Raw genomic sequence first — 114308 nt, forward strand, 5'->3', positions numbered from 1 at the left:
AAAATCCGTTTGGGTAATGCTTCCAGGTTTTTCCAAGTTTATATCGTTTGTGGAAAAGCCTAATGAGTCACTGAGTTGCAAGTTATGTATCTTGTGGCGGGTCAAAGCCAGTTATCAAGGCAATCGAAATGGGAGGGGGTACCAGCTTCCCACTGTTGAGTCGGCCAATTTGGAAACGGCACGTCCATCAGACGTGCCGTGGATCACTCAACCCTGCCAGACCTGTGGGTTGACCAAATCCTGCGGTCGCTCACCCAGCAAGGCGCTGCGCAGATTGCTCAAGGCCCGGTTGGCCATCGCTTCGCGGGTTTCATGGGTCGCGGAGCCGATGTGCGGCAACGTGACAGCGTTTTTCAGCTGGAACAGCGGTGATTCGGCCAGCGGTTCCTTTTCATAGACATCCAGACCGGCACCACGAATACGGTTGTTCTGCAGGGCTTCGATCAACGCCGGCTCGTCGACGACCGGTCCGCGGGCGATGTTGACCAGAATGGCGCTCGGTTTCATCAGCGCCAGTTCGCGGTGGCTGATCAGGTGTCGGGTCTTTTCGCTGAGCGGCACTACCAGGCAGACGAAGTCGGCTTCGGCCAGCAATTGGTCCAGGCTGCGCATCTGTGCGCCAAGCTCATGCTCCAGTGCGGTCTTGCGGCTGTTACCGCTGTAGATGATCGGCATGTTGAAGCCCAAGCGCCCGCGACGGGCAATGGCGGCGCCAATGTTGCCCATGCCGACGATGCCCAGGGTCTTGCCGTGTACATCGCATCCGAACAACGGCGCGCCGACGGTGGCTTGCCATTGGCCGGCCTTGGTCCAGGCGTCCAGTTCCGCGACGCGCCGGGCACTGCCCATGAGCAAGGCGAAGGCCAGGTCGGCGGTGCTTTCGGTGAGCACGTCGGGGGTGTTGGTGAGCATGATCCCGCGTTCGTTGAAGTAGGCGACGTCGTAGTTGTCGTAGCCGACCGAGACGCTGGAGACGACTTCCAGTCTGGCGGCGTTTTCCAGCTGTGCGCGACCGAGTTTGCGACCGACACCGATCAGGCCGTGGGCGTGGGGAAGGGCTTCGTTGAACTGGGCGTTGATGTCGCCGTTTTTTGGATTGGGCACGATGACGTCGAAGTCTTGCCTGAGGCGTTCGATCATTTCGGGGGTGACGCGGCTGAAGGCGAGGACAGTCTTTTTCATGGGGAGGGCTCGTCGGGCTTGGTGAATGCAAGCACGCTAACATTCTTCCCTGACGTTGTGTGAGCACCTGAATGCGTCGGATGTACGTATCCCCTGTAGGAGCTGGCTTGCCAGCGAAGGCGTCTACATGGTCGACAAAGTTGTCGCCCGACACACCGCTTTCGCTGGCAAGCCAGCTCCTACAGGGGGTTTGGCGTTCAGGAGCTAGTTGGCCAACCGAACCCCGCCCAGGCTGCCACTCAATTCGTACGCTGCCAGTTCGGCCTGATGCGCCGCCAATATCTCCGGAAGCGAGCCGCGCAAGTATTCGACCCAGGTCTTGATCTTCGCATCCAGGTACTGCCGCGACGGGTAGATCGCATACAGGTTCAATTCCTGGGAGCGGTAGTTCGGCATCACCCGCACCAGCGTGCCATTGCGCAGCCCTTCAATGGCCGCGTACACCGGCAACACCCCAATCCCCATGCCGCTGATGATCGCGGTGGTCATTGCATCGGCGGAATTCACCAGGAACGGTGAGCTGTTGATGGTCACCATTTCCTGGCCTTCCGGCCCGTCGAAGGTCCATTTTTCCAGAGGAATGACCGGGCTGACCAGGCGCAGGCAGGCGTGATTGAGCAGGTCGCTGGGTTTATGGGCGCAGCCGTTGGCTTTTACATAGGCCGGCGAGGCGCAAACGATACTGTAGGTGATGCCCAGGCGCTGGGAGACGAAGCCCGAATCCGGCAGTTCGCTGGCGAGGACGATGGACACGTCGTAGCCCTCGTCCAGCAGGTCCGGTACGCGGTTGGCCAGGGTCAGGTCGAAGGTGACGTCGGGGTGGGTCCTGCGGTAGCGCGCGATGGCGTCGATCACGAAGTGCTGACCGATGCCGGTCATGGTGTGCACCTTGAGCTGCCCGGCCGGACGTGCGTGGGCGTCGCTGGCTTCGGCTTCGGCTTCTTCGACATAGGCCAGGATCTGCTCGCAGCGCAACAGGTAGCGTTTGCCGGCTTCGGTCAGGGCGATGCGGCGAGTCGTGCGGTTGAGCAGGCGGGTTTGCAGGTGGGCTTCCAGGTTGGAGACCGCGCGCGAGACATTGGCCGTGGTGGTGTCGAGTTGCACGGCGGCGGCGGTGAAGCTGCCGGCCTCGGCCACATAACTGAAGGCGCGCATGTTTTGCAAAGTGTCCATGGGGTGCTCTCGGGTTCGATGGCAAATTGTGACACGAAGTTTCAGTGGCTGAGACCCCGACAAAGGGATTATCGCGTTAACGGTAACAAAGATTCACAAGAATCCCGACTTATCGCCCTTCCAGCCGCCCCCTAGAATTACGCCCCTGTAGGAGCCGGCTTGCTGGCGATGGCATCACTGCGGTTTTTCAGAGACACCGCGCAGATGCCATCGCCAGCAAGCCGGCGCCTACACCCCCCTCTTTCAGGAAATCGCAGCAGTGCCGCGTCGCATCAACAGAGCGCTAAAGACGCTCAGTGTTTTGGCTTTACACCTGGCAATCAGCGGCTGCATCGGAACCGCAGGTATTGCCCCACAGGGCAAGGCACTGGAGGCCAATTCGCTGGCCACCGACGAAGCCATCCAGAGCGCTGCGCACGACGCTCATTGGCCCACCGCGCAATGGTGGCAGGCGTATGGCGACCCGCAACTGAATCGCTGGATCGACCTCGCCGTGCGAGGCAGTCCGACCATGGCCATGGCCGCTGCCCGGGTGCGTCAGGCCAAATCCATGGCGGGCATCGCGCAGTCCGCCGAGTCGCTGCAGATCGATGGCGGGTCCACCCTCAAGCGCCACAACTGGCCCACCGATCAGTTCTACGGCCCCGGCGATCTGGCCAACACCACCACCTGGGACAACAATGCGGCGCTGGGCTTCAGCTACGCACTCGATCTCTGGGGGCGCGAAAGCAATGCCACCGAACGCGCCGTCGACCTGGCTCACATGAGTGCCGCCGAAGCGCGTCTGGCCCAGCTCGAACTGCAGAACAACATGGTGCGCGCCTATATCGAACTCTCCTTGCACTACGCGCAACGGGACATCGTTACGGCAATGCTCAAGCAGCAAGAGCAGATCCTCGACCTGGCGCAAAAACGCCTGAACGGCGGCATAGGCACGCATTTCGAGGTCAGTCAGGCTGAAACGCCGTTGCCGGAAACCCATCGCCAGATCGATGCGCTTGATGAGGAAATCGCCCTGAGCTGCAATCAACTGGCCGCCTTGGCCGGCAAAGGGCCGGGCGAGGGCGCGCAATTGGAACGGCCGACATTGTCGTTGGGCGCGACGCTGAGTTTGCCTTCGTCGCTGCCGGCACAATTGCTCGGTCAGCGTCCGGACGTGGTCGCCAGTCGCTGGCAAGTGGCGGCCCAGGCGCGGGGCATCGATGTTGCCCATGCCGGTTTCTATCCCAATGTCGATCTGGTCGGCAGCCTCGGCTACATGGCCACCGGCGGCGGTGCGCTGGAGTTTTTGACCGGCAAGAAACTCAACTACAGCGTCGGTCCGGCGATCACGTTGCCGATCTTCGACGGCGGTCGCTTGCGATCGGAACTGGGCAAAGCCTCTGCCGGTTATGACGTTGCCGTGGCCAGGTACAACCAGACGCTGGTCAATGCGCTGAAAAACATCTCCGACCAGTTGATCCGCCGCGAGTCCATGGACAAACAGCAAAGCTTCGCCGCCGAGTCGGTGGCCACCGCGCAGAAGACCTATGACATCGCGATGATCGCTTACCAACGCGGGCTCACCGATTACCTCAACGTGCTCAACGCCCAGACCCTGTTGTTCAAGCAGCAGCAAGTGCAGCAGCAGGTACAGGCCGCGCGCCTCAGTGCCCATGCCGAGTTGGTCACGGCGCTCGGCGGTGGGCTTGGCGCGGGTAACGACGTGCCGAAAGACAGCCAGACCGCCGCACCGAAAACCCCGGCCCTGCTGAAGAGCCTCTCGAATTGAACACCGACCCTGTAGGAGCTGGCTTGTCGGATCGCCGCACCGCAGCGAAAGCGGTGTGCCAGTCGACACATGTATTAGCTGACACACCGCATTCGCTGGCAAGCCAGCTCCTACAGGGGATCGGTTTTCGCCGCGCCACCTTCGACAATTGAGCAGGATTCCATGACTCCCTTGCCCGCACCCTTGCGCTGGCTGTATTCCCTGGAATGGCGCCGGGGCTTCTTCGACTGGGCACGCAGCGACGGCGTGACCTGGGTCTACATTTTCAAAGTGCTGTTCGCCGCGTTCCTGACGCTGTGGCTGGCCATGCGCCTGGAATTGCCGCAACCGCGTACCGCGATGATCACCGTGTTCATCGTCATGCAACCGCAAAGCGGCCAGGTGTTCGCCAAGAGTTTCTATCGCTTTCTTGGCACATTGACCGGCTCGGCGGTGATGGTTGCGCTGATTGCCTTGTTCGCGCAGAACACCGAATTGTTCCTCGGCTCGCTGGCGATCTGGGTGGGCATCTGTTCGGCGGGGGCGGCGCGTTATCGCAATTTTCGCGCCTATGGATTTGTGCTCGCCGGCTACACCGCCGCGATGGTGGGATTACCTGCGCTGGCACACCCGGACGGCGCATTCATGGCCGCGGTGTGGCGGGTACTGGAAATCTCCCTGGGAATTCTCTGTGCCACCGTGGTCAGCGCCGCGATCCTGCCGCAAACCGCCAGCGCCGCGATGCGCAACGCCTTGTATCAGCGCTTCGGCGTGTTCGCGTTGTTCGTCACCAACGGGTTGCGTGGCCGCAGTCAACGCGACGCGTTCGAAGCGAGCAACGTGGGCTTCATCGCCGAGGCGGTCGGCCTGGAAGGGCTGCGCAGCGTCACCGTGTTCGAAGACCCGCACATGCGTCGGCGCAACGGGCGGCTGAGTCGGCTCAATAGCGAGTTCATGGGCATCACCACGCGCTTCAACGCCTTGCACCAGCTGCTCGAGCGTTTGCGCAGCGGTGCGGCTGATCATGTTGTTGCCGCGATCAAACCGGGTTTACAGGACCTCGCTGAAATGCTCGACGGGTTCAGCGGTCGCGCGTTGACCAGCCCCGATGCCGCACGTCTTGTGCTTGCCCTGAGCGCCTATAAGGAAGCGCTGCCGGCGCGTGTGCGCAGCCTGCGGGCGAGGTTCCAGGAGAGCGACCCCAGCGATGCCGAGCAGCTGGATTTTCATACCGCCTACGAACTGCTCTATCGCTTCGTCGACGACCTGCACGGTTATGCGCAGACCCACGCCTCCCTGGCCGAGCACACCCATGAACGGGAACAATGGGACGAACCCTTCACTCCGCAAACCAACTGGATGGCCTCGGCGGCGTCGGGGATTCGCGCGGCGTTCATTCTGGTGATTCTGGGCAGTTACTGGGTGGCGACGGCATGGCCGAGCGGGGCGACCATGACCCTGATCGCGGCGGCTACGGTCGGCCTGTCCGCCGCGACACCGAACCCGAAACGCATGGCGTTCCAGATGGCCTGCGGCACCTTCCTGGGGGCGCTGATCGGCTTCGTCGAGATGTTTTTCATCTTCCCGTGGATCGACGGTTTTCCGTTGCTGTGCGTGATGCTGGCGCCCGTGATTGTGCTGGGTTCGTTCCTGTCGTCGAGGCCGCAATACGCCGGCGTCGGCCTGGGTTTGTTGATCTTCTTCAGCACAGGTTCGGTGCCGGATAACCTCACCATCTACAACCCTTACACCTTCATCAACGACTACATCGCCATGGTGCTAGGCATGCTGGTGTGCGCGGCGGCCGGGGCGATCATCCTGCCGCCCAACAGCCGCTGGTTATGGCGTCGGCTGGAGCAGGACTTGCGGGGTCAGGTGGTCTACGCCATCAGCGGCAAACTCAAGGGCCTGGCGTCGGGTTTTGAAAGCAGCACGCGGGACTTGTTGCACCAGGCCTATGGCCTCGCCGCGGGCCAGCCGCAGGTGCAACGGGACTTGCTGCGCTGGATGTTCGTGGTGCTGGAAGTCGGCCACGCGATCATCGAATTGCGCAAGGAACAGGCGATTCTGCCGGTGCATCCGGCCTACGCCGAATCGCAGCCGTGGCGCCAGGCGATCCGGGTGATGGGCCGCTCGCTGGTGCGGCTGTTCCTGCAACCGAGCCAGAGCAATCTGCAGCGCGCTCTGATCGCCGTGGATCACGCCATCAGCCGTGTGCAAGCCACCGACGAACCGTTCGCCCCGCACTTCGATACCTCGGCTTTGCGCCGGGTGAAGAGCTACCTGCACTTCATCCGCACCTCTCTGCTCGATCCGCAATCACCGCTCGCGGCCTACGCCGACACGCAGCCTCAAGGACTTGAACATGCCCCGTGAAATCGCCTTCCACGGCGTCTACATGCCAACGATGACGCTGATGTTCTTCATCGCCGCGGCGCTGGCCTGGGCACTGGACCGATTCCTGTCCGGATTCGACCTCTACCGTTTTTTCTGGCACCCGGCGTTGCTGCGCCTGAGTCTGTTTACCTGTCTGTTCGGCGCCCTGGCGCTGACTGTCTACCGTTGACTCTCTGTCACTGACTCTCTATCACTGAAGAAGGCCCTGATGAAAAAGCTTTTCAGCCTGCTCGCCACCCTGCTGGTGCTGGTCCTCGCGATCTGGATCGGCCGCACCCTGTGGGAGCACTACATGAACACGCCATGGACCCGCGATGGCCGGGTGCGCGCCGATATCATCAACGTCGCCGCCGACGTCACGGGGGAAGTGGTGGACGTGCCGGTACGGGATAACCAGCTGGTGAAGAAGGGCGATCTGCTGATGCGCATCGACCCCGAGCACTACCGCATAGCGGTCAAACAGGCGCAGTCCCTGGTCGCCTCGCGCAAGTCGACATGGGAGATGCGCAAGGTCAACGCCCGTCGCCGCGCCGACATGGACAACCTGGTGATCTCCAGGGAAAACCGCGACGACGCCAGCAACATCGCCGACTCGGCCCTGGCCGATTACCAGCATGCCCAGGCCCAGCTCGAAGCCGCGCAATTGAACCTCAAGCGTACTGAAGTGCGCTCAGCGGTGGACGGCTACGTGACCAACCTCAACGTGCATCGCGGCGACTATGCGCGCATCGGCGAAGCGAAAATGGCCGTGGTCGATATGAACTCGTTCTGGGTCTACGGCTTCTTTGAAGAAACCAAGCTGCCCCATGTGCGGGTTGGCGATAAGGCCGACATGCAGTTGATGAGTGGGGAAGTGTTGAAAGGGCACGTGGAGAGTATTTCCCGGGGCATCTATGACCGTGATAACCCTGAGAGCCGCGAGCTGATCGCGGATGTGAACCCGACCTTCAACTGGGTGCGCCTGGCGCAGCGAGTGCCGGTGCGGATTCACATCGATGAAGTGCCGGAGGGGGTGCTGCTGGCGGCGGGGATTACGTGTACGGTGGTGGTGAAACAAGGTGATGGTGCATAACCGGTAGACCGAGTTGCGCCCATCGCGAGCAAGCTCGCTCCCACAGGTTTTTTGGGTGTGAATGCTATCTATGGCATCCAGCAAACCTTGTGGGAGCGGGCTTGCTCGCGAAGGCAGGCGACTCGGTCCTAGAGCTTCCCCCTCAACCCGAACCGCCTCATCAATCCCGACTCCAGCACCCCCTTGGGCAACCACCCCGCCAGCAACGGCAACGCCCGGCTGCCATTACCCAGGCGAATCAACCGTGGCGGTTTGCCCTGTTGCACAGCCTTCAACAAATCGCGGGCAAACTCACTGGCCGGCGTCGGTTTGTCCTGGGACGCCTTGGCTCGCGCCCGGATGCCTTCACGCAACGGCCACCACGGCGACTGCTCGGTGATCAACTGCTCCGCCTCGTGACCGGCGTTTTTCGCGAAGCTGGACTCGATGGCACCCGGCTGGACTTCCATGACGCGCACGCCGAACGGCGCCAGTTCCATGCGCAGGGCATCGCTCAAGGCATGCACGGCGGCTTTTGACGCACAGTAAGCACCGGCGAATGGCGTCACCAGAACCCCGGACACGCTACCAATATTCACGACTAATCCCTTGGCGCGACGCAGCACCGGGAACATCGCCCGGGTCACGCCGACGATGGCGAACACATTGGTTTCGAACTGGCGCTGCATGGCCGGTACGCCGCCATCGAGCAGCGGGCCCATCGCGCCGTAACCGGCGTTATTGATCAGCACGTCGAGACCGCCACGTTGCTGGTTGATTCGCTCGCTCAACTGTTCGAGTGCCACGCCATCTTTGACGTCCAGTTGCACGGCGGTGAACCCGGCAGCCGTCAGGGTCGCAACGTCTTCAGCCCTGCGGGCGCTGGCCCAGACTTCGTAACCGGCACCTTTGAAGACATCGGCCAGGGCGCGGCCAATGCCGCTGGAACATCCGGTAATCAACGCAACGGGCATGGCGCGGTCCTTGTGCAATAGATAGGGTCGATTTTTTCAGGAGCGAGCGTGCGACGATCCGACCTCGCGATAAACGATAAACGCGGTCAGTCGGAGAAACTACCCTGCAATCGCTCGGCGCGAAACTCCAGGGTTTGCGGGCGATAGCCCGGACGCAATGGCGGCATCGGCAAACAGTCGTCCCAGCTCGCGCCGGCCTGCAGTTCCCCAGGCCCACGATAGCGGGGCGCGGCGTATTGATTGTCGGCCAGGTTCACCGTATCACCCGGCGCGTAAGCCGCAACACGCCAGCGCAACTCGGTCAGCGGCACGTCGTTGCCGTTGTTCATGGTCAACTTAAGCGGACGATCCGCCGGACACTGTTCTGGCGCATAGACGATGCGCAACTCCAGTCGCGCCAGTTGCTTGATCTCGCGGTTGTCCATCCAGATCACCCAGGTGGCTACCACGCCCAATCCGATGAAGGCCGCCACAGAGACGGGCAAGGCCTTGGCCGGGTAGCGCAGCAACAGGATCAGCCAGGTAATGACCAGCAGGACGCCGATGAACATGACGCGAAACCTCGGGGTGGGAGAGGGTCATCGTACCTAAGCGTAGGGGGGATTGGCGATGGGCTTGATTTCGGCGGTGGGGCATCTGGCCTCTTCGCGAGCAGGCTCGCTCCCACAGGGAACAGATTTGCACACAAGATCTGTGATCAACCCAGAACCCTGTGGGAGCGAGCCTGCTCGCGAAGAAGCCAGCCGGGGCAACAAAAAATCCAGGCAAAAAAAAGCCCCCATCCCACCCACTGCGGTCGCAGTGAGCAGGATGGAGGCTTTTGTATTACCGAACGTTTACTGCGCGATGGTTTTCACCGAAACGCCACGCTCGATCGGGTTGGAACGACCATAGATATCTTCAAACCGCTCGATATCGTCTTCGCCCAGGTAGCTGCCAGATTGCACTTCGATGATCTCGAGTGAAATCTTGCCCGGGTTGCGCAAGCGGTGGACCGAAGCGATCGGAATATAGGTCGACTGGTTTTCAGTCAGCAGGAACACGTTCTCGTCGCAGGTCACTTCGGCAGTGCCGCTGACCACGATCCAGTGTTCGGCGCGGTGGTGGTGCATCTGCAAGGACAGGCAGGCGCCCGGCTTGACCGAGATGCGCTTGACCTGGAAGCGGCCGCCCATGTCCACCGAGTCGTAGGAGCCCCACGGACGATAGACTTCGCAATGGGTCTGGGTTTCGCTGCGACCTTGCGCGTTGAGCGTGTTGACCATCTGTTTCACGCCCTGGACCTTGTCCTTGTGGACGATCATCATGGCGTCCTTGGTTTCGACGACCACGATGTTTTCCAGGCCGATCACCGACACCAGCTTGCCGTTGCCGTGGATCATGCAGTTCTTGCTGTCCTGGATGACCACATCGCCCTTGGTGACGTTGCCATTGGCGTCTTTCTTGTTCACATCCCACAGCGACGACCAGCAGCCGACATCGCTCCAGCCCGCGGTCAGCGGCACGACGCAGGCGCGCTGGGTTTTTTCCATGACCGAATAGTCGATGGAATTGTCCGGGCAGCAAGCGAAGGTCGCGGAGTCGATATCGACGGTATCGGCATCCTGTTCGCTGCGTTCCAGGGTCAGGACGCAGGTGTCGTAGATGTCCGGATCGTGCTTTTTCAGTTCTTCGAGGAAGCGGCTGGCGCGGAACAGGAACATGCCGCTGTTCCAGAAGTAACCGCCGGACTGGACGAACTCGGTGGCGCGTTTCACGTCTGGTTTTTCGACGAAGTGCGAGACACGGCTGACGCCTTCGGGCAGCAACGAGTCGTTGGTCGACTTGATGTAGCCATAGCCGGTTTCCGGTTTGGTGGCCGGTACGCCGAACAGCACCATTTCGCCGTTTTCGGCCGCGACCGTGGCCAGGGCCAGGGCGCGTTGCAGGGCTTTCTGGTCTTCGAGCACGTGATCGGCCGGCAGGACCAGCATCAGTTCATCGCGACCTTCATTGACCAGCATCATCGCCGTCAGGGCCACCGCCGGCGCAGTGTTGCGGCCGAAGGGTTCCATCAGGATGCGCTGGGTGTCCAGGTTACGGGCCGCCAGCTGCTCATTGACGATAAAACGATGGTCTTTGTTGCAGACCACGATCGGGGTGTCCATGCCTTCGAACACCAGGCGTTCCAGGGTTTGCTGGAACAGCGTGTGTTCGCCGGTCAGGGCGAGGAATTGCTTGGGGAACTGCTTGCGCGAAAGCGGCCAAAGACGTGAGCCGCTACCACCTGACAAGATCACCGGAATCATGTTGTTACTCCTTGAAAATCGTATGGGTCAGAGCTACTGCGTTCTGTCGTTTCACTCTTTTTCTTGTTTCGTGTCCCAACTGACACCTCGGTCCTTTGTAGGAGCAAGCTTGCTCGCGATGGACGTCAACGAAAACGCGTACTGTCTGGGTAAACGCGTTGACCTTGCGTTTTTCGCGAGCAAGCTCGCTCCTACAGGGGGACATGGGTCAGTCCGGGAAAATTGATTAGCGCGTCGAAACCGGGCGTTTTACCCAGACTGGCGACAGGCTGCTGCCGGTGCCGGTGACGTACAGCACGGCGGCTTCACCGCGTTCCAGGGCAACCGGTTTCACGTCGCCGACTTTCTTTGCGCCATCGTATAGCGCCAGGCTGACTTTGACCGGGTTGATTTCACGCTCGCCACGGCCCTTGGCGGCCACGTTCGGCACCACTTCGGTCTTGCCGTCGGCGGTTTTCAGGGTCAGGGCCTTGTCGCTCAGGTTCTGTACGCGAACCAGGGACTTCTGCTTGTTCTTGAACGGCGGCTCTTCGATCAGTTGCGGCGCGCCGCTGGCATTGTTGACCAGGGTGTAATAGTGGTCACCGGCCAGTTTCACCGGCAGGGTCTGGCTGCCGACCTTGGCGCTGTAGTCGCCGCCAGGCATGAAGCTGAAGTCGGTGCTGGACAGCGGCGCGACTTCGGCCAGGTTGGTGCTGCCGACCGTGGCGCTGACTTCAGCGTTACCGGCGTTGTAGACCCGTACGAAGCTCGAGCCTTTCGGAGCGGTCGGGCCATAGAGCGCGGCGTCGCCGGCGAAAGCCTGCATCGACAGGGCGCTCATGCCAGCAACCAGAGCCAAAGTCTTAGCGAGACGGCGAGGAGTAGTAGTGAAAGTCATGGTGTACCTCTCTTTCAGTTTTGCGCCCGGTCGGGCGTCTCGGATTTAGTGTTTGCGGCTACGTTTTGTTGGCGAACGCCGGCTTCTTTGAGCTCTGCGACCCACTGCGGGTCGGCGTCACCGATTTCGTTGTTCACAGGCAGATAACGTTCAGGAAACTCCCAGATCAGCACCTGTGGCGGGCTGTTCTTGAAAGCATCACTTTTCAGATAGGTGAGCATCGGCAGAATCGGGCCGTGGCCGTCTTCGGCGTAATTGACCACGTCGCTGTGCAGTGCTTCTTTGAGCGCACCGACGAAGTTCCAGTTAGGGTTGGCGCTGTAGCTGGTGCCGATCAGGGCCACCGGTACTTCAGTGTTGGCAAACAGCGCGTCATCACCGCCAGCCTGGCCTTCAGCAACCACGGTGTTGCGCTTCTGCAACGGCTCGGTGGCCGGCATCAGGTTTTCGAACAGCGGATCCAGCGGCAGGAACAGACGCAAGTCGCCTTTGTGGGTGACCTTTTCCGCAGCTTCGGTCACGAAGTTTTGCGGCTCACCGCTCAGCGGCGTCTGGTCGGCAATGGTTTTGGCCAGGGTCTGGGCAGCGATTTGCGCGCCTTCCGGCGTCCAGTGGGTGTCGGTGCGCAGGAACACTTGCTGACCGTCCAGCTTGCCCTTGAGCAGCGGGCCGAGCAGGTCGGGAGCAATTACCTTGTTGGCAGCGACCTGGGCGTGGAAGTCCTGGTAGAGATTGGCGTGGATGCTCGAAGGCTTCACGTCACCCAGGTGTTCCGGATACAGGCGAGTCTTGGCCGGCACGATCGCCATCACCAGTTTCACGCCTTTCGCTTTCAGGGTCTGGCGCACGCCTTCGACCAGCGCGTAGTTGCCTTGCAGGTTCAGCTCTTCGTTGACGATCGGGTTGAACTCCTCATCGCTGTACAACCACTGGTCGCGACCGAGCACGACGCCCGGACGACCTTCATTGAACAGTTTGAAATCCAGCGCGGCCCAGAGGTTGGTGCCCAGGCGCTTGATCGGGAACTCTTCGTCGTAGTGCGTTTCCACGGCTTTGGACCAGCGGCCGTTGAGCACTGTCGCATCGGCGTTGGTACTGAAGCCCAGGAAGCTGCGCGTGGACCACACGCCCAGGGCCAACAGCGTCAGCATGAACAGGGCGATGTAGAAGATGCGTAATGAGCGGGTCATGGTCAGATCCCTCAGAACTGGAAGTAAAGGAACGGCGAGAAGCTTTGCGCCGAGAGTTTGAGAATCGAAGCAATGAACAGCAGCAGGACCAGGGCGCGCATCACATAACGCGACCAGTTGGCGGTCCAGTAGGCCGGTTGCACGGTCGCTTCAACGCCGACGGTGTAACCCGGCTCGTGGATGCTGGCCGGGTTGTCACCCGGTACGGCCTTGATCATTCCTGGTTGTGCAGTGGCCGGGCCATTGGCCTCGACGTTCACGGCAGGCTTGGTCTTCTCCGGTGGCAGGTTGCTGTAGAAATCACGGATGCCGAAGAACGCCAGGGTTGCGTACGCCACCACCAGGGTCGCCACTTGCAGGCCGGTCAGGCTGGCCTGGTTGAGTTCCGACAGCGACCATTCGCCGAAGCTGAACATCGCGCCGTACATACGGCCGGCGACGTGCAGGTTTTCTGCGCGGAAGATCACCCAGCCCATCACCACCAGCAGGAACGTCAGTGCCCAGCGGATCGGGTTGATGCTGCGTGGCGAAGTGTTCAGGCCCAGGGCCTTTTCGATCGCCAGCCACATGCCGTGCCAGGCGCCCCACACGATGTAAGTGATGTTCGCACCGTGCCACAGGCCACCGAGCAGCATGGTCAGGAACAGATTGCGATAGGTCATCAGCGTGCCCTTGCGGTTACCGCCGAGGGTGATGTACAGGTAGTCACGCAGCCAGGTGGACAGGCTGATGTGCCAGCGCCGCCAGAACTCGGTGATCGACTGGCTGATGTACGGCTGCTTGAAGTTTTCCATGAAGCGGAAACCCATCATCAAGCCCAGGCCGATGGCCATGTCGCTGTAACCGGAGAAGTCGAAATACAGCTGCGCGGTGTAGGCCAGGGCGCCGAGCCAGGCATCGCCCGTGGTCGGGTTCTGCAGGGCGAAGCAATGGTCGGCCACCACCGCCAGGGTGTCGGCGATGAAGACTTTCTTGATGAAACCCTGCATGAACCGCGTGCAGCCCTCGGAGAACTTGTCGAGGGTGTGGGTGCGGTTGTTGAACTGATCGGCCAGGTCGCGAAAACGCAATACCGGGCCGGCGATCAGGTGCGGGAAGATCGCCACGAACGCAGCAAAATCGATCAGGTTGCGGGTCGCCGGGGTGTCACCACGGTAGACGTCGATGATGTAGCTGATGGACTCGAATATGTAGAACGAGATCCCGATCGGCAGCAGCACGTGGGTCAGGATGAACGGCGACAGACCGACCGACGTCATCATCGCGTTGATGCTGTCGACACCGAAGTTGGCGTACTTGAAGTAGCCGAGAATGCACAGGTCGACGCCCACGCCCAGGAGCAACCAGCGCTGCGCCGGTTTGGTCCTGACGCCTGCCGCACCGACTTTCAGCCCGATCCAGTAGTTCCACAGCGTGACGGCGGCGAACAGCGCCAGAAAGTCCACACGCCACCAGGCATAGAACACATAGCTGGCAATCAGCAGCAGCAGGTTGCGATAGCGTATTCCGCTCAGGTAATACATGCCGAGAAAGATCGGCAAGAACAAAAACAGGAATACATTGGACGAAAATACCATCCCGATCTCTCCGTGTTTAACCAACAGTCAAGGGCCGCAGCCCCCCCAAACCCCCCCACCAGAAAACGGGGGAATATCACTTAACTCAAATCTTGCACTGACCCTGTAGGAGCGAGGCTTGCCCGCGAAGGGCGTTACGCGGTTGAACGGATGAACCGTGTCATCGTTCTTCGCGGGCAAGCCTCGCTCCTACAGGGGGTTTGCGTTTGTCCTAGGAACCTTTGCCTTTCTCGTAAGCCGGGTCGTAGACCTTGGTCAGGTCACCCCCGAGGCGGAAGGTCTTGAATGGCTGCATCTCGTGTTTCTTCTCCAGCACATCCGCCGAGCAGGTGTAGAGCGAGCAGAACGGTTCGAGCCAGGCGAATTTCGAGTCGACCTTGAGGTCGGTCATGTCCTGTTCCTTGCCGCTCTTCTCTTCGAACTCGTCCTGGTCTTCAACGCCGGCGAGCACGCGGTCACCCAAGCGTTTCAACGCGCCGTTGTTTTCCTGACGCAAGTCCACACCGTTGACCTGGGCGAAGCTGGCGATCATCGCCAGCGGCGGCAGGGCATAGTTGTGATAGGCGAGGGCGCGTTGCTTACGCTTGAGCTCGTTCGGCAGGAAACCCTCGGCGTCGATTTGATTGGCGCCGACCTTGAATTCCTTCACCGACCAATCGAACAGGTCGCGGCGGTTAGTGGCGATGGAGGTTGCCATCACCGACCAGGCGGACCAGTACGAGTGGTTGTTGGTTTTTTCCAGCGGCAGGTTGTCCCAGTCGCTGACCACTTGATCAGCCATCTTGCTGAACCAGGCTTCGATCAGTTGCGATTCCTGCTGATGGTTCGCCAACGGATGAGAGTCGGAGAACTTCAGGCGGACATAGGACGATGCCATGCTGCCCAGTGCCCATTTGCGCATGGACTTGCCGGTGTGGTTGAAGTCCTTGGACATCAACGCATCGGCCTTGGCCCAGGCGGTCAGCCAGTTCAGGGTGCATTCCAGTTGCTCAGGGCGCCCGTCACGCATGTACTGCATCACGTGCTTGCTGGTGGCGCGCTCGATCTTGGTGATGTCGGCCGTGGTATCGCGGAAAGCTTTTTCCGAGGCCTCGTTCAGGGTCGAACGGGCCTTGTCGGAGCCTTCGTACTTGCTACGAAATTGCAATGAGCCGGTGTAGGGCGTCGGCATTGCGTCACAGCCTTCGCTCTTGTCACCGGTTTTGACTTTTTCGATCGGCGCGAAATAACCCTGGGGTGGACGCAGGGGCGCGGCGGCCTGAGTCGCCCCGGCAAACATGGCCAGGGTCAACAGGGACGGTGCGATCAATCTTTTCAAAGTTCGAGTTTGCATGCATGTCATAAGAGGTTGCCTCATTGCCCGGCTTGAGCGGTACGCTGCCCCAAGCCAGGGAACACATTGCGTTTGCATATCTTCGCTTCGACTTTCTGCGGCGCGGCACCTGCTTCAGGGCCCTGGACTTCGACGGCCAGCAGATTCTGCGAGCCCCAGTCTTCGTCCGTGCGCAACTCAAAGGCGAAACGCCCGTCGGTGTCGGAGGTTTCCGGTTTTTCGATCTTGATGTCCTCGTGGCGACCGTTCATGTACCAGAGGGTGGCTTGCAGGGTTTTCACCGACGGATCGGCGAAGCGGATATCAACCTGATGGCTGCTGTTCTGCAGGTTCAGGTTCTTGGTGTTGACCATCAATTCGTTCTTGCCCGGTTTCAACGTGGTGCTGCCGGTCATCTGTGCATCCTTTCCTTCGCAACCGTTGTCCAGCAGCGCCATCATCTGGCGGTAGGTGGTTTCCTGGTCGAGGCGATAAAGCGGCGAGAATTCCCAGATCAGGATCTTCGGCGGCTTGGTCTGGAACTCTTCGCTGCCCAGGTACTGCAGCATCGAACCTTCCAGGCCACCGCCGGGGAACGCCACGTTGAGGATGTCGGCGCCGATGGCCTCCTGGAGGAAACCGGCGAAGTTGTAGTTCTTGCCACTGTGGCTGGTGCCGACCAGGGTGATCTCCGGATTGCCGGAGTCACTGAACAGATCGCCATCGCCTGCTTCGCCCTTGGGCTCGGTGGTGAACTGATCCATGTACTGGATCGCGTAGCTGGTGCCACAGAGTTGACCGGCCATATTGTGTAATGTTCCGGTCTTGCCCATGCGACCCGACTTATGGGTCTCGAATTCACGCTTGGGAATGTCGGCGAAGGCCGGAATCTGCTTGACCTTCTCGGCCACGATCTTTGCCGTGCGCTGGGCGCCATACGGTGTCCAGTGCTGGTCGCCGCGGAAGTAGAAGTCGTGGGCCGGCAGGGTGTCGGGCAGCGATTCATTGGTCAGTGGCGACAGGTCCGGAACTACATAACCCATCTGCGCGAAACGGCCGAGCATGGTCTTGTAGTTCTTCAGCGCCTTGTCGAAATCGAATTGCGCTTTCTCTTGCGGATTGAGCTTGTTGCGGTTCACCAGGCCTCGCGTGGGCTGATAAACGACAACGAGTTCCACGCCTTTGCTCTTGAACGCGTCGTGCAGCTCTTTCATGCGTTTGTAGCCGGCGGGGGTGGTGTCGAATTCGGTGCGCAAGTCTTCCTGGGTCCGGAACAGCCAGTCACCCTGGGCCTGTACCAGCGTGGTGAAGTTCTGCTGGTAGCGCGTGGTGTAGTTCTTGGCGTCGTGGGCTTCGGGGCAGAGGTTGCAGCACGGTTCGGCGCTGAAGCTGGGTGCTTTGGCTTCATCGGCCCGCGCACCGGCGCTGGCCGCGAGAATGCCGGCGGTCAGGGCCGACAGGCTGAGTAATTTGATCAAGTGTGGGCGCATAAAATTATCCTCAGTCCTGCATTTCGGTCTGGCGTTCGACAGGGTCGATCAGCACGGCTTTCTGCTGGCGCACCAGCAGGTCGAGAATTTCATCCTGGCGCTCGCCAAGAATCCCGTTGAAGCTGATGCCGCTGGATTTGGTCGGCGCGAGCATGGACACGCGATACAACTCGACGCTCAGCGGCGAGTCGATGGACAGCGGCCCGCTGCCGTTGCCGGCCAGTTCGCCACCGACGATGATCAGGGACACCTGAGCGTCGAACGGATCGAGGTCGATGTCCCGGTCGGTGTCGCTCAGGTCCTTGATGTGGCCGTACACACCGGTCAGGCCATTGGCCATGGCCAGGTTTTCGTACAGGCGGATGTTCACGCTGTTACGAATCCGGATGCCGTGGCGGCGGTTGCTGATCACCTTGTTGCCCCACAGCAGGTTGTTGCCACTCTCGTAGAGGGTGATGCCGTCGGTGTGGTTCTTGTAGATCTCGTTGTAGGCGATCAGGTTGTTCACGCTGTTACGGTCGATCACCAGGCCCGAGAGCTTGTTGTCGTAGCTGCGGTTGTTGAAGATGAAGCTGTCGTTGACCTCACGGGAAATGATGATCCCGTGCTTCTTCTTGGTCCCGTACACCGTGTTGTCGGCGATAATCAGACCGTGCGACCGGTCATGGGGGTCAATGCCGTAGACGATGTTGTCTTTGTAGGTGTTGCCCTTGACCACGAAGTCTTCGGCTTCGTAGCAGTAGAAGCCGTACCACATGTCCGAGAACTCGGAGCCGACGATCCAGCCAGTCGGTTCCGGGCGCTTGAGCACCTTGGCCATGTTCGGCGTGTACTGGGAAATACTCACGCCGTAGGACTTACTGTTGGCGTAGCCGAAGCTGGCCATCTTGCTGTTGGCGATATAGGTCTCGGTACCGCCCCACGACAGCAGGAACGGACGGAATTCCTTCGGCGACTTGAAGGTCGCCGGGCCGTTTTCCTTCTCGCGCCAGCCGGTGATTTTGGTATCGCGCACAAACAACTGACCGTCATTGACCAGGAACGAACCGGCCTCCTGGGACAGGCGCAATTCCTGGGTCTGCTTGTCGATTTCCAGGATGCCCTTGTTCCCGACCACGATCGGCAACTTCGCCAGGAACACGCCCGGCGAGGTTTCGCTGAAGTACTGCTTGGGTACCTTCTTGGCCAGGTCCTTGAGGTTCATGTAGCCGTCGTCGACGAAGATCGCCTGCGGGATGCCGTGCTGACGCACCACCCATTCGGCCATCTTGTTGTCGCCGCCGATGAAGTCCTTCAGGGCGTCTTCCTGCATCATCCGACGCACGCTGATTTTGCCGGGCTTGGTGCGCACGATTTTCGCGGCGATGGCTTCGGCGGTGTAGCCGGAAGTGTCCGGCAGTTTCGGCTTTTCCATCTCCAGCGGCGCGGTCGGCGCACTGGCGACGGTATAGGTCCTGGCCTGTTGCAGTTCCTTGGCCACGGTGGCCGGCTTCCCTTTTTGAGGGGCTGCCGGCTCCACGCTGGCGAAGGCCGCCGAGCTTGCCAGCAGCATCGCGCCGGCCAGCAAGGTGATCGAGCCTCTCTTCGGACTGTTCATGTGAGGAACTCCCTTCGCTGTTCGCATCAGAAGCGCCAGATCACGTCGACAAACGCACGGTGCATGTACGAGTCGACGCCTTTGCCGTAGGCATCGCCCGGCTTGAATACACCGCCGCGCAAACGCACCAGGGCCGAAGGCTCATCGATCGATTGACTCAAGGCGGCGGGCAGCAGGCCCTGCTTGAAGTACTTGGTGACGACCACATCCATTTCCTGGCCGAGGTCTTTGTTGCCATCTTCCAGCGGCAGCGAGGTGCTGGAGAGCACGGCGCCGGTCACGTCATCGGTGTCGTTCTGCACGGCGTTGATGCCGTTGCTGCCGACCGGCTTGTTGCCGTCGACGCGCCAGAATTTGTGGTAGATCACGCTGGCGTCGTATTCGTCGTTGAGCATCCACGAACCGAACAGGGAGGCGCTCTGCATGTTGTTCATTTCGCCACGGAAAGCCTCGCCGTAACGATGAACCCGCGAGCGGGTACCGGTGTAGTTCGAGCGGTTGCTTTGCAGGCCGCTCTGTTCGTAATCGGCGCTGGCGCGGGCATAGGCTGCACCGACTTGCCATTGCGGATCGAGGCGCAGACGCACGCCCAGGTCGGTGGCCCAGCCATCGACATCGCCACTGTTCTTGGCTTGTGCCGGCGCTGTGCCGTCGGCGTTGAGCGGGTTGACCCGGTCGCGGTCGCCGCTCATGCCGGTGATGCTGCCCCAGTAATTGACGGTATTGGTGTTGCGCCAGTTGTAGGCATCGCTGTCGGCGGTGAGGCCGATCCAGCTGATGTCGCCGTTCTCTTTCTTGTCCAGGGAATCGGCGGCTACACCCGGCTGTGCGTAGTCCAGCTTGCCGTCATCGTGGGTGTGATGACCGCGAATGCCGACCCAGTTGCCTGGGTTCCACTGGTACGCCGCATCCGCGTAAGCGTGCAGGCGATCCTTGTCCTTGGGCGCAAGTTCGGTGAGGTCGGTGCGGTATTCGCTGAAGCGTTCGGCAACACCGGCGTTGGCGCGCAACAGGGTGGTGTCGAAGGTCCAGTTCAGCGCTTCGATGTTGGTGTCGCGCCATTGGCCGTCGTCATTGCGCAGGCGTTGACGACCGAGCTTGAGGATCTCGCCAGGGTAGGGCGTCAGGCCGCTGTAGCCGACCCAGAACTCACGCATCGCCAGGTAATTCTTCTTGCTCTTGCGATCACCGCTGTCGGTGGCCTGGGTGCCGTCGCTGTCGGATTGCTGCAGGGTGTCGGTCTCGATGATGTCGGTGGACGTCACGGCCTGGCCCATGGCGTAGCCGCTCCACGCGCCGCTCTCGCCATAGATCCACGGACGCAGGTCGAGGCCGACGCCATTGACGTCGCCGCCGCTCGCCGTACCCAGGTCGGTATCGTCTTCGGACTGGGCGGTGACTTTGACGTCAAGGCCGTAGTTCTTGCTTTCGGTCAAGGCTGCCAGGGTCGGGCACGACCACAGCAGGGCGAATGACAGGCCAATGCCGGCCTTAACGAATGGATTCAACTTCATAGGGATTCCTCGCCGTCTTCTTCTTCCAGGGCATGCAGTTCCAGGGTGTTCTGGCTCGAGGCACCACGAACGGCCTGTTCTTGTTTCAACAGGCGTTGGGCCTCGGCAAGCTGGGCAGGCGGCAGCTGGGCTTCGAGTGTTTGCGCAAGCTCGGTGGCTTGCGGGGTGTTCCGGGCCTTGGCCAATTGGCTGAAGACATAAGCGTTAAGCGGGTCGGGCTTGGTGCCCTTGCCTTGGGAGAACAATTGGGCGATGGCGAAGTCGGCACTGCTCTGGCCGTTGCGCGCAGCGGTCAACAAGTGATCCAGGGCCTTTTGCGAGTAGACCTCGCCCAGGTAGCCACGGCGGTAGATCTGGCCGAGGTAGTAATCGGCGGCCACTTCCCGGCCGACGGCTTTCTTGAAGTGCTCTTCGGCGACCTTGGCATCGGCCGGGACCATCTTGCCCTCGTAGTAGAGCTTGCCCAGCAACAGTTCGGCGCGGGGCTGGTCGGCGGCGCGGCCGTTGTCCAGGTACTTCATCATGGTGTCGACGTCGCCGAGTTCCGGGAAGTCGTAGAGCAATTGCGCAAGGCTGACCCAGGAAGCGGGGTAGCCCGGTGCGATGCCTTCGAGCAGCGACTGCGCGGTTTTCTCATCGGTCGTGCCCAGGGTTGCATCGCCCAGTACGCGAGCGACGCTGTCCACGCGCTGAGCGGATACCGCACCGCGAGCCTGGGCGGCTTGCATCTGCTTGATCAGCTCTGCCTGTTTCTCAGGCGCCGCTTTCTTCTGATAGACCGTTGCCAGCTCGACGTAGCAGATGTCGGTGGTGGCCAACGCGGCCTTGCAGATGGTTTCCACTTCGTCCAGATGCTGGTCGTAAGTGCCCTGGGTGCGATACAGCAGCACCTGGGCCAGGCCCGCTTCCGCCTTGCCTTCGGCGCGCCATTGGCTGATCTGCTGCTGTGCGTTGACATTAGGGAAACTGTGGGGGTATTGCAGGTACAGCATCGCCAACGGGATCAGGGTATTGCGTTCACCGGCGGCGGAGGCTTTCTTCAACAGACCTTCGGCTTCCTGCTGTTCGGCTTCGGTGGAACCGGGCTTGGCCACCAGCAGACGACCCAGGCGTGCCTGAGCCCGCGGCGAGACGCTGGCCGCGGCGCGGTAAGTCGCCTCGGCCTGTTTCATCTGCGCCGGGTCACGGCTGTCGACCTGGATATCGGCCATACCGACCTGGGCTTCGCTGTAACCCAGGTCTGCCAGTTGCTTGTAGTTCTGTGCCGCCAGCGCGGTATCGCCGCGCTTGAGGGCTTCGTTGGCCAGGCGCTGGTCGGGCAGACCGGCGCAACCGGCCAGGCTCACGGCCAATGCAACTGCGCACAGGGAGCCCATGTGTGAGCGAGCCTGCTCGCAAAGGCTCCGGCTCGGTGCATCAGACAAACCGAGGCGACCCCTTCGCGAGCAGGCTCGCTCCCACAGGGTTTGCGGTGTTGTGAGGATAGTTGGAGTCGTCACGGGCATGTCCTCTGTTTAAAGACCGGCGGCCATGGCTTTGTCGATCAGCCAGTTCAGGTTCGGACCACGGGTGCTGTTCACTTCAACCGGACGACCGGCGAAAGCGCTGTTCAGCGGCTCGTCAGGCTTGATTTGTACGCGGATGTCGGACGACAGGTCGGCGCTGTTCAGGCTGGTGCTGCTGACGATCTTGCCGCTGCGGACGGTGTCTTCGCCGGCGATCTGGAAGCTGACCGTGCTGCCTGGCAGTACTTCGCCGAACTGGCGGTAGGAGAAGCGCGCTTCGACGTTGGCTTCGCTGTTACGCGGCACCAGTTGGAAGATCACGTCACCCTTGCTGGCGTACTGACCGTCGGCAACCAGTTGCTGCGCCACGGTGCAATCGCATGGCGAGGTCAGGGTGCCGGTCATTTGCTTGCCGAACAGCTCTTCAACCTTGGCCGGCTGCAGTTGATTGTCGTCCAGATGGCCCTTGAGCACGTCGAGCATGCTGGTGCTGAAGGTCGCCAGCGGGGCGCCTTTTGCAGCAACGCCGTCGGCCTTGATCAAGCTCTGCACGGTGCCGTCACGGGGCATGGTGATGTTCATCGCCGGTACGCTGACCAGGCCAGCCTGGGCGTGGCTGACGAAGTACATGCCGTACACCGATTTGAAGATGAAACCGAAGGCCACCAGGCCGACGAGGAAAATCGCCAGGCTGAAGGTCACTGCGCGCAGACGACCGAACGCGGTCATGCCGTGGCCGCCATCGTTGACCTTGCGCGCCTTGGTGAAGTTGTCGCGCTGCAGGGTCGCCAGCATCTCGCCGACGCTGACGATGTCGCCGGCCAGGTGCGAAGTGATCAGGTGGCGCAGGGTGGAAATGTCCCGCGGCTCCAGGTTCTGGAACTGGCAACCGGCTCGGCCGGTCTCGCGATCGAAGGAGCGTACTTGCAGCTCCACGTCCATGGCCAGGCCGAGGTTGTCGATGACGAATTGCAGGCGAGCCTTGTAGACCTCGCCGACCTTGAGTGGCAACTGACCGGCGTTGAAAGCCAGGCCGCCAGCGGAGAGGTCGATGACCCGGGCTTCAACCGGAGTCCGGTCAGGACCGAAGAAACGCAGCTTGGCCGGGATTTTCACTCGGGCGTGTTGGCGCTGGGCTTCTGATTCATGCACTACGTTGGCGTTGACGGCGGTATTCATATAGACGATTTCCTAGTTAATTCAGGCGAGTTCGGTCAGACCATCATCAGCAGCACGGCAACAAAAATGCTGCCGGCGGAGAAGGTCATGGTCCGAGACGACCAAGTGTTGAACCAACCTTGAAAGCTGGCGAGATCACGGGTCAGGGAAGTGGGCTGGCGACTCCAGGACTGTCGGTCGAGGCGGAAGAACACATAGATCTTCACCAGCGCGCCGACGATCTGGTTGTAATAGAGAATCGCCGGGTAGGCCGGGCCGATATTGTGACCGGACAACGACAGCAGCACGGTCAGGATCAGGCGGGTAATGCCGATCCACAGCAGGTAAACCAGGATGAACGCGGCGCCGTACTTGAAGGTAGCGATGAGCGCGACCGTCAGGCCAAGCAGCGACGTCCACATCGACACACGCTGGTCGAACAGCACCACCGAAGTGAACAGGCCGAGACGTTTCATCCCCAGGCCGAGGGCGCGGGAGTTCTGGCGCAGGTTGTTGCCGTACCAGCGGAACATCAGTTTGCGGCTGGCCTTGATGAAGCTTTTTTCCGGCGGGTGTTCCACGGTGTGGATCGCGGCATCCGGCACGTAGAACGTGTCGTAGCCCAGGCGCATCAGGCTGAACCAGCTCGACTTGTCATCACCGGTGAGGAACTTGAAGCGACCCAGGCGCCAGTGTTGCAGCGAATCGCTTTCGACGTCGGCGATGAAGTCCGGGTTGGTGACCACGGAGGCGCGGAACACCGACATCCGGCCGGTCATGGTCAGTACGCGCTTGGACAAGGCCATCGAGCACATGTTGATGTGCCGCTGGGCGAAGCGCAGTTTGTGCCATTCGCTCATGATGTAGCCGCCGCGCACTTCGCAGAACTCGTTGGTGGTCAGGCCGCCGACATTGCCGAACATCTGGAACCACGGCACGGTCTTGAGCACGACGCCTTCGGCCAGCACGGTGTCGCCATCGATCACTGCAACCACGGCGCGGTCGTCCGGCAAGTGGCGGGAGATGGCGCGGAAACCGTAGGCCAGGCCGTCGCGCTTGCCGGTGCCGGGAATGCGCACGAAGTCGAGCTTGACGCGGTCCGGTGGATTCATCCGTGACCACAGGCTTTTCACCAGCTTCTCATCGGACATTTCCACGATGGAGCAGACCATGGTGGTCGGCAGGCCGCAGTCGATCGCTTCGCGAATCACCGAGGCGTAGACCTGGGCGGTGGTCAGCGCGTCAATACGGAAACTGGTGACCATCAGGAACACATGGGACGGGTCTGCCGCTTTCCCCAGCTTGCGCACTTTGCGCCGCAGGTGCGGATAGACCACGTACAGAAACAGCATGCCGCGCAGAAAGTGCGTGGCACCCATCGAATAGCGCCAGATACCGACGATACCGATCAGGAAGATAAAGTCCCTCGACTCGGAGTCGAACGTGGACGCAGGCAACGCCATGGCGATGCCCATCAATAAACTTAGGTAAAACAGCCAACCGGCGGCCTGAAGTAGGCCGTGCTTTAGCCTGTGCATAATCTGCATCCGTCTCGATCTCGGGCGAGCCTGTGGGGTGGCCCGATGGGGTTAAGGCAGGCATAAAAACCGTAGGAGCGAGGCTTGCCCGCGAAGGCTGCGTGCCTGACACACCGCGTTGCCTGGTTCGCCGGCAAGCCTGGCTCCTACAGGAGCGAAGGCGGCGAACCTGACACATCACGTCGTCTGGTTCGCCGGCAAGCCTGGCTCCTACGGGAAGGTGTTACCAGCAGATGCCTTCGGTGCGGCCACTGACGCTGGTGGCCTGGGACATGAAGCCGACCAGGTCGATCACTTGCTTGCCCTGTGGCGCCTGTTGCGCCAGTGCACGGAACTTCTCGTCACGGTTGCCGAGGATGATCACGTCGCTGTTGTCGATCACGCTGTCGAAATCGGCGTTGAGCAAGGACGAGACGTGAGGGATCTTCGACTCGATGTAATCCTTGTTCGCACCGTGAACGCGGGCGTATTCGACGTTGGCGTCGTAGATGCTCAGGTCGTAGCCCTTGCCGATCAGCATTTCCGCCAGGTCAACCAGCGGGCTTTCGCGCAGGTCGTCGGTGCCGGCCTTGAAGCTCAGGCCCAGCAGGGCGACTTTGCGTTTGCCATGGCTGGAGACGATGTCGAAGGCGTTCTGCACCTGGGACACGTTGCTGCGCATCAGCGAGTTGAGCAGCGGCGCTTCCACGTCCAGGGAACCGGCGCGGTAGGTCAGGGCACGCACGTCTTTCGGCAGGCAAGAGCCGCCGAACGCGAAACCAGGACGCATGTAGTACTGGGACAGGTTCAGCGTCTTGTCCTGGCAGACCACTTCCATCACTTCACGACCATCGACGCCGACAGCCTTGGCGATGTTGCCGATTTCGTTGGCGAAGGTCACCTTGGTGGCGTGCCACACGTTGCAGGTGTACTTGATCATTTCGGCGACAGCGATGTCCTTGCGGATGATCGGTGCGTCGAGTTCTTCGTACAACGATTGCAGAACGTCGCCCGATGCCTTGTCGAACTCGCCGATGACGGTCATCGGTGGCAGGTCGTAGTCGGCGATCGCGGTGCTTTCACGCAGGAACTCAGGGTTCACCGCAACACCGAAATCGACGCCGGCTTTCTTGCCGGAGCAGTCTTCGAGGATCGGGATCACGACGTTGGCCACGGTGCCCGGCAGCACGGTGCTGCGAACCACGATGGTGTGGCGGGTGGTCTTGTCACGCAGGACAAAACCGATCTCGCGGCACACGGCTTCGATGTAGTTCAGTTCCAGGTCGCCGTTCTTCTTGCTCGGCGTACCGACGCAGATCATCGACAGGTCGGTGTCGCGAATCGCTTCGGCGAAGTTGGTCGTACCGCGCAGGCGGCCCGTCTCGATGCCCTTCTGCAGAAGTTCGCCCAGACCCGGTTCAACGATCGGCGATTTGCCGGCATTGATCATATCGATCTTGTCTTTGGCGACATCGACGCCAACGACGTCATGGCCCCGTGCAGACAGGCAACCGGCACATACTGCACCGACGTAACCCAAACCAAATATGCTGATGCGCATCGCATTTACCTCTCAGTTAATCAAGTCTGTTTCATCAGGCCATTACATGGCCGGAATTAATGGTGTTATGCGGTCGTGATGCACTCGCAAGTGCGGCCTTACAGGCGCAACAATGCAGCGTGCAGGCATAATAAGTTCCGAGTGTCTAAACAGGTCACTCAGATTGTGCGCAACTAGGCCTTATTATTATGATTTACCCCGTCTTGCAGCCGAGCTTCTCTGTAGAAGTCGCGGGTGCAAGGGTCTTGCGCGCTCAATGCCAGGCAAAAAGCCCGTAAATCAAGCGGTTGGGTGCTCAGGCGAGCACGTTTATAGGGGCGCGGCCTTGGCCTGGTAGGGGATAGTATTGATGCGTTATCTCCTGTCCTTCAGGTGTTGCCCAAATCAGGGACCAGTAGCGCAAGTTCCATGTGACAACTTCGCTACGTCAATCACTTCTCTGCGTAAGTTATCTCGCACATGCTCCGGGAGAATCGTTACCGGTGGTATGAACTACGCATCTGGACATAGTTCCGGTCCGCTCATCGCGAATTCTGAAATTTCTTGAAATATTGACAAAGATGGCACTGCTTTCAAATTGATAGCAACGTCTGTTTCACCCTTGATACATGGGGTTATGAGCGCAATAGATAGGAATGTGCCACTACCGCTGAAAATTTTCGGTGCCACTACGGAAAAAAATCAGCCAAGTCGAGTGAAACTAAAGTTAGGGATTTGGGTGCTGGATTTCTGGCGTCAATAAGGTGTCGGATCGGGCGAAGGATTGTTCGACGATCAGACGTCGGCGCATGACGGAACTCGAAGCGTCATGCGCCGACCGGGTGACTACTCGGGTGCGTGATCGCGCAGAAACACCAGATTGTCCGGTGAGGATTGCTCGACGCTGTAGCGATAGCCCTGTGCATCGAACTGTTTCAGGGTTGCCGGATCGTTGACCCGTTCTTCAATGACGAACCGGCTCATCATGCCCCGGGCTTTTTTGGCGTAGAAGCTGATGATCTTGTACTGGCCGTTCTTCAGGTCCTTGAACTCGGTGTTGACGATGCGCGCGTTCAGGGCGTTGCGCTTGACGGCCGAGAAGTACTCGTTGGAAGCCAGGTTCAGCAGCACGTCGTCGCCTTGATCGGCGAGTGCTTCGTTAAGCCATTCACTGATCCGCGTACCCCAGAAGGCATACAGGTCCTTGCCGCGGGCGTTGGCCAGTTTGGTACCCATTTCCAGGCGATACGGCTGCATCAGGTCCAGTGGGCGCAGCAGGCCATAGAGGCCCGACAGCATGCGCAGGTGCTGCTGGGCGTAATCGAAGTCGGCCTCGCTGAAGGTTTGCGCGTTCAGCCCGGTGTACACATCGCCCTTGAACGCCAGCAGTGCCTGTTTGGCGTTGGCGGGGGTAAAGGCCGGGGTCCAGCTGCCGAAACGCGCGGCGTTGAGCCCACCGATCTTGTCGGAGACATGCATCAACTCGCTGATCTGCGCCGGGCTCAACTCGCGCAGTTGCAGGATCAGCTCCTGGGAATGGTCGAGGTATTGCGGCTGGGTGAAGCGCTGGGTTGCCGGCGGTGTTTCGTAGTCGAGGGTCTTGGCGGGGGAAATCACCATCAGCATGAAGTCGTCTCCTTTAATCGTGGGGGCGATTCTAGGGGGTTGTCCGTGTTGACTCCAGCTATCACGTCCATAGGTGATGATCGGTGGCTATCCACAAAACCCTGTGGGAGCGAGCCTGCTCGCGAATGCGGTGTGTCAGTTTCCGATGATGCCTACTGACACACCGCATTCGCGAGCAGGCTCGCTCCCACAAAGGTTCAGTGCTGCTGCGGGAATGTGTGTCTCATCAGCTATAGTGCCGCCCGGGTTTTGTTATGGAGACATCCCATTGCGCATCGCTCTTCTTTTCTCTGCCTGGCTCCTGAGCTTCGGTGCCCTGGCCGCGCCGGGCGAGGTGGCGACGCTCGAGCGCAGCACCTGGCCCGAACAGCTCGACAACCCGACCCTGTTCGATGTCGCCTCACGCGCCGAAATCCTGGCGTTCGCCCGAGTCCTGCTGGCCAGCGAATCCCTCGACGAACCGGGACTGGCCCAGCGCCTGGGCCTGCGCACCATCAATCTGCAGTCGGTCGACCACCTGCGCCAGCGCCTGTGGCAGCGTTTGCTGGTCAATTACAACTTCGCCCAGCGAAGCTGCGATCAGGATGCCTCCTTCTGTTTCCTGGTCGAGGACCTGGAGACCTTGCGCCGGCAAGCGGCCAGGTTTCAGGTCAGTGACGACAGCTACTACATCAAGTGGGCCGAGCCGAGTCGGCAGTTCCATGCCCGCTACCTGGACGAGCAACTGCGCAAGGCTGCGCTGTTCCCGCAAACCAGCAGCGAAGTCGATCGTTTTGGCGACTATGAGCGCAGCGGCGATCAGATGAATGACCGGCTGTTCCTGCTGACCTTCGACAGCGCCGCCAATGCCGCCCCGGACAACACTGCCTGGGTGACCGAGTACCTGCGCAAGTCGAACATGAGCGCCACCTTCTTCGTCCTCGGCAAGGACATCCAGGCGCGTCTGGCCGAACGCTCGGTCGCCAGCCTGCAAGCGACTTACTCAACGCATTGCATCGGCGTGCAAGGCTGGGAGTTCCGCTCCCACAGCCACTGGCTGGACTGGCAGGACTCGGTGCGACGCAGCGTCGAGCTGGTCAAGGGCAAACTGCCGGAGAATTACGTGCCGCTGTTCCGCCCGCCTGACGGTCAGCGTCGAGCGGACGCCGAAAGCTTCTTCAAGGCCCAGGGCCTGCAAGTGGCGCTGTGGGACATCGATGCCCAGGATGGTGCCGGCAAGCTCAAGCCCGACCAAAGCGCGCAACGCGTATTGACCCTGATGCTGTTATGGCGCCACGGCGTGATCAATTTCAACATCAAGCAGGATGGCGTGAAAACGGCGATGCCCTGGCTCATCACGCAAACGGCGCAAAGCGGGATCGGTTGGGAAGACTGTCAGGATGGTTTTCGCTGAAAACGGCAAAAGGCCGTAAACATTGGGCGAAGGGCGAATCTGGGGGAGAATTCTATGCAGGTTGACTTCCGACTTTAACGGCACATTGCCTGCACGCCAAGGGCTATTCGTCATTCTGAAAAATAAACTTAAAAAAAGCGTCAAAGTACTTTTTCCTGTCACAGGTTTTGGAGTATTACGAAGACAGACCGCCGAAACCTGCAGACAGGTGGCGTCTTCCAAGACTCCCATTTGTGTGCAAGTTCACTTGAACCCTCGCAAGTGAATTCGGTGGCCACTTCGAGGCGCAGCACTGTCACGGTATTGCGTCGACTGGCTCCCACAAAGGTGACCGAGTATGGATGATCACGGACGTAGTTTTTCCTCCAACCAGCCAATCCTTTATGTACTCGATACCAACGTATTGATCCACGATCCAAACGCCCTGCTTAACTTCGAAGAACACCACGTCGCCATCCCCATGACCGTGCTTGAAGAGCTGGACAAGCTCAAGAGCGGGCATCACAGCGTGGCCGCGGAATGCCGCCAGGCCATTCGCCTGATCGACAAGACCCTGGGCGATGCCAGCCCTGAAGACGTTGAACTGGGTGTACCGATCCAGCGTGGCAAAAGCGGGCCCAAGGGTTTGCTGTCGATCCTGATGAGCAAGCGTGCCGAACCGAATATCATTCTGCCCGAGCACCTGAACGACAACATCATCATCAATCAGTTGATCGACCTGCACGCGCGCGAGCCCAAGCTGCCCGTGGTGCTGGTCACCAAAGACATCAACATGCGCCTCAAGGCCCGGGCCTGCGGGATTGCGGCCGAGGACTACAGCACCGACCAGCTGGTTGACGACGTCTCGCTGCTGCCCAACGGTTACCACAACATGGACGGCTCCTTCTGGGACCGCGTGAAGAATGTCGAAACCCGTCAGGACCACGGTCGCACCTGGCACCAGGTGCAACTGATCGACAACCTGCCAGCGGTGCACATCAATGAGTTCATCATCGATGAACAGGGTTTTGTCGGCTGGATCAAGGAAATCGAGGAAGACCGGCTGCTGATTCTCGACCTGCACCAGGAACCCTTGCTGCACCAGGAAGCCTGGGGCCTGAAACCCCGTGACATCTACCAGAGCCTGGCGCTGTACGCCTTGCTCGATCCGGATATCCACCTGGTCAACCTGTCCGGCGCCGCCGGCTCGGGTAAAACCATCCTGGCCCTGGCGGCGGCGATCGAGCAGACCATGGTCAGCAAGCGCTACCGGCGGATCATCGCGACCCGCAGCGTGCAGGGGCTGGACCAGGAGATTGGTTTCCTGCCCGGCACCGAAGCGGAAAAAATGGAGCCCTGGCTGGGCGCCATCACCGACAACCTCGAAGCCTTGCACATGGATGACGAAAGCACCCATGGCAGCGTCGACTACATCCTCAGCAAAGTGCCGTTGCAGTTCAAATCCCTCAACTACATCCGGGGTCGCAGCTTCCAGCAGAGCCTGATCCTGATCGACGAATGCCAGAATCTCACGCCGCACCAGATGAAAACCATCATCACCCGTGCCGGCGCCGGTTCCAAAGTGGTGTGCCTGGGCAACCTGGCGCAGATCGACACCCCTTACCTGTCCGCGACCAGCTCCGGGCTGACCTACCTGACCGAACGCTTCAAGGATTTCCCCAACGGTGTGCACATCACGCTACAAGGGGTACCGCGTTCGATTCTGGCTGAATACGCCGAATCGCATTTGTAACCCCCTCACCAAAACCGGGCGGCCTAAAGGTCGCCCGGTTTTTATGCTCAACGAATAACCCTGCGGGAGCGAGCTTGCTCGCGATAGCGGTGTATCAGTCCACATCAATGCTAAATGTCAGATCGCTATCGCGAGCAAGCTCGCTCCCACAGGGTTCTGCGGTGAACACATAATCAAGCGTGCGGAAATCTGACCCACAGGTTTACAATCGACGCTCCTGATCAGGAGTATCCCTGTGCTGACTCATCTCGATTCCCAAGGTCGCGCCAACATGGTCGACGTCACCGAAAAAGCCGTGACGTTCCGCGAAGCGACGGCCCAGGCGCTGGTGCGCATGCTGCCCGACACCCTGCAAATGATCGTCAGCGGCGGTCATCCCAAGGGTGACGTGTTTGCCGTGGCGCGCATCGCCGGCATTCAGGCGGCAAAGAAAACCAGCGATCTGATTCCCCTGTGTCATCCATTGCTGCTCACCGGCGTCAAGGTCGAACTCAGTGCCGATGGCGACGATACCGTGCGCATCGTCGCGCGTTGCAAGTTGTCCGGGCAGACCGGCGTCGAAATGGAAGCCCTGACCGCCGCCAGCGTCGCGGCTCTGACGATCTATGACATGTGCAAGGCCGTGGACCGCGGCATGACGATCGAAAGCGTGCGGCTGCTGGAGAAGCTCGGCGGCAAGAGCGGCCATTTCCAGGCGGATCAGCCATGAACCTGACTGTGAAGTTTTTCGCCCGTTACCGCGAAGCGCTGGGCGTCGACTCGGTGGAGGTTGAAGGCGATTTCGCCACCGTCGATGACGTGCGTGCGCTGCTGGCCCGGCGTGACGGCGCCGAGGTGCTGAGCGAGCAGAACCTCATGTGCGCCCGCAACGAAGACTTGTGCCAGCTCGACGAACCGGTGAGCGATGGCGATGAAGTGGCATTTTTTCCGACCGTGACCGGGGGCTGAACCATGGCGATCCGCGTGCAGTCCACGGCGTTCGATCCGGGTGCTGAAGTCAATGCCATGCACGCTGCCAATGTCGGCGTCGGTGCAGTGGTGAGTTTTGTCGGCTACGTTCGCGACTTCAATGACGGCCTCGATGTGGCCGGGATGTTTCTGGAGCACTACCCGGGCATGACCGAGAAAGCCCTCGGCAAGATCGCCGTTGAGGCCGAGCAGCGCTGGCCGCTGCTCAAGCTGGAAGTGCTGCATCGCATCGGTGCCCTGGAGCCGGGCGAGCCGATCGTCTTCGTCGGCGCTGCCAGCGCCCACCGCCAGGCGGCGTTCGACGCCTGCGCCTTTGTCATGGACTACCTGAAAACCCGCGCACCGTTCTGGAAGAAAGAGACCACCAGCGATGGTGCGCGCTGGGTGGAAGGGCGCGACAGTGATCATGCGGCGGCGGATCGCTGGAAGCAGTGATTTTCGCTTCGCATTCCAGTACGCCTTCGCGAGCAGGCTCGCTCCCACATTAGATCTGCATGGACACAAACTTTGTGTACGACGCAAATTCCCTGTGGGAGCGAGCCTGCTCGCGAAGAGGCTTTCCGCTCCACTGAAAAACTCCCTGACCACCTCCCGACCACCGGCCGGCACCTCTTGATTTTCCCCAATTGACGGCTTATACATAAAAGTCCAGTATGGATTTATAAGTACAAAAAAGGTCTCCCTGTTTCAGCTCTTTCTTCGTCTTGCCAAACCAACAACAACCCGCGAGAGAACGAACATGAAGAAATTCCCCCTCATCACCGGTCTGGCCCTGAGCCTGTTGGCGTGCAGTACCCTGTTCGCCGCCGAGAAAACCCTGCGCATTGGCATCGAAGCCGCCTACCCGCCGTTCGCCTCGAAAAGCCCGGACGGCAAGATTGTCGGATTCGACTACGACATCGGCAATGCCCTGTGCGCGCAGATGCAGGTCAAGTGCGAGTGGGTCGAAGGTGAGTTCGATGGCCTGATTCCTTCGCTGAAGGTGAAGAAAATCGACATGGCGCTGTCCTCCATGACCATCAACGAAGACCGCAAGAAGTCGGTGGATTTCACCCACAAGTACTACTTCACCTCATCGCGCCTGGTGATGAAGGAAGGGGCGGTGGTGGATGACCAGTACGCCAGCCTCAAAGGCAAGACGATCGGCGTGCAGCGTGCCACCACTACTGATCGTTATGCCACCGAGGTGTTCGAGCCCAAGGGCATCAACGTCAAGCGCTACAGCAACAACGAAGAGATCTACATGGACCTGGCGGCCGGTCGCCTCGATGCGATTTTTGCCGACACCATCCCGCTGAATGATTTTCTGATGATGCCCCGTGGCAAGGGCTACGCGTTTGTCGGGCCGGAGCTCAAGGACCCGAAATACGTGGGCGAGGGCGCCGGGATCGCGGTGCGCAAGGGCAACACCGAACTGGTGACCCAACTGAACAGCGCCATAGACGGCATCCGCGCCAGCGGCGAATACCAGAAGATTTCCGAGAAGTACTTCAAGTCCGATATCTACGGCGACTGATAGACCGCCTTCGCTGCGGTGCGGCGATCCGACAAGCCAGCTCCTACATGGGATCTGCAGTGAACGCCAAGTCGGTGAACGACGCTGATTTCGTGTAGGAGCCGGCTTGCCGGCGAAGGCGATATTCCATCCGGCATTTATGGTGGCTGACACACACCGCCTTCGCCGGCAAGCCGGCTCCTACAGGGGATCTGCGGTGCACACAAAGTCCATGCACATCAGTGATCGGAATGTGGGAGTCGGCTCCAGGCAGTGTTATGACGCAGAAGCCATCGGCCTGGTCAACATTCAACACAATCGCCGCAATTTAATCCCTTCTTAACCGGCCTGTCGTCTATTCCCCGATACCTACCCGTGCGCGCCAGGCTCTCAAAGGTCGGGGCCAGCGTGTAGACTTTGGGCAATCGATCTTCAGAAGGGAAACGCAATGAGCGAGGAAACAATACGGTTGGGTCGTGAACGGCGCTATCTGGTGTTACTGGGCGCCATCTGCCTGGCGCTGATCGGCGGCGCGCTGTACATGCAAATCGTCCTGGGCGAGGCGCCGTGCCCCCTGTGCATCCTGCAACGCTACGCCTTGCTGCTGATTGCGATCTTCGCCTTCATCGGCGCGGCCATGCGCACCCGCCGCAGCATCACGGTGTTCGAAACCCTGGTGGTGATCTGCGCCCTGGCAGGCGTCGGGGTGGCCGGGCATCATGTCTACACCCAGTTCTATCCGACCGTCAGCTGCGGCATCGATGTACTGCAGCCCATTGTCGACGGATTGCCGCTGGCGAAAATCTTTCCGCTGGGTTTCCAGGTCGACGGTTTCTGCTCGACGCCTTACCCGCCGATTCTCGGGCTGTCCCTGGCTCAATGGGCGCTGGTAGCCTTTGTACTGGTGGTCATCCTCGTGCCGCTGCTCACCTCGCGTAACCGCAGCGCGTTGCGCTAAGCCCTTCCGGCGCATCGCCATCGCAACCCGAAACGCCCCGGTCCTCGTTGAGAGCACCGGGGCGTTTTGCATGGCAGGGGGCGGGTAAAAAGACCTTGATGCGCGACAAGTCGGGGGGCGACACATGTGCGACACGTTGTCACAGCGCGAGTGTCGCAGGGCATTTCCAAGCCGTGAATTCGCGCCAGTCTACGCAACAAAAAGCGGCTTTATCAATGGTGGGTGGCCTCGCCCCTGAAACGCCCCAACAGGCAGTTTTAACAGGGCTTGGCGAATGGCCGGAGCCCTTGTCACGTAGGGGCTTGGGCCGGGTCGAACGAGGGCTTGGAGCCTTCGATACTGTCTGAAATGAGCGTGGTAGACCTACTATTTTTGGTGTTTTTGTTGAGAATTAATTTCGTTAACATGCCGGACTTTTGCGAAATTCGTGAATGATTGTTGCTGAAATGGATAAAAATTATTTCGGGATGAGACATGGTTTATGAATCGCGACGTCACTACAATCGCCCGCACTGAATTCCCGGCACTGCTCGCCCTTACACAGGTGCACGAGCAGGAATAGGGCGTCGAGAGGCCGGACCGCTTCGTGCGACGCCCAGGTGTCGGTGCCTTCCACTATCCGCACCAAATGGAATTGGTCTGTAACAAGGCCTTTGACCACGAATTCGAATAAGAACTCGCCGCTGTCCCAGGATTTGTCGAACAGCGTCTGACGCGCGACGGGCAGCCCTTATTCAATCAAAGAAAAATGCCAACCCTTGGCAGGGTGAAGTGTTGGCGATCAAAACCCAACTGCATTGCGCATGCTGCTTTAGAGGTCGTGAGATGAGTAAAAACAGGTACCCAAGACTACTAGGCATAGTGCCGCTGCTCGGCACGCTGTTGCTGGGAGGCTGCAACATGACCTTGCTCAATCCCACGGGCCAGGTTGGCCTGGAGCAGCGAAACCTGATCATCACCGCGACGCTGCTGATGCTGTTGGTCGTGATCCCGGTCATCGTCATGACCTTCCTGTTCGCCTGGAAATACCGCGCGTCCAACACCAATGCCACCTACACCCCGAAATGGAACCACTCCACCAAGATTGAAATCGCGGTGTGGACCGTTCCGATCCTGATCATCATTGCCCTGGGTTACGTCACCTACGTGTCGACCCACGAACTTGACCCGTACCGTCCGCTGGAATCCGACGTCAAGCCGATCACCATCGAAGTGGTCTCGCTGGACTGGAAGTGGGTGTTCATCTATCCGGAACAGGGCATCGCCACCGTCAACAAGATCGTGTTCCCGACCAATACACCGGTCAACTTCAAGGTGACGTCGGACTCGGTGATGAACTCGTTCTTCATCCCGGGCCTGGGCGGCCAGATCTACGCGATGGCCGGCATGCAGACCAAGTTGCACCTGATTGCCAACCGTGACGCTGAAATGGAAGGCATTTCCGCCAACTACAGCGGCGCAGGTTTTACCGGCATGAAATTCAAAGCGATCTCAACCTCCCAGGAAAATTTCGACGCCTGGGTAAGCGAAGTCAAAAAGGCACCTAAACAGCTGGAAACAGCTGAATACGAAGCCCTTACCAAACCAAGCCAGAACAACCCAGTCGAGCTCTACTCCTCGGTCACGCCGAACCTGTTCCAGATCATCGTCGACAAGTACGAAGGCATGAAACCGGGCAAGCCGATGCACCACGAGAAGAAAGAGAAGGAAGTGGCGCACAACATGGAAGGGATGGACATGAGTTCGCATTCAGCTGCCGGGGCAGAGGAGTAAACGATGTTTGGTAAATTAAGTTGGGAAGCGGTCCCGTTCCACGAACCGATCGTGATGATAACCATCGCCATGATCGCACTCGGTGGTCTGGCGCTGTTCGCTGCAATCACCTACTTCAAGAAGTGGACCTACCTGTGGACCGAGTGGCTGACGTCGGTCGACCACAAGAAAATCGGCGTGATGTACATCATCGTCGCCATGGTCATGCTGCTGCGCGGTTTTGCCGACGCCATCATGATGCGTACCCAGTTGGCCATGGCCACCGAGGGTTCGCCTGGCTACCTGCCACCTGAACACTATGACCAGATCTTCACCGCCCACGGTGTGATCATGATCATCTTCATGGCGATGCCATTCTTCACCGGCCTGATGAACCTGGCAGTGCCGCTGCAGATCGGCGCGCGTGACGTTGCCTATCCGTTCCTGAACTCCCTGAGCTTCTGGCTGCTGGTGTCGGGCGTGGTGCTGATCAACCTGTCCCTGGGCGTCGGCGAATTCGCCAAGACCGGCTGGGTTGCCTATCCACCGCTGTCGGGCCTGCAATACAGTCCGGGCGTGGGGATGGATTACTACATCTGGGCGCTACAGCTATCCGGACTGGGGACGACGCTGACGGGGGTCAACTTCCTGGCCACCGTGCTGAAAATGCGTACCCCGGGCATGAAGCTGATGGACATGCCGATCTTCACCTGGACCTGCACCTGGGCCAACGTCCTGATCGTGGCTTCGTTCCCGATCCTGACCGCTACCCTGGCGCTGCTGACGCTTGACCGTTACATGGATTTCCACATTTTCACCAATGAACTTGGTGGCAATCCGATGATGTACGTCAACCTGTTCTGGGCTTGGGGTCACCCTGAGGTGTACATCCTGATCCTGCCAGCGTTCGGTATTTTCTCGGAAGTCATCTCGACCTTCACCGGCAAGAAACTGTTCGGCCACCACTCGATGGTCTACGCATCGGGCGCAATCTCGATCCTGGGCTTCATGGTCTGGCTGCACCACTTCTTCACCATGGGTTCGGGTGCCAGCGTCAACGCCTTCTTCGGCCTGGCGACGATGCTGATTTCGATCCCGACGGGGGTGAAGCTATTCAACTGGCTGTTCACCATCTACCAGGGCCGCCTGCGTTTCACCAGCCAGGTGCTGTGGACCCTGGGCTTCATGGTGACGTTCGCCATCGGTGGCATGACCGGCGTACTGCTGGCCATCCCGGGTGCTGACTTCGTCCTGCACAACAGCCTGTTCGTGATCGCGCACTTCCATAACGTGATCATCGGCGGCGCGGTATTCGGCTACATCGCGGGCTTTGCGTTCTACTTCCCGAAAGCGTTCGGCTTCAAGCTGCACGAAGGTTGGGGCAAGGCCGCGTTCTGGTTCTGGATCACCGGCTTCTTCGTCGCGTTCATGCCGCTCTATGTCTTGGGCTTCATGGGCATGACCCGTCGTCTGAACGCCACCACCAACCCTGAGTGGGTGCCGTACCTGTACGTCGCCATGTTCGGTGCGGTGATGATCGCCGTCGGTATCGCCTGCCAGCTGATCCAGCTGTATGTCAGCGTGCGTGACCGCAACAAGCCGGAAAACATGTGCGAACACGGCGACCCGTGGAATGCCCATACCCTGGAATGGTCGACCTCGTCGCCACCTCCGTTCTACAACTTTGCCGTGCTGCCGAAAGCCGACGTCATCGACCCGTTCACCGAAGCCAAGGAAGACGGCACCGCGTACAAGGCTCCGGCCAGGTACGAGCCGATCCACATGCCCAACAACACCGCGACCGGTGTGGTCATGGGCGCGCTGTTGACCGTGTTCGGTTTCGCGATGATCTGGCACATCTGGTGGCTGGCGATCGTGGGTCTGGTCGGCACCGTGGTGTATTTCACTATCCATGCCGCCCGTGACGATCAGGGCTACATGGTGCCGGTGGATGTCATCGAGCGCATCGAAGCCGAGCAGCACAAACGTCTGGTAGCGGCCGGGAAAGTCCCAGCCACCGCCACCCGTGTTGAAACCTCGTTGGAACAGGCTTAAACCATGTCGAACTTAGTGACCAATGCTGGACACACCCATGTCGATGGACATGGGCACGATGACCATCACCACGACTCGGGCGAGATGACCGTATTCGGTTTCTGGCTCTACCTGATGACCGACTGCATCCTGTTTGCGTCGATCTTCGCGGTGTACGCGGTACTGGTTAACAACGTAGCGGGCGGCCCGTCTGGCGCCGACATCTTCGAACTGCCCTACGTGCTGGGCGAAACCGCTCTGCTGTTGTTCAGTTCGATCACCTACGGCTTCGCCATGCTGGCGTTGTTCAAGGGTAACAAGAAGGGCGTGCTGACCTGGTTGGGCATGACTTTCCTGCTGGGCGCCGGCTTCATCGCCATGGAGATCAACGAGTTCCACCTGCTGATCTCCGAAGGTTTCGGCCCTAGCCGCTCCGGTTTCCTGTCCGGGTTCTTCACCCTGGTCGGTACCCACGGTCTGCACGTGACCAGCGGTCTGATCTGGATGGCGATCATGATGTACCAGGTGCAGAAAAACGGCCTGACGGCGACCAACAAGACCCGTCTGAGCTGCCTGAGCCTGTTCTGGCACTTCCTGGACGTGGTGTGGATCTGCGTATTCACCGTTGTTTATCTGATGGGGACTATGTAAATGGCTAACGCTCATTCCCACGATGGCCACGACGCCAGCCACGGCAGCGTCAAGTCCTATGCCATCGGTTTCATCCTGTCGGTGATCCTGACCGTCATTCCTTTCGGCCTGGTGATGTACCCGTCGCTGCCGAAAGCCATGACCCTGTGGATCGTACTGGCCTTCGCAGTCATCCAGGTGCTGGTGCACCTGGTGTACTTCCTCCACCTGGACCGCTCCGCCGCCCAGCGTAACAACGTGATCGCGTTTGTTTTCGCCGCACTGGTAATCGTCCTGTTGGTAGGCCTGTCGCTGTGGATCATGTTCAGCATCCACACCAACATGATGGCGCACTGAGGTAAGTCCGGATGTCCTTGAAGCACTTTATCCAAATCACCAAACCGGGGATCATTTTCGGTAACGTGCTTTCAGTGGCAGGCGGATTTTTCCTGGCCTCCCAAGGGCATGTCGATCTGGCCATTTTCCTGGCCGCCATGATCGGCACGTCCCTGGTGGTGGCTTCCGGTTGCGTGTTCAACAACTGCATCGACCGCGACATCGACCTGAAGATGGAACGCACCAAGAACCGGGTGCTGGTCCAGGGCTTGATCTCCCTGAAACTGGCCCTGGCCTTTGCGACCGTCCTGGGTGTTTTCGGCGTTGCACTGTTGTACAAGGTGGCCAACCCGTTGGCCGCTTTGTTCGCGGTGATCGGCTTCGTCATCTACGTCGGCTTCTACAGCCTGTACCTCAAGCGCAAGTCGGTTCACGGCACGCTGGTGGGCAGTCTGTCGGGGGCGATGCCGCCGGTGATTGGCTACGTCGCTGTGACGAACAGCTTCGACATGGCCGCGCTGACGCTGCTGGTGATGTTCAGCCTGTGGCAGATGCCGCATTCCTACGCCATCGCGATCTTCCGCTTCAACGATTACCTGGCCGCATCGATTCCGGTGCTGCCGGTGAAGCGCGGGATCGAAGTGGCGAAGAAACACATCCTGCTCTACATCCTGGCGTTCCTCGTGGCGACCTTGATGCTGACCTTCAGCGGCTATGCCGGCATGAGCTACCTCGCCGTCGCCGCGGCCATGGGCATGTACTGGCTGTACATGGCCTGGACCGGCTACAAGGCAGTGGATGACACGGTCTGGGCACGCAAGTTGTTCGTGTTCTCGATCTTCACCATTACCGCGTTGAGCGTGATGATGTCGCTGGATTTCAAGGTGCCGAGTGAGTTGTTGCTGACTTACGCGCCTTAAGCGTCGGATGCTGTAAAGAAAAACCCCGCCCTTCGAGAGAAGGGCGGGGTTTTTTATTGGTGGTGCCGAGGCACGTTCAATTCTGTCCTGCCATCCCGCCGCTTTGAACTCATACGAAGTTATAAGCAGTTATAGGGGTAAATCACTATAACTACGAGTAATGAGATAGCACTGGTCAGTTAAGAAAAAATCGCGATCACCGGGACGCCTGCGTTGATGCGGAACAGCGGTTCGTTGGCGTGGAAGGAGAAGTGGGTGAGGCCGATGGTTTTCAGGTCTTTGGGGTTGGTCATTGGGCACCTCCAGTGGTTGGGAGGTGACGGGGGAAGATTGGTGGTGCAGACGCATAAATTTTGAACGGATTGCTGGCATGCATAAGGAGAGCGGGCTTGCTCGCGAAAACGATGTGTCAGGCAAGATTGATGCTGGATGTGACGGCCTCTTCGCGAGCAAGCCCGCTCCCACAGGGAAGGTGTGGGGCAGTTATTTACTTTTTGTGTCCAGCAACCGAAAGAACCGCTCCCGCACCTGGACGTTATCGCTGTGGGCCACGTTGAAACGCAAAAAGTGGCTCGCGTCCGGCGCTTTGCTGAGCAACGTGCCGGGCGCCAGCACCAGGTCGATGTCCAGGCCTTTCCTCGCCAGGGTTTCGGCATGATGCCCTTCGGGCAGTCGCGTCCAGATGAACAAGCCTTCATGGGGCAGCGATGACACCGAGCAACCGGCCTCCAGCAGCCAGCGCGTCACCCGGCTGCTCGACTCGTAGAGCCGGTCCACCGTGCGCCGGGTATGTTTGGCGTAGCTGCCATCACTGAGCATCGTGCAGATGATCTGTTCCGCCAGTTCCGAGGTCATGCCACCGCAGGTCATTTTCAGGGTGATCATCCGTGCAGCCAGTTGTGGCGAAAGCACCGCATAGCTGACCCGACTGTTGGCCGTCAGGGTTTTGGAGAAACCGGACACGTAACTGACATTGTCCAGGCCGCCCGCCGCGAGGCGTGGCGTCATGCGTTGCTGCATGTCGCAATACAAGTCGTCTTCGAGGATGTGGAAACCGTAACGATGGCTCAACTCCAGCAAGCGATAAACCTGCGCGGGGGAAAACGAGTGCCCGGTCGGGTTGTGAAGGGCGTTGTTGGTCATGTAGAGCACGGGACGATGGGCGATCAGCAATTGCTCGAAGGCCGCCAGGTCCATGCCGTCGCAATCCCGGGGGATGGTGATGACCTTGGCACCGTGCAAGGCCAGGTTGGCGTGCATGGTGAAATAACAGGGGTCGTCGAGCAGTACCGAATCACCGGGTTTGATCAGCAGGCGCATCAGCATGTCGATGGCCTGCACGGTGTTGGCCGTGGTGATGATCTGGTCCACCGGCACTTCTATGCCGTGGGTCGACAGCTTCACCTGCAACGCCTCGCGCAGTGGCAGGTAACCGCCGGCAACACCGTATTCGCCCATGCGCAGGGAGGCTGCGCGCAGGGTGCCGCGCACGGCTTTAAGCAACTCGTCGGCCGGCAGCCACGAGGACGGCAGGAAACCGGCGCCAGGGCGCAGCGCGCCATTGTCCAGCAACACCGCGCGGCGGACCACGCTGAGGGTGTCTTGAGGTTGCAGGTCGGGGCCGGCATCGGTCTGGGTCGGGATGCTGGAGCGGTGCACGTAATGCCCCGAACCCTGGCGTGACACCACCAACCCCTTGGCCCGAAGGCGGTCAAGGGCATCGACCACCGTGGACTTGCCGACGTTCATGATGTCGGAGAGTTCGCGAATCGGCGGCAGCCTCGAGCCGTGGGGCAGGCCACCCTGGCTGATCGCAATGGTCAACTGATCGACGATCTGCTGCACCAGCGGCGCGCCGGGCTGGAATTCGATGGCGGCGATGACTGCGCGTTGAACCTGCATTTTACTGGTCTCCCCGACAGTAAACTTCGTTTGATTCTATACGAACTTGCTCTGATCAGAACAAGCCTTCGTCTCTACCATCACCTTACAGACTTTACTTGTTGTCGGCGCCTGCGGTCCCGCAATCGCTTGGCTCAGAGGTGTTGCATGAGTGTTCAAACAACGGTCGCCGTTGCCAAACCGGTGATCAACATCCGCCTGTTCACGATCAGGATCATCACCGCCGTGTCGCTGTTTGCCGTGCTGGGCAAGGCGAACGTGTGGCTCGACACCGCCACCAACAGCATCCTCGCCCTCGGTTACCGGGCCCTGTTGTTGCTCTTGCCCCTGACGTTGCTGGTGCTCGGGCGGCGCTCCCTGAGCGTCACACTGTTGTGCGCCGCCCTCGGGTTGGTGCTGCTGGCGGTGACCAGCAACCAGGGCATGGTGATGTTCGCCGCCGCGTTGTTTGCCTATGGCATTGCGATTGCCGGCTACCTGATCAAGAGCGAAGCGGCCCAGACCAAGGAAGGTGCAGCCTACAACCGGGTCGCCATGAACATGGGCAGCCTGCTGGCAGGGCTGATCCTGCTTTCGCCGTTGCTGACCCCGACGATGTTTTTCCTTGGCGCTGCGAGTTTCGTCCTGCTGTGCCTGCCGATCGCCATGGGCGCCACCTTCACCACGGAATCGGCCGTGGCCCGTCCGGCAACCCAGGACGGCAGTGGCTGGCGCAACAAACTGCCATGGGTGATCGCCGGGATCATCATGGGGATCAAGCTGTTCGGCGTGTTCTCGATCCTGCCCCAGGCGATCCTGCTCGAGACCGGTGAGTTGCCGGCCTGGTATGGCCTGATGCTGATCCTCAACAGCGCCGTGGTGGTGTTCGCCCAGGTGCCGGTGATGAAGCTGATCGAGCGCACCGGGCGCTTCAAGGTGGTGGCTGTCATCGGGATCATCATCGCCGGCTTCGCCGTGCTGTCGTCCCCGGCTGCCTTTCACGTCGAGACCCTGGTCGGTGCGCTGATCTGGGTGGCACTGCTCTCCATCGCCGAATGCGCGTTCAGCTACCTCGATTACTTCTCGGTCAAGCAGAACAACATGTTCGTCAAGGAAGTATCCCTGGGCGTCGGCGCCGGGCTGACGGTGCTGATCATGCGGGTCGTGCCAGCGCCGTACAACGCCCTGGTGCTGGCCGCCATCGGTGCGGGCGGGATTCTGGCCTGGTACTGGCTCAACCGTAAATCCAACGCGTCGCTGCAGGACTGAGTTATCGCGTTTCCGTTATTTTCTTCACCGGTCGGGTGTTTCATGAATACGACGTCTTGCGTAGTAGTGGTCGGGTACAACGGCAATCGGGTTCACGATATCCAGAAGCTGCGCGACCTCTGCAGAAAGCTTTATAACGCCCGGTTGATTTTGCTGGTCGAGCAGATTCAGCCCGATGACGATCAGGTGGCGGATCACGTATGTTGCACGTCCCTGGCGCCGGAAGATGTGGCGGACTCTCTTGAGCTGGTGGCGGGTTGCCTGGGGGCCGACCGCTGGAAGCTCATCGGGGTGCTGCCCTTTTCCGATCGTGGCGTTCTGCTCGGCGCGGCGCTGGCTACTTATTACGGCTTGCCCGGTATATCCCCGGGCGCGGCGCGAGCAGGGCTGGACAAACAGATTTTTCGCCGACTGGAAGCGTCGGCGCACACGTCGCCAGATCACTATCGGCCGGTGTTTTCCGCCCGGATCGAAAGCCTGGGCGAGTTGCGCCAGCGGGTCGTCGAGCTTGGCGGCAGAGCCTTCATCAAACCTGCTTGCGAAGGCGCGAGCAGAGGCTGCCGGGTCATCCGTCACCCCTCTGAATGCGATGAGGCGTGGCAGGCGCTCAAGCCCTATCGCGAAGGCGGTATCGTCCTTGAAGAACTGATCCAGAACGCCCGGGAATACAGCTGGGACTACGTGGCCGGCAGCACCTGGGTCACTGAGAAAACCACCACTGAAGGGGCCTATCGCGCGGAAATCCAGCAAGTGGTGCCCGCGCCCTTGACGACTGAGGTGCAGGCACGCCTGGCGGCAGCCGGCCAGCACATGTCTGGCCTGGTTTCGCTGGATAACGGCGCTTACCACAACGAGATTTTCCTGCGCAGCAACGGCCTGACCTCGGCGGTGGAAACCAACATGCGTCCTGGTGGCATGCACATCTGGGACCTGGCCCGCCTGGCCTTTGTCGACTTCGATCCCTGGGAACGCTGGGTTCGATGGGCGGTGGAGGGCACGACCGACCATCACGACCCCGTCGCCCGGGGCTTTTGCGGTATTCGTCTGCTCCGCGCCCCGGCCGGCGGTCTTCTGCGCTACGTGCCGGACATCGAATCCCTGGCCCGGGAGCTCGATATCAAGCTGGTGGAAGCGGTGTACGCCAAGCGCCTCACTGATTCGGTGACGGCATTGGTGAAAGACAACACCTCGTTCATCGGCCACATCGTGTTGTTCAGCGAGGACTACGGGCAGCTCAGCGCCAACCTGCTGCGTCTGGCGGAAGCGATCGAGTCGCGCGTCGAGATCACCTGTCTGGCTGCACCGTCGAGAGCGGTGGGCTAAACCGTCGGCATCAATGTTGTCTGCATTATTGGTTATGAGGGATGGGTAAATGATTGAGCACATGAGCTGTGATGAACGTTTCATCGCCCTGGCAAAAGAACTCGGCTACGACATCTATGGCGAGAACACCGCCGGTGGAAACTATGCCCCGCTGGTTCGGCATCATGACGAACTGTACGTCAGCGGCCTGGTACCGCGCATGAACGGAAAGATGCAGTATCCCGGCAGAGTCGGACTGGAGCTCAGCCTGACGGATGCGCAATCGGCCGCCAGTATCAGCGCGATGCGCGGGCTGGCGCTGATTGTCGACGCCATCGGTTCGCTGGATAAGATCAAGTCGCTGATACGGATAACGGTCTATGTGAAATCCACCGCCGATTTCGTAGACCTGAGTGAAGTGGCCAATGGCGCGTCGGATGTATTCAGCCATGTCCTGGGAGATGCAGGTAAACATACTCGAACGACCGTGGGCGTTTATCAATTGCCAAAAAATGCTGCAGTAGAAGTTGACATGATCGCAGCGCTGAGACCCTCGGTGTTATAAGTGTTAGTTGATGGCTTTACAGCGCTGGGTTGTTGGCCTAAGGTTCGGTATTCAAGTCGGGCAAACAAGTTGGGGCTAACGGATGAGCGACGTTCAGGGTGCGTTTTTTTCATATAAGGAGTTCCGCCAGAGTTTGCACCAGCCGCCAGTCGGTGCGCGGGTCTGGAAGGCAGGCGAACTCTCGGATTTTCGCCAGCGTCTGGAAACCAGCGAAGTCGATATTGTCGCGCTGGCCCATGAAAAAAGTATCGAAGGTTGCAAGCTGACGCCGGGCATGGCGGTGTCCATGCAATGGTTGAAGCCGGGTACAGTATTGAACGGCCACGTTCATGCCTGGTGGCACCTGTTCATCATTCAGTCCGGCAGTGGGATTTTGAACCTGGGCGACGCCAATGACGTCAGCGTCAGCGTCGGCGACGTATTACTGGTGCCGGCCTGGACCCGGCACGGCTTCGTCAATACCAGCGCCACCGAACCGCTGGCCATGCTGAACATGAGCAACATGCCGCAAATGGAGCTGCTCCGCGGTTCAGCCATGGCCTGATCGCCGGCCCGCCATCATTTCCCCTCTGCCTCATAAAAGGGAGTCCGCATTCGCTGACTCCCTTTTTCTTTTTTGCTGCCCCATCCGACGCCTCCAGATAATCCGTATTGCCGGGTTTCTGTATCGATAGAAACAGAGAATTTCTGTATCTGTTCAGCGCCTGAGCAACTAACTAGGATCACTTCCAAGGCAACGGATTAATGTGCTTTATGCAAGGGAGCGTTCTATGGAAAGTAATAACTTCAAGCTGTATGTTGGTGCGGATTTTGTAAGTGCTTTCGCAATGTCGGCATTTGTCGCGCTAAAAGAAAAGAAACTTTCATTTGAACTTGTCACGCTGGATTTAAAGGCGAGAGAAAACTATCAGGCGACGTATCGTGATGTGTCGCTGACCTGCAAGATCCCCACTCTGGTTCATAACGGTTTTGCCTTGTCGGAATCTTCGGCCATTGCCGAATACCTGGAGGAAGTTGCACCGGGGCATGACAAATTATTCCCGCTGGACATCAAGCAGCGCGCCCGCGCACGTCAACTCCAGGCCTGGCTGCGTAGCGATCTGCTGGTGATTCGCAAGGAGCGCCCGGCGGACCTCATCTACTTCGGCAACAAAGATAACCCGCTGTCCGTCGAGGCCTTGGCGGCTGTCGGAAGATTGTTCTTCGTGGCTGACCGGTTGCTGGAAGAGGGCGCCGATCACCTGTTCGGCGACTGGAGCATTGCCGACACCGACCTGGCAATCATGCTCAACCGCCTGCTCGCCAATGGCGATCAGGTGCCTGCGCGACTCGCGGCGTATGTGCGCCGCCAATGGGATCGCGACAGCGTTCGGGCGTGGATGGACATGGAGCGCGTAGCGCCGGCCATCACTCTCTGAACGTCTAAAGCCACCGCCAGGCAATCACCAGGAGCGCTGCCATGCAAGGACTGTCGGAGCAGGAAAAATACAAACCCTATAACTCACGCACCATCCGCGACACGCCGTACTGGCAGAAACTGACGCCAGCGCTGCAGGAGGCCATGACCGTGGTCGCCCGGGTCATGCCGTTTCGTACCAATGAATACGTGCTGGGCACGTTGATCGACTGGAACAACATCCCTGACGATCCGATTTTTCGCATGACCTTTCCCCACAAGGACATGTTGTTGCCGGACGAGTACGCCTCGCTCAAGCAATTGATCGAACGGGATGACGCCGTCGCCATCAAGCGCAGGATCGAAGCGATCTGGCTGCGCATGAACCCCCATCCGGCCGGACAGCTGACACACAACGGCGTGACCCTCAACGGAAAAATCCTGTCGGGCATTCAGCACAAGTACCGCGAGACCGTGCTGTTCTTCCCCGGTGCCGGTCAGACCTGTCATGCGTACTGCACCTTCTGTTTCCGTTGGGCGCAGTTCATCGGTGAGGAAGAGCTCAAGTTCAATGCCCATGAATCCCAGGAGCTGGTGAGTTACCTGCGGGTGCATCCCGAGGTCACCGATGTGCTGATCACCGGCGGCGATCCGATGATCATGAATACGCGCTCGCTGGCCGGTTACATCGAACCGTTGCTGCATTTGCCTGCCCTGAAAAGCATCCGCATCGGCACCAAGGCCGTGGCGTATTGGCCGCAACGCTTTGTCAGCGACAAGGATGCGCCCGAGCTGCTCGAGCTGTTCAGACGGATCGTCGCCTCGGGAAAAAACCTGTCGATCATGGGGCATTACAGCCACCCGGTGGAAATCCGCCAGGACATCGCCCGCCAGGCCGTCGAACGCATTCGCTCCACCGGGGCCACCTTGCGCATGCAGGCGCCGGTGATCCGGCACATCAACGAAAACCCTGCGGATTGGGCGGCGCTCTGGACCGAAGGCGTGCGGCTGGGGGCCGTGCCTTATTACATGTTCGTCGAGCGCGACACCGGGCCCAGCCATTACTTCGCAATGCCGCTGGCCCGGGCGTTCGAGATTTTCCAGGCGGCGTATCGCACGGTGTCCGGGCTGGCACGCACGGTGCGCGGGCCGTCCATGAGCACCTTTTACGGAAAGGTGTTGATCAACGGCATCGAGACCGTGGCCGGGGAAAAGGTCTTCGTGCTGCAGTTCCTCCAGGCCCGCAATCCGCAATGGGTGTTGCGCACCTTCTATGCGCGCTTCGACCCGCAGGCGACCTGGTTCGACGACTTGAGGCCGGCGTTTGGCGAGCGCTCGTTCTTCTTTCAGCCCGAGCCTGTGGCAGTGCCCGAATTGATACCGGTTCTGCTCGAGACAGCGTAGGACGATTCTTCAGGAGATATGGATATGAGCGGTATCCCGTTTGATCAGCGAGAAGGGGTTATCTGGCTCGACGGCGAGTTCGTCGAGTGGTCCCAGGCGCGGCTGCATGTGTTGAGCCACGGTCTGCATTACGCCAGCACGGTGTATGAGGGGGAGCGCGTCTACAACGGCAAGATTTTCAAACTGCGTGAACACAGCGAGCGCTTGTATCGCTCGGCACAGTTGATGGATTTTGCCATTCCCTATGAGCTGGCCGAGCTGGAAGCGGCCAGTGTCGAACTGCTGCATCGCAACCGCGTGGTCGAGGGTTATCTGCGCCCGGTGGCGTGGCGTGGCAGCGAAATGATTTCCACCTCGGCGCGCTTCAATCGCGTGCATGTGGCGATAGCCTGCTGGCAGTGGCCGAGCTACTTCGACCCGGCCGGGCACATGGCCGGCGTTCGTTTGAAGACCGCCGAGTGGCGTCGTCCACCCCCCGGCTGCAGCCCCTTCGAAGCCAAGGCGTCCGGGCATTACCAGATCGCTACGCTGAGCAAGCACGACGCGGAAAACAACGGCTTTCACGATGCCCTGATGCTTGACTGGCGGGGCCACGTCGCCGAAGCCACCAGCGCCAATGTGTTCTTCGTCAAAGACCGGACACTGCACACGCCGCTGCCGGACTGCTTTCTCAATGGCATCACCCGCCAGACCGTCATCGAGCTGGCCCGGACACTGGATTACCAGGTCATCGAACGCACCATTCTTCCTACGGAGCTTGGCGACTTCGACGAGTGTTTTCTGACCGGTACTGCCGCCGAAATCACCCCGGTGCAAAGCATCGATCAGCAGCGCTATCGACCGGACCGCGCCTGCCGCGACTTCATTGCCGCTTACACCTCAACCGTCAACGCCTGATAAACAACCAGGAACCTCAACATGTCAGATCAAGGGATTGTTGCGTCTACACCTTTCGTTTCACTGGGACACCGCCATGAGGAGTTGTCGGCGCGCGGCTGGACGGTGCTGACGCCGGACGAATTCGCCTACGATGTGCTCGGCACGCTGCATGAATTCGGCCCGGTCATTCCGCAGTTCAATGGCCAGACCGCCTTCGCCATCACCCGCAAGCCGGGGTATGAAGACTTGCCGTATTCTCAGAGCATGAACGGCATCGGCCCGCACACCGAAGCGCCTGTCTACGGGCCTCCACCACGCTACCTGGCGTTGCATTGTCATCAACAGGCCACCTGCGGTGGCGGGCATACAGGGTTGGTGGACGGATACCAGTTACTGACGTACCTGGAACGCACCGATCCCGAGCTGCGCGAGTGGATCGACGACACCCCGGTCGAGTTCGTCGCCACCGCCAAACCCGGCGAGGCGGCACAACGGCGGGTCAAGGAATACATCCTGACGCCTACCGAAGACGGGGACATTTTCCGCTTCAGCTACAACCAGTTTCACTACGGCGACGTGAACCCTTCCAAGGAGGATCTGCAGCAATCGAAGGTCACGAACAGTACTTCGCCGCTGGCCAGGTTCGCGATGCTGGGCGAAGCCTACTTCGTGCAGCACAACACCCCGGTGCTGATACCCGATGGGTGCATGCTGATCTGGGACAACTGGCGAATGATCCACGCCCGCAGTCGATACACTGACCCGGCGCGCAACCTGACCCGCTATTGGCTGGCCTGATTCATCCGTCGTCCATTATTCCTTTGGCGTACCCCTTGGTGGGTACGCGTCCTACAGGTATCGCGTCATGCAAACAGCAATCGAGATCGCCAAGGTCGATCACCAACTGGTCGTGCGGCTCAATCAGGCCTGGACCAAGAGGGCCACGGTGTGTGCACCGGACAAGGCCGAGCCCCGCGAAGCGTTCGATCCGACACGCCCGGATTATCCCGAGGCCATGGTGCCGTTTTTTCATCATCCGAAGTTCCAGGCCCTGAACGACGAACTCAAGCGCACCGTGGTGACCTGGGGCTGGATCGGCTACAACCTGCGCACGGTGACCGCCGAAGAGCATGTGGTCAACCCGGCGCTGAGCGTCATCGCCAATCAGTACCTGGGCAAGAACGACTGGCACTTTCGCGAGGCCATGCAGCAGACCCTGATCGACGAGCACTACCACACGCTCATGCACCTGCGGGCCATTGAGCGCACCAGGGAGGAGCGCGCGCTGGATCAGGATCTGGACTTGCCGCCGTCGGTGACTTACCTGCGCCTGCTTGCCCTGCGTGAAGAACTGCCCGAGCAATGGCAGAAGGATCTGGCGTCGATCACTTTTGCGGTAGTGGCCGAGATCAGTGTCAACGCCTATCTGGATCTGCTGGCCGATGATCAGAGCATTCAGCCGCAAAACCGGCGGGTGGCCGAACTGCATAATCGCGATGAGTATGCCCACAGCAAGATTCTCGCCGAAGTGGCGAAGGTCATGTACGCCAATTTGCCGCCTGCTCAACGAACGTTTTTCGCACAGACCTTGTCGGTGGCACTGAGTGCCTTTATCGCTCAGGACTACTCGATGTGGGAGGCGATTCTGACGCAGCTTGGGGTCGAGGACGCCGTGCTGATCATTGCCGAGACCCGGGAGAGCAACAAGAACGCCACGATCATGCGTGACTACAGCGGCCTGCATCGTCTGGCCCGGGATCTGGGCATCAGCGACCAGATCGATTTCGACTTTCGTCCGACCCTTAATGCCACGGCAGCGGCTTGATCAGGAGGTGAATATGTCGGTTCCTGTGTATGAAGTGTTCGCCATCCGTGTCGGCGCCAATGGCCAGCGCACCGCCCGGGAGAATTTTCTCTACGATGCCTGCTGCGGCGATCCGGATGCATCCATGCCGCTGGATTACTACTTCTGGGTCATCCGTAACGCGCAGCAGGTAATCGTGGTCGACACCTGTTTTCAACCGGCCACGGCGGATCGGCGCAACCGTCAGATGTATCGCCTGCCGGAAGAATCCCTGCGCCAGCTGGACATCGATCCAGCGCACGTGGACAACCTGATCCTCACCCATTTGCACTGGGACCACGCCGGTAATCTCGGGCTGTTTCCAAAGGCCACCGTGCATCTGCAGGAAGCGGAGTTGCGTTTCTGTACCGGGCCGAAAATGGCCCACCGCACGGTGAATAAAACCTACGAGGTCGATGATGTAATGTCGGCACTGCCGCCGCTGTTCGAAGGGCGGATGCGCTTGCATAACGGTGTGGTCGAGGTGATTCCCGGAGTGACCTTGCACCCGGTGGGCGGGCATACCCCGGGTAGCCAGGTGGTGCGGGTGAATACCGCAAGGGGGTGGATTGTGCTGGCGTCGGATGCTGCGCATTTGTGGGCCAATATTCGCCAGCGCAGTCCGTTTCCGATTCTGGATGATCTGTCGCAGACACTGGAAGCGTTTATCGAAATCGACCGTTTGGCCGACAGCGAAGACCACGTCATTCCCGGTCACGACCCACTGATCGCCGAACGTTTCCCGCACTGGAATGACGATCCGCACATCATCTGCCTGCACCAAAACCCGGCTTGACGACTCCCCACTGTGGGAGCGAGCCTGCTCGCGAAAGCGGTGGATCAGTCACCATTGATGTCGACTGGCTGACCGCATTCGCGAGCAGGCTCGCTCCCACAGGGTATGGGTCAACCCTGGTTTTTCAGTAGTTGGCCGAGGGTCGCCAGTGCTTCATCGATCCGCGGCGAATACGGCGCGCCACAACCAATGCGTACAAAATGATCGAAGCGTCCGGTATTGGAAAAGATATCCCCAGGTGAAATCTGGATGCCAGCCTTCAACGCTTCATGGAAAAGCGTCAGGGACGAGTGGTGGCGAGGCAGTTCCACCCACAGCAACGTCCCGCCCCGGGGGCTGGTGACGCAGGTGCCTGGTGGAAAGTAACGGCCGATCGCCGTGCTCATCTGCTGACGTTGTTGCGTCAGGATTTTCCTCAATCGGCGCAGGTAACGTTCGTAGGACGGGGTCTTCATGAACGCACTGACCGCCAGTTGCGACAGCGCTTCGCAACCGCGGGACTGGGTGTGCTTGAGCATTTCCACGCGGTCGTGCCATTTGCCCGCACTGATCCAGCCCAGGCGCATGCCCGGTGCCAGGGTTTTGTTCAGTGACGCGCAATAGATTACGTTGTCGGTACGGTCCCAGTGTTTGAGCGTGGACAACGGCTGCTCGGTGTCCACCAGGTCGCCATAGGTGTCGTCTTCGATCAGCACCGTATTGTGCTCTGCACACAGTTGCACCAATCGCGCCTTATTGGCGTCGGGCATGATGGCGCCCAACGGATTTTGCAGGTTGGGCGTGACGATCAGCGCCTGTATTCGCTCGGCACCTTGCAAGAGTTGTTCGAGGGCCAGCAGATTGATCCCCGCATGCGCCGTCGCCGGGACCTCCATCACTCGCAGGTTCAAGCTTTCGAGAATTTGCAACAGGCCGTAAAAGGTCGGCGATTCCACGGCCACGGTGTCGCCGGGTCGGGTCACGGCGCGCAAGGCCAGGTTGATCGCCTCGGTCGCACCGTTGGTGATGACAATTTGCTCGGCGGGCAGGTTGGTCTTGGCGGTCAGCGCGCGCCGGGCAAGGATGTTACGCAATGCGTTATGACCGCAGGTCGGCCGAGCCGCGTCGAGCAAATGCTGATCCTGGCGCAGCGCCTTGAGCATATGGTCCTGCAACGTCTTTAGCGGATAGAGTTCCGGCGCGCAGTAGGCACTGGCGAAATTGACCTTGATCGTCGCACGCTGGCTGGCCCTGAGTACCCACGACACCTTTTCGTGAATGCCGACATACACATCGCTGTCGACGGGCGGGGGAGGGTTGATGGCGCTCGGTTTGGGCAAGTCTTCAGTTTGGCGAATGTAGTTGCCGGAACGCGGACGGGCTTCCAGCACGCCGCAGTCCTCCAGTTCCCGGCAGACCTGAACCGCGGTCGACAGGCTGACGGCGTGTTTTTCCATCATCAGCCGAATGGAGGGGAACCGTTCTCCCGCTTTCAAGGTGCCGCTGCGGATCGCATCGAGGTAGTGGTTGGCTAACTGACGGTACAAGGGGGGCGTGTGCATGATGACCTCAGCAATCGCACCACTGAAGTCTTGGGCTGGAAAGTGAGTTGAGCTCCCCGCAGGCGGACCCGTGGTGTTCAAGGGTTAAGGGAAGTGTTTTTCTGGTGTCGATACTGAGAGAGTAATCGTGCTTTTGCTGGAGTCGCGGGCAATAAAAAGCCCCGCTCTAGGGCGGGGCTCCTGGGCGGGGCTCTTGGCTCGGTGGCGTCTGAAGCGCCGCTGGCAGGGGACGTTACTGAGCGGCGATGCTATAGCCATCGAACGCGGTTTGCTGCTGAAGCGCGGTGATGATGTTTTTACGGTTGACCGCTTGCTCGGCCCCGGCGTTGTCCAGGAAGGTCGCGCTTTCCAGCTCCGCTTCATCGCCTTCGCCGACGAAGGTCAGGCCCAGGAATTCCAGGGCTTTACGGTCTACGTTCAGACGCGAACGTGGAGTGCGCAGCGGCAGCGTGACGCTCACGCCATCTTTGCTGATGGTGAACACTTCGGCTTCTTTCTTGGCCCGGGCGGCCTTGCTTTTGCCACTGGTCGGGTTGCTGATGGCCTGGTGAGTCTGGTTCAACACCTTCAGCGCCAGACCGTAGACGATTTCCTGAAAGGCCGGATCGTCCTTGAAGCTGGAGAGAATCCGGCTGATCGGGAATTTGCTTGCGAGGTCCTCCAGGGCCGCGATGTCGGCCGCTTCGGCATCCTTGAGCTGCTTGAGCTCGCCCATCAGTTCGTAGGCGGTGTCGTCGTCGAAACGATCGTGGGCCTGGCGAATCGCGGCACGCAGCTCGCGGATCTGGTCGCTTTCGCGGGTGGACTGGAACGCGTCCAGGACCATCTCGCTGATGGTCTTGGCCTGGGGTACATGCTGTGAAAGATTGATGGAGTTTTCGTATTCCGCTTTGGACGACAAGGTGACTACGGATTCAGCGGTGTTGGAATCGGACATTGAAATTTCACTACTTCTTTTAACTTGGGTTGAGGCGAGAAAGCACGGGGCCTTTTCAGGCCGCCTAATCTATTGGACCTGCGCTGCGTTGTCACGGTTTCCCCATGGAATTGAGATTCAGCGAACGAACCGCCCATTGCTCGGCGGTTTGCTCGTCGATCGGCAACGAAAAACGAAAGCTCGCGCCGCGTCCGGGAATATCGATCAGCTGGATCTCGCCACCGTGCAACTGCAGGATCCGATGGACGATGCGCAGCCCCAGCCCGCCATCGCGCCGCGCGCCGCCGATGTTGAACGGGCGCAGGAACAGGCCTTCGCGCAGTTCCGGCGCAATGCCGGGCCCGGTGTCGCTGACGGTGACTTCGACAAAAGCCCCCCGGGGACGCAGGCTGAGTTCTATTTCTCCACCTTGTGGGGTATGGCGCAACGCATTGTCGAACAGGTTGGTCAGCACTCGTTCGATCAAGCCAAGGTCGGCGCAGGCGGCCGAAACATTGGCGGCGAAGCTGGCTTTCAGTTCGACCTGGCGCGCCTCGGCCGTCAGTTCGAATTTCTGAAAGATGTCCTGCACCAGGTCGGTCAGGGAGAAGCGCTCCAGCACCGGTTGCACGAAACCGTGTTCCAGGCGCACCAGTTCCAGCAGCGATTGCGCCAGGCCACCGACCTTGCGGCTTTGATCCAGGGCGATGCCCAGGTAGCGGCGACGGTCGGCGGGGGACAAGGTGGCATCCTTGATCGATAACGTTTCCAGATAGCCGTGGAGCGACGCTAAAGGCGTGCGCAAGTCATGGGAGATATTCGCCACCATTTCGCGGCGCTCCTGATCCTGGCGGGTCAGCGAGCGCCATTGTTCGCCGAGACGCGCCTGCATCTGCCGGAAGGCGGCGTCGAGAACCGCGATCTCATCGTGACTGGCAGCTTTTTCGACCGGGGCGCGCACGGAGGGTGTGACCGGGACGCCGTCGATGTCGAACCGGCTGACGGTTTCGGTCAAACGTCGCAAGGGGCGGGTGATCAGGGCGAACGCCGTGAGGCCGGCGATCAGACACAACAGCGCAACCAGTGCGATGGACAACAACGCGGTATCAAGTGCGGCGCTGGTGGCGCCGCGTTCGGCGAGGCGGTCGCGCTCTTCGCCGAGCAGCACGACATACAGGTAGCCCGCCGGTTTGCCGTTGACCTGCAACGGCGCGGCACTGAACACCTTGCGGCCGTCGGCGCTGCGCGGATCATCGCCGAGAATCGGCAGCGCATCACCGTTGAGCAGGCGCTGGATCGGCGCCAGGTCAAGCCGCTGGCGGCGTATCCGCCCCGCGGGGGCCGCGCTGCCGACAATCGCGCCTTCGGTGTCCAGCAGATAGACCTCGACGCTGGGGTTGACTTGCATCAGCTTGCTGAACAGTTCGTGCACGGCATCGGGCATCAGGCCATTGGCATCCATCAGCACCGTGTCGTGGGCAATATGCTGCGCCAGATTGCGCGACAGCCCTTGCACCACCTCCAGTTCATGCATCTGGCTGGCGCGCACCTGCATCCACGCCGAGGTCGCGCAGCACACCAGCAACAGCACGGCGAAGACCAGGGACAGGCGTTGCGTCAGGGTCAGCCTCATGGGCCTATTGCTCCTTCGTCGCGAACTTGTAACCACGACCCCACACCGTGAGGATCAGGCTGCGCTGTGGCGAAACAGCCTCGATTTTCGCCCGCAGGCGGTTGATGTGCGTGTTGACCGTATGCTCGTAGCCTTCGTGGCTGTACCCCCACACGGCATTGAGCAGATCCATGCGCGAGAATACTTTGCCGGGCTGGCGGGCGAAGAAATACAACAGGTCGAACTCCCGGGGCGTGAGATCGAGGCGGTGGCCGTCAAGGGACACGTCGCGGGTGATCGGGTCGATGGCGAGGCCGTCCATGATCAGGCTGCCGGCGTCCATCTTCAGGTTGCGGGCCATGGCGTCGACCCGTCGCAACAGTGCCTTGACCCGGGCGACCAGCTCCAGAATGGAAAAGGGTTTGGCCAGGTAGTCGTCGGCCCCCAGTTCGAGCCCGAGAATCCGGTGGACCTCGCTGGAGCGCGCACTGGTAATGATGATCGGCGTGTAGCGGGCCATGGCGCGGGCGCGGCGGCAGATTTCCAGGCCGTCGACACCGGGCAGCATCAGGTCGAGGATCAGTGCGTCCCAGCTTCCTTGCTGCAGCAGGCGCATGGCTTCGTTGCCGTCGGCGCAGTGCACCACCTCGAACTGCTCATCACGCAGATGCAGACAGATCAGGTCGGCGATAGGCAGGTCGTCCTCGACCACGAGGACGCGTTTGGTCGGTTCCATCAAACTCAATCCTTCGGCGCGATGAGTGCATTGTGCGGGTTTTCTTCAGGCGCAGTTATCACGAATTGTTTAACTCTCCGTGAGGGTTTGGCGATCAAACCAGGCTTACGCTGTGTTCCATGTCAGGCACCTCAATTAATCGGAGAAGACCATGTTGTCACGACGGCGATTTCTTGGAACGTGCGGCGGGCTGGGGGCAGCAGCCCTGGTGATCGGTGCATTGCCCAAATTTGCCGCAAGTTCGGCAGTCATCAGTGATGCCAGCGCGGCGCAGGTGTTCGAGGTGGTCCACAGCGAGAGCGAATGGCGCGCCATGCTCAGCGCCGAGCAGTACGAAATCCTGCGCGAGGAAGGCACTGAACGGGCTTACAGCAGCCCGCTGAACAACGAGCACCGTGACGGCATTTTTGCTTGCGCCGGCTGCGATCTGCCGCTGTTCTCCTCCGCGACCAAGTTCGACAGCCGCACGGGGTGGCCGAGCTTCTGGGCGCCGCTGGACAAAGCTGTTGCCACCCGGCAGGACCGCTCCTACGGCGTGCTGCGCGAAGAGGTTCACTGTCGACGCTGCGGCGGTCATCTGGGCCATGTCTTCGATGACGGGCCCAAGCCTACCGGCCTGCGTTACTGCATGAACGGTCTGGCGCTGACGTTCAAGCCAATTGTGGCCTGAGCCTTTCTCAACCGCCTGCACAGCATGCCTTCCATTCATCCAGGAGTCAGCCTCATGAACATCTTCTTTACCTGGCGTCGCGCCCTGTTGGGGCTGGCCGCCGCCGGCGTCATGGGTCAGTGCGCGGCGTTCTCTTTCGGCGCCGAAGAGGCGGTGATCATTGCGCCTCCGGCCCTGGACGAAACCACCCAGGCCCATGACGAAATCGCGGTCTTTGCGGGCGGTTGTTTCTGGGGCGTCCAGGGTGTGTTCCAGCATGTCAAAGGCGTGAAACGGGCCGTCTCCGGCTACGCTGGCGGTGAAGCCGACACGGCCCGATATGAGCGGGTCGGCGAAGGCGATACCGGCCATGCGGAGTCCGTCGAAGTGACCTTCGATCCGACCCGGGTCAGTTATGGCACCTTGCTGCAGATTTACTTCTCGGTGGCCCACAACCCGACCGAACTCAATCGTCAGGGGCCTGACACCGGACCCCAGTACCGATCGGCGATTTTCCCGCAAAGCAACGAGCAGCAGCAGGTGGCTCAGGCTTACATCGCCCAGCTCGACGCCGCCGGTTCTTTCAAAAAACCTATTGTGACCCGGCTTGAAAGCTACAACGGTTTCTTCCCGGCCGAAGAGGAGCATCAAGACTTTCTGACCGAACACCCGACCTATCCCTACATCGTGATCAACGACCTGCCGAAGGTGGCGCAGTTGAAGCGGCTGTATCCGGATCGGTATCAGGAACAACCGGTGTTGGTGAAGGCGGGGCCATGAGTCGACAGAGCAAGGCGCTCAGGGTTCAAGGCAAGTCGGGCACGGCGAGTGCTTGCCCCATCGCTGCATGGCGAAGTCGACAAAACTGCGCAATTTCGGCAAACGGTAGCGATCCTGGGCATACATCAGGCTCATCGGCCGGCTCGGTGGCAGGTAATCCGGCATCACGGCCAGCAACTTTCCATCCTTGAGGTCCTGTTCCACCAACGCATCGGGCAGCAGCACGATACCCATGCCGGTGCGTGCCGCTTGATGCAAACCGGCGGAGCTGTTGATCAGCATGGGTCCACTCACCGCCACAGCGACTTCGCCTTCGGGCCCGATGAGCCGCCACACCTTTTCCACCGAGTGCCAGTCATCTCCGGCCGGGTAGGCGAAGGACAGGCAGTCGTGGTGTTGCAGGTCTTCAGGTGTTTGCGGATTGCCTCGTCGGGCCAGGTAGTGCGGTGAGGCGCACATGGTCAGGGGGTAGGCGACCAGAGGACGGGAGATCAGGTTGGTCTGTTCCATGTGACCCAGGCGAAAGGCCACGTCGAACCCGTTTTCGAGCAGGTCCGGACGCCGGTTGGTGAGGACCACGTCCAGTTTGACCCGTGGACACAGCAAGGTGAATTCGCTCAGGGCCGGCGCCAGTTTCTCGCTGCCGAATGTCAGCGGCGCGGTGATGCGCAAGGTACCGCTCGGCTCGTCGAGTGCCTGCTCGGCCAGACGCTCGGAGTCGGCCACCAGCCCCAATACCTCGAGGCAACGTTGATAGTACGCCGTGCCGAACTCCGTCAGACGCTGGCGCCGGGTCGTACGGTTGAGCAAACGCACACCCAGGCGCTGCTCCAGTGCACGCAAATGATTGCCGACCATGGTCGTGGACATTTCACACTGCGCAGCGGCGCCGGTCATGCTGCCGGCTTCCACCACCTTGACGTAGACGGTCATTGCCTGGAACAAATCCATTATCAAGCCCAGCTTTAAAATGATTGAAGTTTGGCAGTGTTTATCCAATTCAGGTGGCTAACCATACTGGAAAAACACCGACTAGTGATGGAGCCTGATGTCATGACCGCCGCCTGCCTGATGAGCACTTACCAACCCCTGGCCCTGAGTTTCAGCAAGGGCCTGGGCACCCGCCTGTGGGATCAGGCCGGTCGTGAATACCTCGACGCGGTGGCGGGCGTGGCGGTGACCAATGTCGGTCACTCCCACCCCAAAATCGTCGGCGCCATCAGCGAGCAGGCCGGCCTGCTGTTGCACACCTCCAACCTGTACAGCATCGACTGGCAACAGCGCCTGGCCCGGCGACTGACGCAGTTGGCGGGCATGGATCGGGCCTTCTTCAATAACTCGGGGGCCGAAGCCAACGAGACTGCATTGAAACTGGCGCGGCTATACGGCTGGCACAAAGGCATCGAGCAACCGCTGGTGGTGGTGATGGAGAATGCTTTCCACGGCCGCACGCTGGGCACCTTGTCCGCCAGCGACGGCCCCGCCGTGCGCCTGGGCTTCAATCAGCTGCCGGGAGATTTCATCAAAGTGCCGTTTGGCGACCTGAAAGCGCTGGACAAGGTGCAGCAAGCCTATGGGTCGCGCATCGTGGCGATCCTCATGGAACCGATCCAGGGCGAGAGCGGGGTGCAACTGGCCCCGCCCGGTTACCTCAAGGCCGTACGCGAACTGTGCGACCGGCGCGCCTGGCTGCTGATGCTCGACGAGATCCAGACCGGCATCGGCCGCACCGGTCAGTGGTTTGCGTTCCAGCACGAAGGCATCGTGCCGGATGTCATGACCTTGGCCAAAGGCCTTGGCAACGGTATCCCCATCGGCGCTTGCCTGGCCCGGGGCAAAGCCGCCGATCTGTTTACCCCTGGCAGTCACGGCAGCACCTTCGGCGGCAATCCACTGGCGTGCCGCGTGGGTTGCACCGTGCTGGAAATCGTTGAGGAGCAAAGCTTGTTAGCAAACGCCACACGGCAAGGCGAACGCCTGCTGGACAGATTGCGCAGCGAATTGGCGGACGCGCCGAATGTGTTGGCGATTCGCGGCCAGGGCTTGATGATCGGCATCGAACTCAAACAGCCGATCCGCGACCTGACGCTGATCGCGGCACGGGATCACGGTTTGCTGATCAATGTGACACGGGGCAAGACCATCCGCCTGCTCCCGCCGCTGACCATAGATGAGGGGGAAGTGGAGATGATTGTCAGCGGAGTTTGCAGGGCGGTGAAAGCGGTCTGAAATATGTTTCAGTAGTGATATCTACACATCACGATGCGTATTTCACCGTCCTCGACTGCGTAGACCAAGCGATGCTCTGCAGTAATCCGGCGCGACCAGAAGCCGCTCAGGTTGTGCTTGAGCGGTTCAGGTTTTCCAAGCCCGTCGAACGGCTCGCGCTGAATAGATTTTATCAGCAGGTTGATTCGCTTGAGTCCTGCCTTATCGTTTTGCTGGAACCACAGATAGTCTTCCCAACCTTCTGGGGTGAATTCGATATTCATTCTTCGATGAGTTGCCTGGCTTTGGTTTTCCCTGCACGCAGGTTGCCGATCGACTTGATCAGGCGCTCAGCATTGGCTGGGGAGCGCAACAGATAGGCGGTCTCTTCGAGAGCGTTATATTCCGCCAGAGACATCATCACCACAGGTTCGCCTTTTTGGCGAGTGACCAGCAATGGTGCGCGGTCCTCATTGACCCGGTCCATGGTTTCGGCCAGATGAGCCCGGGCGGTGGTGTAATTGATGGTTTGCATGCTGTAGTCCTCACTCAATGCAAAGAACGTACAGAAATAAGTACAGGATGACAAGGCGATACCTACTAATGGTCGATACGCAGACGGTGCATCTACGTTTGTGCTAAGTATCGCCGAAGGTTCCTCAAGACGTTTCCGTGACTGATGTAGTCCTGATCCGATTCTCCTGCCATCCTCTTGCATCCAATACCCCCGGGCCACACACCCCTCCCGTAGGAGCAGCCTGCGACAGGTCCTGCGGGGATCAGCTGTGTATCGATGATATTGTGCTCAACGCCAGCCCCTGTAGGAGCCGGCTTGCCGGCGAAGGCGTCTGCATGATCGCTGCAAGGCTTGAGGCCGTCTTCGCTGGCAAGCCAGCTCCTACGGGATGGGTGTCTCCGTAATGCCGGTGATATCAGTTGGTTCGTCGCAGCGTACTGGCGAAAGCCATCACTTCAGCGCGATCCATCCGTTGCAATTTCGAGCCGGTAAACCCCGCAAACAATCGCTTATGCGCAGCGTAGCCACTGGAGTCATCGCGCATCCGATAGCTGCCAGCCCAGTCCAGGAGGGCAATCAACAACTCATCCTTATCATCGCGCCCGGCTTCTCGTTGGCGAATATTGGCGACGCATTCCTCATCTTCAACGCATAGCCAGATCAGTGCCGTGGCCCGGTGGACAAGTTCGCTTACGATCCAGCCGTAAACGCCCTCGATCACCCAGCGTTCTTGACTGGCCGCAATCCGCGCCATCGCCAATGCCTCGCCCCGGGGACGCGCGATACTGTGTTCGTCGGATAACCAGTGAATCGAATCCAGATCAACCCACGGCACTTGCAGATGCCTGGCCAATCGCTCGGCCAGCCAGCTTTTGCCGGAACCGGAGTTGCCAATGATCAGGGTTCTGGTGAAATCCATAAGCGGCACCGATCAAATGATCCGCAGAGTCAACGGTGGGGGCGAGCCGACTACGGGCGGCGTTTCTACGAAACAGGCGGCTCGGTCTTACCCGTCAGTCGCTCTGCTCAGGCGCCACCATCCGCGTCTTCGGCGCGCCATCCGCATTCAACTGATAAATCTCCTGCGGCTGTCCTTTCTCATTAAAGAACACCTGTCCGATCCCCGCCGAATTCCACAGCCGTTCACCGGCTTCGGCATGCTCCGGAACATGCGGAACAATGCGCATCCGGCGGCGTTTGGTCAGCCAGTTCAGGGGCGAGCGCGGCGAATAGAGCCAACGGTTGAGGCGGTCGAACCACTCGAGCAGGCTTGGTGGAAATTCGTTTTTGATGCCACTGCTGGTGACCTGCCAGATCTTCGGCCCCGCCGTGCGATGTCGGATAAGCACTTCATAAACGAAGGAATAATGCACATCGCCTGACAGCACCACGTAGTTACCGGGTGTACGCGAGTGTCGGAAAATGTTCAGGATCACCTGCGCCGCGCCGCGATGGGCCATCCAGTTTTCTGCATCCACCAGCAAGGGGTAGCCGAACCAGCTGAAGACGCGCTGCACGGTTTCGATCAGTTTGACGCCGAAGATCGGTGCCGGCGAAACGATGATCGCCGAGGGATGATCCAGCAGTTCCTGTTGCAGTTCGCAGAGGCCTTCCCAATCCAGCAGACCTGATGGCTGCTTGAGCGTCATCTCGCTGCGCCAGCGCCGGGTGCGGGTGTCGAGCACCACGATCGCCGGGGTGGTGGGCAGCACGAAATGCCAGTTCTGGAATCTCAACAGCTCATCGATCAATGCGTCCTGGACATCCCTGTCGAGGTAGTGATCCTGCCCCGTGGCACTCAATGAACGGGTGCTCTCCAGCACGTTGCTGAACGCATCCGGATTATTGCCCCAGCCCTGGCACAGCATGTAGGCGATCAACGCATTGCCGATGATGCGCTTGGAGAACGGATGGCCGTAGGCCGTTTCCTCCCACTGCGCGGAAAGATTCCAGTCATCGGTGATGTCGTGATCGTCGAAAATCATCAGGCTCGGCAGATGTGCCAGCGCTCGGGCCACGTTGCCCAGGCCGGCCTTGAAGCCATCGATCCGGGTCTGTTCGAGGGCATACCGCTCGCGCCGTTCGGGAATCAATTTCGGCGGTTTCGGCGCGATCAAGGTCCAGGGCGTCGGCGACCACACCAGCAGGTACATGGCCATGACTTCGGCGAAAGTCACCAGGTGGTTGTCGGCGCTGCTGCTGGTGAAAATCGGCTTGCGCGCGCCGCCGAAAAACCGGTCGCGCAGGGTGTCGTTGCTTTGCAGCGCCGGCAGCAAATCCGCACGATGGTAGTAACTGGCCGGGTGGTTATAGAGTTTGGCGCTGTCGCTGACCACCGCCCCTTCAAGGTGCTCCTCGAACAGTCCCAGCCGTTCGATCAAGGCATGAATGGCCCGCAACGTCGGCCCCGCGACATCGTCGGCGTACACCTGATCGCCGCTCATCATCAGCAGCGCCGGACGTTTTTCCGCCTCCGGCTCGGCTTCCAGCAAGCGATCGACACAGAGCAGACCATCCGGCGCCGGGAAATGCGGCTTGCGGCAGGACCCGTGCAACAGTTGATCGACCTGTGAGCGCAGGACGAAATTCGGGCAACCGGCCTCGCCGTACAGCAAGTGCGGAGCCCAGTCGGCGATGCCTGACTCGGTACCATCGTCGTCGATCAACAGGTCGTATTCGATCAGCGTGTCGCAGGGCAGGGGGCTGTCCAGTGGCACATCGATCAAATGCACGAAAGCGTGAGCACCGACCGGGACGACTGTGCAGCAGGTGTCGTCCAGGCGGATATCGCCAACATTCTGCAGCCGCAACGTCAACGATAATGCCCGCGATCCTACAAGCCAGAGCACCAGCCGTGCAGGCTCCAGCCGCCGCAACAGCGGGCCGGTCAGGACAGGGGGCAAGGATTGATGAGCGTCGGGCGGTGGCAAAGACATGGACATCCGGGATCTTGGAACAGAGAAGCGCCGAATGATAACGCAGCTGATGTCAATGAATTGCAACTGGCTTGCATTCGCCAGTCAAGGCAGTGGCTGGGTGTTCCCTGACCTGATCTCGAAACGATCCAAAACCCGTGGCGAGGGAGCTTGCTCCCGCCGGGACGCGAAGCGGCCCCATTCTCTATCGAAAAAAGAAGGGGCCCGCTGCGCAGCCAACGGGAGCAAGCTCCCTTGCCACAAATCGAGTGGAATCGCCCTCAAACGGTCGACTTCAAAAAAGGCAGGAGCGTGTCAACCTAAGCCTCCCAGCCCGCCCCATTGACCGCCGCCTGCACCAGGGGATGCAAGTCGGCCCCCTGATGCTTGGTCTGCCAGGCCAGCAACTCCCTGCGCATGGTCGGCGCCCAGTACAACTGCATATGATTGCGCACGCCGAGCACGGCCTGTTGCTGGTCCGGTTCGCTGGCGAAGTACTCGGCGATCTGGTTGGCCATTTTGATCAGGTTGTCAGTGCTCATCGGCGCACCTCCGCTTTAGCGCCACGTGCCTGGCGCCGTTCGTCGAGCAGGCGCTGTTGGTTGTCGCTGAATTCCTGGTAGCGCTTTTGCCACTCGGAAGGGTGGTAGACGCGGCTGACTTCCACGGCGGTGACCTTGTACTCCGGACAGTTGGTAGCCCAGTCGGAGTTGTCGGTGGTGATGACGTTGGCCCCCGATTCCGGGAAGTGGAAGGTGGTGTACACCACGCCCGGGGCCACCCGCTCGGTGATCCGCGCACGCAGTACGGTCTGGCCGGAGCGGCTGCCGATGCCGACCCAGTCTCCCTCGTTGATGCCACGGCTCTCGGCGTCGGTCGGGTGGAGTTCCAGGCGGTCTTCGCCATGCCAGGCGACGTTTTCGGTCCGCCGGGTCTGGGCACCGACGTTGTACTGGCTGAGGATGCGCCCGGTGGTCAGCAGCAGCGGATAGCGACTGTTCACCTTTTCCTCGGTGGGCACGTAGCCGGTGAGCATGAAGCGGCCCTTGCCGCGCACGAATTCCTCGATGTGCATGGTCGGCGTGCCGTCCGGTGCCTCGGCGTTGCACGGCCATTGCAGGCTGCCGTGGCGATCCAGTGCGGCGTAGCTGACGTTGGTGAAGGTCGGCGTCAGGCGGGCGATTTCATCCATGATCTCCGATGGGTGCCGGTAGTTCATCGGGTAACCCAGGGCGTTGGCCAGGGCAATGGTGCCTTCCCAGTCGGCCTTGCCGCCCAGGGGTTCCATGACCTTGCGCACCCGGGAGATGCGGCGCTCGGCGTTGGTGAAGGTGCCGTCTTTTTCCAGGAACGAGCAGCCCGGCAGGAACACGTGGGCGAACTTGGCGGTTTCGTTGAGGAAAATGTCCTGCACCACCACGCATTCCATGGCCGCCATCGCGGCAGTGACGTGCTGGGTGTTGGGGTCGCTCTGGACGATGTCTTCGCCTTGGCAATACAGGCCCTTGAAACTGCCGCCCAAGGCCGCTTCGAACATGTTGGGGATGCGCAGGCCCGGATCGGGTTGCAGGGTGACGTTCCAGGCTTGTTCGAACTCCATCCGAACCACCTCGTTGGAGACGTGCCGGTAGCCGGGCAGCTCGTGGGGGAAGGAACCCATGTCGCAGGAGCCCTGGACATTGTTCTGGCCCCGCAGCGGGTTCACGCCCACACCTTCGCGGCCGATATTGCCAGTGGCCATCGCAAGGTTGGCAATGCCCATGACCGAGGTGCTGCCCTGGCTGTGCTCGGTCACGCCCAAGCCGTAATAGATGGCCGCGTTGCCGCCAGTGGCATATAGCCGGGCAGCGGCACGGATATCCTCGGCGGCTACCCCGCAAACAGGAGCAATCACTTCCGGCGCGTTTTCCGCGCGGCTGACAAACTCGCTCCAGCGGGCGAAGTCGCTGCCTTCGCAACGGGCGTCGATAAAGGCCTGGTTTTGCAAGCCTTCGGTGATGATCACATGCGCCAGGGCATTGAGCATGGCGACGTTGGTGCCCGGCCGCAGGGCCAGGTGCACATCGGCGCGGGCATGCACCGAGTCCACCAGATCGATGCGGCGTGGGTCGATGACGATCAGCCGCGCGCCTTCGCGCAGGCGGCGCTTGAGCTGGGAGGCGAACACCGGGTGGGCGTCGCTGGGGTTGGCGCCCATCACCAGGATCACGTCGGCCTGCATCACCGAGTCGAAACTCTGGGTGCCGGCGGACTCGCCCAGGGTTTGTTTCAGGCCATAGCCGGTCGGCGAGTGGCAGACCCGCGCGCAGGTGTCGACGTTGTTGTTGCCGAAGGCGGCGCGCACCAGCTTCTGCACCAGGTAGGTTTCTTCGTTGGTGCAACGGCTGGAGGTGATGCCACCAATCGAGTCGCGGCCGAATTGTTGCTGCAGCCGACGGAATTCGCTGGCGGCGTAGGTCACCGCTTCATCCCAGCTGACTTCCTGCCAGGGATCGTTGATGTTTTTGCGGATCATCGGCTTGGTGATGCGATCCGGGTGGGTGGCGTAGCCCCAGGCGAAGCGCCCCTTGACGCAGGAGTGGCCGTGGTTGGCCTGGCCGTTCTTATCCGGGACCATGCGCACCAGCTGGTCGCCTTTCATCTCGGCGCGGAACGAGCAGCCCACGCCGCAATAGGCACAGGTGGTGATCACGCTGCGTTCCGGCTGGCCCAGTTCGACCACGCTTTTTTCCATCAGGGTCGCGGTAGGGCAGGCTTGCACGCAAGCGCCGCAGGACACGCATTCCGACTCGAGGAAGTTATCGCCACCGGCGGCCGCGACCCGGGATTCGAAACCGCGCCCGGTGATGGTCAGGGCGAAGGTGCCCTGGGTTTCTTCGCAGGCGCGCACGCAGCGGTTGCAGACGATGCACTTGCTCGGGTCATAGTCGAAGTAGGGGTTGGAGGTGTCCTTGACGTCGGCCAGATGGTTGTCGCCTTCATAGCCGTAACGCACTTCCCGCAGGCCGACCTGGCCGGCGACGGTTTGCAGCTCGCAGTTACCGTTGGCCGAGCAGGTCAGGCAGTCCAGCGGGTGATCGGAGATGTACAGCTCCATGACGTTGCGGCGCAGGGTCGCGAGCTTCGGCGTCTGGGTGTGCACGCTCATGCCTTCGGTGACCGGCGTGGTGCAGGACGCCGGGTAGCCGCGCATGCCGTCGATCTCCACCAGGCACATGCGGCAGGAGCCGAAGGCTTCCAGGCTGTCGGTGGCACAGAGTTTGGGAATGGTCGTGCCCAGCAGCGCGGCGGCGCGCATCACCGAGGTGCCTTCGGGCACGCTGATGCTGCGGCCGTCGATGTTCAGGGTGACCTGTACCTGACTGTCGCGGGCGGGAGTGCCCAGATCGATGTCGGTGTTCGGGTCGAAGAGAGTAATCATTGGTCGGCCTCCGAGGACTGCAGACCGAAGTCGGCGGGGAAATACTTGAGGGCGCTGGCTACGGGGAACGAAACCATGCCGCCCAACGCGCACAGCGAACCGTATTGCAGGGTGTCGCACAGATCCTTGAGGATGATCACCTGCTCATCGCGACCGCTCTGGTCAGGCGCGGCCAGCAGCCGGTCGATCACCTCCACGCCCCGGGTCGAGCCGATGCGGCAGGGGGTGCATTTGCCACAGGATTCCTCGGCGCAGAACTGCATGGCGAAGCGTGCCATCTGGGCCAGATCCAGGCTGTCGTCAGCCACAACGACACCACCGTGTCCGAGCATCGCGCCAATGGCGGCGAAGGCTTCGTAATCCAGCGGCGTGTCGAATTGCGAAGGTGGCATCCAGGCGCCGAGCGGGCCGCCAACCTGCGCCGCCTTCAGTGGCCGGCCACTGGCGGTGCCACCGCCATAGCCTTCCACCAGCTCCCGCAGTGTCAGGCCGAAGGCCCGTTCCACCAGGCCGCCGTGACGGATATTGCCCGCCAGTTGGAAGGGCATGGTGCCCAGCGAGCGGCCCATGCCGTAATCGCGATAAAACTGCGCACCCTTGGCCAGAATCATCGGCACCGACGCCAGGGTCAGCACGTTATGCACCAGCGTCGGCAGGCCAAACAGGCCTTTCAGCGCGGGAATCGGCGGCTTGGCGCGGACGACGCCGCGCTTGCCTTCGACCGAGTCCAGCAGCGCGGTTTCTTCACCGCAGATGTACGCGCCGGCACCGACCCGCACTTCCATGTCGAAGGCCAGGCCGCTGCCACCGACGTTGGCGCCGAGGTAACCGGCGGTCCGGGCAATGTTCAGCGCCTGGCGAAACGTGGCCACGGCGTCTGGATATTCCGAGCGCACATAGATGTAGCCGTAGGTGGCGCCGACGGTGATACCGGCAATAGCCATCCCTTCGATCAGCAGGAAGGGATCGCCTTCCATCAACATGCGGTCGGCAAAGGTGCCGGAGTCGCCTTCGTCGGCGTTGCAGACGATGTACTTCTGGGTTGCCTGAGTGGCGCGCACCGTGCGCCACTTGATCCCGGCAGGGAAGGCCGCGCCGCCACGGCCACGCAGGCCTGAGTCGAACACCTCGGTCGCGGTTTGCTCGCCGCCCAGGGCAACGGCGCGGGTCAAGCCTTCGAAGCCGCCGTGGGCCCGGTAATCATCCAGCGACAGCGGCCGGGTAATGCCGGCGCGCGCGAACAACAGGCGTTGTTGAGTCTTCAGATACGGCAATTCTTCCACCAGGCCCAAGGCCAGTGGATGCGCGGACGGATCGCCTTGCAGGGCCTCGAGCACCGACGGCACATCAGCCGCGGTCAGCGGACCGAAGCCGATACGGCCTTGCGGGCTGTCCACTTCCAGCAGCGGTTCCAGCCAGTACAGGCCGCGGGAGCTGGTGCGTTGCAACTCCAGGGGCAGGTTGCGTTCCCGGGCCTGAGTGACAAGGGCCGCCACCACATCATCGGCGCCCACGGCACGGGCAAGCGAATCACAGGGCAGATAGAGAGCCGGCATCATGCGTCCTCCCTGCAAGCGTCGAGCAAGGCATCGAGGCGCTCGGCACTGAGCCGCGCATGCACCCGGCCATCAAGCTCCAGCGCGGGCGAGCAGGCGCAGGCGCCAAGGCAATACACCGGGCGCAGACTGATGCTGCCATCGGCGCTGCTGCCGTGGTCATCCAGTTGCAGACGGTCGCGCAACTGTGCGGCCAGCTCCTCGGCACCGCGGCTCTTGCAGGACTCGGCCCGGCACAGACGCAGGATATGCCGGGCCGGCGGCGCGGTACGGAAATCATGGTAAAAACTGATCACCCCGCGAATCTCGGCCTGGCTCTGGTTCAGCGCGTGGGCAATCTCGGGGACGGCGACATCGGGGATATAACCGATGCGTTCCTGAATATCGTGAAGAATGGGCAACAGTGCACCCGCAGCGCCCTTGTGGCGCTCCAGCAGGCTGTTGACCATCGGCAGGTGCAACTTCTCATCAGGCATTCAGCAATCCTCACGGTCACGGACAAACCAGATGGTTGTCGGTCGTCCGAAAGTGTCGGCGGCGGCACTCATGCCACGTCACGGTATCGTGGCATTGTCAGGCCTTTGGCCAGGGCACCCTGAGCGGGTATCTTTTCTTGCCCGGCGCGGTCTTTGCCGCACCTCTAAAGGGCATAAGGCAGCTTGACATGCGGCCGTTGATTCCCCCGTACCAGAGCGACGTGCTTTGTTCTGTCTACGACCCCCCTTTAAGTCTAGAAGAACGCAGCCCAAGGTGTTTACTCACAGTAATATTTCCGGGGGGCGAAGCGCACCGGCCATCCGGCCATTCCGGCCCTGGATCCTGGTTGAGTTATCCACAGGTGCTGCTGTCCTGGCGCGGGTATTGAAGGACGTGATCAGCCAGCTACAGTGAACGTGCGATGACGTTCGAAACAGATCGCAAAGGAGCCAACATGAATAGACTCATCCTGCCGGCGCTGGCCATTTTGCTTGCGACTCAATCCCCGGCGTACGCCATCAACGACAAGTACCGCCAGCAACTCGAGCAATCCGGCTGCACCCAGGTCAGCGAAACCCAAGGCTGCGATATCCACAAGACCAGGGCGGAAAACGCCAAGGCCGGCTTCACCACCCCCGCAGCAGACAGCCCAAGCGCGCAGACCCCCACCCAGACCCCCTATGCCGGGCAGTGGGTAGCCAAGAACGATTCAGGCGACACCGTGGCCACCATCCGCATCGATGCCAAGGAACAAGTCTGGGTCAACGGCCAACGGGTCGACGCCAAGCGCACCGATGGCACATTGCAATTTCGCCAGGGCAAGCTCCTTTTCACCCTGCAGGGCGATCGGCGACTGCAGAACGAGGACTACTGGATGGACAGCGATGCCGGGACCAAGGGGCCGATTCAGATTGAGTAACCGTTGAGGCGTATTTAAGCGTTGAAGTGCATATAAAACCGGGAGCGGCCAATGATTGATTTCAACAACAAAGGATTCTTCAAACTCAAGCAAAACGAAGAATACGCCGAACGGGTTTCCTCTCTTTTGCTCGATGGGGAACAGGTCATCGATTCCTACAAATCCATGCGCGACGGCGTGGTGTTTACCAACAAACGCATCATCGCCGTCAACGTGCAGGGCCTCACCGGCAGCAAGAAAGACTTCACCTCGTTGCCCTACAAAAACATCGTTGCGTACTCGGTGGAAACCTCGGGAACGTTTGACCTGGATTCGGAGTTGGAGATCTATTTTTCGTCGTTGGGAAAAGTGAAATTCGAATTCACCGGCAGGACATCGATGGTGGAAATATCAAAACTGATTTCCCAGCATGTACTCTGAACCGACTGATGTGTTAGCCCCAAAAAACAGGGGCTAACACCACCAGTCAGCTCCCCTCAACCCCTGTAGGAGCTGGCTTGCCAGCGAAAGCGCCAGACCAGCCAACATCAATGTCGAAAGCCCTGCAATCATCGCAAGCAACCCGCTCCCCACTCTTCAAAATCTACTCTTCAGACGTCGCCGTCGTCCTCTGAGGTGTCATTGCCGAAGGCCGATCCCGCGTAAGCACCTTCACCGCATCATCAACCACCGCCTTACTCATCGACGTCAGATAATGAGCAGCCCAGGCGTGGCGGTCGGTGTCCTTTGCGTAGGCAGCATCTGCTGTGAGCGCCTTGGCGAGAAACAGGAAATCGGACGCCATGGCTAATGCATCACCGAGGGGAACGCCGCGGGTTACATGGAATAGCGCTTGATCCGCGCAGTAGATGGCGGGTGTTAGGCCGATGGTTTTGAGCTCTGTTGATTCGGTCATTTGCCACCTCCGATGACGGAGAGGCGGAGGGAGAGGGCGGACGGCGGGGCGATACGCAACTGGGAGTCGCGTTGTGGGAAAAGCCAAATTTCGTACGAATTTATGCTGCGCATTATCAAACTCCTTGATATGAGGAGCTGCCACGTTCGTTTCCACACGAATGGGTGACAGCTGTGCGCAGGGTGGAAAACCGGGAATCAAGGAAACCGGCACGCCCGAAGACGTCCCACGCACAGCCGCCATAACTCACGCCGCAGGCATAAAAAAAGCGCCTGCAGACGTGATGGGGCGCTGTTGCGCCTTGAATTACACGGGTTTCCACACCCGGTCGCTGAATTGGCAGCGACGTCTGAAGGTTATCGCGCAGATTCTTTTCCTGCAACCTTCCAGAGCGCTGGGGACTATGTGGCTAGTCACAGCGGATACTCGGGTGTTGAAGAGGCGGCGGGCCGGAAAAATGTCTGCTTGCGTCATGAAATGCATTGAAACAGGACAATGCCATCTGTCTGCGGGTTACATATTTGCGCTTCGGATCGTTGTGTATTTACCTCATACTCGCGCGCTTCTACCGTCGCTAGCTCTGCTTTTCGACTAATCTGTAGACGCTGCCACTAGACCTTTAATAGCCAAGGAGAAAGGCGATGCCAGATAACTGGAACCAGCATCAGTCGGATGCATCTGCCAAGGATGATCTCGCACGTTTGCCGGCCACATCTGATTTGCCTGCGACCCTATGAGCCAAGCCGCCTTAGTCAATCCCAGCCTGCTCACATGGTCTCGAGAGCGTGCAGGCCTCTCCACTGAGCAGGTGGCAAAAAAGCTGCCAGCGAAACCTGCTCGAGTAGCGGAATGGGAAGCTGGCGAGACCAAACCAACATTCCTTCAGGCTCAAAAGTGGGCGAGCCTCGCTCACATCCCTTTTGGCTTCCTGTTTCTTCCGCGGCCGCCGGTCGAACAACTGCCTTTACCTGATCTGCGGACCGTCGGTGGGCTTTCTCCTCAACGTCCAAGTCTGGAACTGTTGGACACCGTCAGGGATTCCATACGTAAGCAGGATTGGTACCTTGAGTATCTGCAACAACAGGAGCATCAACCGCTGGCATTTGTTGGTCGCTTCAACAGCCGATCTCGAGTCGCAGAGGTGGTGGACGATATCCGCCGGACGCTTGGCGTGAACCCTGACACTGCTCGATTGGATTACGAAAAATACAGCCGTGCCTTGATCGAGGCAGCGGAAGTAGCTGGCATTTTGGTTATGCGCAGTGGCATTGCTCTAGGAAATACTCATCGCAAACTTGAAGTCAGCGAGTTCCGGGGTTTTGCCATCAGTAATGCCTACGCTCCCGTTGTATTCGTCAACAGTTCCGATGCCCCCACTGCCCGCTTGTTTACCCTGCTTCACGAGTTGGCCCATCTCTGGATTGGTAGCAGTGGAGTGTCTGACGGAAACACCGCCAATGGTCGAGACGAAGAACGATTCTGCAATGCAGTTGCAGGTGAATTTCTTGCTCCCGAAGCCCAGTTTCGCGCTCTGTGGAACGTCCATGTTAACTGGGAAGAAAACTTGGCTCCGATGGCAACTCGGTTTCACATCAGTAAATTGGCGATCGCTCGCCGCGCATTAGATCTTGGATACATAAGCCAGGCCCAACACGGCGCTTACTATCGAATGATCCTTAAGGCTTTTCAGGATGATAAAGGTGGCGCGGGTAACTACTACCGCAACGCCACCGCGAAAAACAGCCCTAGCCTAAGCAAGGCGGTGCTAACTGAAGCAATGAGTGGCCGGATGCTGCTGCGCGATGCGGGACATTTGCTCGGCGTGCAACCTGCCAAATTAAGGACTCTCGCCAGCATGATTACGGAATGAATCATTTACTCGACGCTAACACGCTGATCGAAGCAAAAAATCGTTACTATGGGATGGCTATCTGTCCTGGATTTTGGCAGTGGTTACTACTTAAAAATAAAGCATTGGCTTTATCCAGCATTGCACCTGTAATGGATGAGCTAACAAAAGGGCATGACGATCTTGCGGATTGGGCGAAAGACAATACTGATTTCTTTTACTCCACCACCGATCAGGATACGCAACTGGCGTTCATGCATGTTGCGAGGCTAGTGGCTGATCAAGCGCATAAGATGAAAGTAGGCGCTATGGAAGAATTTTTAGCGGGCGCTGACCCTTGGTTAATTGCGAAAGCGATGACCACAGGGGCTACAGTTGTTACTCATGAAGTGCTGAATCTCGAGGCTAAGCGAAAATTCATAATCCCCAATGTTTGTAAGGAGCTAAATGTTCCTTTTCTGAATACGTTTGAGTTGTTGCATAGGCTTGAAGCAAGGTTCGTGTTGCCTGCTTGAAATAGTAACTTGCTAAAATCTATGCATTTGTAATTTTTTAGCTGAGTGGTCCGTGTGCTTTCTGTCTGATTTTCGCAGAGTTTTTTCAAATCCTCCGTAAGTGCGATGGGGTCAGGAAAAAGAGACCACTATTGAACATGGCTTAACTACTTGTGTTGGTGCGTTTGTCGAACGTTCCTATCTTATAAGTCGTCGACTTTTGTTGATAAAATGGAAGTAAATCTGTCCAGTTTTTTTTCGCGGAGCTGTCATTGCTTCACTACCTTATATAGATCTTCAAGGCCCGGTAAATTCAAAAACATCGACGGATTTGCCTGTTTGATCACCCCCTGTGCATTGATTCTCTGTGTTGTATGAATCAATATGCACGCGCGCTTGGCCCTAGTGATGCCTACATAGTGTAAGTTCAAATCCTGCTCCAGTTCAGGGTAGACGGTATCGTTAAAGTTTTCTCCTGGTATACGCTTGGGGAATACCCAGTCGACTAAGTCGAGATGAATGACGATATCGAACTCTAGGCCCTTCGATTTGTGCAGTGTCATACATTGTACTTGATCATTGGTAGGCGGTAGATAGTGGTTTAACGCCTCAGGATCTTGGATGATTTGATGAAGTGCGTTTATTTCAAGCGCTGTGGCTGTGGTGCCGAGTAATATTTTGGAGGTTCCTGCAAGGCAGTCTTCGAGATCTTCTAATGAAACCGTTCTTGTTTTTTTTATTGCGTCTCGAAGTGACTTAAGTCGATTGCGGTGGGTGTCGGCGAATGAACTATATGTGTTAAGTATATCGTCAACAAGTATGGTTTTATTGAATCGAAATTCAATGAGGGAAGACCAGAGCTGGGATGTTTTTGATTCAATTTTCCCAAGCTCATCTTCAGTGTAGATTTTACATGGAATAGTAAGTTTGTCTTTTAGGCGTTGTAGGCCCTTGTTGTACCTGGTGAGAATGGCGATGTCAGAACTATTTCCGACTGGGAATTTCTTCAGGATGCTCGGTATGATTTTGTTAAGTTTTGAGGCGGTATCTAGTTCGTCGCCCTCAACTAAGCATTGATATACTCGAATTTCCTCTGTAGCAGTAATTTCGACATTTTCCGAAAATAATCGATTGGCATAATTTGAAATGGATGTATGGCATCTGTAGTTAATCGAAACAGTTACGTGATGGAAGTCGGGGCGGCCAATGAGTTGTTTCAGAAATTCGGGGCTGCTTTTTCTCCAGCCATAAATGGACTGCTGAACGTCGCCCACACAAATACCTCGTATTCCAAGCTCTAGGAGCAAGAGGAAGAGATTGTGCTGAGCTGAGGAAGAGTCTTGATATTCGTCAATGTAAACAGTCGAATATCTCGCCTTTAAATAGTTGCGGCAAGCCTTTGAGTTTTTTATTATATGGTTGGCGAGGAATGGTATTGCGGGAAAGAATATGCAGCCACGTTGATATAGGTTTTTTAGTATTGGTAAGTAATCGTTGATATTGTTTGAGTCGATTTCTCCCAGTAGTTCTTTCGACTCCTCGATTATCAGCCTTTCCTCATCAGTTAACTCGTCGGAGAATTTTGGCTCTAGGTTTTCAGGGCCGTGACCAAAAATAAACTTTGAAAATGGAAGAACGATCTCTGAAATGCAAAAAGCATCAATGGTCCCAAAGAAGCTGGATTTGGTTTCTTTTCCTCCGCGTTTACACCGCGTCGCTAGTTCCTTGCTGGCTTTTCTTGTGAAAGTTATGGCAATAACGCCCCTGTGGCGTTTTAGACCATCAACCTCGTTCCTGATTTTCTCCGAGATTACGGTGGTTTTTCCACTACCTGGACACGCTGTGATGACGAGGTTCCCAGGATGTTCGATTGCGTCTCTCTGGCTCTTCGTGAACGTGATCATCTCAGACCTTTGCTTGTTGAACACAGTAATGCAGAGCGCGTGCGATTTCGCCATGCGCAATGTCAGCCAAGGCATCTCTTTGCTCGCTAAGGAACTCGCGCATCCGTATGGCCTTTTTATCTTGAAGATATGCGATCGCGGAGGGTTGATCTAGTTTTAAACTATATTCCAGCAATTCCTTTGGCATTTCTTCAGATAGGTCATGTTCCAAGTCGATTTTCGATAGGAATATACCTTTTTTATTGACTTTTTTAGAGCAGTCGGTCCAGACGCCATTGGCAAGCAGATCGGCATGGGTGGTAGTGGCAGCCGCGTGATCTATTTTCTTTAATCCTGCTATGGTCAGGCAGCGGTTAATTCCAGCAAGGTTCTTATAGGGTTTTTTTTTGCTCGTGATGTTGGATATGTCGTTATCTGTCCTGATAGTCCAGGATATTTCCATGGCGTCTAAGATATTGATATAGACTTTAAATTGAATGCCGTCCACACTTAGGATTGATATATTGTAATAATCAAGATCTATTTCAAGTGCTTTCGCTAATTCAGTGTAGAAAAGTTGTTCAGATGGTCCTTCAACTAGCAGTACACTTTTGGCAAAAAAAGCCTCCGCTGGAAGGATACTCATTCGATAGCCAAGTTTATCCCACGCCCTATCGATACACTTTGCGCATCCATTGCTGGCGGCATAGCTTCTGCCACTTTTTGATTTTATATGGATAATCGATTCGGGAGAAAATCTTGCTGTGATTTGAGGGGAGTGAGTTGTAATTAATGTCTGGCCGGGCAGTTCGGAGATGAGGTAGTCAGCCAACTTTCTTTGCTGATGTGGGTGAAGATGCGCTTCTGGTTCTTCGATGCAGTAGAATACCACTTCGCTTTCCGGATCGAACTCTCTTTCGCTTTTAGCTTTCCAGAGAGAGATGAGGATCTGATTGTTCCTGCCGTCGCCGCCAAGAGTGACTCGAGCGCCTGATGTGCTCGCACCAAGCTTTAGACTATCAATGAACTGTTGGGTTTGAATTGCACCAGAATCTAGATGCACAGCATACGAGGATAGATTATGCGATAACTTAGATAGTTCTGTATTTACCGCTTCGGTAGCTCCTTTGACGTAGTGAAGTTCTCGAACATTTTTGTTAATGGCGGTTAGTCTTCTTTCGATGGTTTGTAGTTTTTCTTTATCTTCTTCGGCTTCTTGTTCGGAGCGGTTTTCTTGAGAGATTTTTAGGAGTTGGCGCTTTTCAGTGTTTATGTATTTTTCCAGGTCTCTCTGGGATTTTACATACCTTAAGTTTAAGTATTTTAGATAGAAACGTCCGGTTAGCTCTTCTAGTTCGTCTACGCTAGGGCCGCAATGCAATGAATAGCTTAGGTCTTCTCTTTTTGCGGAATATCGTAAAACGCATTTTTCATCCTCTCCCACTTTTCCTTTTAAAGTGGAGAGTACGGCGTCTTCTCGGACTTCTTTGAAGTGCAAATCTATTCGGATTACTTCGGACTGCTTGCCGTTGAGTTCGAAATGAAAATCCGCCTCCGATGGCTCAAGATCACTTTCCGGTAAGCTTTTATCGAGCAGTAGGCGTATTGCATAAATAAGGTTTGTTTTGCCGCTATCATTCGCACCTATAACCAGTGTGCTCTTGTTGAAATTGATTGTGGCGTCGAGGTAGTTTCGAAATCCGGATATTATAATTTTCTCGATTTCCATCTATTACCCTTAAATTTAAGTTTCATTCCATTTAAGTGACAAAGCAAGGCTCTGCGGTGATGGCAAAAGGATGTCATGAGAAAGTGATATTGCCTAGATGTTTACTACGTCATTATCAGAGGCCGACGCTTTTCCTGCGATCAGTCGAGGAAGGGGCGAATTTTGTGGGTGGTGCCATCCACCAGTAATGGGTATGGGCGATCAGGGTTGATGCAGCTATCTGGCGTTCGCGCTTTTTAGCCCATCCTCCTCATTCATTGAATGTCTTTCAGGTAATCCTTCAGCGCAATGAGTGGGGCATCAAGCTGCTCTATCGTCCGAGCATTACCAAACCCAACAGACAATCGATGCAACTCCCGCCCCAACGGCGTCCCAGCCCCACCCAAAGCCTCCATGGCCAAACCCACGCAGTGCGCCACTCTAAACTGGATCGCGTCGACATCCCCCCTACGCACCAGCAACCCAAACACCTCCCGCTCATAATCACTCATCACCAAATCATCCCGCAGAATCGGGCTCGAATCCTCCGTCTCATAAGCCAGCTTGAGGGAGAACAGGGCAACGGTTTCCAGCAGCAATTCCATGGGGGGGAATCCTCGTGAGATGTTCTGGCGGTGCGGGTGGTGTGGAAGGGCGGGATCAAAAGCATCGCCAGCAAGCCGGCTCCTACAGGACGGTGGGGTGTCAGGTGCTTTATTGCGGGCGAAAAAAAAGGCCTTGCAAAGCAAGACCTTTCTTAATTTTGGTGCCCCGAGGGAGACTCGAACTCCCACTTCTTGCGAAAACGGATTTTGAATCCGCCGCGTCTACCAATTCCGCCATCAGGGCTCAATGGCGGCGAAGTATAGAGATGAGATTACCGTTGGTCAATCAGGTTTCATGGAAAATTTTTGAGGTTTCCGCTAGACTTTGCGGCCCTGCTAGACGAACCCCATCATGCGCGTTGCTGACTTTACCTTCGAGCTCCCTGATTCGCTGATCGCCCGCCATCCTTTGGCCGAGCGACGCAACAGTCGCCTGTTGACCCTGGATGGGGTCAGCGGCGCCCTGGCACACCGTCAATTCACTGATTTGCTGGAGCATTTGCGCCCCGGCGATCTGATGGTGTTCAACAATACCCGGGTGATTCCGGCGCGGCTGTTTGGCCAGAAGGCTTCCGGCGGCAAGCTGGAAATCCTGGTGGAGCGGGTGCTGGACAGTCATCGGGTGCTGGCGCATGTGCGTTCCAGCAAGTCGCCCAAGCCTGGGTCGAAGATCCTGATCGACGGCGGTGGCGAGGCCGAGATGCTGGCGCGTCATGATGCGTTGTTCGAGCTGGGCTTCGCCGAAGAGGTGTTGCCGCTGCTGGATCGCGTCGGGCACATGCCGTTGCCGCCTTATATAGACCGCCCGGACGAGGGCTCTGACCGCGAGCGCTATCAGACGGTGTACGCCGAGCGTCTGGGCGCGGTGGCGGCGCCGACGGCGGGGTTGCATTTCGATCAGCCGTTGATGGAGGCGATTGCCGCCAAGGGCGTCGAGACGGCGTTCGTGACCTTGCACGTGGGTGCGGGCACGTTTCAGCCGGTGCGGGTCGAGAAGATCGAGGATCACCACATGCACAGCGAATGGCTGGAAGTCGGCCAGGACGTGGTGGATGCGGTGGCTGCCTGTCGCGCCCGTGGTGGCCGGGTGGTAGCGGTGGGAACCACCAGTGTGCGTTCCCTGGAAAGTGCGGCGCGCGATGGCGTGCTCAAGCCGTTCAGTGGCGATACCGACATTTTTATCTACCCGGGCCGGCCGTTTCATGTGGTCGATGCCCTGGTCACCAACTTTCATTTGCCCGAATCCACGCTGTTGATGCTGGTTTCGGCGTTCGCCGGTTATCCCGAAGCCATGGCCGCCTACAAAGCCGCCGTCGAGCATGGTTACCGCTTTTTCAGCTACGGTGATGCGATGTTTATCACCCGTAATCCGGCGCCGCGCGGCCCTGAGGAAACAGTATGAGTCGTATGTCGTTTGAACTGCTGGCCACTGACGGCAAGGCGCGTCGCGGTCGCTTGACCTTCCCGCGCGGTACCGTCGAGACCCCGGCCTTCATGCCGGTGGGCACCTACGGCACGGTCAAGGGCATGCTGCCGCGGGATATCACCGCGACCGGTGCCGAAATCATTCTGGGCAACACCTTCCACTTGTGGCTGCGTCCTGGCACCGAAGTGATCAAGAAGCACGGCGACCTGCATGATTTCATGCAGTGGAAAGGCCCGATCCTGACCGACTCCGGCGGTTTCCAGGTGTTCAGCCTGGGCGCGATGCGCAAGATCAAGGAGGAGGGCGTGACCTTCGCTTCTCCGGTCGATGGCGCCAAGGTGTTCATGGGCCCGGAAGAGTCGATGCAGGTCCAGCGTGACCTGGGTTCGGACATCGTGATGATTTTCGACGAATGCACGCCGTACCCGGCCGACGAAGATGTCGCTCGCGTGTCGATGGAGCTGTCGTTGCGTTGGGCCAAGCGTTCGAAAGAGGCTCATGGCGACAACACGGCGGCGCTGTTCGGTATCGTGCAGGGCGGCATGCACCAGGATTTGCGCATGCGCTCCCTGGAAGGCCTCGACAAGATCGGCTTCGATGGCCTGGCCATCGGCGGTCTGTCGGTGGGCGAGCCCAAGCATGAGATGATCAAGGTGCTGGATTACCTGCCGGGCCAGATGCCGGCTGACAAACCTCGTTACCTTATGGGCGTTGGCAAACCGGAAGATCTCGTGGAGGGTGTGCGCCGCGGTGTGGACATGTTCGATTGCGTGATGCCAACCCGTAATGCCCGCAATGGGCATCTGTTCATTGATACAGGCGTGCTGAAGATCCGCAACGCGTTCCATCGCCATGATGATTCGCCACTGGATCCAACCTGCGATTGCTACACCTGCCAGAACTTCTCCCGTGCTTATCTGCACCATCTGGACAAGTGCGGCGAAATGCTGGGTAGCATGTTGAATACCATCCACAATTTGCGCCATTACCAGGTGCTTATGGCTGGTTTGCGCGAGGCTATTCAACAGGGTACATTGGCCGCCTTTGTCGATGCCTTCTACGCCAAGCGCGGACTTCCCGTTCCGCCTTTGGACTGAGTTTTCTGACCCCAAGATTCAACATTTGCAACTGGAGTGCTAAATGAGCTTTTTTATCTCTAACGCCATGGCTGACGCTGCTGCACCTGCTGCCGGCCCAATGGGCGGCGGCTTTGAGTGGATTTTCCTGGTCGGTTTCCTGGTCATCTTCTACCTGATGATCTGGCGTCCACAGGCCAAGCGCGCCAAAGAGCAGAAAAACCTGCTGGGCAGCCTGCAAAAAGGCGACGAAGTGGTGACCACCGGTGGTATCGCCGGCAAGATCACCAAAGTGGCCGACGACTTCGTGGTTCTGGAAGTGTCCGACACCGTCGAAATGAAATTCCAGAAGGGCGCCATCGCCGCCACGCTGCCAAAAGGCACGCTCAAAGCGATCTAAGTTTCAACTTCTACTCAATCGACGGGGCGCGCAAGGCGCCCCGCGTCATAAGCGGGCGGCGTGATGCTGAACAAATACCCTCTGTGGAAATACATTCTGATCCTGGCGGTGCTGGCGGTCGGTCTGGTGTATTCCGCTCCCAATTTATACCCTGATGACCCGGCCATTCAGATCAGCGGCGCGAGCACTTCGCTGCAGGTCACTCAGGCCGATCTGGATCGCGTGAGCGCAGCGCTCAAGGAATCCGGGATCAACGTCAAGGCGGCCACGCTGGCCGAGAGCGGCAAGGGCGGTCTGCTGCGCCTGACCAAGGCTGAAGACCAGCTGCCGGCCAAGGACGTTGTGCGCAAGGCATTGGGTGATGACTACGTCGTTGCACTGAACCTGGCGCAAACCACCCCGCAATGGCTGCGCAGCTTTGGCGCGCACCCGATGAAGCTGGGTCTGGATTTGTCCGGTGGTGTGCACTTCCTGCTGGAAGTGGACATGGACAAAGCCCTCGACGCACGCCTGAAAGTCTACGAAGGCGACGTCAAGAGCCTGTTGCGTAAAGAGAAGCTGCGCTATCGCAGCCTGCCGCAATTCGAAGGTTCCATTCAGCTGGGCTTCACCGATGAGGCCGCTCGCGAGCAAGCCCGCACCCTGATTCGCAAGAACTTCAACGATTTCGACATTGTTCCGGCCGACCTCAATGGCCAGCCGGTGCTGCGTCTGGCGATGACCCCGGCCAAGCTGGCGGAAATCCGCGAATACTCCATCAAGCAGAACTTGACCACGGTACGTAACCGCGTCAACGAGCTGGGTGTGGCCGAACCGATCGTTCAGCGTCAGGGCGCCAACCGCATCGTGGTGGAGCTGCCGGGCGTGCAGGACACCGCAGAAGCCAAGCGTATCCTCGGCAAGACGGCCAACCTCGAGTTCCGCCTGGCCGCCGAGCCGGGTGCTTCGAAAGCCACTTCCGAGAGCTTCGAGTTCCGTGAAGGCAACCGTCCTCCGGCGCAGATCGAGCGTGGCCTGATCATCACCGGTGACCAGGTGACCGACGCCAAGGCTGGCTTCGGCGAGCAAGGCACGCCTGAAGTGAACATCCGCCTGGATGGCCACGGTGGCGAGTTGATGAGTCGTGCGACTCGCAGCAACGTCGGTCGCAGCATGGCGGTGATCTTCATCGAGCAGCGTCCGGTCACCACGTATGTCAAGCAAGTGGTGAACGGCGTCGAGAAAGACGTACCGGTTCAGACGTTCAAGGAAGAGAAGAAGATCATCAGTCTGGCGACTATCCAGTCGCCGCTGGGTGCTCAATTCCGTATCACCGGCCTGAACGGCCAGGGCGAGTCGTCCGAGCTGGCGCTGCTGCTGCGTGCCGGTGGTCTGGCTGCACCGATGTACTTCGCTGAAGAACGTACCATCGGCCCGAGCCTGGGTGCCGACAACATCGTCAAGGGTGTCGATGCCTCGCTGTGGGGCATGCTGTTCGTCTCGCTGTTCATCATCGCCATCTACCGCTTCTTCGGCATCATCGCCACCGTCGCGCTGGCGGTGAACATGGTGTTGCTGCTGGCCTTGATGTCGCTGCTGGGTGCCACGCTGACCCTGCCGGGCATTGCCGGTATCGTCTTGACCATGGGCATGGCGGTCGACGCCAACGTGCTGATCTTCTCGCGGATACGTGAAGAGATCGCCGCGGGCATGACCGTGCAGCGGGCAATCAACGAAGGCTTCGGCCGGGCTTTCACCGCGATCCTCGACTCCAACCTGACCACGTTGCTGGTCGGCGGGATTCTCTTCGCCATGGGCACAGGCCCGGTGAAGGGCTTCGCAGTGACCATGTCCCTCGGGATCTTTACCTCGATGTTCACGGCCATCATGGTGACCCGCGCGATGGTCAACCTGATCTTCGGCGGTCGTGACTTCAAGAAGTTGTGGATTTAAGGGGCTGCCATGTTACGTACAATCAACTTCATGGGCGTTCGCAACGTTGCGTTCGGCATTACTTTGCTCCTTACGGTTCTGGCGTTGTTCAGCTGGTTCAGCAAGGGCCTGAACTACGGCCTGGACTTCACCGGCGGTACGCTCATCGAGCTGACCTACGAGCGTCCGGCCGATGTCACCAAGGTGCGTGAGCAGCTGACGGCCTCGGGTTACAGCGACGCCATCGTGCAGAGCTTTGGCGCGACCACCGACCTGCTGGTGCGCATGCCTGGCGAAGACCCGCAACTGGGTCACCAGGTGGCTGAGGCCTTGCAGAAGGCCGGTGGCGACAACCCGGCCGTGGTCAAGCGCGTTGAATTCGTCGGTCCGCAGGTCGGTGAAGAGCTGCGCGACCAGGGCGGTCTCGGCATGCTGATGGCGCTGGGCGGCATCATGATCTACCTGGCGTTCCGCTTTCAGTGGAAGTTTGCGGTCGGTGCCATCGTTTCGCTGATCCACGACGTGGTGGTGACCCTGGGGATCCTGTCTTTCTTCCAGATCACCTTCGATTTGACGGTGTTGGCTGCGGTATTGGCGATCATCGGTTACTCGCTGAACGACACCATCGTGGTATTCGACCGGGTTCGCGAGAACTTCCGGGTACTGCGCAAGGCCTCGCTGATCGATAACATCAACATCTCGACCACGCAAACGCTGCTGCGGACCATGGCCACTTCGATCTCCACCTTGCTGGCGATCGGCGCGCTGTTGATCTTCGGTGGCGACAACCTGTGGGGCTTCTCCATCGCGCTGTTCGTCGGTGTGATGGCCGGTACTTATTCGTCGATCTACATCGCCAACGTGGTGTTGATCTGGTTGAACCTGAGTACCGAAGACCTGATTCCGCCGGTGGCTACCGACAAGGAAATCGACGACCGTCCTTGAGAGAGCATTTCTCCAGCGGTGTCAGCCAAAAAGGCGCGAGTTGAACTCGCGCCTTTTTTTATGCTCCAAGGCTGGGAGAAGCGCGGGCGTGTCCCGCACGTGATGGTCAGGAGGTTCATGTGAACAAGTCGTTGCTGGTTGGTGCGGTATTGGGTGCTGTCGGTGTGACTGCCGGGGGTGCTGTTGCCACCTACAGCCTGGTTAAAAGCGGCCCTGAGTATGCGCAAGTTCTAGCCGTTGAACCGGTCAAGAAACAAATCAAGACGCCACGTGAAGTGTGCAAGGACGTAGCAGTGACCCGGCAGGCGCCGGTCAAGGATCAACACCAGATTCTCGGTACGGCCATCGGTGCCGTTGCCGGTGGTTTGCTCGGTAACCAGGTCGGCGGCGGCACGGGCAAGAAAATTGCCACGGTAGCCGGTGCGGTCGGTGGCGGTTACGCGGGTAACAAGGTGCAGGAAGGTATGCAGAATCGCGATACCTACACCACGACCCAGACCCGCTGTAACACGGTGAATGACATCAGTGACAAGGTCGTAGGGTACGACGTACGTTATTCGCTGGATGGCAAGGAAGGTAAGGTAAGAATGGATCGTGATCCGGGTAACCAGATCCCTGTTGATAAGGAAGGTAAGTTGATCCTGTCGGAGAATCAGCAGGGTCAGTGATCGGCTGGTATCCAGTTAAAAAAGCACCCTGCGGGGTGCTTTGTTTGTGCCCTCGATTCATGCGCCACCACAATACCCTGTAGGAGCGAGCTTGCTCGCGAAGAACCCAAGTGCGCCGCGTTTATCCAGATTTCCCGCGTTATCGTTGACGACCTTCGCGAGCAAGCTCGCTCCTACAGTGGGTTTGTGGTGTTTTGGGGGCATAAAAAAAGCACCCCGAAGGGTGCTTTTTTGTGGCGGCTCGCTTAGCGCTTCAGCGAGGCCGGCAGGTGCGGCTGGATCGCCGTCAGCACGGCCTTGAAGCACTTGGTGTTGCCGGCAACGATATGGCCTTTCTCAAGGAAATCGTGACCGCCGGTGAAGTCGCTCACCAAGCCGCCGGCTTCCTGGATCAGCAGGGCGCCTGCGGCCATGTCCCACTCGGACAGGCCCGACTCCCAGAACGCATCGAAACGGCCGGCAGCCACATAGGCCAGGTCCAGGCTTGCCGAACCGGCGCGGCGGATGCCGGCGGTCTGGCCCACCAGGGCGCGGAACATTCCCAGGTAGTTGTCGAGGTTGTCCATCTGGTCGTCACGGAACGGGAAGCCGGTGCCCAGCAGGGCGCCGTCCAGGCTGGTGCGGCCGCTGACGCGCAGGCGACGACCGTTCAGTTGGGCGCCGCGACCACGGCTGGCGGTGAATTCTTCCTGGCGAACCGGGTCCAGGACCACTGCGTGCTCCAGGCGACCGCGGTATTTGCAGGCGATGCTGACAGCGAAGTGAGGAATGCCGCGCAGGAAGTTGGTGGTGCCGTCCAGCGGATCGATGATCCACAGGTATTCTTCGCCTTCGATCCCGTTGCCGGCGTGCATACCGGTTTCTTCACCCATGATCGAGTGGTTCGGGTAGGCCTTGCGCAGCGCGTCGATGATTTTCTGTTCAGCGGCGCGATCGACCTCGGACACGTAGTCCTTGGCGTCTTTTTCGTCGACCTTGATGGTATCCAGGCGCTCGATGGAGCGGAAGATCAATTCACTGGCGCTGCGGGCGGCGCGCAGCGCGATATTCAGCATGGGCTGCATGGATGTGTCACCTAAGGTTGTTAAAGAAAGCCGGGCATTCTATCAGAAAGTTTCTACAGGTGAAGGACAGTGTGCGCTTTCATAGCTTAACGGTAGGAGGAACTGTAAGATTTGCTCCCCTTTGATGTGTTCGAGAGTGCCTCCCTTGCTGCAAAACATTCGTGTCGTCCTGGTCAATACCAGCCACCCCGGCAATATCGGCGGGGCTGCGCGTGCCATGAAGAACATGGGCCTGTCGCGGCTGGTGCTGGTCGAACCGCGGTTGTTCCCGCACCACGAGGCCGATGTTCGCGCCTCCGGCGCCGGGGACGTCCTTGAAAACGCGCAAGTCGTCGCCACCTTGGAAGAGGCCCTGGTCGGCTGCACGCTGGTACTGGGCACCAGCGCCCGCGATCGGCGGATCCCCTGGCCATTACTCGATCCGCGCGAATGCGGGGCGAGGGTGGTGGAAGAAGCCGCGCAGGGTACCGAGATTGCCCTGGTGTTCGGTCGTGAAGATTCCGGCCTGACAAATGACGAGCTGCAGCGATGTCATTATCACGTGCACATCCCTTCGGACCCCGGTTTCAGTTCGCTGAACCTGGGGGCGGCGGTGCAGGTGTTGAGCTATGAAGTGCGCATGTCCTGGCTCGCGGCCCAAGGCCAGCCGAGCAAGGTCGAGAAGGATGAAGTGGCGTCCACCAAGAGTGGCGAGCTGGCGACCATGGATGAGCTGGAGCGATTCTATGAGCACCTGGAGCAGACCCTGGTGGCCATCGAATTCCTCGATCCGGAAAAACCGCGGCACTTGATGGCGCGCCTGCGGCGCCTGTACGGACGCAGCTCGGTCAGTCGGGCGGAAATGAATATATTGCGTGGCATCCTCACGGAAACCCAGAAAGCGGCCCGTGGCGAGCTTCTAAAGCGGAAGGATTAATGATGTTCGAGCGTTTGCGTGAAGATATCCAGAGCGTTTTCCACCGAGACCCGGCGGCACGTAATGCATTTGAAGTGCTGACCTGTTACCCCGGGATGCACGCGATCTGGATCCATCGGCTGTCGGCGGCCCTGTGGCGCGTCGAGCTGAAATGGCTGGCGCGGCTGGTGTCGAACTTCGGTCGCTGGCTGACCGGGATCGAGATTCATCCGGGGGCCAAGGTCGGTCGGCGTTTCTTTATCGATCACGGCATGGGCATCGTCATCGGTGAAACGGCCGAGATCGGCGACGACGTCACCCTTTATCAAGGTGTCACGCTCGGCGGCACCAGCTGGAATAAAGGCAAGCGTCACCCGACCCTGGAAGACGGTGTGGTGGTCGGCGCCGGGGCCAAGGTGCTCGGCCCGTTCACGGTGGGGGCGGGGGCCAAGGTCGGTTCCAATGCCGTGGTGACCAAGGCGGTGCCTGCCGGGGCGACCGTCGTCGGCATTCCGGGGCGGATCATCGTCAAGCCCGATGAAGAGCAGGACGCCAAGCGCAAGGCCATGGCCGAGAAGATTGGCTTCGATGCCTATGGTGTCGGCGAAGACATGCCGGACCCGGTGGCGCGCGCCATCAATCAGTTGCTCGATCATCTGCAGGCAGTGGATGGCCGTCTGGAAGGGATGTGCGGGGCGTTGAAGGATCTGGGCAGTAATTACTGCGCCAAGGATCTGCCTGAGCTGCGCGAGGAAGATTTCGCGTGTGTGAAGGATAAGGATCAGAGCCAGGCCAGCTAGACCGCGCCGACCCCTTCGCGAGCAAGTCCGCTCCCACAGTTGACCGAGTTGTCTCACAGTTGACCGAGTTGTCTCACAGTTGACCGAGTTGTCCAGGCGGGCGCGGTTCAATGTGGGGGCGGGCTTGCTCGCGAAGAACGATAACGCGGTGCTACTGGCTGTACGCCGCCAGCCTTTGCTATGATGCTGCCGCTCTTTTGCGGGTAAACCTGAGTAAAATGCTAGGTCTTATAGTTGACTTAAATACTCGGGAATTGCATACTCGCCCCATTCTGAACTCCGTGGTAATTGTCCATGCGACTGACTACAAAAGGCCGATACGCCGTGACCGCCATGCTTGACCTGGCGTTGCACGCGCAGCACGGGCCGGTGTCCCTGGCCGATATCTCCGAGCGCCAAGGCATCTCCCTGTCCTACCTCGAACAGCTGTTCGCCAAGCTGCGTCGCAGCAATCTGGTGTCCAGCGTCCGCGGTCCGGGCGGCGGCTACCAGCTGTCGCGCGACATGCAGGGCATCCAGGTCGCCCAGGTGATCGATGCGGTGAACGAATCGGTCGATGCCACCAAGTGCCAGGGCCAGGGCGATTGCCATCACGGCGATACCTGCCTGACCCACCATTTGTGGTGCGACCTGAGTCTGCAGATTCACGAGTTTCTGAGCGGTATCAGCTTGGCTGACCTTGTCACTCGCCGTGAGGTACAAGAAGTAGCCCAGCGTCAGGATCAGCGCCGTTGCAACAGCAAGGTGCCACGCCTGGACAAGATTGAAGCGTCCGCCGTCGAATGACAGCCAAAGAGCTAGCGGAACGCCAGCCAGCCTGATTTAGGAGATAGTCCATGAAATTGCCGATTTACCTTGATTACTCTGCGACCACCCCGGTTGATCCGCGTGTCGCGCAAAAGATGAGTGAATGCCTGCTGGTCGACGGAAACTTCGGTAACCCGGCGTCCCGTTCCCACGTGTTCGGCTGGAAAGCTGAAGAATCCGTCGAAAACGCTCGTCGCCAGGTCGCTGACCTGGTCAATGCCGACCCGCGTGAAATCGTCTGGACTTCCGGTGCCACCGAATCCGACAACCTGGCAATCAAGGGTGCGGCGCATTTCTACGCCACCAAAGGCAAGCACCTGATCACCACCAAGATCGAGCACAAGGCTGTCCTGGACACCATGCGCCAACTGGAGCGTGAAGGCTTCGAAGTGACCTACCTCGAGCCTCGCACCGACGGCCTGGTTACGCCTGAAATGATCGAGGCTGCGCTGCGCGACGACACCATCCTGGTTTCGGTCATGCACGTGAACAACGAAATCGGCACCATCAACGACATCGAAGCGATCGGCGAACTGTGCCGCTCCAAGGGCATCCTGTTCCACGTCGACGCCGCTCAGTCCACCGGCAAGGTCGAGATCGACCTGCAGAAGCTGAAAGTCGACATGATGTCTTTCTCCGCCCACAAGACCTACGGTCCTAAAGGCATCGGCGCGCTCTACGTCAGTCGCAAGCCGCGTGTTCGCATCGAAGCGACCATGCATGGCGGCGGTCACGAACGTGGCATGCGTTCCGGCACCCTGGCGACCCACCAGATCGTCGGCATGGGCGAAGCCTTCCGTGTAGCCAAGGAAGACATGGCTGCCGAGAACGTGCGGATCAAAGCCTTGAGCGACCGCTTCTTCAAGCAGGTCGAAGACCTGGAAGAGCTGTACGTCAACGGCAGCATGACCGCCCGCGTACCGCACAACCTGAACCTGAGTTTCAACTACGTTGAAGGCGAGTCGCTGATCATGGCGCTCAAGGACCTGGCGGTTTCGTCCGGTTCGGCCTGCACCTCGGCTTCCCTTGAGCCTTCGTACGTACTGCGCGCCCTGGGCCGCAACGACGAACTGGCACACAGCTCGATTCGTTTCACCTTCGGCCGTTTCACCACCGAAGAAGAAATCGACTACGCCGCGCAGAAAGTCTGCGAGGCCGTTACCAAGCTGCGCACCCTGTCGCCGCTGTGGGACATGTACAAAGACGGTGTCGACATTTCGAAAATCGAGTGGGCGGCACACTGATTTCAAGTCGCCGCAAAACAGCCCTGCCAACCTTCGGGAGCAGGGTTTCAAGAGCGACTCTCTGATGAGTGAGGATTAAGAATCATGGCTTACAGCGAAAAGGTCATCGACCACTACGAAAACCCGCGCAACGTCGGCAAGATGGACGCGGAAGATCCTGATGTCGGCACCGGCATGGTCGGCGCTCCGGCGTGCGGCGACGTGATGCGCCTGCAAATCAAGGTCAACGAAGCCGGCATCATCGAAGATGCCAAGTTCAAGACCTATGGTTGCGGTTCGGCGATCGCCTCCAGCTCCCTGGCGACCGAGTGGATGAAAGGCAAGACTCTGGATGAAGCAGAGACCATCAAGAACACTCAGCTGGCTGAAGAACTGGCCTTGCCGCCAGTGAAAATTCACTGCTCCGTACTTGCCGAAGACGCCATCAAGGCGGCCGTTCGCGACTACAAGCAGAAGAAAGGCTTGATCTGACTTTCAGGTTTTGGCGACGAGTAAGGAGTCACCGATGGCTATCAGCATGACAGAAGCGGCAGCTCAACACGTGCGACGCTCCCTCAACGGGCGCGGCAAAGGTGAAGGGATACGTCTGGGTGTTCGCACCACAGGCTGTTCCGGCCTTGCCTACGTGCTGGAGTTCGTCGACGAGGTGGTTGCAGAGGATCAGGTGTTCGAAAGTCACGGCGAGAAAGTGATCATCGACCCTAAAAGCCTGGCCTACCTGGACGGCACTGAGCTCGATTTCGTCAAGGAAGGGTTGAACGAAGGCTTCAAGTTCAACAACCCCAACGTGCGCGGTGAATGTGGCTGCGGCGAAAGCTTCAATATCTGAGGCTTCTTGTGGGTACTCCTTGTCATTTCGCTTTATTTGAGCTGCAACCGAGTTTCAACCTGGACCTCGATCAGCTGGCCACGCGCTACCGTGAGTTGGCGCGCGGTGTTCATCCGGACCGCTTTGCCGACGCTTCCGAGCGTGAGCAGCGGCTGGCGCTAGAGCAATCCGCGAGCCTCAACGAGGCCTACCAGACGCTCAAGAGCCCCCCCAAACGCGCGCGATACCTGCTCGCGTTGAACGGTGGCGAGCTGCCGCTGGAGGTCACGGTGCATGATCCGGAGTTTCTTCTGCAGCAGATGGAGTTGCGCGAAGAGCTCGAAGACCTGCAAGACAGCGCCGACATGGCCGGTATTGCAGCGTTCAAGCGTCGCCTGAAAACCGCTCAGGATGAACTGAACCAAAGCTTCGCAGCCTGTTGGAATGATGCAGTGCAACGTGAGCAGGCCGAACGCCTGATGCGGCGCATGCAGTTCCTCGACAAGCTCACCTACGAAGTGCGCCAGCTGGAAGAGCGCCTCGACGATTAACCCAGTGCCGCTCCGGTCGCACGCCTGATATACAGATAAGTCCTGATAACGATGGCCCTACTGCAGATCGCCGAACCCGGCCAAAGTCCTCAACCGCACCAGCGTCGCCTGGCTGTGGGGATCGACTTGGGCACTACCAATTCGCTGGTCGCTGCATTGCGCAGTGGTCTTTCCGAGCCTCTGGCCGACGCAGATGGGCGGGTCATCCTGCCGTCTGCCGTGCGCTACCACGCTGATCGCGTCGAAGTGGGCGAGTCGGCAAAGCTGGCTGCCGCCACCGATCCCTTGAATACCGTGCTGTCGGTCAAGCGCTTGATGGGTCGTGGTCTGTCCGACGTCAAGCAGCTGGGCGACCAGTTGCCGTACCGCTTTGTCGGCGGCGAGTCGCACATGCCGTTCATCGACACCGTGCAAGGCCCGAAAAGCCCGGTCGAAGTCTCCGCCGATATCCTCAAGGTGCTGCGTCAGCGCGCCGAGGCGGCGCTGGGTGGCGAACTGGTCGGCGCGGTGATCACCGTCCCGGCCTATTTCGACGATGCCCAGCGTCAAGCCACCAAGGACGCGGCCAAGCTGGCCGGCCTGAACGTGCTGCGCCTGCTCAACGAGCCGACCGCCGCCGCCGTGGCTTATGGCCTGGACCAGCATGCCGAAGGCCTGGTGGCGATTTATGACTTGGGCGGCGGCACCTTCGATATTTCCATCCTGCGCCTGACCGGCGGTGTTTTCGAAGTCCTGGCTACCGGTGGCGACAGCGCCCTGGGCGGCGATGATTTCGACCACGCGATCGCTCGCTGGATCATCGAGGGCGCTGGCCTGTCGGATGACCTGGACCCGGGCGTGCAGCGCAATCTGTTGCAAACCGCCTGTGCGGCCAAGGAAGCCCTGACTAACGCCTCGTCCGTTGAAGTGACGTATGGCGACTGGCAAGCCGAATTGACCCGCGAGGCCTTCAATGCGCTGATCGAGCCGATGGTTGCTCGCAGCCTGAAGGCCTGCCGTCGCGCCGTGCGCGATTCCGGTATCGAACTGGAAGAAGTGCATGCGGTGGTCATGGTCGGCGGCTCGACCCGCGTACCTCGCGTTCGCGATGCAGTCGCTGAAGCCTTCGGTCGCCAACCGCTGACCGAAATCGATCCGGATCAAGTGGTGGCCATTGGCGCCGCGATCCAGGCCGATACCCTCGCCGGCAACAAGCGTGATGGCGGCGAATTGCTGCTGCTTGACGTGATCCCGTTGTCCCTGGGGCTGGAAACCATGGGCGGCCTGATGGAGAAGGTGATTCCGCGCAACACCACCATCCCCGTCGCCCGCGCCCAGGACTTCACCACTTACAAAGACGGCCAGTCGGCCATGGCGATCCACGTGTTGCAGGGCGAGCGCGAGCTGATCAGCGACTGTCGCTCCCTGGCGCGCTTCGAATTGCGCGGCATTCCGGCGATGGTCGCCGGTGCGGCGAAGATTCGCGTGACCTTCCAGGTCGATGCCGACGGTCTGCTCAGCGTGTCTGCCCGTGAACTGGGTTCGGGTGTCGAGGCCAGCATTCAGGTCAAGCCGTCCTACGGCCTGACCGATGGCGAAATTGCCAAGATGCTCAAGGATTCGTTCCAGCACGCCAACGACGACAAGGTCGCCCGTGTGCTGCGTGAGCAGCAGGTCGATGCCCAGCGCCTGATCGAAGCGGTGCAGGCTGCCCTCGATGTCGACGGCGACCGTCTGCTCGACGCCGAAGAGCGCATGGTCATCGAGTTGCAGATGCAGGAACTGACCGAACTGATGAAGGGCACCGATGGTCACGCCATCGAGCAGCAGACCAAGCGTCTGTCGCAAGTGACCGATGCTTTTGCCGCCCGCCGTATGGATTTGACGGTGAAAGCCGCTCTATCGGGGCGCAATCTGAATGAAATCGAGGATATCTGATGCCGCAGGTCATTTTTCTGCCACACGAGAAGTTTTGCCCTGAGGGCATGGTTGTGGAGGCCGAGACCGGTACGTCCATCCTCGAACTGGCCCACGAACACCATATCGAGATGGAAAGCGCCTGTGGCGGCGTCTGCGCCTGCACCACCTGCCACTGCATCATCCGCGAGGGTTTCGACTCGCTGGAAGAGGCCGATGAGCTGGAAGAAGACTTTCTTGATCGGGCCTGGGGTCTGGAGCCGCAATCGCGTCTAGGCTGTCAGGCGATCGTCGGGACTGAAGACCTGACCGTTGAAATTCCGAAATATTCGCTCAACCATGCGGCCGAAGCGCCGCACTGATTCAAGGAACCGACATGAGTCTGAAATGGGTTGATGTGCTGGAAATCGCGATCCAGCTGGCTGAATCCAGGCCGGAAGTGGACCCGCGTTACGTGAACTTCGTCGATCTGCACAAATGGGTGCTGGCATTGCCGGAGTTCAGCGATGATCCGACCCGCGGTGGCGAGAAGGTGCTTGAAGCCATTCAGGCCGCCTGGATCGAAGAAGCAGATTGATTCTGCACCGTATGCAGTTAGGCAATACCCAAGAACCCGCGTATAATTCGCGGGTTTAATTTTTCACAAATTACCGTTTCTGGAGTTACACCATGGCTGTTCAACGTACTTTCTCCATCATCAAGCCTGACGCAGTTGCTAAAAACGTTATCGGCGAGATCACCACTCGTTTCGAAAAAGCAGGCCTGCGCGTTGTAGCTTCGAAACTGAAGCAACTGTCCAAAGCCGAAGCCGAAGGCTTCTACGCTGAGCACAAAGAGCGCGGTTTCTTCGGCGACCTGGTTGCGTTCATGATCTCCGGTCCGGTTGTCGTTCAGGTTCTGGAAGGCGAAAACGCTATCGCTCTGAACCGTGAGCTGATGGGCGCTACCAACCCTAAAGAAGCAGCTGCCGGCACCATCCGTGCTGACTTCGCTGAATCGATCGACGCCAACGCTGTACACGGTTCGGACTCCGAAGCCGCTGCTGCTCGCGAAATCTCGTACTTCTTCGCAGCTACTGAAGTAACCACTCGCTAAGCATTGGCTTGAGAGTGAAGGTGAATCCATGACTACATCGACTGTAAAAACCAACCTGCTGGGTCTGACTCAACAGGAAATGGAAAAATTCTTCGACTCGATCGGGGAGAAGCGTTTCCGTGCCGGTCAGGTAATGAAATGGATTCACCACCTTGGCGTCGATGATTTCGACGCCATGACGAACGTCAGCAAGGCCTTGCGCGACAAGCTCAAGGTCATTGCCGAAGTTCGCGGCCCCGAAGTCGTCAGCGAGGACATCTCCACCGACGGCACCCGTAAGTGGGTGGTGCGCGTGGCGTCCGGCAGCTGCGTCGAGACCGTGTACATTCCCCAGGGCAAACGCGGTACGTTGTGCGTTTCGTCCCAGGCAGGCTGTGCCCTGGATTGCAGTTTCTGCTCCACCGGCAAGCAAGGCTTCAACAGCAACCTCACCGCCGCCGAAGTCATCGGGCAGGTGTGGATTGCAAATAAATCGTTCGGCAGCATCCCGGCGACCGCCGACCGTGCCATCACCAACGTGGTGATGATGGGCATGGGTGAGCCGCTGCTGAACTTCGACAACGTCGTGGCCGCCATGCACCTGATGATGGACGACCTGGGCTACGGGATCTCCAAGCGCCGCGTGACCCTGTCCACGTCGGGCGTGGTGCCGATGATCGATGAGCTGTCCAAGCACATCGACGTGTCCCTGGCGTTGTCCCTGCACGCACCGAATGACGCATTGCGTAACCAGTTGGTGCCGATCAACAAGAAGTATCCGCTGAAGATGCTGCTCGAGTCGTGCCAGCGCTACATGTCGTCCCTGGGCGAAAAGCGCGTGCTGACCATCGAGTACACCTTGCTCAAGGACATCAACGACAAGGTCGAGCACGCGGTCGAAATGATCGAGCTGCTCAAGAACATCCCGTGCAAGATCAACCTGATTCCGTTCAACCCGTTCCCGCATTCCGGTTACGAGCGTCCGAGCAATAACGCGATTCGTCGTTTCCAGGATCAGCTTCATCATGCCGGCTTCAATGTCACCGTGCGCACCACCCGCGGCGAAGACATCGATGCCGCGTGTGGCCAATTGGTAGGGCAGGTGCTGGATCGCACCCGTCGTAGCGAACGTTATATCGCCGTGCGCGAGTTGAGCGCCGAAAACGATATTGCACAGAACGCTGCGAACAATAATTAAGAGAGGATCTCTATGTCCCTGCGCTTGGCGCTGCTGTTGCTGGTGGCCAGTCTGTGTACTGGTTGTGTCCTGTCGGGCGATTTCAACCCGATGAAGACCAGCAAGGGCCGCGATGAAGCGCGGGTCGCCTACGTGCAATTGGGGCTCGGCTACCTGCAACAGGGCATGACCGAGCGCGCCAAGGTGCCATTGAAGAAGGCATTGGAACTGGACAGCTCGGACCCCGACGCCAACGCGGCGCTGGGGCTGGTGTTCCAGGCCGAGATGGAGCCGGAACTGGCCGACCAGCATTTTCGCAAGGCGCTGTCTGGCCGTGCCGACGATGCGCGAATCCTCAACAACTACGGCAGTTTTCTTTTCGAACAGAAACGTTACAAAGAGGCTTACGAACGCTTCGAGCAGGCCGCCGCCGATACCCTGTATCCTGAGCGTTCGCGAGTCTTCGAGAACCTGGGCATGACCGCTTCCAAGCTGGGGCAGCGTGACCTGGCCCAGCAACAACTGGAAAAAGCCCTGCGCTTGAATCGTCAACAGCCACGTGCCTTGCTGGAAATGGCTGAGTTGTCTTACGAAGACAGGCATTATGTGCCCGCGCGTGAGTATTACGACCGTTTCAGCCAGCTCACCGAGCAAAATGCACGTAGTCTGTTGCTCGGCGTCCGGCTGGCGAAAGTGTTCGAAGATCGCGACAAGGCTGCCAGTTTTGGCCTGCAACTAAAACGACTCTATCCCGGTACGCCGGAATATCAGCAATACCTGTCGGAGCAATGATGAAAGCGGCGCATCCCGAAGTTGTAGCAGCGAATCGCGTTAATCCCGGTGAGACATTGCGCCAGGCTCGCGAAAGCAATGGCTGGTCGCTGGCCGAAGTGGCCCTCAAGCTCAACCTCACCGTCAATTCCCTGGGCAATCTGGAAGCCGGCGCGTTCGACAAGCTGCCGGGGCATACCTTCGCCCGCGGTTACATCCGCGCCTACGCCAAATTGCTGGGCATGGATCAAACCGTGCTGGTGCAACAGTTCGACCATTCCACCGGCACCGATTCCCAGGGCAGCGCCGTCCACAGCCTGGGTCGTATCGAAGAGCCGGTTCGGGTGTCCCACACCATTTTGCGGATTGTCAGCCTGCTGTTGCTGATCGCGGTGATCGGTGGCGGATTCATCTGGTGGCAGGACCAGACGTCCTCGCGCACCAAGGAGCCGGTCACGCTGAGCCCGGAACACGTGGAAGTCGAAGGCGCCGACGGCACGACCCAGATTCACCCGCTGGACGAGCCGGAAGACCAGGCCGTCGCGCAGGGCCAGGCTGAAGGCGCCACCGCGCTCGCCTTGCCCCAGGCCGAGACGTCGGCTGACACCTCGATCGCCCCTGAAGCCAGCGCACCCGCTGCCCAGGCGCCTGCTGCACCGGTTGTCGCGACGCCGGCAACGCCGGCGCCGGCTGTTCCCGCGGTACCGGCACCGGTGGTGACCGCTCCGGTGGCGCCGACCGTTCCAGCGCCCGCCGCGGCGCCTCCGGTGGCCGGCCAGGGCCAGGTTCAACTGCGTTACACCGCCGATTGCTGGACGCAAGTCACCGACGGTACCGGCAAGGTGCTGTTGAGTGGTCTCAAGCGCAAAGGCGAAAACGTTTCCGTCAGTGGCAAGCCGCCGTTCACCGTGCGCCTGGGCTTTGCCCGCGGCGCGCAGGTCAGTTACAACGGGCAGGTGGTCGATGCCGCTCCGTTCACCAGTGGCGAGACTGCTCGCCTGAAGTTGGGTCAATAAGTCATGCACGGCGAATCTCCAATCAAACGTCGCGAATCCCGCAAGATCTGGGTCGGTAACGTGCCTGTGGGCGGCGATGCACCTATCGCTGTGCAGAGCATGACCAACAGCGACACCAATGACGTGGCCGCCACCGTGGCCCAGATCAACCGCCTGGAAGCCGCCGGCGTCGATATCGTGCGGATTTCCGTACCGGATATGGATGCCGCCGAAGCGTTCGGCAAGATCAAGCAGCTGGTCAAGGTGCCCCTGGTGGCCGACATCCACTTCGACTACAAGATCGCTTTGCGCGTCGCCGAACTGGGCGTTGATTGCCTGCGGATCAACCCGGGCAACATCGGTCGCGAAGACCGGGTGCGCGCCGTGGTCGATGCTGCCCGTGATCGCGGGATTCCGATCCGCATCGGCGTCAACGCCGGTTCCCTGGAAAAAGACCTGCAAAAGAAATACGGCGAGCCGACCCCGGCCGCACTGGTCGAGTCCGCCTTGCGCCACGTCGAGCACCTCGAGCGCCTGAACTTCAAGGACTTCAAGGTCAGCGTGAAGGCGTCCGACGTGTTCATGGCCGTGGCTGCCTACCGCTTGCTGGCCAAGGAAATCGTCCAGCCGCTGCACCTGGGCATCACCGAAGCCGGTGGTTTGCGTTCAGGCACGGTGAAATCCGCCGTGGGGCTCGGTATGCTGCTTGCCGAAGGGATTGGCGATACTATCCGCATCTCGTTGGCGGCCGACCCGGTCGAGGAAGTGAAAGTCGGCTACGACATTCTCAAATCCCTGCACCTGCGTTCCCGTGGCATCAACTTCATCGCCTGCCCGAGCTGCTCGCGGCAGAACTTCGATGTGGTCAAGACCATGAACGAGCTGGAAGGGCGCCTCGAAGACCTGCTGGTGCCGCTGGATGTCGCGGTCATCGGTTGCGTGGTCAACGGGCCGGGCGAAGCCAAGGAAGCCCATATCGGCTTGACCGGCGGCACGCCGAACCTGATCTACATCGACGGCAAGCCGTCGCAGAAATTGACGAATGACAATCTGGTGGATGAGCTTGAACGCTTGATCCGCCAGAAAGCGGCCGAAAAGGTCGAAGCCGACGCTGCCGTTATCGCGCGTGGCTAAGCCCGACTGAAGCGCCGAACGAATTTAAGGATTTAAAGTGAGCAAGTCCCTGCAAGCCATCCGTGGCATGAACGATATCCTGCCCGAACAGACTCCCCTGTGGCGTCATTTCGAGGGCACCGTCGCGCGTCTGCTGGATAACTACGGTTACAAGCAGATCCGCATGCCGATCGTCGAGTTCACCGAGCTGTTCAAACGCTCCATCGGTGAAGTGACCGACATCGTCGAAAAAGAGATGTACACCTTCGACGACCGCAACGGCGACTCCCTGACCCTGCGTCCCGAAGGCACGGCGGCCTGTGTGCGCGCGGTGCTCGAACATGGCATCACCGGCGGCGGCCAGGTGCAGAAACTCTGGTACGTCGGCCCGATGTTCCGCCACGAACGTCCGCAGAAAGGCCGTTATCGCCAGTTCCACCAGATCGGCCTGGAGGTGTTCAACCTCGAGGGTCCGGACATCGACGCCGAGCTGATCGTGCTGACCTGGCGTCTGTGGGGCGAGCTGGGCATCCGTGATGCGGTCAAGCTCGAACTCAACAGCCTGGGCACCAGCGAATCCCGCGGCCGTTATCGCGAAGCGCTGGTCGCGTTCCTGTCCGAGCACCTGGACAAGCTGGACGAAGACAGCCAGCGCCGCTTGAAGACCAACCCGTTGCGGGTGCTGGACACCAAGAACGCCGATACCCAGGCGATCCTGGCCGACGCGCCGAAAATGGCCGACTACCTCGACGATGAATCCCGCCTGCACTTCGAGGGCCTCAAGGCGCGCCTCGATGCGGTCGGCATTCCCTACGTGATCAACCCGAAGCTGGTGCGCGGGCTGGATTACTACAGCAAGACCGTTTTCGAATGGGTCACCGACAAGCTGGGCGCCCAGGGCACCGTGTGTGCCGGTGGTCGCTACGACGGCCTGGTCGAGCAGATGGGCGGCAAGCCGACCCCGGGCGTCGGTTTCGCCATGGGCATCGAGCGCCTGGTGCTGATGCTCGAAACCCTGGAGCAGATCCCGGAAGAGATTTCCCGTCAGGTCGATGTTTATCTGTGCGCGTTCGGCGAAGCAGCCGAACTGGCCGGTCTGGCTCTGGCGGAGCGGGTGCGCGACCAATTGCCCAACCTGCGCCTGCAGGTCAATGCCGGCGCCGGCAGTTTCAAAAGCCAGTTCAAGAAAGCCGACAAGAGCGGTGCACTCTATGCGCTGATCCTCGGCGACGACGAAATGGCCCGGCAAGTGGTAGGTTTCAAACCCCTGCGTGGCCAGGGCGAACAACAAAGCATTGCCTGGGATGCGCTTGCTGCACACCTGGCCACCTGCATCGTGCAGGGTTGAAGCTGTCAAACAGCCGATTTAGCGATTAAGGAGTATTGGGGTGTCGAGTACCGAAGACGAACAGCTGGCGGATTTGAAGGACTGGTGGACACGCAACGGCAAGCCCCTGGTTACTGGTGGCCTCCTGGCGCTGGTCATCGTGTTCGGCTGGCAGGCCTGGCAGAAATATCAGAGCAATCAGTCGCAAGGCGCCTCGATTCTCTACCAGCAGTTGCTGGAAACCACACTGACGCCAAGCGGCAAGCCCGATGCCGCCCGTGTTTCGGACCTGGCCGGCAAGCTCAACAGTGAGTTCGGCGGCAGCGCCTACGCGCAGTACGGCAGCCTGTTCGTGGCGAAAGTCGCGGTCGACAGCGGCAAGCTGGATGACGCTGCCAGCGAGCTGAAAGCCATCGTCGCCAAACCGGCCAACCCTGCGCTGGGCGAAATCGCCCGTCAGCGCATGGCGCAGGTGCTGGCTGCGCAGGACAAGGCCGATGAAGCCCTGAAACTGCTCGAAGGCGATGCCGATACCGCGTTCCTGGCCACTCGCGAGGAACTCAAGGGCGACCTGCTGGTGCAGTTGGGTCGTACCGATGAAGCAAACGCGGCGTATCAAAAAGCCAAGGCGGCACTGTCGGATGAAGCGGCGGTAGGCGGCCTACAAATCAAGCTGGACGACCTGGCCAAAGGGGATGCGTGACGTGATTCGTTGGAAACATGCAGCATTGCTGGCTCTGGCCGTACTGGCCGCGGGTTGCAGCAGCAACAGCAAGAAAGAACTGCCACCGGCCGAATTGACCGATTTCAAGGAAGAGGTGGTTCTGCAAAAGCAGTGGAGTCGTTCGATCGGTGACGGTCAGGGCGAAACCTACAACATGCTGGTTCCAGCGATCGATGGCGATACCATCTATGCTGCCGACGTCACCGGTGAGGTGATGGCGCTGGATCGCAACAATGGCGACGTCAAATGGGAGAAGGATCTGGACCTGCCTGTTTCCGGCGCCGTTGGCGTGGCTTACGGGTTGCTCACGATCGGTACGCTCAAGGGTGAAATCGTTGCCCTGGACGCCAGCAGCGGCGAAGAGAAATGGCGCGCACGCGTGTCCAGTGAAGTGCTCGCGCCGCCAGCCAACAACGGCGACGTGGTGGTGGTCCAGACTCAGGACGACCGCCTGATCGGCCTGGATGCCGCTACCGGCACCCAGCGCTGGTTATATGACAGCACGCCAGCGGTCCTGACCCTGCGCGGCACCAGTGCACCGATCGTCACCAACCGCCTCGCGGTGGCTGGCCTGTCGACTGGTAAAGTGGTCGCTCTGGATATTTCCAACGGCGTGCCGGTGTGGGAACAGCGTGTAGCAATTCCACAAGGGCGTTCGGAACTGGAGCGTGTGGTCGATATCGACGGTGGCCTGCTGTTGTCCGGCAGTACGCTGTATGTCGCCAGCTACCAGGGTCGCGTTGCGGCACTGGACCTGGATAGCGGTCGTCAGCTCTGGCAGCGTGATGCTTCCAGCTATGCCGGTGTCGCCCAGGGTTTTGGCAGCGTCTACGTGAGCCTGTCTTCGGGTACCGTTGAAGGCATCGACGAACGTTCCACCACAGCCTTGTGGAGCAACGATTCGCTGGCTCGCCGTCAACTGTCGGCGCCAGAGGTGTTCTCCAGCTACGTGGCAGTCGGTGACCTGGAAGGTTACCTGCACCTGCTGAGTCAGGTGGACGGTCGTTTCGTCGGCCGCGAACGCATCGACAGCGACGGCCTGCGCGCCCGTCCGCTGGTGGTGGGTGACATGATTTATGTGTATGGCAACAGCGGCAAACTGGAAGCCCTGTCCATTAAGTAACAACTATGCTTGGGGTTTAACCCCCAAGCGGCTTCACTTGTGGGTATTAATGTGGGAGCGAGCTTGCTCGCGAAGGACGTCAACGATTACGTTTGCATCCTGGATGAACGCGGTGCCTATGCGTTTATCGCGAGCAAGCTCGCTCCCACAAAAAGCCCCATGGTGATTGCCCCGAGCACCAGCCGCTGCCTCGCAGCGGCTTTTGTATTTTCTGAAATAACGAAGTGGAGAGCCGCATGGTTCCCGTAATCGCCCTGGTGGGCCGACCGAACGTCGGCAAGTCCACCTTGTTCAACCGCCTGACCAGGACTCGTGACGCCATCGTCGGCGACTTGTCCGGTCTGACCCGTGATCGCCAGTACGGTGAGGCCAAGTGGCAAGGGCGTTCCTACATTCTGGTCGACACCGGCGGTATCTCCGGTGACGAGCACGGTATGGACGAAAAAATGGCCGAGCAGTCGCTGCTGGCCATTGAAGAAGCGGATGTCGTTCTATTCCTGGTAGATGCCAAGGCCGGTTTCACCGCCGCCGACCAGATGATCGCCGAGCATTTGCGCAAACGTAACAAACGCTCCTACGTGGTTGCCAACAAGGTCGACAACATCGACCCGGAAATGGCCCGCGCCGAATTTGCCCCGTTGGGCATGGGCCACGCGATCCCGATCGCCGGCGCCCATGGTCGTGGCATCACCCAGATGCTGGAAATCGCCCTGAGCGACTTCCCGAAAGACGAAGAAGAGCCGGAAGACGGCGAAGAAGAGATCGTTGCCGAAGGTGAGGAAGCCAAGCGCATTCCTGGCCCGAGCGAAAAAGACGGGATCAAGATCGCCATCATCGGCCGTCCGAACGTCGGCAAGTCGACCCTGGTCAACCGCATGCTCGGTGAAGACCGGGTCATCGTCTATGACCAGCCCGGCACCACCCGCGACAGTATCTACATCCCGTTCGAGCGTAACGACGAGAAGTACACGCTGATCGACACCGCCGGTGTGCGCAAGCGCGGCAAGATCCACGAAGAAGTTGAAAAATTCTCCGTGGTCAAGACGCTGCAGGCGATCAAAGACGCCAACGTGGTGATCTTCGTGATGGACGCCCGCGAAGGCGTGGTCGATCACGACCTCAACCTGTTGGGCTTTGCCATTGAGTCGGGCCGCGCGCTGGTCATCGCGATCAACAAATGGGATGGCATGACCCCAAGCGAACGCGACTTCGTCAAGGTCGAGCTGCAACGGCGGTTGTTCTTCGTCGACTACGCCGACATCCACTTCATCTCGGCGCTGCACGGCACTGGCGTGGGCAACCTGTATGCTTCGGTACAGAACTCGTTCAAGTCCGCGGTCACCCGCTGGCCGACCAACCGCCTGACCCAGATCCTCGAAGATGCGGTCGGCGAGCACGCGCCACCGATGGTCAACAACCGCCGGATCAAGCTGCGTTATGCCCACCTGGGTGGTGCGAACCCGCCGATCATCGTGATCCACGGTAATCAGATCGAGAAAGTACCGAAGTCGTACGTCCGTTATCTGGAAAACACTTACCGTCGAGTCTTGAAGCTGGTCGGTACGCCGATCCGCATCGAGTTCAAGGGCGGCGAGAACCCGTACGAAGGCAAGAAGACTTCACTCACCGATCGCCAGGTCAACAAGAAGCGCCGGATGATGTCGCACCACAAGAAGGCCGACAAAAAGCGCCGCGATAAGAAATAGAAGCAGCGTTAAGTTTCAAGCTGCAAGCTGCAAGCTGCAAGCTTCAAGTTAAAGCAATGAAGGGTCCTGTCAGGGGCCCTTTTTTGTGTCTGATGGTTTGCTGCTTGACCACTTGCAGCTTGCAGCTTGAAACTTGCAACTCATCTGCAGGGGGCCACCGATGATCACCAGCAAGCTGCCGAATGTCGGCATCACTATCTTCACGCAAATGTCTCAGCTCGCGGCACAGACCGGGGCGCTGAACCTGTCCCAGGGATTCCCCGATTTCGACGGCCCGCAGGCCCTGCGCGAGGCGGTCGGCCGGCATATCGCCAGTGGCCACAACCAGTATTCACCGATGACCGGCCTGCCGGTGTTGCGTCAACAGATTGCGGCGAAGATCGCCCGCAGCTATGGCGTCGACGTCGATGCCGACGAGGAAGTGACGGTCACTCCCGGCGCGACCCAGGCGATTTTCTGCGCCATTCAGGCGGTTATCCACCGCGGCGACGAAGTGATCGTGTTCGATCCGGCCTACGACAGCTACGAGCCTTCGGTGGAGTTGGCCGGTGGTCGTTGCGTACATGTGCAGCTGGGCCTGAAAGACTTCTCCATCGACTTCCAGAAGCTCGCGCAAGCCATTACACCGCGCACGCGGATGATTATCCTCAATACCCCGCACAACCCCAGCGGGGCATTGATCAGCCATGCCGAACTGGATGAGCTGGCGAGCTTGATCCGCGACCGTGACATCTATGTGGTCAGCGACGAAGTCTATGAACACCTGGTGTTCGACGGCGTGCCCCACGCCAGCGTGCTGGCCCATGAAGAGCTGTATCAGCGTGCATTCGTGGTCAGCTCCTTCGGTAAGACCTATCACGTCACCGGCTGGAAAACCGGCTATGTGGTCGCACCGTCAGCCCTCACCGCTGAACTGCGCAAGGTGCACCAGTACGTCAGTTTCTGCGGCGTGACGCCGTTGCAATACGCCTTGGCCGATTACATGGCCGATCACCCGGAACATGTGGACGAACTGCCGGGTTTTTATCAGGCCAAGCGTGATCTGTTCTGCGATCTGCTGACGCCGTCGCGCTTCAGCTTCACCCGCGTGGCCGGCACCTACTTCCAGCTGGTCGATTACTCGCAGATCCGCCCGGACCTCAATGACGTCGAGATGGCACTGTGGATGACCCGCGAGCATGGCGTGGCGAGCATCCCGATCTCGGTGTTCTACCAGACGCCACCGGTCGGCCAGCGCCTGGTGCGCCTGTGCTTCGCCAAACGCGAGGAGACCCTGCGTGAAGCAGCGGAAAAATTATGCGTGATCTGAGTGCACTGCCCAATCTGAACATCGCCCTGATCCAGACCACCCTGGCCTGGCACGACCGCCAGGCCAACCTGGAGCATTTCGCGCCCTTGCTGGAACAGGCCCGCGGTGCCGACCTGATCATCCTGCCGGAAATGTTCACCACCGGTTTCTCCATGGAATCGGAAACACTCGCCGAACCTGAGAACGGTCCGACCAGCAAATGGTTGCGCGTGCAGGCGGCGAAACTCGATGCGGTGATTACCGGCACCCTCATCGTCCAGGCCGCCGACGGCAGCCACCGCAATCGCCTGTTGTGGGCGCGACCGGATGGCGAGGTGTTGCACTACGACAAGCGCCATCTGTTCCGCATGGCCGGCGAGCACAACCACTTCACCCCCGGCGAGCGCCAGGTGCAGTTCGAGCTCAAGGGGTGGCGCATCCGGCCGCTGATTTGCTACGACCTGCGATTTCCGGTGTGGAGTCGCGATGCCCAGGACACCGACCTGCTGCTGTACACCGCCAACTGGCCGGGGGCGCGGCGTCAGCACTGGAACCGGTTGCTGCCAGCCCGGGCGATCGAAAACCTGTGCTATGTGGCGGCGGTGAATCGCGTGGGAACTGATGGCAAGGGCTTTGCGTATACCGGTGACAGCCAGGTGCTGGATTTCCAGGGTGAGACGTTGCTGAGTGCGGGGGAGGCGGATGGGGTGTTTCAGGTGGTGCTGAATGCTGCGGATCTGCAAGCCTACCGGACGCGGTTTCCGGCGAATCTGGATGCCGATACATTCGAGTTTACCTGAGATCTTCGCTGCCTGAGCCGGCCTCTTCGCGAGCAGGCTCGCTCCCACAGTTGATCATTGTGAACACAGATTTTGTGTACGCCAATAATCCACTGTGGGAGCGAGCCTGCTCGCGAAGAGGCCGGCACGGACAACACAAAAACAGGCAGGCAAACAAAAAGGCCCCAAGGTTCTCACCAAGGGGCCTTTTGCATTTCAGCGAAGGGCTTACGCCGCTTTCGCCTCCGGCTGGCTCAGCGAGCGGTTCAGCGCACTGAACAGCGCCTTGAAGCTGGCCGTGGTGATGTTCTCATCGATCCCCACACCATGCACCGCACGCTCACCGTTCACTCGCAATTCAATGTAGGCCGCGGCCTTGGCATTGGTACCCGCGCCGATCGCGTGTTCGTTGTAGTCCATGATTTCCACCGGGACGGGCAGTCCGGCCACCAACGCCTCCAGGGCGCCATTACCCTTGCCGCGCCAGTGCAGGTTGGTTTCGCCCTGGCCTTTGCTGGCGACTTCCACTTCGACCGCGCTGTTGCCGTTTTCTTCCTGCAGGCGATGGCTGACCAACGCGTACGGGGTGTTGGCTTGCAGGTATTCGCTGATCAACAGCGAGTGGATCTGCTTGGCGGTCATTTCCAGGCCCAGACGATCGGTCTCACGCTGCACGACCTGGCTGAACTCGATCTGCATGCGACGCGGCAAGCTGATGCCGTATTCCTGTTCCAGCAGGTAAGCGATACCGCCCTTGCCCGACTGGCTGTTGACGCGGATCACCGCCTCGTAGCTGCGGCCGATGTCGGCCGGATCGATCGGCAAGTACGGCACTTCCCACAGCGCGTCTGGTTTCTGCTGGGCAAAGCCCTTGCGGATCGCATCCTGGTGCGAGCCGGAGAACGCGGTATGCACCAGGTCGCCGACGTACGGGTGACGCGGGTGCACCTGGATCTGGTTGCACTCTTCGACGACCTTGCGCACGCCGTCGATGTCGGAGAAGTCCAGCTCAGGGTGCACGCCCTGGGTGTAAAGGTTCAGGGCCACGGTCACCAGGTCGACGTTACCGGTGCGCTCGCCGTTGCCGAACAGGCAGCCTTCGACACGGTCGGCGCCGGCCATCAGGCCCAGTTCGGTGGCGGCTACGCCGGTGCCACGGTCGTTGTGGGTGTGCAGGCTGATGATCACGCTGTCACGACGATTGATGTGGCGGCCAAACCATTCGATCTGGTCGGCATAGATGTTCGGGGTCGCGCATTCGACGGTGGCCGGCAGGTTGAGGATCATCTTGTGCTCGGGCGTCGGGTTCCAGACCTCGATCACCGCGTCGCACACTTCCTTGGCGAACTCCAGTTCGGTGGCGCTGAAGGTTTCCGGCGAGTACTCGAAAGTCCACTCGGTTTCCGGCTGCCGGGCGGCGTATTTGACGAACAGCTTGGCCGCGCTGACGGCGATTTCCTTGATCCCGTCCTTGTCCTGGTTGAAGACGATGCGGCGGAAGGAAGGGGAGGTCGCGTTGTACAGGTGCACGATGGCTTTCTTCGCCCCGCGCAAGGATTCGAAGGTGCGCTCGATCAGGTCTTCACGGCCCTGGGTCAGCACCTGGATTGTGGTGTCGTCCGGGATGTGGCCGCCTTCGATCAGGGTGCGCACGAAGTCGAAGTCAGTCTGCGAAGCAGCCGGGAACGAGGCTTCGATTTCTTTCACGCCCACTTGCACCAGGGTTTTCCAGAAACGCAGCTTCTTGGTCGCGTCCATCGGCTCGATCAGCGACTGGTTACCGTCACGCAGGTCGGAACTGCACCAGATCGGCGCGGCGGTGATGGTCTTCGACGGCCAGGTGCGGTCCGGGATGTCGATGGTCGGGAACGCGCGGTATTTCGAAGACGGGTCTTTGAGCATGCTCATGGAAAATCCTTATTGTGTGGGCCGAAAAGAGGCGGCCTGCCGGTGGATCAAAATGTTCTTGGGAAAAGCGTGGGGCGAGGCACCGCGATTCAGCCCGGCAGTCGTGCACTGACGAGGCACAGGCTGCGGTGCTGGCGACGCTGAATGAGGGTGTGAGAGGTTTTCATGCCTTCAACCCTAACCGCGGCGAGAAAGGATGGCAAGCGGTCGAAAAAAATTGAGATAAATACTCGTAAAGTAAGGATTGTCGATATTTTATTGCGGTTATTTACAGAGATAGTGTTTATGTTTGCGCAAGGTTACAGCGATGCGCAATTGAAAGTTGGCCCCCTTGCCTCGGTTGACGCAGCTATGCTTAAAGCCTCAATCAGGCGACTTGGCAAGCACGGGGTCGGCAATGAACGAATCGGATTGGAAGCTATATGGCGCACTGCGTCCGGTGGCCCATGAGCGGATGTGTATCCGGATCATGGAAGAGGTCGAGCGAACGGTGCTGGATAAAAGCCTGGCACCTTATGAGCGTATCGAAGCCAGTGAGGAGAGGTTGAAGGCGGGTCAGCAGGAACTGTATTGGGCGTTTGATGTTTTCAGTCACTCACGCAGTGAGGCGCCCGCTCATTTGCTGGGGTTGTGTACCCATGAGTTGATCACATCTGAAGAACTGGCGGGCTTCTCGGAGGAAACCCGGGCGTGGATCAAGGAGTGTCTGGCGCACAGGGAAATTCATGGGATTGAGGATCTGGAGGCGGAATAGGCGGTTTATTTCTGTGGTTACGTTTGCGCCTGTGATGCCGCCTTCGCTGGCAAGCCAGCTCCTACAGTGATCGGGTGAACTTGATTTCTATGTACACCATCGATCACTGTAGGAGCTGGCTTGCCAGCGAAGGGGCCGTCAGCTCACCGAAGATTCAGGGCTGAAATGCACCAATGAAGATCGCCGGATCCACCCGCGCATCATTCAGGCTGACATTCCAGTGCATATGCGGCCCGGTCGCCCGCCCGGTGGCCCCGACTTTCCCGACCACCCCACCGCGGGCCAGCTGCTGCCCAACCTTCACATCAATCTTCGACATATGGCAGAACATGCTGATAAAGCCCTGCCCATGATCGACAAACACCGTGCTGCCATTAAAGAAGTAGTTGCCGACCAGAATCACCTTGCCCGCCGCCGGGGTCTTGATCGGTGTACCTGCCGGCACCGCGAAATCCAGGCCCGCATGGGGGTTGCGCTCTTCACCATTAAAGAACCGCCGCACGCCAAACTTGCTCGACAACGGCCCGTTGACCGGTTTGTCCAGCAACAGGTTGCTCGGGGTATTCGGACTGAAACTGCGATAGGCCTGGATCTGCTCGGCTAGCTCGCCCTCGATGCGCTTGAGATTCTCCGGGTCCGGATTGACCTGCTGCTTGTTCTTCAGGGTTATCCGCTGTTCCGGGTATTTCTTGCTGCCAACGGTGAAATTCAAACTACGGACGCCACTGCTGACTTGCTGCGTGCCCGGTTTGACCGTTAATGGCACGCCGACAATCGCCAGCCAATTGTTCTGTTCCTTGATCACCAACACCGGTTTGCCCTGATAGCTGGCTTTCGGCGCCGTGGCGGCGGCGCCCAGATCCACGACAGCCACGCCCCCCGGCACTGGTTTGTTCAACAGGCGGGTGATGTAACTGTCGGCATGGGCATTGAAGGCCAGGCACAGCAACAGCAGTGGAGCGAGTAAGCGCGGCATGAATCAATCCAGTAGAGAGAGGGTGACGGGCGTCAGGTGATTGTCTTCGACCCGCACCTGCAGTTCGCCTTCGCCCAGTCTGGCTTTCAGGCGCTGGCCAGTGTGGGTTTGCGCGGCGGTGCGGATCGCGTTGCCGCGCTCGTCCAGCAAAATGCTGTAGCCACGGCTGAGGGTTGCCAGCGGGCTGACCACATGCAACGTCTGCATCTGGCTTTGCAGTTGCAGGCGGCGGCTCTTGAGGCCTTCGCGCATGGCCCGGGGCAGGCGTTCGGCAAAGTTGTCGAGGCGTTGGCGAAGCATCGCCAGCTGCCGACCGGGATGTTGCCCGGCCAGGCGGGTTTCCAGACGAATAAGGCGTTCACGACGGGTGTTGAGGCTGCGCTCGAAGGCGCGGCGCATGCGCATGTCCAGGTCGTCCAGGCGCTGCGCTTGCTGACGCAGGCGTTCGCCGGGATGACGCAGTCGGCGGGACATGCCTTCCAGGCGCAGCCGATCACGCATCAAGCGGTCACGGATACGCATCACCAGCCGTCGATGCAGGCTCTCGACCCGGCGCACCAGGTCGCTGGAGTCCGGCGCCAGCAGTTCGGCGGCGGCGGAGGGCGTCGGGGCGCGCACGTCGGCCACGAAGTCACTGATCGACACGTCGGTTTCATGGCCGACGGCGCTGACAATCGGTGTCACACAGGCGTCCACGGCCCGCGCCACGGCTTCTTCGTTGAAACACCAGAGGTCTTCCAGCGAACCGCCGCCACGGGCCAGGATCAGCGCGTCGAAGCCACGGGCATCCGCCAGTTTCAGCGCGCGGACAATCTGCGCGGTGGCTTCGCGACCTTGTACGGCGGTGGGGATCAGCGTCAGCTGCACCTGCGGCGCGCGGCGGCGGAACACACTGATGATGTCGCGGATCACAGCGCCTGTGGGCGAACTGATGATGCCGATGCGTTGCGGATGCGCCGGCAGCGGCACTTTGCGCTCGGCACTGAACAGGCCTTCGGCGCTGAGCTTTTCCTTCAGCGCATCGAAGGCCAGGCGCAGGGCGCCATCGCCGGCCGGCTCCACGGTGTCGAGGATCAGTTGATAGTCGCCGCGGCCCTCGAACAGCGAGACCTTGCCGCGCACCTTGACCGCGAGGCCGTCCTTCAACGCCTGGCGCACCCGTGCCGCGTTCTGCCGGAACAGCGCGCAACGCACCTGGGCGCCGCTGTCCTTGAGGGTGAAATACACATGGCCGGACGCCGGGCGGGCGAGGTTGGAGATTTCGCCTTCGACCCAGATGTTGCTGAACACGTCTTCGAGCAACACCCGCGCACGGCCGTTGAGCTGGCTGACAGTCAGGACTTCCCGGTCCAGGCCGAGTCTTGCAAAGGGATCTTTAATCATGGGGCGCAGTTTAAAGGCATTCGGCGAACAATCTCCATGCATCAACAAAAATCCCTATGTAGGAGCGAGGTTGCTCGCGAAGGTGTGTCAGTTGACACTGATCTGGCTGACACACCTTCGCGAGCAAGCCCGCTTGTATGCTAGGACTTGAAGGGAGGAGGAGGGACAAAGCCCGATTCTGACTGTTGACGCAGTACAGATCCGTGGGAGATTTCGCCCCTCCTCCTTTCACCCAAGCGCCGATAAAGAATGCATCTGGCTAGACCGACGATAGGAACAAGCCTGCGCCTCTGGGTGAGCCCTTCAAGTGCTCAAAACCATATCCCGGAGGAAATCCAATGGCAATGCCGGTTTCTGTCACAAAGCCGATCGTAGGCGTGGATGTCGCCAAGAATGAACTGGTGATCTATCACGCCGAACTTGACCGGCTAGAAGAGATTCCCAACAACAAGGCAGCGATCAAGCAGTGGTTGAAAGCCTTGTCGGGGACAGTCGCGGTAGCCATTGAGTCGACCAACATCTATCACCTGGAGTTCGCCGATCTGGCCTATGAGGCCGGCTGCGTGATTTACATGGTGGGTGGCTATGAACTCAGCCATTACCGCAAAGGGGTGAATATCCGCGCCAAAACCGATGCGTTGGATGCCAGACTGCTCGCCCGCTATCTGAAAAACGAAGGTGATGATCTTCATCCTTGGACCCCGCCATCACCGTTGTACCGCCGGCTCTTGAGTCTTTTTCGTCGTCGCGCAGCCTTGGTTCAAGCGCGGGTCGGCTTGGTGCAAAGCTGGGCGAATGAGCCGCTGCTGAAATCTGCTTTCGCCGCGCAAGTGAAAGCCATGCAGCGGCTTGAAACGCTGGTCGAAAAGACGATTAATGATCATCTGAAAGAAGCCGGTTTGCTCGGTCAGTTGAAGCGTTGCCTGAAAGTTGAAGGCATTGGATTTCTAACCGGAGCCCGCTTACTCACAGCGTTTCAGCGAGGCGACTTCAGAAACGCAGATGCTTTTATTGCCTTTCTGGGAATGGATTTGAGGGTGTCGAAGTCAGGGCAAAAAGACGGTCGCCGGAGCTTGACCAAGCGAGGTGACCCGGAAGCTCGCCGGCTTCTGCACAACGCAGCCATGTCGGCCAGCCGTACGCCAGCCTGGAAAGGCTTTTATGAAGAGCAAAGAGCTCGAGGTTTCAGCACTACTCAGGCGCTGGTGATACTGGCTCGCAAGCTTGCTCGGATAGTATTCGCTCTACTGAAAGGACAGAGCGAATACCAACCTAAAGCCGGTTGAAGGCTTCCCCTCAACCATAGAATTTCCCACAAGGGGTACAGTCAGGCGCTGAATTCAAGGAAGATCTGGAATGCACGTGTTTGAACTGTTGAATCAATGGCCCTTCGGCGTCACCGACTGGCTGGTGATCGGCCTGGGCATCGCCCTGGCCTATATCGTGTTCGGTATCGCCGGATTCGGTACCGCCCTGGTGGCAGGGCCGATCCTGATCCTGTTCATGCCCCTGTCGAAGATCGTGCCGTTATTGGTGCTGCTGGATTTCGTCGCTGCGTTTGGCAATCTGCTGCCTTCGCGACGGGATGTGGCCAGGCCCGAGTTACTGCGCTTGTTGCCCTGCATGGCGGTGGGTTGCACCTTGGGGGTGATTTTCCTGCTGAACCTGCACTCCGATCTGTTGCTGTTGTTGATGGGGCTGTTTATCAGCGCCTATGCCGTTTACAGCCTGTGGGTCAAAACCCGTCCGACGCAACTGTCCGCCGCCTGGGCCGTGCCGATGGGCACGGTGGGTGGAATGTTCGGGGCGTTGTTCGGCAGTGGCGGCTTTTTATATGCGATCTATTTGAATAGCCGGCTGCCCAAGGACGCAGCGAGGGCGACGCAGAGCGCGCTGATCAGTTGCAGCACCGTGGTGCGTTTGAGCCTGTTTGCCGTCGCAGGTGTGTATGCCGAGCTACCCTTGTTGGTACTGGCGCTGTGTTTGTTGCCGGCCATGGCAGTGGGGCTGTGGATCGGTCGGCGGTTGACCATGAGATTGTCTCGCGAGGCGTTCGTGCGGCTGGTGACCTGGTTGGTGCTGGCCAGCGGGATTGCCTTGATCGGGCGGTATTTGAGCACTTGACCGGATTTCCTCAGGGATTAAGCTGCCGGCCGTCCTGACGCCTTCGCGGGCAAGCCTCGCTCCTACAGGTCTCGTGTCGTTCTCAAATTCATCAAACGACATAAGACCTGTAGGAGCGAGGCTTGCCCGCGAAGGCGTCAGGCAGCGCGCCGCAGAACATCCCATTTGACGCAGCAGGCTTGCACCATGAATTCCCAAAGCATCATCGTCCCGAAAATTTCCACGCTGCCGGTACACGAACCCCGGGCCCGGGCGGTCGTGCGTTGGCTGGTGCGCAAGAACATCATCAAGGAAGAACTGACCACCTGTGGCCGTACCGGCAACCGCATGGCCCACGCCATCGCCGATGGTGCCCGCGCCGTGGTGCTGCATCCGCAAGCCCTGCCGTTCGGCGAGCCGGTCAATGGCCTGGAGATCATCACCAAGCGCTGCATCTATACGCCAGCCAAGGGCTTCCTCGAAGAAGCCGGCTGCGCCGAGTGCCGCAAGGAAGTCGGTGAAGCGTTGTTCGAAAGCCTGGAAGACTGGATGCAGGGCGCACCGATAACTTCACCTGCCCCGAGTGCGGGCATGAAGACGACATCAACGGCTTCCTGTTCCTGCAGGAATGCGGCTTTTCCAACCTGGGGTTCATTTTCAACAATTGGGCCGAGGCCGGGTTCAAGAAGAGCTTTATCGACGAGTTTGCCGATTGGCTCGACCAGCCCGTCAGTTGGGTTAAGGTCGAGCTGTAGGAGCAAGCTCGCTCGCGAAGAACCTCAAGGCTGCGCGTTCAATCAGGTTGGGCGCGTTATCGTTAACGACCTTCGCTGGCAAGCCAGCTCCTACAGGATCACCGCAAAACCTGGAGCTGGCTTGTCGAATCGTCGCACCGCAGCGAAGCTCTCAAAATCCCCCGTCGATCACCGTATTGATATTAGCCAGAGTTTTACATTGAACCCGAGGGGGTGTCTGACTATAATGGCGCGCTTCCATTTTCCCGCTCGGGAGCCCCCGCGATGCTGCGTATCAGCCAAGAAGCTCTGACATTCGACGACATTCTCCTAGTGCCCGGTTATTCCGAGGTGCTTCCTAACGAAGTCAGTCTCAAGACCCGCCTTACCCGTGGCATCGAGCTGAATATTCCTCTGGTTTCTGCCGCCATGGACACCGTCACTGAAGCCCGTCTGGCAATTGCCATGGCTCAGGAAGGTGGCATCGGCATCATCCACAAGAACATGACCATCGAGCAGCAAGCTGCCGAAGTGCGCAAGGTCAAGCGTTATGAAGCCGGCGTGGTCAAGGACCCGATCACCATCGAGGCTGACGCCACGGTGCGTGAACTGTTCGAACTGACCCGCCAGCACAACATCTCCGGTGTTCCGGTGTTGCACAACGGCGACCTGGTCGGCATCGTCACTTCCCGTGACGTGCGTTTCGAAAACCGTCTGGAAGCCACTGTCCGTGACGTGATGACGCCGAAAGAGCGCCTGGTCACGGTCAAGGAAGGCGCCGACAAGAACGATGTTCGCGAGCTGTTGCACAAACACCGCATCGAACGCGTGCTGATCGTCGACGACAAATTCGCCCTCAAAGGCATGATGACCGTCAACGACATCGAAAAAGCCAAGGCATACCCGCTGGCCAGCAAGGACGATCAAGGTCGTCTGCGCGTAGGTGCTGCAGTCGGTACCGGCAAAGACACCGGTGATCGCGTCGCTGCCCTGGTCAGCGCCGGCGTTGACGTGGTGGTGGTCGACACCGCTCACGGCCACTCCAAAGGCGTGATCGACCGCGTGCGCTGGGTCAAGCAGAACTTCCCTGACGTGCAGGTCATCGGCGGCAACATCGCCACCGGCGCTGCCGCCAAGGCCCTGGCCGATGCCGGCGCCGATGCAGTCAAGGTCGGTATCGGCCCGGGCTCGATCTGCACCACCCGTATCGTCGCCGGTGTCGGCGTGCCGCAAATCAGTGCCATCGCCAACGTCGCCGCTGCCCTTGAAGGCACAGGCGTGCCGTTGATCGCCGACGGCGGCATCCGGTTCTCCGGTGACCTGTCCAAGGCCATCGTGGCCGGTGCTTCCTGCGTGATGATGGGCTCGATGTTCGCCGGTACCGAAGAAGCGCCAGGCGAGATCGAACTGTTCCAGGGGCGTTCGTACAAGGCTTATCGCGGCATGGGTTCGCTGGGCGCCATGTCCCAGGCCCAGGGTTCCTCCGACCGTTACTTCCAGGACTCCTCCGCGGGTGCCGAGAAGCTGGTTCCGGAAGGCATCGAAGGGCGTGTTCCGTACAAGGGCAGCCTGAGTGCGATCATCCATCAGCTGATGGGCGGCCTGCGTTCCTCGATGGGCTACACCGGCAGCGCCGACATCGAAGAAATGCGCACCAAGCCCGAGTTCGTGCGGATCACCGGTGCCGGCATGGCCGAGTCCCACGTCCACGACGTACAGATCACCAAGGAAGCGCCAAACTACCGCGTAGGTTGAGGCTTCAAGCAAATCGTTAAGCAACCGGGGCTGTTCTATTCAGCCCCGAGTTGTTTCTGAATCACGACTGTTTCTGAATAATTAAGACGAGACTGAATCATGGCCCTCGACATTCACGCCCACCGCATCCTGATCCTCGACTTCGGTTCCCAGTACACCCAGCTGATCGCCCGCCGGGTGCGTGAAATCGGCGTGTACTGCGAACTGCATCCGTTCGACATGGATGACGAAGCGATTCGCGAATTCGCTCCAAAAGGCGTCATTCTCGCCGGCGGCCCCGAGTCCGTGCACGTCGCCGACAGCCCGCGCTGCCCGCAAGCGGTGTTCGACCTGGGCGTACCGGTCTTCGGTATCTGCTACGGCATGCAGACCATGGCTGAACAGCTGGGTGGCAAGGTCGAAGGTTCCGAGCTGCGTGAGTTCGGTTACGCCCGTGTCGACGTGGTCGGCAAGAGCCGTCTGCTCGACGGCATCGAAGACCACATCGACGCCGACGGCCTGTTCGGCCTCGACGTGTGGATGAGCCACGGTGACAAGGTCACCAAGATGCCGGAAGACTTCCACATCCTGGCCAGCACCCCGAGCTGCCCGATTGCCGGCATGTTCAACGATGCCCGCGGCTATTACGGCGTGCAGTTCCACCCGGAAGTGACCCACACCAAGCAGGGCGGTCGCATCCTCTCGCGTTTCATCCTCGACATCTGCGGCTGCGAAGCGCTGTGGACGCCGTCGAAGATCGCTGAAGACGCCATCGCCAACATTCGCGCCCAGGTCGGCACCGACAACGTCTTGCTCGGCCTGTCCGGCGGCGTTGACTCCTCGGTGGTTGCCGCGCTGCTGCACAAAGCCATCGGCGACCAGCTGACCTGCGTCTTCGTCGACAACGGCCTGCTGCGTCTGCACGAAGGCGAGCAAGTGATGGCCATGTTCGCCGAGAACATGGGCGTCAAGGTGATCCGCGCCAACGCTGAAGATCAGTTCCTGAACAACCTGGCCGGCGAGTCCGACCCGGAGAAGAAGCGCAAGATCATCGGCCGTACCTTCATCGACGTCTTCGATGCCCAGTCCAACAAACTGGACAACATCAAGTACCTCGCCCAAGGCACCATCTACCCGGACGTGATCGAGTCGGCTGGCGCCAAAAGCGGCAAGGCCCACGTGATCAAGTCGC

Annotated in this window: 104 protein-coding genes, 1 tRNA gene and 2 pseudogenes (1 of these 107 only partly in view); 66 read left to right on the forward strand and 41 right to left on the reverse strand. The window is 59.5% G+C overall.

Annotation, left to right across the window (positions count from 1 at the left end; translation table 11 throughout):
- Positions 1 to 207 precede the first annotated feature (207 nt).
- Both J2W17_RS06715 and J2W17_RS06720 read right to left on the reverse strand, forming a co-directional pair.
- Positions 208 to 1182 carry a 2-hydroxyacid dehydrogenase gene (locus J2W17_RS06715; protein WP_307331192.1) on the reverse strand — a complete coding sequence of 325 codons (975 nt, stop codon included), beginning with the start codon at positions 1180 to 1182 and terminating at the stop codon, positions 208 to 210.
- Between the two features lie 204 nt (positions 1183 to 1386).
- Positions 1387 to 2355, reverse strand: a complete 969-nt coding sequence (locus J2W17_RS06720; RefSeq protein ID WP_307331195.1) for a LysR family transcriptional regulator — start codon at positions 2353 to 2355, stop codon at positions 1387 to 1389.
- A gap of 259 nt (positions 2356 to 2614) precedes the next feature.
- On the opposite strand from J2W17_RS06720, the gene J2W17_RS06725 reads away from it, so the two are divergent.
- The 4 genes from J2W17_RS06725 to J2W17_RS06740 all read left to right on the forward strand — a co-directional run bounded on the left by J2W17_RS06725 (position 2615) and on the right by J2W17_RS06740 (position 7574).
- The gene (locus J2W17_RS06725; protein ID WP_307331198.1) at positions 2615 to 4126 is read left to right on the forward strand and encodes an efflux transporter outer membrane subunit; all 1512 of its coding nucleotides are present in this window, start codon (positions 2615 to 2617) and stop codon (positions 4124 to 4126) included.
- A 162-nt stretch (positions 4127 to 4288) separates the two neighbouring features.
- On the forward strand, positions 4289 to 6481 hold the full coding sequence (locus J2W17_RS06730; protein ID WP_307331201.1) for an FUSC family protein: 2193 nt from the start codon (positions 4289 to 4291) through the stop codon (positions 6479 to 6481).
- Positions 6471 to 6671 carry a DUF1656 domain-containing protein gene (locus J2W17_RS06735; RefSeq protein WP_007896379.1) on the forward strand — a complete coding sequence of 67 codons (201 nt, stop codon included), beginning with the start codon at positions 6471 to 6473 and terminating at the stop codon, positions 6669 to 6671. Before J2W17_RS06730 ends, J2W17_RS06735 begins: the two co-directional genes overlap by 11 nt.
- 39 nt (positions 6672 to 6710) lie before the next feature.
- A complete protein-coding gene (locus J2W17_RS06740; protein ID WP_307331204.1) occupies positions 6711 to 7574 on the forward strand; it encodes an efflux RND transporter periplasmic adaptor subunit in 864 nt (287 codons plus the stop codon).
- Positions 7575 to 7702: 128 nt separating this feature from the next.
- Here J2W17_RS06740 and J2W17_RS06745 read toward each other — a convergent pair whose 3' ends face one another.
- From J2W17_RS06745 to yaaA, 15 genes are all read right to left on the reverse strand, one after another.
- Complete coding sequence (locus J2W17_RS06745) at positions 7703 to 8527, reverse strand: SDR family oxidoreductase (protein WP_307331207.1); 825 nt, start codon at positions 8525 to 8527, stop codon at positions 7703 to 7705.
- Between the two features lie 86 nt (positions 8528 to 8613).
- Entirely contained in the window at positions 8614 to 9078 is a 465-nt protein-coding gene (locus tag J2W17_RS06750; protein ID WP_307331209.1) for a multidrug transporter, read from the reverse strand.
- A 285-nt stretch (positions 9079 to 9363) separates the two neighbouring features.
- The gene (locus J2W17_RS06755) at positions 9364 to 10815 is read right to left on the reverse strand and encodes a mannose-1-phosphate guanylyltransferase/mannose-6-phosphate isomerase (RefSeq protein WP_307331211.1); all 1452 of its coding nucleotides are present in this window, start codon (positions 10813 to 10815) and stop codon (positions 9364 to 9366) included.
- A 226-nt stretch (positions 10816 to 11041) separates the two neighbouring features.
- Positions 11042 to 11695, reverse strand: a complete 654-nt coding sequence (locus tag J2W17_RS06760) for an alginate O-acetyltransferase AlgF (RefSeq protein WP_307331214.1) — start codon at positions 11693 to 11695, stop codon at positions 11042 to 11044.
- 14 nt (positions 11696 to 11709) lie between these two features.
- The gene (locus tag J2W17_RS06765) at positions 11710 to 12885 is read right to left on the reverse strand and encodes an alginate O-acetyltransferase (protein ID WP_307331217.1); all 1176 of its coding nucleotides are present in this window, start codon (positions 12883 to 12885) and stop codon (positions 11710 to 11712) included.
- Between the two features lie 11 nt (positions 12886 to 12896).
- Complete coding sequence (locus J2W17_RS06770) at positions 12897 to 14462, reverse strand: MBOAT family O-acyltransferase (RefSeq protein WP_150798867.1); 1566 nt, start codon at positions 14460 to 14462, stop codon at positions 12897 to 12899.
- Between the two features lie 211 nt (positions 14463 to 14673).
- The gene (locus tag J2W17_RS06775; protein WP_307331222.1) at positions 14674 to 15804 is read right to left on the reverse strand and encodes a mannuronate-specific alginate lyase; all 1131 of its coding nucleotides are present in this window, start codon (positions 15802 to 15804) and stop codon (positions 14674 to 14676) included.
- Between the two features lie 11 nt (positions 15805 to 15815).
- Positions 15816 to 17264 (reverse strand): alginate O-acetyltransferase, encoded by a 1449-nt coding sequence (locus J2W17_RS06780; protein WP_307331225.1) that lies wholly within the window; start codon positions 17262 to 17264, stop codon positions 15816 to 15818.
- A 10-nt stretch (positions 17265 to 17274) separates the two neighbouring features.
- Positions 17275 to 18861, reverse strand: a complete 1587-nt coding sequence (gene algG / locus J2W17_RS06785; protein WP_307331228.1) for a mannuronan 5-epimerase AlgG — start codon at positions 18859 to 18861, stop codon at positions 17275 to 17277.
- 26 nt (positions 18862 to 18887) lie between these two features.
- Positions 18888 to 20375 carry an alginate export family protein gene (locus J2W17_RS06790; protein WP_307331231.1) on the reverse strand — a complete coding sequence of 496 codons (1488 nt, stop codon included), beginning with the start codon at positions 20373 to 20375 and terminating at the stop codon, positions 18888 to 18890.
- A complete protein-coding gene (gene algK, locus J2W17_RS06795) occupies positions 20372 to 21874 on the reverse strand; it encodes an alginate biosynthesis TPR repeat lipoprotein AlgK (RefSeq protein ID WP_307331234.1) in 1503 nt (500 codons plus the stop codon). Before algK ends, J2W17_RS06790 begins: the two co-directional genes overlap by 4 nt.
- Positions 21875 to 21889: 15 nt before the next feature.
- Complete coding sequence (locus tag J2W17_RS06800; RefSeq protein ID WP_307331238.1) at positions 21890 to 23059, reverse strand: alginate biosynthesis protein Alg44; 1170 nt, start codon at positions 23057 to 23059, stop codon at positions 21890 to 21892.
- A gap of 35 nt (positions 23060 to 23094) precedes the next feature.
- A complete protein-coding gene (gene alg8, locus J2W17_RS06805) occupies positions 23095 to 24576 on the reverse strand; it encodes a mannuronan synthase (RefSeq protein WP_373459967.1) in 1482 nt (493 codons plus the stop codon).
- 223 nt (positions 24577 to 24799) lie between these two features.
- Positions 24800 to 26116, reverse strand: coding sequence for a nucleotide sugar dehydrogenase (locus J2W17_RS06810; RefSeq protein ID WP_154998176.1), 1317 nt, complete (start codon positions 26114 to 26116; stop codon positions 24800 to 24802).
- 825 nt (positions 26117 to 26941) lie between these two features.
- Entirely contained in the window at positions 26942 to 27721 is a 780-nt protein-coding gene (yaaA, locus tag J2W17_RS06815; RefSeq protein ID WP_307331243.1) for a peroxide stress protein YaaA, read from the reverse strand.
- Positions 27722 to 27989: 268 nt separating this feature from the next.
- Here yaaA and J2W17_RS06820 point away from each other — a divergent pair, with 268 nt between their 5' ends.
- The 12 genes from J2W17_RS06820 to cyoE all read left to right on the forward strand — a co-directional run bounded on the left by J2W17_RS06820 (position 27990) and on the right by cyoE (position 39940).
- The gene (locus J2W17_RS06820; RefSeq protein WP_307331246.1) at positions 27990 to 29114 is read left to right on the forward strand and encodes a polysaccharide deacetylase family protein; all 1125 of its coding nucleotides are present in this window, start codon (positions 27990 to 27992) and stop codon (positions 29112 to 29114) included.
- Positions 29115 to 29451: 337 nt separating this feature from the next.
- Positions 29452 to 30846, forward strand: a complete 1395-nt coding sequence (locus J2W17_RS06825) for a PhoH family protein (RefSeq protein ID WP_150763875.1) — start codon at positions 29452 to 29454, stop codon at positions 30844 to 30846.
- A 235-nt stretch (positions 30847 to 31081) separates the two neighbouring features.
- Positions 31082 to 31555, forward strand: coding sequence for a cyclic pyranopterin monophosphate synthase MoaC (moaC, locus tag J2W17_RS06830; protein WP_307331253.1), 474 nt, complete (start codon positions 31082 to 31084; stop codon positions 31553 to 31555).
- A complete protein-coding gene (gene moaD / locus J2W17_RS06835; RefSeq protein WP_307331256.1) occupies positions 31552 to 31794 on the forward strand; it encodes a molybdopterin converting factor subunit 1 in 243 nt (80 codons plus the stop codon). Before moaC ends, moaD begins: the two co-directional genes overlap by 4 nt.
- 3 nt (positions 31795 to 31797) lie before the next feature.
- A complete protein-coding gene (gene moaE, locus J2W17_RS06840; protein ID WP_307331258.1) occupies positions 31798 to 32250 on the forward strand; it encodes a molybdopterin synthase catalytic subunit MoaE in 453 nt (150 codons plus the stop codon).
- Between the two features lie 304 nt (positions 32251 to 32554).
- A complete protein-coding gene (locus J2W17_RS06845) occupies positions 32555 to 33331 on the forward strand; it encodes an ABC transporter substrate-binding protein (protein ID WP_307331260.1) in 777 nt (258 codons plus the stop codon).
- Between the two features lie 427 nt (positions 33332 to 33758).
- Complete coding sequence (locus tag J2W17_RS06850; protein ID WP_307331264.1) at positions 33759 to 34268, forward strand: disulfide bond formation protein B; 510 nt, start codon at positions 33759 to 33761, stop codon at positions 34266 to 34268.
- An 825-nt stretch (positions 34269 to 35093) separates the two neighbouring features.
- Positions 35094 to 36041, forward strand: a complete 948-nt coding sequence (cyoA, locus tag J2W17_RS06855; RefSeq protein WP_307331267.1) for a ubiquinol oxidase subunit II — start codon at positions 35094 to 35096, stop codon at positions 36039 to 36041.
- Positions 36042 to 36044: 3 nt separating this feature from the next.
- On the forward strand, positions 36045 to 38075 hold the full coding sequence (cyoB, locus tag J2W17_RS06860; RefSeq protein WP_307331270.1) for a cytochrome o ubiquinol oxidase subunit I: 2031 nt from the start codon (positions 36045 to 36047) through the stop codon (positions 38073 to 38075).
- 3 nt (positions 38076 to 38078) lie between these two features.
- Positions 38079 to 38705: a cytochrome o ubiquinol oxidase subunit III gene (locus tag J2W17_RS06865; protein ID WP_064679616.1), complete on the forward strand. Its 627-nt coding sequence runs from the start codon at positions 38079 to 38081 to the stop codon at positions 38703 to 38705.
- Positions 38706 to 39041, forward strand: coding sequence for a cytochrome o ubiquinol oxidase subunit IV (cyoD, locus tag J2W17_RS06870; protein ID WP_150763866.1), 336 nt, complete (start codon positions 38706 to 38708; stop codon positions 39039 to 39041).
- 11 nt (positions 39042 to 39052) lie between these two features.
- Positions 39053 to 39940, forward strand: a complete 888-nt coding sequence (cyoE, locus tag J2W17_RS06875) for a heme o synthase (RefSeq protein WP_307331277.1) — start codon at positions 39053 to 39055, stop codon at positions 39938 to 39940.
- Positions 39941 to 40134: 194 nt separating this feature from the next.
- Here cyoE and J2W17_RS31085 read toward each other — a convergent pair.
- A pseudogene (locus J2W17_RS31085) lies at positions 40135 to 40233 on the reverse strand (DUF3077 domain-containing protein); the annotation flags it as partial.
- A gap of 190 nt (positions 40234 to 40423) precedes the next feature.
- Positions 40424 to 41842 (reverse strand): aminotransferase-like domain-containing protein, encoded by a 1419-nt coding sequence (locus J2W17_RS06880; protein WP_307331280.1) that lies wholly within the window; start codon positions 41840 to 41842, stop codon positions 40424 to 40426.
- 147 nt (positions 41843 to 41989) lie between these two features.
- Between J2W17_RS06880 and J2W17_RS06885 the strand changes: the two genes are divergently transcribed.
- The 10 genes from J2W17_RS06885 to J2W17_RS06930 all read left to right on the forward strand — a co-directional run bounded on the left by J2W17_RS06885 (position 41990) and on the right by J2W17_RS06930 (position 51275).
- Positions 41990 to 43090: a hypothetical protein gene (locus J2W17_RS06885; RefSeq protein WP_307331283.1), complete on the forward strand. Its 1101-nt coding sequence runs from the start codon at positions 41990 to 41992 to the stop codon at positions 43088 to 43090.
- A 42-nt stretch (positions 43091 to 43132) separates the two neighbouring features.
- Positions 43133 to 44413 carry an ATP-grasp domain-containing protein gene (locus J2W17_RS06890; RefSeq protein WP_307331286.1) on the forward strand — a complete coding sequence of 427 codons (1281 nt, stop codon included), beginning with the start codon at positions 43133 to 43135 and terminating at the stop codon, positions 44411 to 44413.
- Positions 44414 to 44462: 49 nt separating this feature from the next.
- A complete protein-coding gene (locus J2W17_RS06895; RefSeq protein ID WP_307331289.1) occupies positions 44463 to 44957 on the forward strand; it encodes a RidA family protein in 495 nt (164 codons plus the stop codon).
- 82 nt (positions 44958 to 45039) lie between these two features.
- A complete protein-coding gene (locus J2W17_RS06900) occupies positions 45040 to 45501 on the forward strand; it encodes a cupin domain-containing protein (protein ID WP_307331291.1) in 462 nt (153 codons plus the stop codon).
- A 226-nt stretch (positions 45502 to 45727) separates the two neighbouring features.
- Entirely contained in the window at positions 45728 to 46375 is a 648-nt protein-coding gene (gene yfcF, locus J2W17_RS06905; RefSeq protein WP_307331294.1) for a glutathione transferase, read from the forward strand.
- A 41-nt stretch (positions 46376 to 46416) separates the two neighbouring features.
- A complete protein-coding gene (locus J2W17_RS06910) occupies positions 46417 to 47757 on the forward strand; it encodes a KamA family radical SAM protein (protein WP_307331298.1) in 1341 nt (446 codons plus the stop codon).
- 24 nt (positions 47758 to 47781) lie between these two features.
- Complete coding sequence (locus J2W17_RS06915; RefSeq protein ID WP_307331303.1) at positions 47782 to 48654, forward strand: branched-chain amino acid aminotransferase; 873 nt, start codon at positions 47782 to 47784, stop codon at positions 48652 to 48654.
- Between the two features lie 21 nt (positions 48655 to 48675).
- Positions 48676 to 49434 carry a TauD/TfdA family dioxygenase gene (locus tag J2W17_RS06920; protein ID WP_307331306.1) on the forward strand — a complete coding sequence of 253 codons (759 nt, stop codon included), beginning with the start codon at positions 48676 to 48678 and terminating at the stop codon, positions 49432 to 49434.
- Positions 49435 to 49501: 67 nt separating this feature from the next.
- Positions 49502 to 50461 carry a diiron oxygenase gene (locus tag J2W17_RS06925; RefSeq protein WP_307331309.1) on the forward strand — a complete coding sequence of 320 codons (960 nt, stop codon included), beginning with the start codon at positions 49502 to 49504 and terminating at the stop codon, positions 50459 to 50461.
- Positions 50462 to 50474: 13 nt separating this feature from the next.
- On the forward strand, positions 50475 to 51275 hold the full coding sequence (locus tag J2W17_RS06930) for an N-acyl homoserine lactonase family protein (protein WP_307331312.1): 801 nt from the start codon (positions 50475 to 50477) through the stop codon (positions 51273 to 51275).
- Positions 51276 to 51385: 110 nt separating this feature from the next.
- On the opposite strand, the gene J2W17_RS06935 is transcribed toward J2W17_RS06930, so the two are convergent.
- From J2W17_RS06935 to J2W17_RS06950, 4 genes are all read right to left on the reverse strand, one after another.
- A complete protein-coding gene (locus J2W17_RS06935) occupies positions 51386 to 52816 on the reverse strand; it encodes an aminotransferase-like domain-containing protein (protein ID WP_307331315.1) in 1431 nt (476 codons plus the stop codon).
- A gap of 232 nt (positions 52817 to 53048) precedes the next feature.
- A complete protein-coding gene (locus J2W17_RS06940; protein ID WP_307331318.1) occupies positions 53049 to 53753 on the reverse strand; it encodes a hypothetical protein in 705 nt (234 codons plus the stop codon).
- Positions 53754 to 53844: 91 nt separating this feature from the next.
- A complete protein-coding gene (locus J2W17_RS06945) occupies positions 53845 to 55365 on the reverse strand; it encodes a sensor histidine kinase (RefSeq protein WP_307331321.1) in 1521 nt (506 codons plus the stop codon).
- A 4-nt stretch (positions 55366 to 55369) separates the two neighbouring features.
- Positions 55370 to 56080 (reverse strand): response regulator transcription factor, encoded by a 711-nt coding sequence (locus tag J2W17_RS06950; protein ID WP_307331323.1) that lies wholly within the window; start codon positions 56078 to 56080, stop codon positions 55370 to 55372.
- 151 nt (positions 56081 to 56231) lie between these two features.
- On the opposite strand from J2W17_RS06950, the gene msrB reads away from it, so the two are divergent.
- The gene (msrB, locus tag J2W17_RS06955; protein WP_307331325.1) at positions 56232 to 56750 is read left to right on the forward strand and encodes a peptide-methionine (R)-S-oxide reductase MsrB; all 519 of its coding nucleotides are present in this window, start codon (positions 56232 to 56234) and stop codon (positions 56748 to 56750) included.
- A 54-nt stretch (positions 56751 to 56804) separates the two neighbouring features.
- The gene (gene msrA / locus J2W17_RS06960; protein WP_307331326.1) at positions 56805 to 57509 is read left to right on the forward strand and encodes a peptide-methionine (S)-S-oxide reductase MsrA; all 705 of its coding nucleotides are present in this window, start codon (positions 56805 to 56807) and stop codon (positions 57507 to 57509) included.
- Between the two features lie 18 nt (positions 57510 to 57527).
- On the opposite strand, the gene J2W17_RS06965 is transcribed toward msrA, so the two are convergent.
- The gene (locus J2W17_RS06965) at positions 57528 to 58460 is read right to left on the reverse strand and encodes a LysR family transcriptional regulator (RefSeq protein ID WP_307331329.1); all 933 of its coding nucleotides are present in this window, start codon (positions 58458 to 58460) and stop codon (positions 57528 to 57530) included.
- Positions 58461 to 58562: 102 nt separating this feature from the next.
- On the opposite strand from J2W17_RS06965, the gene J2W17_RS06970 reads away from it, so the two are divergent.
- A complete protein-coding gene (locus J2W17_RS06970) occupies positions 58563 to 59738 on the forward strand; it encodes an aspartate aminotransferase family protein (protein ID WP_307331332.1) in 1176 nt (391 codons plus the stop codon).
- An 8-nt stretch (positions 59739 to 59746) separates the two neighbouring features.
- On the opposite strand, the gene J2W17_RS06975 is transcribed toward J2W17_RS06970, so the two are convergent.
- From J2W17_RS06975 to J2W17_RS07010, 8 genes are all read right to left on the reverse strand, one after another.
- Positions 59747 to 60001: a Txe/YoeB family addiction module toxin gene (locus J2W17_RS06975; protein WP_307331335.1), complete on the reverse strand. Its 255-nt coding sequence runs from the start codon at positions 59999 to 60001 to the stop codon at positions 59747 to 59749.
- Positions 59998 to 60252: a type II toxin-antitoxin system prevent-host-death family antitoxin gene (locus tag J2W17_RS06980; RefSeq protein WP_082069261.1), complete on the reverse strand. Its 255-nt coding sequence runs from the start codon at positions 60250 to 60252 to the stop codon at positions 59998 to 60000. Before J2W17_RS06980 ends, J2W17_RS06975 begins: the two co-directional genes overlap by 4 nt.
- 397 nt (positions 60253 to 60649) lie before the next feature.
- Positions 60650 to 61153 carry an adenylate kinase gene (locus J2W17_RS06985; RefSeq protein WP_307331340.1) on the reverse strand — a complete coding sequence of 168 codons (504 nt, stop codon included), beginning with the start codon at positions 61151 to 61153 and terminating at the stop codon, positions 60650 to 60652.
- A gap of 94 nt (positions 61154 to 61247) precedes the next feature.
- Positions 61248 to 63176 carry an alkaline phosphatase D family protein gene (locus J2W17_RS06990; protein ID WP_307331343.1) on the reverse strand — a complete coding sequence of 643 codons (1929 nt, stop codon included), beginning with the start codon at positions 63174 to 63176 and terminating at the stop codon, positions 61248 to 61250.
- A 293-nt stretch (positions 63177 to 63469) separates the two neighbouring features.
- Positions 63470 to 63691, reverse strand: coding sequence for a formate dehydrogenase subunit delta (locus J2W17_RS06995; RefSeq protein WP_307331346.1), 222 nt, complete (start codon positions 63689 to 63691; stop codon positions 63470 to 63472).
- Positions 63688 to 66570 carry a formate dehydrogenase subunit alpha gene (gene fdhF, locus J2W17_RS07000; protein ID WP_307331349.1) on the reverse strand — a complete coding sequence of 961 codons (2883 nt, stop codon included), beginning with the start codon at positions 66568 to 66570 and terminating at the stop codon, positions 63688 to 63690. Before fdhF ends, J2W17_RS06995 begins: the two co-directional genes overlap by 4 nt.
- Positions 66567 to 68129, reverse strand: coding sequence for a formate dehydrogenase beta subunit (locus tag J2W17_RS07005; protein WP_307331351.1), 1563 nt, complete (start codon positions 68127 to 68129; stop codon positions 66567 to 66569). The genes fdhF and J2W17_RS07005 overlap by 4 nt, the downstream gene beginning before the upstream one ends.
- Positions 68126 to 68602 carry a formate dehydrogenase subunit gamma gene (locus J2W17_RS07010; RefSeq protein WP_307331354.1) on the reverse strand — a complete coding sequence of 159 codons (477 nt, stop codon included), beginning with the start codon at positions 68600 to 68602 and terminating at the stop codon, positions 68126 to 68128. The genes J2W17_RS07005 and J2W17_RS07010 overlap by 4 nt, the downstream gene beginning before the upstream one ends.
- A 455-nt stretch (positions 68603 to 69057) precedes the next feature.
- On the opposite strand from J2W17_RS07010, the gene J2W17_RS07015 reads away from it, so the two are divergent.
- A complete protein-coding gene (locus J2W17_RS07015) occupies positions 69058 to 69522 on the forward strand; it encodes a hypothetical protein (RefSeq protein ID WP_307331357.1) in 465 nt (154 codons plus the stop codon).
- Positions 69523 to 69573: 51 nt separating this feature from the next.
- Entirely contained in the window at positions 69574 to 69942 is a 369-nt protein-coding gene (locus J2W17_RS07020) for a PH domain-containing protein (RefSeq protein ID WP_150798822.1), read from the forward strand.
- Between the two features lie 163 nt (positions 69943 to 70105).
- Here J2W17_RS07020 and J2W17_RS07025 read toward each other — a convergent pair whose 3' ends face one another.
- Positions 70106 to 70417, reverse strand: a complete 312-nt coding sequence (locus J2W17_RS07025; protein ID WP_307331362.1) for a DUF3077 domain-containing protein — start codon at positions 70415 to 70417, stop codon at positions 70106 to 70108.
- 733 nt (positions 70418 to 71150) lie between these two features.
- Here J2W17_RS07025 and J2W17_RS07030 point away from each other — a divergent pair.
- Complete coding sequence (locus J2W17_RS07030; RefSeq protein WP_307331365.1) at positions 71151 to 72287, forward strand: ImmA/IrrE family metallo-endopeptidase; 1137 nt, start codon at positions 71151 to 71153, stop codon at positions 72285 to 72287.
- Positions 72284 to 72781 carry a DUF4411 family protein gene (locus J2W17_RS07035; RefSeq protein WP_307331368.1) on the forward strand — a complete coding sequence of 166 codons (498 nt, stop codon included), beginning with the start codon at positions 72284 to 72286 and terminating at the stop codon, positions 72779 to 72781. Before J2W17_RS07030 ends, J2W17_RS07035 begins: the two co-directional genes overlap by 4 nt.
- 248 nt (positions 72782 to 73029) lie before the next feature.
- On the opposite strand, the gene J2W17_RS07040 is transcribed toward J2W17_RS07035, so the two are convergent.
- The 4 genes from J2W17_RS07040 to J2W17_RS07055 form a co-directional block, all read right to left on the reverse strand.
- Positions 73030 to 74664, reverse strand: a complete 1635-nt coding sequence (locus J2W17_RS07040; protein ID WP_307331372.1) for a UvrD-helicase domain-containing protein — start codon at positions 74662 to 74664, stop codon at positions 73030 to 73032.
- A gap of 1 nt (position 74665) precedes the next feature.
- Positions 74666 to 76372, reverse strand: coding sequence for an ATP-dependent nuclease (locus tag J2W17_RS07045; RefSeq protein ID WP_307331375.1), 1707 nt, complete (start codon positions 76370 to 76372; stop codon positions 74666 to 74668).
- Positions 76373 to 76626: 254 nt separating this feature from the next.
- On the reverse strand, positions 76627 to 76956 hold the full coding sequence (locus tag J2W17_RS07050) for a hypothetical protein (protein ID WP_307331377.1): 330 nt from the start codon (positions 76954 to 76956) through the stop codon (positions 76627 to 76629).
- Positions 76957 to 77115: 159 nt separating this feature from the next.
- A tRNA-Leu gene (locus J2W17_RS07055) sits at positions 77116 to 77200 on the reverse strand.
- A gap of 108 nt (positions 77201 to 77308) precedes the next feature.
- Between J2W17_RS07055 and queA the strand changes: the two genes are divergently transcribed.
- From queA to J2W17_RS07085, 6 genes are all read left to right on the forward strand, one after another.
- Entirely contained in the window at positions 77309 to 78358 is a 1050-nt protein-coding gene (gene queA / locus J2W17_RS07060) for a tRNA preQ1(34) S-adenosylmethionine ribosyltransferase-isomerase QueA (RefSeq protein WP_064679573.1), read from the forward strand.
- A gap of 5 nt (positions 78359 to 78363) precedes the next feature.
- The gene (gene tgt / locus J2W17_RS07065; RefSeq protein ID WP_162130615.1) at positions 78364 to 79479 is read left to right on the forward strand and encodes a tRNA guanosine(34) transglycosylase Tgt; all 1116 of its coding nucleotides are present in this window, start codon (positions 78364 to 78366) and stop codon (positions 79477 to 79479) included.
- 43 nt (positions 79480 to 79522) lie between these two features.
- Positions 79523 to 79858: a preprotein translocase subunit YajC gene (yajC, locus tag J2W17_RS07070; protein WP_053214538.1), complete on the forward strand. Its 336-nt coding sequence runs from the start codon at positions 79523 to 79525 to the stop codon at positions 79856 to 79858.
- 63 nt (positions 79859 to 79921) lie between these two features.
- Positions 79922 to 81790, forward strand: a complete 1869-nt coding sequence (gene secD, locus J2W17_RS07075) for a protein translocase subunit SecD (RefSeq protein WP_307331384.1) — start codon at positions 79922 to 79924, stop codon at positions 81788 to 81790.
- 9 nt (positions 81791 to 81799) lie between these two features.
- Positions 81800 to 82714 (forward strand): protein translocase subunit SecF, encoded by a 915-nt coding sequence (gene secF, locus J2W17_RS07080; RefSeq protein WP_307331387.1) that lies wholly within the window; start codon positions 81800 to 81802, stop codon positions 82712 to 82714.
- Between the two features lie 119 nt (positions 82715 to 82833).
- On the forward strand, positions 82834 to 83382 hold the full coding sequence (locus J2W17_RS07085) for a glycine zipper 2TM domain-containing protein (RefSeq protein ID WP_307331390.1): 549 nt from the start codon (positions 82834 to 82836) through the stop codon (positions 83380 to 83382).
- Positions 83383 to 83627: 245 nt separating this feature from the next.
- Here the strand turns inward: J2W17_RS07085 and suhB are convergent, their stop codons facing one another.
- On the reverse strand, positions 83628 to 84446 hold the full coding sequence (gene suhB, locus J2W17_RS07095; RefSeq protein ID WP_064679568.1) for a type III secretion system regulator SuhB: 819 nt from the start codon (positions 84444 to 84446) through the stop codon (positions 83628 to 83630).
- A 145-nt stretch (positions 84447 to 84591) separates the two neighbouring features.
- Between suhB and trmJ the strand changes: the two genes are divergently transcribed.
- From trmJ to J2W17_RS07200, 21 genes are all read left to right on the forward strand, one after another.
- Positions 84592 to 85362, forward strand: a complete 771-nt coding sequence (trmJ, locus tag J2W17_RS07100; protein WP_307331395.1) for a tRNA (cytosine(32)/uridine(32)-2'-O)-methyltransferase TrmJ — start codon at positions 84592 to 84594, stop codon at positions 85360 to 85362.
- Positions 85363 to 85364: 2 nt separating this feature from the next.
- Complete coding sequence (gene cysE, locus J2W17_RS07105; protein WP_307331398.1) at positions 85365 to 86141, forward strand: serine O-acetyltransferase; 777 nt, start codon at positions 85365 to 85367, stop codon at positions 86139 to 86141.
- A gap of 294 nt (positions 86142 to 86435) precedes the next feature.
- Positions 86436 to 86927 (forward strand): Fe-S cluster assembly transcriptional regulator IscR, encoded by a 492-nt coding sequence (gene iscR, locus J2W17_RS07110; protein ID WP_064679565.1) that lies wholly within the window; start codon positions 86436 to 86438, stop codon positions 86925 to 86927.
- Positions 86928 to 86977: 50 nt separating this feature from the next.
- Positions 86978 to 88192, forward strand: coding sequence for an IscS subfamily cysteine desulfurase (locus J2W17_RS07115; protein WP_028620149.1), 1215 nt, complete (start codon positions 86978 to 86980; stop codon positions 88190 to 88192).
- Between the two features lie 84 nt (positions 88193 to 88276).
- Positions 88277 to 88663, forward strand: coding sequence for a Fe-S cluster assembly scaffold IscU (gene iscU, locus J2W17_RS07120; protein ID WP_028620148.1), 387 nt, complete (start codon positions 88277 to 88279; stop codon positions 88661 to 88663).
- A gap of 34 nt (positions 88664 to 88697) precedes the next feature.
- A complete protein-coding gene (iscA, locus tag J2W17_RS07125; protein ID WP_007903589.1) occupies positions 88698 to 89021 on the forward strand; it encodes an iron-sulfur cluster assembly protein IscA in 324 nt (107 codons plus the stop codon).
- An 8-nt stretch (positions 89022 to 89029) separates the two neighbouring features.
- On the forward strand, positions 89030 to 89551 hold the full coding sequence (gene hscB, locus J2W17_RS07130; protein ID WP_307331413.1) for a co-chaperone HscB: 522 nt from the start codon (positions 89030 to 89032) through the stop codon (positions 89549 to 89551).
- 51 nt (positions 89552 to 89602) lie between these two features.
- Complete coding sequence (hscA, locus tag J2W17_RS07135) at positions 89603 to 91468, forward strand: Fe-S protein assembly chaperone HscA (protein WP_307331418.1); 1866 nt, start codon at positions 89603 to 89605, stop codon at positions 91466 to 91468.
- Positions 91468 to 91809 carry an ISC system 2Fe-2S type ferredoxin gene (gene fdx, locus J2W17_RS07140; RefSeq protein WP_307331420.1) on the forward strand — a complete coding sequence of 114 codons (342 nt, stop codon included), beginning with the start codon at positions 91468 to 91470 and terminating at the stop codon, positions 91807 to 91809. The genes hscA and fdx overlap by 1 nt, the downstream gene beginning before the upstream one ends.
- A gap of 14 nt (positions 91810 to 91823) precedes the next feature.
- Positions 91824 to 92024, forward strand: coding sequence for a Fe-S cluster assembly protein IscX (iscX, locus tag J2W17_RS07145; protein WP_047538086.1), 201 nt, complete (start codon positions 91824 to 91826; stop codon positions 92022 to 92024).
- A gap of 92 nt (positions 92025 to 92116) precedes the next feature.
- Positions 92117 to 92542, forward strand: coding sequence for a nucleoside-diphosphate kinase (gene ndk / locus J2W17_RS07150; protein WP_007964426.1), 426 nt, complete (start codon positions 92117 to 92119; stop codon positions 92540 to 92542).
- A gap of 28 nt (positions 92543 to 92570) precedes the next feature.
- On the forward strand, positions 92571 to 93719 hold the full coding sequence (gene rlmN / locus J2W17_RS07155) for a 23S rRNA (adenine(2503)-C(2))-methyltransferase RlmN (protein ID WP_046054692.1): 1149 nt from the start codon (positions 92571 to 92573) through the stop codon (positions 93717 to 93719).
- 12 nt (positions 93720 to 93731) lie between these two features.
- The gene (gene pilW / locus J2W17_RS07160; protein WP_307331431.1) at positions 93732 to 94490 is read left to right on the forward strand and encodes a type IV pilus biogenesis/stability protein PilW; all 759 of its coding nucleotides are present in this window, start codon (positions 93732 to 93734) and stop codon (positions 94488 to 94490) included.
- Positions 94490 to 95485, forward strand: a complete 996-nt coding sequence (locus J2W17_RS07165; protein WP_307331434.1) for a RodZ domain-containing protein — start codon at positions 94490 to 94492, stop codon at positions 95483 to 95485. Before pilW ends, J2W17_RS07165 begins: the two co-directional genes overlap by 1 nt.
- 3 nt (positions 95486 to 95488) lie before the next feature.
- Positions 95489 to 96598: a flavodoxin-dependent (E)-4-hydroxy-3-methylbut-2-enyl-diphosphate synthase gene (gene ispG / locus J2W17_RS07170; protein ID WP_149418278.1), complete on the forward strand. Its 1110-nt coding sequence runs from the start codon at positions 95489 to 95491 to the stop codon at positions 96596 to 96598.
- 37 nt (positions 96599 to 96635) lie between these two features.
- Positions 96636 to 97925 carry a histidine--tRNA ligase gene (gene hisS, locus J2W17_RS07175; protein WP_307331439.1) on the forward strand — a complete coding sequence of 430 codons (1290 nt, stop codon included), beginning with the start codon at positions 96636 to 96638 and terminating at the stop codon, positions 97923 to 97925.
- Positions 97926 to 97965: 40 nt separating this feature from the next.
- Positions 97966 to 98607: a tetratricopeptide repeat protein gene (locus J2W17_RS07180; protein ID WP_307331442.1), complete on the forward strand. Its 642-nt coding sequence runs from the start codon at positions 97966 to 97968 to the stop codon at positions 98605 to 98607.
- The gene (bamB, locus tag J2W17_RS07185) at positions 98600 to 99751 is read left to right on the forward strand and encodes an outer membrane protein assembly factor BamB (RefSeq protein WP_307331445.1); all 1152 of its coding nucleotides are present in this window, start codon (positions 98600 to 98602) and stop codon (positions 99749 to 99751) included. Before J2W17_RS07180 ends, bamB begins: the two co-directional genes overlap by 8 nt.
- A gap of 236 nt (positions 99752 to 99987) precedes the next feature.
- Positions 99988 to 101457, forward strand: coding sequence for a ribosome biogenesis GTPase Der (gene der, locus J2W17_RS07190; protein WP_307331448.1), 1470 nt, complete (start codon positions 99988 to 99990; stop codon positions 101455 to 101457).
- A gap of 160 nt (positions 101458 to 101617) precedes the next feature.
- Positions 101618 to 102766: a pyridoxal phosphate-dependent aminotransferase gene (locus tag J2W17_RS07195; RefSeq protein ID WP_307331451.1), complete on the forward strand. Its 1149-nt coding sequence runs from the start codon at positions 101618 to 101620 to the stop codon at positions 102764 to 102766.
- Positions 102754 to 103545 (forward strand): amidohydrolase, encoded by a 792-nt coding sequence (locus tag J2W17_RS07200; protein WP_307331454.1) that lies wholly within the window; start codon positions 102754 to 102756, stop codon positions 103543 to 103545. Before J2W17_RS07195 ends, J2W17_RS07200 begins: the two co-directional genes overlap by 13 nt.
- Positions 103546 to 103752: 207 nt before the next feature.
- Here the strand turns inward: J2W17_RS07200 and leuA are convergent, their stop codons facing one another.
- Positions 103753 to 105432, reverse strand: a complete 1680-nt coding sequence (gene leuA / locus J2W17_RS07205; protein WP_307331457.1) for a 2-isopropylmalate synthase — start codon at positions 105430 to 105432, stop codon at positions 103753 to 103755.
- A 397-nt stretch (positions 105433 to 105829) separates the two neighbouring features.
- On the opposite strand from leuA, the gene J2W17_RS07210 reads away from it, so the two are divergent.
- Complete coding sequence (locus J2W17_RS07210) at positions 105830 to 106186, forward strand: hypothetical protein (RefSeq protein ID WP_307331458.1); 357 nt, start codon at positions 105830 to 105832, stop codon at positions 106184 to 106186.
- Positions 106187 to 106340: 154 nt separating this feature from the next.
- On the opposite strand, the gene J2W17_RS07215 is transcribed toward J2W17_RS07210, so the two are convergent.
- Both J2W17_RS07215 and xseA read right to left on the reverse strand, forming a co-directional pair.
- Positions 106341 to 107162 (reverse strand): M23 family metallopeptidase, encoded by an 822-nt coding sequence (locus tag J2W17_RS07215; protein WP_307331461.1) that lies wholly within the window; start codon positions 107160 to 107162, stop codon positions 106341 to 106343.
- Between the two features lie 3 nt (positions 107163 to 107165).
- A complete protein-coding gene (gene xseA, locus J2W17_RS07220) occupies positions 107166 to 108545 on the reverse strand; it encodes an exodeoxyribonuclease VII large subunit (protein ID WP_307331464.1) in 1380 nt (459 codons plus the stop codon).
- A gap of 338 nt (positions 108546 to 108883) precedes the next feature.
- Here xseA and J2W17_RS07225 point away from each other — a divergent pair, with 338 nt between their 5' ends.
- From J2W17_RS07225 to guaA, 5 genes and pseudogenes are all read left to right on the forward strand, one after another.
- Positions 108884 to 109831: an IS110 family transposase gene (locus J2W17_RS07225; RefSeq protein ID WP_307331467.1), complete on the forward strand. Its 948-nt coding sequence runs from the start codon at positions 108884 to 108886 to the stop codon at positions 109829 to 109831.
- A 70-nt stretch (positions 109832 to 109901) separates the two neighbouring features.
- The gene (locus J2W17_RS07230) at positions 109902 to 110669 is read left to right on the forward strand and encodes a sulfite exporter TauE/SafE family protein (RefSeq protein WP_307331470.1); all 768 of its coding nucleotides are present in this window, start codon (positions 109902 to 109904) and stop codon (positions 110667 to 110669) included.
- Positions 110670 to 110855: 186 nt separating this feature from the next.
- A pseudogene (locus J2W17_RS07235) lies at positions 110856 to 111403 on the forward strand (sugar ABC transporter ATPase).
- 264 nt (positions 111404 to 111667) lie between these two features.
- Positions 111668 to 113137, forward strand: coding sequence for an IMP dehydrogenase (guaB, locus tag J2W17_RS07240; RefSeq protein WP_307331474.1), 1470 nt, complete (start codon positions 111668 to 111670; stop codon positions 113135 to 113137).
- Between the two features lie 99 nt (positions 113138 to 113236).
- Positions 113237 to 114308 carry the 5' portion of a glutamine-hydrolyzing GMP synthase gene (gene guaA, locus J2W17_RS07245; RefSeq protein WP_064679546.1) on the forward strand. Its footprint extends 506 nt past the window's final position, so the window shows 1072 of its 1578 coding nt (coding positions 1–1072); it begins with the start codon at positions 113237 to 113239; its stop codon lies beyond the right edge, outside the window.

The organism is Pseudomonas lini (genome assembly GCF_030812475.1).
GTDB classification, from domain to species: domain Bacteria; phylum Pseudomonadota; class Gammaproteobacteria; order Pseudomonadales; family Pseudomonadaceae; genus Aquipseudomonas; species Aquipseudomonas lini_A.

What these genes read in the sequence shown, in the direction of transcription:
- J2W17_RS06715 (WP_307331192.1), bottom strand. Translation starts at nt 1,182, where the DNA reads ATGAAAAAGACTGTCCTCGCCTTCAGCCGCGTCACCCCCGAAATGATC.
- J2W17_RS06720 (WP_307331195.1), bottom strand. Translation starts at nt 2,355, where the DNA reads ATGGACACTTTGCAAAACATGCGCGCCTTCAGTTATGTGGCCGAGGCC.
- J2W17_RS06730 (WP_307331201.1), top strand. Translation starts at nt 4,289, where the DNA reads ATGACTCCCTTGCCCGCACCCTTGCGCTGGCTGTATTCCCTGGAATGG.
- J2W17_RS06735 (WP_007896379.1), top strand. Translation starts at nt 6,471, where the DNA reads ATGCCCCGTGAAATCGCCTTCCACGGCGTCTACATGCCAACGATGACG.
- J2W17_RS06740 (WP_307331204.1), top strand. Translation starts at nt 6,711, where the DNA reads ATGAAAAAGCTTTTCAGCCTGCTCGCCACCCTGCTGGTGCTGGTCCTC.
- J2W17_RS06745 (WP_307331207.1), bottom strand. Translation starts at nt 8,527, where the DNA reads ATGCCCGTTGCGTTGATTACCGGATGTTCCAGCGGCATTGGCCGCGCC.
- J2W17_RS06750 (WP_307331209.1), bottom strand. Translation starts at nt 9,078, where the DNA reads ATGTTCATCGGCGTCCTGCTGGTCATTACCTGGCTGATCCTGTTGCTG.
- J2W17_RS06755 (WP_307331211.1), bottom strand. Translation starts at nt 10,815, where the DNA reads ATGATTCCGGTGATCTTGTCAGGTGGTAGCGGCTCACGTCTTTGGCCG.
- J2W17_RS06760 (WP_307331214.1), bottom strand. Translation starts at nt 11,695, where the DNA reads ATGACTTTCACTACTACTCCTCGCCGTCTCGCTAAGACTTTGGCTCTG.
- J2W17_RS06765 (WP_307331217.1), bottom strand. Translation starts at nt 12,885, where the DNA reads ATGACCCGCTCATTACGCATCTTCTACATCGCCCTGTTCATGCTGACG.
- J2W17_RS06770 (WP_150798867.1), bottom strand. Translation starts at nt 14,462, where the DNA reads ATGGTATTTTCGTCCAATGTATTCCTGTTTTTGTTCTTGCCGATCTTT.
- J2W17_RS06775 (WP_307331222.1), bottom strand. Translation starts at nt 15,804, where the DNA reads ATGACATGCATGCAAACTCGAACTTTGAAAAGATTGATCGCACCGTCC.
- J2W17_RS06780 (WP_307331225.1), bottom strand. Translation starts at nt 17,264, where the DNA reads ATGCGCCCACACTTGATCAAATTACTCAGCCTGTCGGCCCTGACCGCC.
- algG (WP_307331228.1), bottom strand. Translation starts at nt 18,861, where the DNA reads ATGAACAGTCCGAAGAGAGGCTCGATCACCTTGCTGGCCGGCGCGATG.
- J2W17_RS06790 (WP_307331231.1), bottom strand. Translation starts at nt 20,375, where the DNA reads ATGAAGTTGAATCCATTCGTTAAGGCCGGCATTGGCCTGTCATTCGCC.
- J2W17_RS06800 (WP_307331238.1), bottom strand. Translation starts at nt 23,059, where the DNA reads ATGAATACCGCCGTCAACGCCAACGTAGTGCATGAATCAGAAGCCCAG.
- alg8 (WP_373459967.1), bottom strand. Translation starts at nt 24,576, where the DNA reads ATGCACAGGCTAAAGCACGGCCTACTTCAGGCCGCCGGTTGGCTGTTT.
- J2W17_RS06810 (WP_154998176.1), bottom strand. Translation starts at nt 26,116, where the DNA reads ATGCGCATCAGCATATTTGGTTTGGGTTACGTCGGTGCAGTATGTGCC.
- yaaA (WP_307331243.1), bottom strand. Translation starts at nt 27,721, where the DNA reads ATGCTGATGGTGATTTCCCCCGCCAAGACCCTCGACTACGAAACACCG.
- J2W17_RS06825 (WP_150763875.1), top strand. Translation starts at nt 29,452, where the DNA reads ATGGATGATCACGGACGTAGTTTTTCCTCCAACCAGCCAATCCTTTAT.
- moaD (WP_307331256.1), top strand. Translation starts at nt 31,552, where the DNA reads ATGAACCTGACTGTGAAGTTTTTCGCCCGTTACCGCGAAGCGCTGGGC.
- moaE (WP_307331258.1), top strand. Translation starts at nt 31,798, where the DNA reads ATGGCGATCCGCGTGCAGTCCACGGCGTTCGATCCGGGTGCTGAAGTC.
- J2W17_RS06845 (WP_307331260.1), top strand. Translation starts at nt 32,555, where the DNA reads ATGAAGAAATTCCCCCTCATCACCGGTCTGGCCCTGAGCCTGTTGGCG.
- J2W17_RS06850 (WP_307331264.1), top strand. Translation starts at nt 33,759, where the DNA reads ATGAGCGAGGAAACAATACGGTTGGGTCGTGAACGGCGCTATCTGGTG.
- cyoA (WP_307331267.1), top strand. Translation starts at nt 35,094, where the DNA reads ATGAGTAAAAACAGGTACCCAAGACTACTAGGCATAGTGCCGCTGCTC.
- cyoB (WP_307331270.1), top strand. Translation starts at nt 36,045, where the DNA reads ATGTTTGGTAAATTAAGTTGGGAAGCGGTCCCGTTCCACGAACCGATC.
- J2W17_RS06865 (WP_064679616.1), top strand. Translation starts at nt 38,079, where the DNA reads ATGTCGAACTTAGTGACCAATGCTGGACACACCCATGTCGATGGACAT.
- cyoD (WP_150763866.1), top strand. Translation starts at nt 38,706, where the DNA reads ATGGCTAACGCTCATTCCCACGATGGCCACGACGCCAGCCACGGCAGC.
- cyoE (WP_307331277.1), top strand. Translation starts at nt 39,053, where the DNA reads ATGTCCTTGAAGCACTTTATCCAAATCACCAAACCGGGGATCATTTTC.
- J2W17_RS06880 (WP_307331280.1), bottom strand. Translation starts at nt 41,842, where the DNA reads ATGCAGGTTCAACGCGCAGTCATCGCCGCCATCGAATTCCAGCCCGGC.
- J2W17_RS06885 (WP_307331283.1), top strand. Translation starts at nt 41,990, where the DNA reads ATGAGTGTTCAAACAACGGTCGCCGTTGCCAAACCGGTGATCAACATC.
- J2W17_RS06890 (WP_307331286.1), top strand. Translation starts at nt 43,133, where the DNA reads ATGAATACGACGTCTTGCGTAGTAGTGGTCGGGTACAACGGCAATCGG.
- J2W17_RS06895 (WP_307331289.1), top strand. Translation starts at nt 44,463, where the DNA reads ATGATTGAGCACATGAGCTGTGATGAACGTTTCATCGCCCTGGCAAAA.
- J2W17_RS06900 (WP_307331291.1), top strand. Translation starts at nt 45,040, where the DNA reads ATGAGCGACGTTCAGGGTGCGTTTTTTTCATATAAGGAGTTCCGCCAG.
- yfcF (WP_307331294.1), top strand. Translation starts at nt 45,728, where the DNA reads ATGGAAAGTAATAACTTCAAGCTGTATGTTGGTGCGGATTTTGTAAGT.
- J2W17_RS06910 (WP_307331298.1), top strand. Translation starts at nt 46,417, where the DNA reads ATGCAAGGACTGTCGGAGCAGGAAAAATACAAACCCTATAACTCACGC.
- J2W17_RS06915 (WP_307331303.1), top strand. Translation starts at nt 47,782, where the DNA reads ATGAGCGGTATCCCGTTTGATCAGCGAGAAGGGGTTATCTGGCTCGAC.
- J2W17_RS06920 (WP_307331306.1), top strand. Translation starts at nt 48,676, where the DNA reads ATGTCAGATCAAGGGATTGTTGCGTCTACACCTTTCGTTTCACTGGGA.
- J2W17_RS06925 (WP_307331309.1), top strand. Translation starts at nt 49,502, where the DNA reads ATGCAAACAGCAATCGAGATCGCCAAGGTCGATCACCAACTGGTCGTG.
- J2W17_RS06930 (WP_307331312.1), top strand. Translation starts at nt 50,475, where the DNA reads ATGTCGGTTCCTGTGTATGAAGTGTTCGCCATCCGTGTCGGCGCCAAT.
- J2W17_RS06935 (WP_307331315.1), bottom strand. Translation starts at nt 52,816, where the DNA reads ATGCACACGCCCCCCTTGTACCGTCAGTTAGCCAACCACTACCTCGAT.
- J2W17_RS06940 (WP_307331318.1), bottom strand. Translation starts at nt 53,753, where the DNA reads ATGTCCGATTCCAACACCGCTGAATCCGTAGTCACCTTGTCGTCCAAA.
- J2W17_RS06945 (WP_307331321.1), bottom strand. Translation starts at nt 55,365, where the DNA reads ATGAGGCTGACCCTGACGCAACGCCTGTCCCTGGTCTTCGCCGTGCTG.
- J2W17_RS06950 (WP_307331323.1), bottom strand. Translation starts at nt 56,080, where the DNA reads ATGGAACCGACCAAACGCGTCCTCGTGGTCGAGGACGACCTGCCTATC.
- msrB (WP_307331325.1), top strand. Translation starts at nt 56,232, where the DNA reads ATGTTGTCACGACGGCGATTTCTTGGAACGTGCGGCGGGCTGGGGGCA.
- msrA (WP_307331326.1), top strand. Translation starts at nt 56,805, where the DNA reads ATGAACATCTTCTTTACCTGGCGTCGCGCCCTGTTGGGGCTGGCCGCC.
- J2W17_RS06965 (WP_307331329.1), bottom strand. Translation starts at nt 58,460, where the DNA reads ATGGATTTGTTCCAGGCAATGACCGTCTACGTCAAGGTGGTGGAAGCC.
- J2W17_RS06970 (WP_307331332.1), top strand. Translation starts at nt 58,563, where the DNA reads ATGACCGCCGCCTGCCTGATGAGCACTTACCAACCCCTGGCCCTGAGT.
- J2W17_RS06975 (WP_307331335.1), bottom strand. Translation starts at nt 60,001, where the DNA reads ATGAATATCGAATTCACCCCAGAAGGTTGGGAAGACTATCTGTGGTTC.
- J2W17_RS06980 (WP_082069261.1), bottom strand. Translation starts at nt 60,252, where the DNA reads ATGCAAACCATCAATTACACCACCGCCCGGGCTCATCTGGCCGAAACC.
- J2W17_RS06985 (WP_307331340.1), bottom strand. Translation starts at nt 61,153, where the DNA reads ATGGATTTCACCAGAACCCTGATCATTGGCAACTCCGGTTCCGGCAAA.
- J2W17_RS06990 (WP_307331343.1), bottom strand. Translation starts at nt 63,176, where the DNA reads ATGTCCATGTCTTTGCCACCGCCCGACGCTCATCAATCCTTGCCCCCT.
- J2W17_RS06995 (WP_307331346.1), bottom strand. Translation starts at nt 63,691, where the DNA reads ATGAGCACTGACAACCTGATCAAAATGGCCAACCAGATCGCCGAGTAC.
- fdhF (WP_307331349.1), bottom strand. Translation starts at nt 66,570, where the DNA reads ATGATTACTCTCTTCGACCCGAACACCGACATCGATCTGGGCACTCCC.
- J2W17_RS07005 (WP_307331351.1), bottom strand. Translation starts at nt 68,129, where the DNA reads ATGATGCCGGCTCTCTATCTGCCCTGTGATTCGCTTGCCCGTGCCGTG.
- J2W17_RS07010 (WP_307331354.1), bottom strand. Translation starts at nt 68,602, where the DNA reads ATGCCTGATGAGAAGTTGCACCTGCCGATGGTCAACAGCCTGCTGGAG.
- J2W17_RS07015 (WP_307331357.1), top strand. Translation starts at nt 69,058, where the DNA reads ATGAATAGACTCATCCTGCCGGCGCTGGCCATTTTGCTTGCGACTCAA.
- J2W17_RS07020 (WP_150798822.1), top strand. Translation starts at nt 69,574, where the DNA reads ATGATTGATTTCAACAACAAAGGATTCTTCAAACTCAAGCAAAACGAA.
- J2W17_RS07025 (WP_307331362.1), bottom strand. Translation starts at nt 70,417, where the DNA reads ATGACCGAATCAACAGAGCTCAAAACCATCGGCCTAACACCCGCCATC.
- J2W17_RS07030 (WP_307331365.1), top strand. Translation starts at nt 71,151, where the DNA reads ATGAGCCAAGCCGCCTTAGTCAATCCCAGCCTGCTCACATGGTCTCGA.
- J2W17_RS07035 (WP_307331368.1), top strand. Translation starts at nt 72,284, where the DNA reads ATGAATCATTTACTCGACGCTAACACGCTGATCGAAGCAAAAAATCGT.
- J2W17_RS07040 (WP_307331372.1), bottom strand. Translation starts at nt 74,664, where the DNA reads ATGATCACGTTCACGAAGAGCCAGAGAGACGCAATCGAACATCCTGGG.
- J2W17_RS07045 (WP_307331375.1), bottom strand. Translation starts at nt 76,372, where the DNA reads ATGGAAATCGAGAAAATTATAATATCCGGATTTCGAAACTACCTCGAC.
- J2W17_RS07050 (WP_307331377.1), bottom strand. Translation starts at nt 76,956, where the DNA reads ATGGAATTGCTGCTGGAAACCGTTGCCCTGTTCTCCCTCAAGCTGGCT.
- queA (WP_064679573.1), top strand. Translation starts at nt 77,309, where the DNA reads ATGCGCGTTGCTGACTTTACCTTCGAGCTCCCTGATTCGCTGATCGCC.
- tgt (WP_162130615.1), top strand. Translation starts at nt 78,364, where the DNA reads ATGTCGTTTGAACTGCTGGCCACTGACGGCAAGGCGCGTCGCGGTCGC.
- yajC (WP_053214538.1), top strand. Translation starts at nt 79,523, where the DNA reads ATGAGCTTTTTTATCTCTAACGCCATGGCTGACGCTGCTGCACCTGCT.
- secD (WP_307331384.1), top strand. Translation starts at nt 79,922, where the DNA reads ATGCTGAACAAATACCCTCTGTGGAAATACATTCTGATCCTGGCGGTG.
- secF (WP_307331387.1), top strand. Translation starts at nt 81,800, where the DNA reads ATGTTACGTACAATCAACTTCATGGGCGTTCGCAACGTTGCGTTCGGC.
- suhB (WP_064679568.1), bottom strand. Translation starts at nt 84,446, where the DNA reads ATGCAGCCCATGCTGAATATCGCGCTGCGCGCCGCCCGCAGCGCCAGT.
- cysE (WP_307331398.1), top strand. Translation starts at nt 85,365, where the DNA reads ATGTTCGAGCGTTTGCGTGAAGATATCCAGAGCGTTTTCCACCGAGAC.
- iscR (WP_064679565.1), top strand. Translation starts at nt 86,436, where the DNA reads ATGCGACTGACTACAAAAGGCCGATACGCCGTGACCGCCATGCTTGAC.
- J2W17_RS07115 (WP_028620149.1), top strand. Translation starts at nt 86,978, where the DNA reads ATGAAATTGCCGATTTACCTTGATTACTCTGCGACCACCCCGGTTGAT.
- iscU (WP_028620148.1), top strand. Translation starts at nt 88,277, where the DNA reads ATGGCTTACAGCGAAAAGGTCATCGACCACTACGAAAACCCGCGCAAC.
- iscA (WP_007903589.1), top strand. Translation starts at nt 88,698, where the DNA reads ATGGCTATCAGCATGACAGAAGCGGCAGCTCAACACGTGCGACGCTCC.
- hscA (WP_307331418.1), top strand. Translation starts at nt 89,603, where the DNA reads ATGGCCCTACTGCAGATCGCCGAACCCGGCCAAAGTCCTCAACCGCAC.
- fdx (WP_307331420.1), top strand. Translation starts at nt 91,468, where the DNA reads ATGCCGCAGGTCATTTTTCTGCCACACGAGAAGTTTTGCCCTGAGGGC.
- iscX (WP_047538086.1), top strand. Translation starts at nt 91,824, where the DNA reads ATGAGTCTGAAATGGGTTGATGTGCTGGAAATCGCGATCCAGCTGGCT.
- ndk (WP_007964426.1), top strand. Translation starts at nt 92,117, where the DNA reads ATGGCTGTTCAACGTACTTTCTCCATCATCAAGCCTGACGCAGTTGCT.
- rlmN (WP_046054692.1), top strand. Translation starts at nt 92,571, where the DNA reads ATGACTACATCGACTGTAAAAACCAACCTGCTGGGTCTGACTCAACAG.
- pilW (WP_307331431.1), top strand. Translation starts at nt 93,732, where the DNA reads ATGTCCCTGCGCTTGGCGCTGCTGTTGCTGGTGGCCAGTCTGTGTACT.
- J2W17_RS07165 (WP_307331434.1), top strand. Translation starts at nt 94,490, where the DNA reads ATGAAAGCGGCGCATCCCGAAGTTGTAGCAGCGAATCGCGTTAATCCC.
- ispG (WP_149418278.1), top strand. Translation starts at nt 95,489, where the DNA reads ATGCACGGCGAATCTCCAATCAAACGTCGCGAATCCCGCAAGATCTGG.
- bamB (WP_307331445.1), top strand. Translation starts at nt 98,600, where the DNA reads ATGCGTGACGTGATTCGTTGGAAACATGCAGCATTGCTGGCTCTGGCC.
- der (WP_307331448.1), top strand. Translation starts at nt 99,988, where the DNA reads ATGGTTCCCGTAATCGCCCTGGTGGGCCGACCGAACGTCGGCAAGTCC.
- J2W17_RS07195 (WP_307331451.1), top strand. Translation starts at nt 101,618, where the DNA reads ATGATCACCAGCAAGCTGCCGAATGTCGGCATCACTATCTTCACGCAA.
- J2W17_RS07200 (WP_307331454.1), top strand. Translation starts at nt 102,754, where the DNA reads ATGCGTGATCTGAGTGCACTGCCCAATCTGAACATCGCCCTGATCCAG.
- leuA (WP_307331457.1), bottom strand. Translation starts at nt 105,432, where the DNA reads ATGAGCATGCTCAAAGACCCGTCTTCGAAATACCGCGCGTTCCCGACC.
- J2W17_RS07210 (WP_307331458.1), top strand. Translation starts at nt 105,830, where the DNA reads ATGAACGAATCGGATTGGAAGCTATATGGCGCACTGCGTCCGGTGGCC.
- J2W17_RS07215 (WP_307331461.1), bottom strand. Translation starts at nt 107,162, where the DNA reads ATGCCGCGCTTACTCGCTCCACTGCTGTTGCTGTGCCTGGCCTTCAAT.
- xseA (WP_307331464.1), bottom strand. Translation starts at nt 108,545, where the DNA reads ATGATTAAAGATCCCTTTGCAAGACTCGGCCTGGACCGGGAAGTCCTG.
- J2W17_RS07225 (WP_307331467.1), top strand. Translation starts at nt 108,884, where the DNA reads ATGGCAATGCCGGTTTCTGTCACAAAGCCGATCGTAGGCGTGGATGTC.
- J2W17_RS07230 (WP_307331470.1), top strand. Translation starts at nt 109,902, where the DNA reads ATGCACGTGTTTGAACTGTTGAATCAATGGCCCTTCGGCGTCACCGAC.
- guaB (WP_307331474.1), top strand. Translation starts at nt 111,668, where the DNA reads ATGCTGCGTATCAGCCAAGAAGCTCTGACATTCGACGACATTCTCCTA.